Origin of the sequence: Tamlana sp. I1, from assembly GCF_015355625.1 — a bacterium.
Classification (GTDB): Bacteria; Bacteroidota; Bacteroidia; order Flavobacteriales; family Flavobacteriaceae; genus Pseudotamlana.
Window position 1 is genome coordinate 57,672 of sequence record NZ_JACLAF010000007.1, and the last position, 115,343, is coordinate 173,014.

The 115,343-nt window shown below is 34.6% G+C and carries 110 protein-coding genes and 2 pseudogenes (2 of these 112 cut by a window edge); 61 read left to right on the plus strand and 51 right to left on the minus strand.

The window, feature by feature from the left end:
* Together H6X70_RS07470 and H6X70_RS07475 are read left to right on the plus strand one after the other, a co-directional pair.
* On the plus strand, positions 1 to 935 hold the end of the coding sequence (locus H6X70_RS07470) for a M16 family metallopeptidase (protein ID WP_194767056.1). It extends 1,873 nt beyond the left edge of the window; only the last 935 of its 2,808 coding nucleotides appear in the window; its start codon lies off the left edge, out of view; its stop codon occupies positions 933 to 935.
* Between the two features lie 139 nt (positions 936 to 1,074).
* Positions 1,075 to 1,878 carry an HAD family hydrolase gene (locus tag H6X70_RS07475; RefSeq protein ID WP_194767057.1) on the plus strand — a complete coding sequence of 268 codons (804 nt, stop codon included), beginning with the start codon at positions 1,075 to 1,077 and terminating at the stop codon, positions 1,876 to 1,878.
* Between the two features lie 39 nt (positions 1,879 to 1,917).
* Here the strand turns inward: H6X70_RS07475 and H6X70_RS07480 are convergent, their stop codons facing one another.
* Complete coding sequence (locus H6X70_RS07480) at positions 1,918 to 2,607, minus strand: NUDIX hydrolase (RefSeq protein WP_194767058.1); 690 nt, start codon at positions 2,605 to 2,607, stop codon at positions 1,918 to 1,920.
* 165 nt (positions 2,608 to 2,772) lie between these two features.
* Between H6X70_RS07480 and H6X70_RS07485 the strand changes: the two genes are divergently transcribed.
* The 14 genes from H6X70_RS07485 (at position 2,773) to H6X70_RS07550 (ending at position 24,549) form a co-directional block, all read left to right on the plus strand.
* A complete protein-coding gene (locus H6X70_RS07485) occupies positions 2,773 to 5,856 on the plus strand; it encodes a SusC/RagA family TonB-linked outer membrane protein (RefSeq protein WP_194767059.1) in 3,084 nt (1,027 codons plus the stop codon).
* 30 nt (positions 5,857 to 5,886) lie between these two features.
* Positions 5,887 to 7,449, plus strand: a complete 1,563-nt coding sequence (locus H6X70_RS07490) for a RagB/SusD family nutrient uptake outer membrane protein (RefSeq protein ID WP_194767060.1) — start codon at positions 5,887 to 5,889, stop codon at positions 7,447 to 7,449.
* Between the two features lie 238 nt (positions 7,450 to 7,687).
* Positions 7,688 to 9,247, plus strand: coding sequence for an alpha-N-arabinofuranosidase (locus tag H6X70_RS07495; protein WP_194767061.1), 1,560 nt, complete (start codon positions 7,688 to 7,690; stop codon positions 9,245 to 9,247).
* A gap of 11 nt (positions 9,248 to 9,258) precedes the next feature.
* Positions 9,259 to 10,878, plus strand: a complete 1,620-nt coding sequence (locus tag H6X70_RS07500) for an arabinan endo-1,5-alpha-L-arabinosidase (protein ID WP_194767062.1) — start codon at positions 9,259 to 9,261, stop codon at positions 10,876 to 10,878.
* A gap of 7 nt (positions 10,879 to 10,885) precedes the next feature.
* Positions 10,886 to 11,884 (plus strand): glycoside hydrolase family 43 protein, encoded by a 999-nt coding sequence (locus tag H6X70_RS07505; RefSeq protein ID WP_194767063.1) that lies wholly within the window; start codon positions 10,886 to 10,888, stop codon positions 11,882 to 11,884.
* Positions 11,885 to 11,889: 5 nt separating this feature from the next.
* Positions 11,890 to 12,873, plus strand: coding sequence for an arabinan endo-1,5-alpha-L-arabinosidase (locus H6X70_RS07510; RefSeq protein ID WP_194767064.1), 984 nt, complete (start codon positions 11,890 to 11,892; stop codon positions 12,871 to 12,873).
* Positions 12,874 to 12,917: 44 nt separating this feature from the next.
* The gene (locus H6X70_RS07515; RefSeq protein WP_194767065.1) at positions 12,918 to 15,296 is read left to right on the plus strand and encodes a glycoside hydrolase family 127 protein; all 2,379 of its coding nucleotides are present in this window, start codon (positions 12,918 to 12,920) and stop codon (positions 15,294 to 15,296) included.
* An 85-nt stretch (positions 15,297 to 15,381) separates the two neighbouring features.
* Entirely contained in the window at positions 15,382 to 16,725 is a 1,344-nt protein-coding gene (locus H6X70_RS07520; RefSeq protein ID WP_194767066.1) for an MFS transporter, read from the plus strand.
* 1 nt (position 16,726) lies between these two features.
* Positions 16,727 to 17,674: a family 43 glycosylhydrolase gene (locus H6X70_RS07525; protein ID WP_194767067.1), complete on the plus strand. Its 948-nt coding sequence runs from the start codon at positions 16,727 to 16,729 to the stop codon at positions 17,672 to 17,674.
* A gap of 150 nt (positions 17,675 to 17,824) precedes the next feature.
* Positions 17,825 to 19,495, plus strand: coding sequence for a ribulokinase (locus tag H6X70_RS07530; RefSeq protein ID WP_194767068.1), 1,671 nt, complete (start codon positions 17,825 to 17,827; stop codon positions 19,493 to 19,495).
* 4 nt (positions 19,496 to 19,499) lie between these two features.
* Complete coding sequence (locus tag H6X70_RS07535) at positions 19,500 to 20,201, plus strand: L-ribulose-5-phosphate 4-epimerase (RefSeq protein WP_194767069.1); 702 nt, start codon at positions 19,500 to 19,502, stop codon at positions 20,199 to 20,201.
* A gap of 21 nt (positions 20,202 to 20,222) precedes the next feature.
* A complete protein-coding gene (gene araA, locus H6X70_RS07540; protein WP_194767070.1) occupies positions 20,223 to 21,716 on the plus strand; it encodes an L-arabinose isomerase in 1,494 nt (497 codons plus the stop codon).
* Positions 21,717 to 21,744: 28 nt separating this feature from the next.
* The gene (locus tag H6X70_RS07545; RefSeq protein WP_194767071.1) at positions 21,745 to 22,929 is read left to right on the plus strand and encodes an aldose epimerase family protein; all 1,185 of its coding nucleotides are present in this window, start codon (positions 21,745 to 21,747) and stop codon (positions 22,927 to 22,929) included.
* A 54-nt stretch (positions 22,930 to 22,983) separates the two neighbouring features.
* Positions 22,984 to 24,549, plus strand: coding sequence for a solute:sodium symporter family transporter (locus tag H6X70_RS07550; protein WP_194767072.1), 1,566 nt, complete (start codon positions 22,984 to 22,986; stop codon positions 24,547 to 24,549).
* A gap of 96 nt (positions 24,550 to 24,645) precedes the next feature.
* On the opposite strand, the gene H6X70_RS07555 is transcribed toward H6X70_RS07550, so the two are convergent.
* On the minus strand, positions 24,646 to 26,568 hold the full coding sequence (locus tag H6X70_RS07555; protein WP_228530302.1) for a glycoside hydrolase family 97 protein: 1,923 nt from the start codon (positions 26,566 to 26,568) through the stop codon (positions 24,646 to 24,648).
* 278 nt (positions 26,569 to 26,846) lie between these two features.
* On the opposite strand from H6X70_RS07555, the gene H6X70_RS07560 reads away from it, so the two are divergent.
* A complete protein-coding gene (locus H6X70_RS07560; RefSeq protein WP_194767073.1) occupies positions 26,847 to 27,659 on the plus strand; it encodes an SDR family oxidoreductase in 813 nt (270 codons plus the stop codon).
* Positions 27,660 to 27,671: 12 nt separating this feature from the next.
* Entirely contained in the window at positions 27,672 to 28,838 is a 1,167-nt protein-coding gene (gene uxuA, locus H6X70_RS07565) for a mannonate dehydratase (RefSeq protein WP_194767074.1), read from the plus strand.
* Between the two features lie 80 nt (positions 28,839 to 28,918).
* Here the strand turns inward: uxuA and H6X70_RS07570 are convergent, their stop codons facing one another.
* The 4 genes from H6X70_RS07570 to H6X70_RS07585 form a co-directional block, all read right to left on the minus strand.
* Positions 28,919 to 29,641 (minus strand): head GIN domain-containing protein, encoded by a 723-nt coding sequence (locus H6X70_RS07570; RefSeq protein ID WP_194767075.1) that lies wholly within the window; start codon positions 29,639 to 29,641, stop codon positions 28,919 to 28,921.
* Between the two features lie 104 nt (positions 29,642 to 29,745).
* Complete coding sequence (locus tag H6X70_RS07575) at positions 29,746 to 31,512, minus strand: PspC domain-containing protein (protein ID WP_194767076.1); 1,767 nt, start codon at positions 31,510 to 31,512, stop codon at positions 29,746 to 29,748.
* Positions 31,505 to 31,849 carry a PadR family transcriptional regulator gene (locus tag H6X70_RS07580; RefSeq protein ID WP_194767077.1) on the minus strand — a complete coding sequence of 115 codons (345 nt, stop codon included), beginning with the start codon at positions 31,847 to 31,849 and terminating at the stop codon, positions 31,505 to 31,507. The genes H6X70_RS07575 and H6X70_RS07580 overlap by 8 nt, the downstream gene beginning before the upstream one ends.
* A gap of 153 nt (positions 31,850 to 32,002) precedes the next feature.
* A complete protein-coding gene (locus H6X70_RS07585; protein WP_194767078.1) occupies positions 32,003 to 32,449 on the minus strand; it encodes a DUF4870 domain-containing protein in 447 nt (148 codons plus the stop codon).
* 147 nt (positions 32,450 to 32,596) lie between these two features.
* On the opposite strand from H6X70_RS07585, the gene H6X70_RS07590 reads away from it, so the two are divergent.
* From H6X70_RS07590 to H6X70_RS07600, 3 genes are all read left to right on the plus strand, one after another.
* The gene (locus H6X70_RS07590; RefSeq protein WP_194767079.1) at positions 32,597 to 33,052 is read left to right on the plus strand and encodes a DUF4442 domain-containing protein; all 456 of its coding nucleotides are present in this window, start codon (positions 32,597 to 32,599) and stop codon (positions 33,050 to 33,052) included.
* Positions 33,053 to 33,199: 147 nt separating this feature from the next.
* Positions 33,200 to 34,000: a TIGR00266 family protein gene (locus tag H6X70_RS07595; RefSeq protein ID WP_194767080.1), complete on the plus strand. Its 801-nt coding sequence runs from the start codon at positions 33,200 to 33,202 to the stop codon at positions 33,998 to 34,000.
* Positions 34,001 to 34,121: 121 nt separating this feature from the next.
* Positions 34,122 to 34,316, plus strand: a complete 195-nt coding sequence (locus H6X70_RS07600; RefSeq protein ID WP_194767081.1) for a hypothetical protein — start codon at positions 34,122 to 34,124, stop codon at positions 34,314 to 34,316.
* Between the two features lie 54 nt (positions 34,317 to 34,370).
* Here H6X70_RS07600 and H6X70_RS07605 read toward each other — a convergent pair whose 3' ends face one another.
* Positions 34,371 to 35,309, minus strand: a complete 939-nt coding sequence (locus H6X70_RS07605; RefSeq protein ID WP_194767082.1) for a hydrogen peroxide-inducible genes activator — start codon at positions 35,307 to 35,309, stop codon at positions 34,371 to 34,373.
* 127 nt (positions 35,310 to 35,436) lie between these two features.
* On the opposite strand from H6X70_RS07605, the gene H6X70_RS07610 reads away from it, so the two are divergent.
* The gene (locus H6X70_RS07610) at positions 35,437 to 35,916 is read left to right on the plus strand and encodes a Dps family protein (protein ID WP_194767083.1); all 480 of its coding nucleotides are present in this window, start codon (positions 35,437 to 35,439) and stop codon (positions 35,914 to 35,916) included.
* Positions 35,917 to 35,981: 65 nt separating this feature from the next.
* Here H6X70_RS07610 and H6X70_RS07615 read toward each other — a convergent pair whose 3' ends face one another.
* The 5 genes from H6X70_RS07615 to H6X70_RS07635 all read right to left on the minus strand — a co-directional run bounded on the left by H6X70_RS07615 (position 35,982) and on the right by H6X70_RS07635 (position 41,496).
* Positions 35,982 to 37,313, minus strand: a complete 1,332-nt coding sequence (locus H6X70_RS07615; RefSeq protein WP_194767084.1) for a DUF58 domain-containing protein — start codon at positions 37,311 to 37,313, stop codon at positions 35,982 to 35,984.
* A gap of 197 nt (positions 37,314 to 37,510) precedes the next feature.
* On the minus strand, positions 37,511 to 38,515 hold the full coding sequence (locus H6X70_RS07620; protein WP_228530308.1) for an AAA family ATPase: 1,005 nt from the start codon (positions 38,513 to 38,515) through the stop codon (positions 37,511 to 37,513).
* 65 nt (positions 38,516 to 38,580) lie between these two features.
* The gene (locus H6X70_RS07625) at positions 38,581 to 39,786 is read right to left on the minus strand and encodes a DUF4350 domain-containing protein (RefSeq protein ID WP_194767086.1); all 1,206 of its coding nucleotides are present in this window, start codon (positions 39,784 to 39,786) and stop codon (positions 38,581 to 38,583) included.
* The gene (locus H6X70_RS07630; protein ID WP_194767087.1) at positions 39,783 to 40,439 is read right to left on the minus strand and encodes a hypothetical protein; all 657 of its coding nucleotides are present in this window, start codon (positions 40,437 to 40,439) and stop codon (positions 39,783 to 39,785) included. The genes H6X70_RS07625 and H6X70_RS07630 overlap by 4 nt, the downstream gene beginning before the upstream one ends.
* Positions 40,440 to 40,524: 85 nt before the next feature.
* On the minus strand, positions 40,525 to 41,496 hold the full coding sequence (locus H6X70_RS07635) for a stage II sporulation protein M (protein WP_194767088.1): 972 nt from the start codon (positions 41,494 to 41,496) through the stop codon (positions 40,525 to 40,527).
* A 24-nt stretch (positions 41,497 to 41,520) separates the two neighbouring features.
* Here H6X70_RS07635 and H6X70_RS07640 point away from each other — a divergent pair, with 24 nt between their 5' ends.
* On the plus strand, positions 41,521 to 42,240 hold the full coding sequence (locus H6X70_RS07640; protein ID WP_194767089.1) for an RDD family protein: 720 nt from the start codon (positions 41,521 to 41,523) through the stop codon (positions 42,238 to 42,240).
* 82 nt (positions 42,241 to 42,322) lie between these two features.
* Positions 42,323 to 42,934 (plus strand): trimeric intracellular cation channel family protein, encoded by a 612-nt coding sequence (locus H6X70_RS07645; protein WP_194767090.1) that lies wholly within the window; start codon positions 42,323 to 42,325, stop codon positions 42,932 to 42,934.
* A 145-nt stretch (positions 42,935 to 43,079) separates the two neighbouring features.
* Here H6X70_RS07645 and H6X70_RS07650 read toward each other — a convergent pair whose 3' ends face one another.
* On the minus strand, positions 43,080 to 43,787 hold the full coding sequence (locus H6X70_RS07650) for a peptidylprolyl isomerase (RefSeq protein WP_194767091.1): 708 nt from the start codon (positions 43,785 to 43,787) through the stop codon (positions 43,080 to 43,082).
* A gap of 5 nt (positions 43,788 to 43,792) precedes the next feature.
* Here H6X70_RS07650 and H6X70_RS07655 point away from each other — a divergent pair, with 5 nt between their 5' ends.
* The 15 genes and pseudogenes from H6X70_RS07655 (at position 43,793) to yaaA (ending at position 56,342) form a co-directional block, all read left to right on the plus strand.
* Complete coding sequence (locus H6X70_RS07655; protein WP_194767092.1) at positions 43,793 to 44,440, plus strand: NUDIX hydrolase; 648 nt, start codon at positions 43,793 to 43,795, stop codon at positions 44,438 to 44,440.
* Between the two features lie 47 nt (positions 44,441 to 44,487).
* Positions 44,488 to 45,285 carry a lysophospholipid acyltransferase family protein gene (locus H6X70_RS07660; RefSeq protein ID WP_194767093.1) on the plus strand — a complete coding sequence of 266 codons (798 nt, stop codon included), beginning with the start codon at positions 44,488 to 44,490 and terminating at the stop codon, positions 45,283 to 45,285.
* 35 nt (positions 45,286 to 45,320) lie between these two features.
* Positions 45,321 to 47,456 (plus strand): DNA helicase RecQ, encoded by a 2,136-nt coding sequence (recQ, locus tag H6X70_RS07665; protein ID WP_194767094.1) that lies wholly within the window; start codon positions 45,321 to 45,323, stop codon positions 47,454 to 47,456.
* Positions 47,457 to 47,797: 341 nt separating this feature from the next.
* A complete protein-coding gene (locus H6X70_RS07670; RefSeq protein ID WP_194767095.1) occupies positions 47,798 to 48,268 on the plus strand; it encodes a lipocalin family protein in 471 nt (156 codons plus the stop codon).
* A gap of 534 nt (positions 48,269 to 48,802) precedes the next feature.
* Positions 48,803 to 49,261: a lipocalin family protein gene (locus H6X70_RS07675; protein ID WP_194767096.1), complete on the plus strand. Its 459-nt coding sequence runs from the start codon at positions 48,803 to 48,805 to the stop codon at positions 49,259 to 49,261.
* A 307-nt stretch (positions 49,262 to 49,568) separates the two neighbouring features.
* A complete protein-coding gene (locus H6X70_RS07680; protein ID WP_194767097.1) occupies positions 49,569 to 51,455 on the plus strand; it encodes a hypothetical protein in 1,887 nt (628 codons plus the stop codon).
* A gap of 148 nt (positions 51,456 to 51,603) precedes the next feature.
* Positions 51,604 to 51,906 (plus strand): hypothetical protein, encoded by a 303-nt coding sequence (locus tag H6X70_RS07685; protein WP_194767098.1) that lies wholly within the window; start codon positions 51,604 to 51,606, stop codon positions 51,904 to 51,906.
* 86 nt (positions 51,907 to 51,992) lie between these two features.
* Complete coding sequence (locus tag H6X70_RS07690) at positions 51,993 to 52,238, plus strand: AbrB/MazE/SpoVT family DNA-binding domain-containing protein (RefSeq protein ID WP_194767099.1); 246 nt, start codon at positions 51,993 to 51,995, stop codon at positions 52,236 to 52,238.
* Positions 52,229 to 52,551 (plus strand): annotated as a pseudogene (locus H6X70_RS07695) (type II toxin-antitoxin system PemK/MazF family toxin). The gene H6X70_RS07690 and the pseudogene H6X70_RS07695 overlap by 10 nt, the downstream one beginning before the upstream one ends.
* Before the next feature lie 69 nt (positions 52,552 to 52,620).
* Positions 52,621 to 53,109, plus strand: coding sequence for a hypothetical protein (locus H6X70_RS07700; RefSeq protein WP_194767100.1), 489 nt, complete (start codon positions 52,621 to 52,623; stop codon positions 53,107 to 53,109).
* Positions 53,109 to 53,365, plus strand: a pseudogene (locus tag H6X70_RS17015) (type II toxin-antitoxin system PemK/MazF family toxin); the annotation flags it as partial. The gene H6X70_RS07700 and the pseudogene H6X70_RS17015, both read left to right, overlap by 1 nt.
* A 121-nt stretch (positions 53,366 to 53,486) precedes the next feature.
* Positions 53,487 to 53,738, plus strand: coding sequence for a type II toxin-antitoxin system ParD family antitoxin (locus tag H6X70_RS07710; RefSeq protein WP_194767101.1), 252 nt, complete (start codon positions 53,487 to 53,489; stop codon positions 53,736 to 53,738).
* Positions 53,731 to 54,030 (plus strand): type II toxin-antitoxin system RelE/ParE family toxin, encoded by a 300-nt coding sequence (locus H6X70_RS07715; RefSeq protein ID WP_194767102.1) that lies wholly within the window; start codon positions 53,731 to 53,733, stop codon positions 54,028 to 54,030. Before H6X70_RS07710 ends, H6X70_RS07715 begins: the two co-directional genes overlap by 8 nt.
* A gap of 117 nt (positions 54,031 to 54,147) precedes the next feature.
* Positions 54,148 to 55,434 carry an APC family permease gene (locus H6X70_RS07720; protein WP_194767103.1) on the plus strand — a complete coding sequence of 429 codons (1,287 nt, stop codon included), beginning with the start codon at positions 54,148 to 54,150 and terminating at the stop codon, positions 55,432 to 55,434.
* A gap of 149 nt (positions 55,435 to 55,583) precedes the next feature.
* The gene (gene yaaA, locus H6X70_RS07725; RefSeq protein WP_194767104.1) at positions 55,584 to 56,342 is read left to right on the plus strand and encodes a peroxide stress protein YaaA; all 759 of its coding nucleotides are present in this window, start codon (positions 55,584 to 55,586) and stop codon (positions 56,340 to 56,342) included.
* A 106-nt stretch (positions 56,343 to 56,448) separates the two neighbouring features.
* On the opposite strand, the gene H6X70_RS07730 is transcribed toward yaaA, so the two are convergent.
* The gene (locus H6X70_RS07730; RefSeq protein WP_194767105.1) at positions 56,449 to 56,583 is read right to left on the minus strand and encodes a 30S ribosomal protein THX; all 135 of its coding nucleotides are present in this window, start codon (positions 56,581 to 56,583) and stop codon (positions 56,449 to 56,451) included.
* Positions 56,584 to 56,776: 193 nt separating this feature from the next.
* Here H6X70_RS07730 and H6X70_RS07735 point away from each other — a divergent pair, with 193 nt between their 5' ends.
* From H6X70_RS07735 to H6X70_RS07745, 3 genes are read left to right on the plus strand one after another with little or no spacing between them, the layout of a single operon-like run.
* On the plus strand, positions 56,777 to 58,057 hold the full coding sequence (locus tag H6X70_RS07735; RefSeq protein WP_194767106.1) for a DEAD/DEAH box helicase: 1,281 nt from the start codon (positions 56,777 to 56,779) through the stop codon (positions 58,055 to 58,057).
* 5 nt (positions 58,058 to 58,062) lie between these two features.
* Positions 58,063 to 58,278 (plus strand): DUF6500 family protein, encoded by a 216-nt coding sequence (locus H6X70_RS07740; protein WP_194767107.1) that lies wholly within the window; start codon positions 58,063 to 58,065, stop codon positions 58,276 to 58,278.
* Positions 58,278 to 58,502 (plus strand): VF530 family DNA-binding protein, encoded by a 225-nt coding sequence (locus H6X70_RS07745; RefSeq protein WP_194767108.1) that lies wholly within the window; start codon positions 58,278 to 58,280, stop codon positions 58,500 to 58,502. The genes H6X70_RS07740 and H6X70_RS07745 overlap by 1 nt, the downstream gene beginning before the upstream one ends.
* A 312-nt stretch (positions 58,503 to 58,814) precedes the next feature.
* Here the strand turns inward: H6X70_RS07745 and H6X70_RS07750 are convergent, their stop codons facing one another.
* From H6X70_RS07750 to H6X70_RS07815, 14 genes are all read right to left on the minus strand, one after another.
* Positions 58,815 to 59,474: a hypothetical protein gene (locus H6X70_RS07750; RefSeq protein ID WP_194767109.1), complete on the minus strand. Its 660-nt coding sequence runs from the start codon at positions 59,472 to 59,474 to the stop codon at positions 58,815 to 58,817.
* Positions 59,475 to 59,590: 116 nt separating this feature from the next.
* Positions 59,591 to 59,893 carry an EF-hand domain-containing protein gene (locus H6X70_RS07755; RefSeq protein ID WP_194767110.1) on the minus strand — a complete coding sequence of 101 codons (303 nt, stop codon included), beginning with the start codon at positions 59,891 to 59,893 and terminating at the stop codon, positions 59,591 to 59,593.
* Positions 59,894 to 59,968: 75 nt separating this feature from the next.
* Complete coding sequence (locus H6X70_RS07760; RefSeq protein ID WP_194767111.1) at positions 59,969 to 62,665, minus strand: chondroitinase-B domain-containing protein; 2,697 nt, start codon at positions 62,663 to 62,665, stop codon at positions 59,969 to 59,971.
* A gap of 283 nt (positions 62,666 to 62,948) precedes the next feature.
* Entirely contained in the window at positions 62,949 to 63,401 is a 453-nt protein-coding gene (locus tag H6X70_RS07765) for a tRNA (cytidine(34)-2'-O)-methyltransferase (RefSeq protein WP_194767112.1), read from the minus strand.
* Entirely contained in the window at positions 63,392 to 64,672 is a 1,281-nt protein-coding gene (locus tag H6X70_RS07770) for an NAD(P)/FAD-dependent oxidoreductase (RefSeq protein WP_194767113.1), read from the minus strand. Before H6X70_RS07770 ends, H6X70_RS07765 begins: the two co-directional genes overlap by 10 nt.
* A 231-nt stretch (positions 64,673 to 64,903) precedes the next feature.
* Complete coding sequence (locus H6X70_RS07775) at positions 64,904 to 65,317, minus strand: DUF805 domain-containing protein (RefSeq protein WP_194767114.1); 414 nt, start codon at positions 65,315 to 65,317, stop codon at positions 64,904 to 64,906.
* Positions 65,318 to 65,358: 41 nt separating this feature from the next.
* Positions 65,359 to 66,123, minus strand: coding sequence for a tryptophan synthase subunit alpha (trpA, locus tag H6X70_RS07780; RefSeq protein ID WP_194767115.1), 765 nt, complete (start codon positions 66,121 to 66,123; stop codon positions 65,359 to 65,361).
* Positions 66,124 to 66,176: 53 nt separating this feature from the next.
* Entirely contained in the window at positions 66,177 to 66,461 is a 285-nt protein-coding gene (locus H6X70_RS07785) for a GIY-YIG nuclease family protein (protein ID WP_067149842.1), read from the minus strand.
* Between the two features lie 42 nt (positions 66,462 to 66,503).
* Positions 66,504 to 67,688 (minus strand): tryptophan synthase subunit beta, encoded by a 1,185-nt coding sequence (gene trpB / locus H6X70_RS07790; protein WP_102996009.1) that lies wholly within the window; start codon positions 67,686 to 67,688, stop codon positions 66,504 to 66,506.
* Between the two features lie 35 nt (positions 67,689 to 67,723).
* Positions 67,724 to 68,362, minus strand: coding sequence for a phosphoribosylanthranilate isomerase (locus H6X70_RS07795; RefSeq protein ID WP_194767116.1), 639 nt, complete (start codon positions 68,360 to 68,362; stop codon positions 67,724 to 67,726).
* Between the two features lie 130 nt (positions 68,363 to 68,492).
* Complete coding sequence (gene trpC / locus H6X70_RS07800) at positions 68,493 to 69,275, minus strand: indole-3-glycerol phosphate synthase TrpC (RefSeq protein WP_194767117.1); 783 nt, start codon at positions 69,273 to 69,275, stop codon at positions 68,493 to 68,495.
* A 391-nt stretch (positions 69,276 to 69,666) separates the two neighbouring features.
* Positions 69,667 to 70,656: an anthranilate phosphoribosyltransferase gene (trpD, locus tag H6X70_RS07805; protein WP_194767118.1), complete on the minus strand. Its 990-nt coding sequence runs from the start codon at positions 70,654 to 70,656 to the stop codon at positions 69,667 to 69,669.
* Positions 70,657 to 70,861: 205 nt separating this feature from the next.
* Positions 70,862 to 71,431, minus strand: coding sequence for an anthranilate synthase component II (locus H6X70_RS07810; protein WP_194767119.1), 570 nt, complete (start codon positions 71,429 to 71,431; stop codon positions 70,862 to 70,864).
* 85 nt (positions 71,432 to 71,516) lie between these two features.
* A complete protein-coding gene (locus tag H6X70_RS07815) occupies positions 71,517 to 72,923 on the minus strand; it encodes an anthranilate synthase component I family protein (RefSeq protein WP_194767120.1) in 1,407 nt (468 codons plus the stop codon).
* A gap of 259 nt (positions 72,924 to 73,182) precedes the next feature.
* Between H6X70_RS07815 and H6X70_RS07820 the strand changes: the two genes are divergently transcribed.
* From H6X70_RS07820 to H6X70_RS07840, 5 genes are all read left to right on the plus strand, one after another.
* On the plus strand, positions 73,183 to 73,728 hold the full coding sequence (locus H6X70_RS07820; RefSeq protein WP_194767121.1) for a TlpA family protein disulfide reductase: 546 nt from the start codon (positions 73,183 to 73,185) through the stop codon (positions 73,726 to 73,728).
* Between the two features lie 12 nt (positions 73,729 to 73,740).
* Positions 73,741 to 74,358, plus strand: coding sequence for a thioredoxin family protein (locus tag H6X70_RS07825; RefSeq protein ID WP_194767122.1), 618 nt, complete (start codon positions 73,741 to 73,743; stop codon positions 74,356 to 74,358).
* 125 nt (positions 74,359 to 74,483) lie between these two features.
* Positions 74,484 to 74,798: a rhodanese-like domain-containing protein gene (locus tag H6X70_RS07830; protein WP_194767123.1), complete on the plus strand. Its 315-nt coding sequence runs from the start codon at positions 74,484 to 74,486 to the stop codon at positions 74,796 to 74,798.
* 9 nt (positions 74,799 to 74,807) lie between these two features.
* Positions 74,808 to 75,209 carry a rhodanese-like domain-containing protein gene (locus H6X70_RS07835; protein WP_194767124.1) on the plus strand — a complete coding sequence of 134 codons (402 nt, stop codon included), beginning with the start codon at positions 74,808 to 74,810 and terminating at the stop codon, positions 75,207 to 75,209.
* A gap of 169 nt (positions 75,210 to 75,378) precedes the next feature.
* Entirely contained in the window at positions 75,379 to 75,648 is a 270-nt protein-coding gene (locus H6X70_RS07840) for a hypothetical protein (RefSeq protein ID WP_194767125.1), read from the plus strand.
* Between the two features lie 56 nt (positions 75,649 to 75,704).
* Here H6X70_RS07840 and H6X70_RS07845 read toward each other — a convergent pair whose 3' ends face one another.
* From H6X70_RS07845 to H6X70_RS07855, 3 genes are all read right to left on the minus strand, one after another.
* Positions 75,705 to 76,652, minus strand: a complete 948-nt coding sequence (locus tag H6X70_RS07845) for an alpha/beta hydrolase (protein WP_194767126.1) — start codon at positions 76,650 to 76,652, stop codon at positions 75,705 to 75,707.
* A gap of 45 nt (positions 76,653 to 76,697) precedes the next feature.
* Positions 76,698 to 78,260 carry a right-handed parallel beta-helix repeat-containing protein gene (locus H6X70_RS07850; RefSeq protein WP_194767127.1) on the minus strand — a complete coding sequence of 521 codons (1,563 nt, stop codon included), beginning with the start codon at positions 78,258 to 78,260 and terminating at the stop codon, positions 76,698 to 76,700.
* 272 nt (positions 78,261 to 78,532) lie between these two features.
* Complete coding sequence (locus H6X70_RS07855; protein WP_194767128.1) at positions 78,533 to 78,892, minus strand: hypothetical protein; 360 nt, start codon at positions 78,890 to 78,892, stop codon at positions 78,533 to 78,535.
* A 150-nt stretch (positions 78,893 to 79,042) separates the two neighbouring features.
* On the opposite strand from H6X70_RS07855, the gene H6X70_RS07860 reads away from it, so the two are divergent.
* The gene (locus H6X70_RS07860; protein WP_194767129.1) at positions 79,043 to 80,743 is read left to right on the plus strand and encodes a hypothetical protein; all 1,701 of its coding nucleotides are present in this window, start codon (positions 79,043 to 79,045) and stop codon (positions 80,741 to 80,743) included.
* Between the two features lie 238 nt (positions 80,744 to 80,981).
* On the opposite strand, the gene H6X70_RS07865 is transcribed toward H6X70_RS07860, so the two are convergent.
* Positions 80,982 to 81,398: a hypothetical protein gene (locus H6X70_RS07865; protein WP_194767130.1), complete on the minus strand. Its 417-nt coding sequence runs from the start codon at positions 81,396 to 81,398 to the stop codon at positions 80,982 to 80,984.
* A 244-nt stretch (positions 81,399 to 81,642) separates the two neighbouring features.
* On the opposite strand from H6X70_RS07865, the gene H6X70_RS07870 reads away from it, so the two are divergent.
* Positions 81,643 to 83,946, plus strand: coding sequence for a type IA DNA topoisomerase (locus H6X70_RS07870; protein ID WP_194767131.1), 2,304 nt, complete (start codon positions 81,643 to 81,645; stop codon positions 83,944 to 83,946).
* Entirely contained in the window at positions 83,933 to 84,523 is a 591-nt protein-coding gene (locus H6X70_RS07875; RefSeq protein WP_194767132.1) for a pseudouridine synthase, read from the plus strand. The genes H6X70_RS07870 and H6X70_RS07875 overlap by 14 nt, the downstream gene beginning before the upstream one ends.
* Positions 84,524 to 85,088: 565 nt before the next feature.
* Here the strand turns inward: H6X70_RS07875 and H6X70_RS07880 are convergent.
* Both H6X70_RS07880 and H6X70_RS07885 read right to left on the minus strand, forming a co-directional pair.
* Positions 85,089 to 85,721 carry a hypothetical protein gene (locus tag H6X70_RS07880; RefSeq protein ID WP_194767133.1) on the minus strand — a complete coding sequence of 211 codons (633 nt, stop codon included), beginning with the start codon at positions 85,719 to 85,721 and terminating at the stop codon, positions 85,089 to 85,091.
* A 4-nt stretch (positions 85,722 to 85,725) separates the two neighbouring features.
* Complete coding sequence (locus H6X70_RS07885; RefSeq protein WP_194767134.1) at positions 85,726 to 86,220, minus strand: RNA polymerase sigma factor; 495 nt, start codon at positions 86,218 to 86,220, stop codon at positions 85,726 to 85,728.
* 464 nt (positions 86,221 to 86,684) lie between these two features.
* Here H6X70_RS07885 and H6X70_RS07890 point away from each other — a divergent pair, with 464 nt between their 5' ends.
* The gene (locus H6X70_RS07890; protein ID WP_194767135.1) at positions 86,685 to 87,422 is read left to right on the plus strand and encodes an energy transducer TonB; all 738 of its coding nucleotides are present in this window, start codon (positions 86,685 to 86,687) and stop codon (positions 87,420 to 87,422) included.
* 137 nt (positions 87,423 to 87,559) lie between these two features.
* Here the strand turns inward: H6X70_RS07890 and H6X70_RS07895 are convergent, their stop codons facing one another.
* On the minus strand, positions 87,560 to 88,555 hold the full coding sequence (locus tag H6X70_RS07895; RefSeq protein WP_194767136.1) for a Gfo/Idh/MocA family protein: 996 nt from the start codon (positions 88,553 to 88,555) through the stop codon (positions 87,560 to 87,562).
* 352 nt (positions 88,556 to 88,907) lie between these two features.
* Between H6X70_RS07895 and H6X70_RS07900 the strand changes: the two genes are divergently transcribed.
* The 4 genes from H6X70_RS07900 (at position 88,908) to H6X70_RS07915 (ending at position 91,853) form a co-directional block, all read left to right on the plus strand.
* Positions 88,908 to 90,248 (plus strand): 2TM domain-containing protein, encoded by a 1,341-nt coding sequence (locus tag H6X70_RS07900; protein WP_194767137.1) that lies wholly within the window; start codon positions 88,908 to 88,910, stop codon positions 90,246 to 90,248.
* Positions 90,249 to 90,261: 13 nt separating this feature from the next.
* Positions 90,262 to 90,567: a 2TM domain-containing protein gene (locus H6X70_RS07905; protein ID WP_228530305.1), complete on the plus strand. Its 306-nt coding sequence runs from the start codon at positions 90,262 to 90,264 to the stop codon at positions 90,565 to 90,567.
* Between the two features lie 10 nt (positions 90,568 to 90,577).
* The gene (locus H6X70_RS07910) at positions 90,578 to 90,904 is read left to right on the plus strand and encodes a 2TM domain-containing protein (RefSeq protein ID WP_194767139.1); all 327 of its coding nucleotides are present in this window, start codon (positions 90,578 to 90,580) and stop codon (positions 90,902 to 90,904) included.
* Positions 90,905 to 91,097: 193 nt separating this feature from the next.
* Positions 91,098 to 91,853, plus strand: coding sequence for a LytR/AlgR family response regulator transcription factor (locus H6X70_RS07915; protein WP_194767140.1), 756 nt, complete (start codon positions 91,098 to 91,100; stop codon positions 91,851 to 91,853).
* Between the two features lie 3 nt (positions 91,854 to 91,856).
* Here H6X70_RS07915 and lpxD read toward each other — a convergent pair whose 3' ends face one another.
* Together lpxD and H6X70_RS07925 are read right to left on the minus strand one after the other, a co-directional pair.
* Positions 91,857 to 92,849: a UDP-3-O-(3-hydroxymyristoyl)glucosamine N-acyltransferase gene (gene lpxD / locus H6X70_RS07920; RefSeq protein WP_194767141.1), complete on the minus strand. Its 993-nt coding sequence runs from the start codon at positions 92,847 to 92,849 to the stop codon at positions 91,857 to 91,859.
* A 61-nt stretch (positions 92,850 to 92,910) separates the two neighbouring features.
* Positions 92,911 to 94,083, minus strand: coding sequence for an LETM1-related biofilm-associated protein (locus tag H6X70_RS07925; protein ID WP_194767142.1), 1,173 nt, complete (start codon positions 94,081 to 94,083; stop codon positions 92,911 to 92,913).
* Between the two features lie 154 nt (positions 94,084 to 94,237).
* Between H6X70_RS07925 and H6X70_RS16965 the strand changes: the two genes are divergently transcribed.
* The 4 genes from H6X70_RS16965 to H6X70_RS07945 all read left to right on the plus strand — a co-directional run bounded on the left by H6X70_RS16965 (position 94,238) and on the right by H6X70_RS07945 (position 99,184).
* The gene (locus H6X70_RS16965) at positions 94,238 to 94,888 is read left to right on the plus strand and encodes a DUF4331 family protein (RefSeq protein ID WP_194767143.1); all 651 of its coding nucleotides are present in this window, start codon (positions 94,238 to 94,240) and stop codon (positions 94,886 to 94,888) included.
* 26 nt (positions 94,889 to 94,914) lie between these two features.
* A complete protein-coding gene (locus H6X70_RS16970) occupies positions 94,915 to 95,469 on the plus strand; it encodes a DUF4331 family protein (RefSeq protein WP_194767144.1) in 555 nt (184 codons plus the stop codon).
* Between the two features lie 176 nt (positions 95,470 to 95,645).
* A complete protein-coding gene (locus tag H6X70_RS07940; protein ID WP_194767145.1) occupies positions 95,646 to 96,938 on the plus strand; it encodes a tetratricopeptide repeat protein in 1,293 nt (430 codons plus the stop codon).
* An 11-nt stretch (positions 96,939 to 96,949) separates the two neighbouring features.
* Positions 96,950 to 99,184, plus strand: coding sequence for a TonB-dependent receptor (locus H6X70_RS07945; RefSeq protein WP_194767146.1), 2,235 nt, complete (start codon positions 96,950 to 96,952; stop codon positions 99,182 to 99,184).
* A 319-nt stretch (positions 99,185 to 99,503) separates the two neighbouring features.
* Here H6X70_RS07945 and H6X70_RS07950 read toward each other — a convergent pair whose 3' ends face one another.
* The 4 genes from H6X70_RS07950 to H6X70_RS07965 are packed head-to-tail and all read right to left on the minus strand — an operon-like array spanning position 99,504 to position 101,903.
* On the minus strand, positions 99,504 to 99,869 hold the full coding sequence (locus H6X70_RS07950; RefSeq protein ID WP_194767147.1) for a DUF1801 domain-containing protein: 366 nt from the start codon (positions 99,867 to 99,869) through the stop codon (positions 99,504 to 99,506).
* A gap of 21 nt (positions 99,870 to 99,890) precedes the next feature.
* Complete coding sequence (locus H6X70_RS07955; protein ID WP_194767148.1) at positions 99,891 to 100,694, minus strand: anti-sigma factor domain-containing protein; 804 nt, start codon at positions 100,692 to 100,694, stop codon at positions 99,891 to 99,893.
* Between the two features lie 2 nt (positions 100,695 to 100,696).
* Complete coding sequence (locus tag H6X70_RS07960; protein WP_194767149.1) at positions 100,697 to 101,227, minus strand: RNA polymerase sigma factor; 531 nt, start codon at positions 101,225 to 101,227, stop codon at positions 100,697 to 100,699.
* 46 nt (positions 101,228 to 101,273) lie between these two features.
* Positions 101,274 to 101,903 carry a YceI family protein gene (locus H6X70_RS07965; protein WP_194767150.1) on the minus strand — a complete coding sequence of 210 codons (630 nt, stop codon included), beginning with the start codon at positions 101,901 to 101,903 and terminating at the stop codon, positions 101,274 to 101,276.
* A 121-nt stretch (positions 101,904 to 102,024) separates the two neighbouring features.
* On the opposite strand from H6X70_RS07965, the gene hemN reads away from it, so the two are divergent.
* Positions 102,025 to 103,389, plus strand: coding sequence for an oxygen-independent coproporphyrinogen III oxidase (gene hemN, locus H6X70_RS07970; RefSeq protein ID WP_194767151.1), 1,365 nt, complete (start codon positions 102,025 to 102,027; stop codon positions 103,387 to 103,389).
* Positions 103,390 to 103,459: 70 nt separating this feature from the next.
* A complete protein-coding gene (locus H6X70_RS07975) occupies positions 103,460 to 104,293 on the plus strand; it encodes a universal stress protein (RefSeq protein WP_194767152.1) in 834 nt (277 codons plus the stop codon).
* Between the two features lie 66 nt (positions 104,294 to 104,359).
* Here the strand turns inward: H6X70_RS07975 and H6X70_RS07980 are convergent, their stop codons facing one another.
* From H6X70_RS07980 to ccoN, 10 genes are all read right to left on the minus strand, one after another.
* A complete protein-coding gene (locus tag H6X70_RS07980; RefSeq protein WP_194767153.1) occupies positions 104,360 to 105,754 on the minus strand; it encodes a TolC family protein in 1,395 nt (464 codons plus the stop codon).
* Between the two features lie 3 nt (positions 105,755 to 105,757).
* On the minus strand, positions 105,758 to 107,113 hold the full coding sequence (locus H6X70_RS07985; protein WP_194767154.1) for an HlyD family secretion protein: 1,356 nt from the start codon (positions 107,111 to 107,113) through the stop codon (positions 105,758 to 105,760).
* 3 nt (positions 107,114 to 107,116) lie between these two features.
* Positions 107,117 to 108,784 carry a peptidase domain-containing ABC transporter gene (locus H6X70_RS07990; protein WP_194767155.1) on the minus strand — a complete coding sequence of 556 codons (1,668 nt, stop codon included), beginning with the start codon at positions 108,782 to 108,784 and terminating at the stop codon, positions 107,117 to 107,119.
* Between the two features lie 2 nt (positions 108,785 to 108,786).
* Positions 108,787 to 109,461: a TetR/AcrR family transcriptional regulator gene (locus H6X70_RS07995; RefSeq protein ID WP_194767156.1), complete on the minus strand. Its 675-nt coding sequence runs from the start codon at positions 109,459 to 109,461 to the stop codon at positions 108,787 to 108,789.
* 136 nt (positions 109,462 to 109,597) lie between these two features.
* Complete coding sequence (locus tag H6X70_RS08000) at positions 109,598 to 110,299, minus strand: sulfite exporter TauE/SafE family protein (protein ID WP_194767157.1); 702 nt, start codon at positions 110,297 to 110,299, stop codon at positions 109,598 to 109,600.
* A gap of 1 nt (position 110,300) precedes the next feature.
* A complete protein-coding gene (locus H6X70_RS08005) occupies positions 110,301 to 110,747 on the minus strand; it encodes a FixH family protein (RefSeq protein WP_194767158.1) in 447 nt (148 codons plus the stop codon).
* A gap of 349 nt (positions 110,748 to 111,096) precedes the next feature.
* Entirely contained in the window at positions 111,097 to 112,521 is a 1,425-nt protein-coding gene (gene ccoG / locus H6X70_RS08010; protein ID WP_194767159.1) for a cytochrome c oxidase accessory protein CcoG, read from the minus strand.
* A gap of 74 nt (positions 112,522 to 112,595) precedes the next feature.
* A complete protein-coding gene (locus H6X70_RS08015) occupies positions 112,596 to 113,549 on the minus strand; it encodes a cbb3-type cytochrome c oxidase N-terminal domain-containing protein (RefSeq protein WP_194767160.1) in 954 nt (317 codons plus the stop codon).
* On the minus strand, positions 113,546 to 113,734 hold the full coding sequence (locus tag H6X70_RS16885) for a CcoQ/FixQ family Cbb3-type cytochrome c oxidase assembly chaperone (protein WP_228530306.1): 189 nt from the start codon (positions 113,732 to 113,734) through the stop codon (positions 113,546 to 113,548). The genes H6X70_RS08015 and H6X70_RS16885 overlap by 4 nt, the downstream gene beginning before the upstream one ends.
* Before the next feature lie 15 nt (positions 113,735 to 113,749).
* Positions 113,750 to 115,343: the 3' portion of a cytochrome-c oxidase, cbb3-type subunit I gene (ccoN, locus tag H6X70_RS08020; protein ID WP_194767161.1), read on the minus strand. 596 nt of this gene lie beyond the right edge of the window; only the last 1,594 of its 2,190 coding nucleotides appear in the window; its start codon lies off the right edge, out of view — the gene reads right to left on this strand; the stop codon is at positions 113,750 to 113,752.

Below are 115,343 nucleotides of genomic sequence, written 5' to 3' on the forward strand. Positions count from 1 at the left end.
ATGTTTATTTTGTAAAACCGCGTTTCGATGAAGAAGCCTTTAAGGTATTAGAAAGCAACATGAACAACTATATTTTAAGTAAAAGTAATAATGTTAGTGAAAAAATTCGTGACCTTTTAACAACCACCTTATATGGTGAAAACAATCCGAAAGCACCAATTTTCAATCAAGATTACTTAAATACTGTTTCTTTTGATAAAATAAAAACGATATACAACAGTCGTTTTGCCGATGCTTCCGATTTCGAGTTTTTTATTGTTGGCGATGTTAAGGCATTAAATTTAAAACCGTTATTAGAGCAATATATAGCAAGTCTACCCACTAATAACATTAAAGAAACTTTTAAGGATAATGCTGCAGAATGGCAATTTGACACTATAGACGAGGATATTTATTTAACTATGGAAGATCCTAAAGCAAGGGTAGATATTGCTTATAAGAAGGAGATGCCATATTCTAAGAACAACGCGATTTACACCAATGTTTTAGGTGATATATTACAATTACGCATTACCGAAACCGTTAGAGAAGCCGAAGGTGGCGCTTATAGTCCAAGAGCAAGCGCTAAGTTTTTTCGCGAACCTAAATCGCAAGCCTATGTGTCTATTACTTTTGATTGTAACCCAGAAATGGCCGATAAATTGGTTGATATCGTGAATGCTGAATTACAAAAAATTGCTAATGGAGCCATTAATGATGACGATTTAAGTAAAACCAGAACCAATTTTATTAAAGAACGGGAACAAGCTAAAGGCAAAAATAAGTTCGATATGCAATTGCTTACAGCATACTTTAGGTTTAACGAAAATATTAACGACCCTAAAAATTTTGAAAATATCGTGAACAGTATGACTAAAAAAGACATACAAAATATAGCCAAACAGGTTCTCGATGGAGGGAAATCTTATGAAGTGGTTTTCAAACCTAAGAAGTAAAAACTAAAAATATCATATTCCTATTAAGCATCTAGATAATACCATAGTGCTTTGCTTCAATTGTTTAATAACCATTTAAAAACATAAAAAGCAGCACAAAACTTTTATAAAACTGTATTTTTGCAGCTTATAAAATGTTATGGATTTTTCAAAGGTAAAATTAGTAGTATCAGATATGGATGGTACTTTGCTTAATGATCATGGCGAAGTTAGTGCCCGTTTTTTCAATCAGTTTGAACAATTAAAAAAACATCAAATCCGTTTTGTTGCAGCCAGCGGAAGACAATATCAAAGTATTGTAGAAAAATTAAATACGATTAAAAATGATATTTCCATTATTGCAGAAAATGGCGGTTTCATGCAACACGATACCATTTCGCAAGTGCTTTTAAAACTATCGGATGATGATGTTCGCAAGTGTGTGAACATGCTTCGACGTATTGAAGGCTGTTATATTGTGTTATGCGGAAAAGAATCCGCTTATATCGAATCGAACGATGCTGCATTTATTTCAAAATTCAGTCAATATTATAAAGCGTATCAAATAGTAGACGATTTAACTAAAGTTAAGCATGATGATTTTTTAAAAATTGCTGTATATCATTTCGATTCTTCCGAAAAAAATATTTTACCACATATAAACGCTTTAAAACAGGATTTACAAGTCTCGGTTTCTGGCCCCAATTGGTTAGATATTTCGCATAAAGAAGCTAATAAAGGCTATGCATTAACGAGGCTTCAGCAGCAATTGGGCATTAATAAAGAGGAAACCTTAGTTTTTGGCGATTACAATAACGATTTACAAATGCTAGAATTGGCTTATTTTAGTTATGCCATGGCAAATGCACACCCCGATGTAAAAAAGACAGCCCGTTTTGAAACCAAAAGTAATTCCGAAGAGGGCGTAGAATGTGTTATTGATGCTTTATTAAGTCTGCAGTAGGAATATTTTACTTAAGTAAAGAGTACGCTCGTTTTTAGTTTAAAGCTTTAAATAAAAATGATTGTCTTGTTTGGCGTCATATTGCTCTTGGTCAAACATGAAAAGAAAAGACCCCTTAGTTGAAGAGCTCATGTCTTTCTCTTTTAATTTAATTAATATGTCCATTGAATTTATTTTATTAATAAAGTTTCTTTTATCAAGTTCTTTATCTAAAATAGCTTCATATAATTTTTGTAATTGACGCATGGTGAATTTTTCAGGTAAAAGCTCAAATCCAATTGGATTTATAGACGTTCTTCTACGTAATCTTTTAATGGCTTTGTCTAGCATTTCATTATGATCAAAAATTAAGTCAGGAACTTCAGTTAAGCTAAACCATTTTGCATTTTTTTTATCACTAATGGCTTCGTTATACTTTTCAATATTTATAATGGCATAATAAGACGTTGAAATGGTTCTAGCAACAGGATCTCTGTCTACCTCACTAAATGCATAAAGTTGTTCTAAATAAATATCGTGTACACCTGTTAGTCTATGTAAAACCCTTGCAGCTGCATCATCTAAAGTTTCGTTACGCTTTAAAAAACCACCCATAAGTGACCAATTGCCTTGTTCAGGTTCAAAGTCTCTTTGAATTAATAAAACTTTTAAATCCTCATTGTCAAATCCGAAAATAATACAATCTACTGCTAAAAATACTTTATCATCCGGGTTATAACCTGCTATCATACGTTTTTTTTTCAGCTAATATATGATAATTATAGTAAAATTTGAAAAATAAGTGTTAAAACAACATTTATTAATGAAAATATTTGTTCATGTTAAATATTTGTTATTTATTTACAAATGTTATATTTACACTTGTAACAATAACTAAACTAAAACTAAAAAAGAATGATAACAACTAAATTTTTATTTGTGAATTACAGGTGCTACTGGCCATCTAAAGAATGGTTACTAGCATTAGTGTTTATGATTTTTTGTGCAAACTTTAATTTTGCACAACAACAAAAAACAATTACTGGTACAGTTTCATCTGAAAATGAAGCATTGCCTTTACCCGGAGTAAATGTACTAATTAAAGGGACAACTAATGGGGTAGTAACCGATTTTAATGGTGGTTATTCTATTAGTGCATCTGCAAAAGATGTTTTGGTCTTTTCTTATTTAGGATTTGTGAACAAAGAAGTTACTGTAGGAGGAGCTTCTTTAATTAATGTTGAATTAAGAGAGGATTTAACAACCTTAGATGAGGTTGTTGTAGTTGGGTATGGTACTCAGAAAAAATCGGATTTAACGGGTTCTGTGAGTGTTGTCGATATGGAACAAGCTCAAAAAACAGTGACTTACGATCCTGCTAAAATGTTACAAGGACAAGTAGCTGGCGTTACTGTACAGTCTTCTGGAGAACCTGGTGGTTTTGTTAATATTAAAATTAGAGGGATTAATTCCTTTAGTAATAATAATCCACTTTTTGTAATTGATGGAATGATTGTAGATAGCCCGTACGATTTTGCACCAGGCGATATTGAATCTATGCAAGTTCTTAAAGATGCATCTGCTGCTGCAATTTATGGTGTTCGTGGAGCAAATGGAGTTATAATAATTACAACTAAAAAAGGAAAAGTAGGCCACTTAAATATAAAGCTTAATTCTCTTATAGGTGTTCAAAATGTAGCAAACGAATGGTCTGTAACAGACAGGGAAGGTTACCAAAATATAACAAGTGCTGCCGAGGTTAATGCTGGTTTAGGCATTGCTCCAGGTAACGATCCTACAAATCCAGAGTATATCGACGATGTAAATACCGATTGGCAAGATGCTGCATTTAATACGGGTTATATTGAAAATCACTCTGTAAATATTAGTGGTGGTGCAGAAAGCTTAGCGTATAACTTAAATTTAGATTACTTTAAGAATAGTAGCTACGTAGATTCACCTCAAGATTATGAAAGAATTTCAACAAATTTAAATATATCTGGTCATAAAGGAAGATTTAAATACGGTGGGAAATTAGGATATACAGAATCTGATAAGGAAAATTTTAATGAGTATGTTGGAGGGCAATCGGCGATTTCTGATATCGTTGGAGCAATTCCTACCATGCCTGTTTACGATGCTAATAGATTAGGAGGCTATGGCGGTACAGATAATTTAACCCAACGAGCTATTTCAATGAATGCCATTGGATACAATAACTTAATAGATAATTTAGGTGAAAGAAATCGTTTTATTGGAAACATTTGGGGCGAGTTTGAAATTGTAAAAGGTTTAAAATATAAAATAGACGCAAGTTTTGATAGAGTAGATTGGAAAAACAGAAAGTTTATACCACCAAGTGATTTAGGATGGTACTATATAACTACTAATGATGAAGCGTCTTTAGATGTTGCTACAGGTAATCAAACTAGGACCTTTTTGAATAATTTATTGACTTATGATATTGAATTTGGTAAACATGATATTACACTTTTAGGAGGATTAATTCAGGAAAGAACAGATTATTACAATCATTGGTCTAGAGGTGTGGGTTACGAGCCAAATACCATTAGTCATTTAGAATATGCCGATGCTACTAGTACAGGCGAGTATGAAAGTACTATTACAGGGATTTCTTATTTGAGTAGATTAAACTATGCTTATGATGATCGTTACTTGGTAACAGTAAACTATAGACAAGATAAAACCTCATTATTTAGTGAGAAAAATAATAAAGCCGATTTCTATTCTTTCTCGGGTGCTTGGAAATTGAGTAATGAAAACTTTATAAGCCTGCCAAATTGGGTTTCGTTAATTAAACTTAGAGGAAGTTATGGGGAATTAGGAAACAATACCATTCCACCTTACTTTTTTGCAACAACTACAAACTCTTTCGCGAGTTATGATTTTAATAATCAATTGGCTCCTGGAACTACCGTAGTGAGTTCTTTAGATCCAGATGTACATTGGGAAGTTACTAAAACAACTAATGCAGCTGTAGAATTAGGATTCTTTCAAAATGATTTACAATTTACAGGAGAGTATTTCTATAAAAAATCAACCGATTTATTAATCGGTGTTCCTTTACCATTCTCAACTGGGGCATTTCCAGCGAGTATAACAACCAATGCTGGTGCTGTTGAGAATTCTGGATTAGAATTTACCTTAGCTTATAATAATAACCGCAAAGCATTTAAATATAATATATCGGCAAACCTAGGTACACTTAAAAATAAAGTCTTAAAAATAGGTATTGATGGCAACCCTATTTATGGCGCAGCTTCCAAAACAGAGGTTGGGCGTTCTGTAGGTGAAATATATGCTTATGAAACCGATGGGATTTTTCAAACTGATGCGGAAGTTGCTAGTGCTGCTACACAAATAGGCGCAGCAGCAGGTGATATTAAATTTAAAGACCAAATTACAGTAGATACCGATGGTGATGGTATTCCTGATGCTGCCGATGGTATTATTGATGATGAAGATCGTGTATATCAAGGTGTCACAATTCCTAAATATAGTTATGGATTAAACTTAGGGTTTGGTTATAAAAATTGGAGTTTATCGTGTTTATTTCAAGGCGCTGGAGGGCATAAAGCTTTTAACGGGTTGTATCGTAATTTAATGATTGGGCAATATTCTAATCATCATACAGATATGTTAGATTATTGGACACCAACCAATACCGATACCAATGTACCACGACCTATAATTGGAGATCCAAATGGAAATCTTAGAGATTCTAATAGGTTTGTTGAAGATGCAGATTACGTAAAACTTCAAAATTTAGAAATAGGATTTCAAATTCCAGTTGGAGATCAAGGCGTGTTAGAAGATGCTAAAGTATATGTTAATGCTCAAAATATTTTTACTATAAGTAATTATCGTGGTTATGATCCTGATTTTAATAGCAACGATGGATTATTCTCTAGAGGATACGATGGAGGAGCTTTTCCTAACCCAAGAACCATTTCATTAGGTGTTCACTTAGGTTTTTAAGCGTAATTAATAATATTAAAACGAATTAAAATGAAATATATAAATTTTAAATATTTATCACTTTCCTTAACGTTATCTATTGTGTTAAGCAGTTGCATAGCCGATGAGGATTTAATACAACTAGACCCTAATAATGATGCTGTAGATTCTTTCTGGGCATCAGATGAAGATGCTTTACAAGGTATAAATGCGGTTTATAGTAGTTTGTTAACAGATGGAACTTACATGAGAAGTACCCCGCTATTATTAGATTTAAAGGGTGATGACACAAGAAGTCAGAGTCCTTGGGGATCGATGTATAATGTAGGACGATTTAACTCTAACGTTGCCGATCCTTCTATTTATGGCTGGGCTTACGAAACGTATTATCAAGGTGTTTATCGTGCTAATCAGGTGCTTGAAAATGTGCCTGGTATTGATATGGCAGATAATGGACTTAAAAATAGAATTTTAGGACAAGCTTATTTTTTAAGAGGTCTTTATTTATTCCATGCCGTAAATATGTTTCAAAATGTTCCTCTCCCAACACAATTGGCTGCCTTTTATGAGCAAAAAACATACGAAGAAGGTTGGAAACAAATTATTGAAGACTTTAAAAATGCGGCAAGTTTATTGCCGGTTTCTTATGCTAATGTTTCTGGAGCAGATGTTGGAGAATTAGGTAGAGCAACTAAAGGTGCTGCCTTAGGATATTTAGGTAAAGCTTATCTGTTTACTAAAGATTTTACAAATGCTAGAGACACTTTTAAAGAAGTTATAGATTTAAATGTATATAGCTTAGTGCCAAATTATCGTGATAATTTTACAGATAAGAATGAAAATAATTCAGAGTCGCTTTTTGAAATTGAATTTAGTAGAGAAGCTGGGGGTGTAGACTTAGGCTGGGGCGGTATTCCTGCTTCAGGTTGGGGAAAAACTTCGGCAAGAGCCATTACTTATGGGCCTAGAGCTTTTGGATGGACCGATGTACAACCTACTTGGGCATTATTTAATGAGTTTCATGAAGAGTTAACCGTTTCCGGTGAAGTAGATCCAAGATTAGATGCTACAATGTTTTATAATAAGCCCGGCGGTATGATGTTATATGGCCATGATTTTGCAACCTTTTATGCCGGTAATCCTGCCGACTTAAACGATCTTTTTTGTGCAAAGTATCAAAATTCCGATGGTGAATACGAAAACGAATACGATTGGCGCTCTGGAATTAACGAACGTTTATTACGCTATGCAGATATTTTGTTAATGTACGCTGAAACTTTAAATGAAACAGGGGCAACTGCTATGGCTTATAACTATATTCAAGAAGTTCGCGACCGTGTTAATTTACCCGATTTAAGAGTTACTAAGCCAGGTATGACTCAAGAGCAAATGCGCGAGCAAATTGGTCACGAAAGGTTTTTAGAATTAGCACTTGAAGGACACCGTTTTGATGATATTCGTCGTTGGGGATGGTTAGAAGATCAAACGAAATTAAATTGGTTAAAATCGAGAGATTCAGAATATGAAACTTATACTAAAGGAAGAGAGTTCTTTCCTATACCACAGTTAGAAATGGATAACAATCCTGGAACAGTACAAAATTTCGGGTATTAATAATTAATGCGTGAGTTTGTTTAATTAGTTAGTTTTTTCAAAAGGTAAGTGTTTCACTTACCTTTTGTTTATTTAGCTTTTTTTAATTAGAAACCAGAAATATTAATTTTTATTGATAAGTCATTTGGATATGTCAATTCCTTTGACTTAATTTGTAAGTGTTCAAAATACACTTGTAAAAAATCACAACACATCAATTGTTGTGAAAATGAATTCATAATAAATAAACTATAAGGTTATGTTTAAAATTAAAACAAATGATTTAAAATATTTAGCAGTCTTTTGTATCGTTTCATTATTTGGAAATGCTCAGGATAAAAGCACTACAATTACTTTTAATCAAGACGAAAAAGCACCCGTAATTAGCAAACATATTTACGGCCATTTTGCAGAGCATTTAGGACGTTGTATTTATGATGGTTTTTTTGTTGGAGATACTTCAAAAATCGCAAATACGAATGGAGTTCGTAACGATATTGTTAAAGCACTAAAAGATTTAAAAATACCTAATTTACGCTGGCCTGGAGGTTGTTTTGCCGATACTTACCATTGGAAGGATGGTATTGGACCTCAAAAAGACCGTCCTACAATTGTAAACCAATGGTGGGGTGGAGTAACCGAAGATAATAGTTTTGGAACACACGATTTTTTAAACTTATGCGAATTGCTGGAAACCGAACCTTATGTTTCTGGTAATGTAGGTAGTGGTACTGTTCAAGAATTAGCCGATTGGGTACAGTATACAAATTTTGATGGTGTAAGCCCAATGAGCGATTTACGTAAACAAAATGGAAGAAAAGAACCTTGGAAAGTAAAATATTGGGGTATAGGAAATGAAGCTTGGGGTTGTGGCGGAAACATGACTGCTGAATACTATGCTAATGAATATAGAAAATACGCGACTTTTATTGCCGATTGGACAAACTCTGGTGGTTTAATGCGTATTGCTTCTGGAGCAAATAGTGACGATTACCATTGGACGGAAACTTTAATGAAAAACATTCCTAATCATATGCTTGGCGGTGTTGCTTTACATCATTATTCTGTTATCGATTGGAATAACAAAGGCGATGCCGTATCTTTTACGGAAGACATGTATTTTAAAACCATGAGTGAAGCTTTAGAAATGGAAGAACTTGTTACTAAACATGCTGCCATTATGGATAAATATGATCCAGAGAAAAAAGTGGATTTAGTGGTTGATGAATGGGGTGGTTGGTACGCTGTAGAAGAAGGTACAAATCCTGGTTTTTTATATCAACAAAACACCATGCGTGATGCGGTTTTAGCAGGGGTTACACTTAATATTTTTAACAATCATGCCGATAGAGTTCGTATGGCAAACTTAGCACAATGTGTTAATGTTTTACAAGCTGTAATTCTAACCGATAAAGCTAAAATGATTTTAACACCAACTTATCATGTGATGAACATGTATAAAGTGCATCAAGATGCAAAGTTAATCCCGTTAAAGTTTCATTCACCAAAATATGAATTAAACGGAAAATCACTTCCTGCAGTATCTGTTTCAGCTTCAAAAGACACATCTGGTTTAGTACATATTTCAATGGTAAATATCGATGCTAATAAAGACAATACTATCGATTTAGATTTAGGCGCTTTAGGTGTTAAAAATGTTACAGCATCTATAATTACTTCAAATAAATTACAAGATTATAACGCTTTCGATAATCCAAATCATATTGTTATCCAGAAGTTAGATAACGCTAAAATTAAAAAAGGAAAGCTTAACATAACAATTCCTCCATTTTCAGTGATTATGATTGAAGGAAAATAAAATAAGGAATTATGAAAAAACACAATTATTTTAAGAGCATAAAATCCTTTGCTTTAACTGCGCTAGTCATTTTTTTAAGTGCATGTTCTAGCGATGATGGTATCGACGATTCTTCTGAAACGCCAAAACCAGATCCAGAACCAGAAGTTGAGGTGCCTGTTCCAGAAAGTTTTGAAGGGCCAACTTATGCCGATAATTATTCGTCAATGGCGAGTTGGAATGCCCGTGCACAATGGAATTTAGCTAATGTACACGACCCTACAGTTGAAAAAAGTGGAGACTATTATTACATGTATCAAACCGATGCCTCTTATGGTAATGCGCATGATGGTCATGGCCATTTTCATCATAGACGCTCTAAAGACTTAATAAACTGGGAGTACAGAGGAAGTACTATGGCCAATGTGCCTGCTTGGGTTAAAGATTCTTTAAATAATAAAAGAGCAAGAATGAACCCTGCTTTACCTCCTATAGAAAATCCAGGAATAGGATATTGGGCGCCTTACGTAAAAAAAGTAGGGAATGTATTTAGAATGTATTACAGTATTGTAGTGCTCGATCCTATTGTGGGTACAGATACTTCTAAATCTTGGACGGAGCGTGCTTTTATTGGGCTTATGGAAACCGACGATTTAGGAGCTAATAATTGGGTAGATAAAGGTATGGTGGTTTGCTCGGAACCTGATGGTTTAGAAACGTATACCAGAACAGGCGGAAACGATTGGAGTGGTTATTTTAAATTTAATGGCATAGATCCCACCATGATTGTAACTCCCGAAGGACAACATTGGTTAATTTATGGTTCGTGGCATTCGGGAATTGCTGCGGTAGAACTCGACCCAAATACAGGAAAACCTTTCAAACTAGAAACCCAAGCCGATTATGGGGTGACTATCGCGAAACGCGGAAATAGCCGTTGGCAAGCTTCTGAAGGACCAGAAATTATTTATAATCCAGATACCGATTACTATTATTTGTTTTTAGCTTACGATGAATTATCTGTGGCATACAACACTAGAGTAGCGCGTTCCAAAACTATAACTGGACCGTATCTAGGAATAAATGGTGCCAATGTTACAACAGGGGCAGATTGTTATCCAATGCTAACACATCCATATAGTTTTAAAAACCATACAGGTTGGGTTGGTTTTTCACACTGCTCGGTATTTCAAGATCCAGACACCAAGCAATGGTTTTATGCCTCGCAGGCAAGACTGCCAGAAAATGTTCCTGGGATAGCGGTTTCAAATGCACTTATGATGGGGCATGTTCGTGAAATTGAATGGACAGACGATGGCTGGCCAGTGGTAGCACCAGAACGCTATGCAGGCGTGCCAAGTACAGAAATAACCGAAGCTTCATTTTACGGCTCTTGGGAACATATTGAAATGAATTATCAGTTTAAAACCATTCAAAAAGCATCAACAATTTTTTTAACTGCTGATAAAAAAGTAAGTGGTGATGTAACAGGAAGTTGGTCTTACGATAGTGCTTCTAAAACTTTAACCGTTAATGGCGTAAAATGTAAGGTGAATGATGCTTGGGATTGGGAAGCAGCTACTCGAAAAGTAACCATAACGTATTCTGGGCTTACTCCAGGAGGATTGCCTGTATGGGGAAAGAAAATTTAGGAAGATTATGAAAAATGTATATCTAGCTATGTTTTTAGCGATGCTTGTAGGAGCTTGTCAAACCAAAAAATCGAAGGATAAAGCTCAGGTTATAGAACCTGAAGAAGTTATTGAAAAACCTTTGCAAATGAACAATCCTATAATTAAGGATAAGTTTACTGCCGATGTAGCTACCATTGTTCATAAGGATAAAGTGTATTTATACGCAGGACATGATGAAGCACCTAACGATTTTAATTTTTATAAACTCAATGAGTGGTTGGTGTATTCTTCTTCCGATTTAGTAAACTGGCAGGAACACCCTGTGCCTTTAAAGGCTTCAGATTTTAAGTGGGCATCTGGCGAAGCTTGGGCTTCACAAGTTATCGAGCGTGACGGAAAATTTTATTGGTACGTTACTGTAGAACATGGAACCATTCAAGGCAAATCCATTGGTGTTGCCGTTTCCGATAGTCCAACAGGTCCTTTTAAAGATGCCTTAGGAAAAGCGCTTATCACTAACGATATGACTAAATTTTCTGAAATATTTTGGGACGATATCGATCCTACAGTTTATATCGATGATGATGGTCAGGCTTATTTGTTTTGGGGAAATACCGTTTGTCATTATGCCAAATTAAAAGAGAATATGTTGGAGTTAGATGGCCCAATTCAAAAAATAGACTTACCAAATTTTACCGAAGCCCCTTGGATTCATAAAAAAGGAGATTGGTATTATTTGTCGTATGCTTATCAATTTCCTGAAAAAATTGCCTATGCCATGAGTAAATCTATTAATGGCCCATGGGAATTTAAGGGTGTTTTAAATGAGATTGCTGGAAATTCAAATACAAATCATCAAGCCATAATGGCATTTAAAGGCAAGGATTATTTCTTTTATCACAACGGAAGTATTCAGCCAAACGGTGGAAGTTTTAGACGTTCGGTTTGTATTGATAGGTTGTACTATAATGAAGACGGAACCATGAAACGTGTTATAATGACTTCCGAAGGCATTCAAAATTAAAAATCATGAAATTAACTAAAAAATTCTTCGTACTAGCTGCGTTTTGGAGCTTTCTAGTGGCTTGTGCTCAAGATAAACCCATTACCCACGACCCCGTGGTGGCCAAACAAGGCGATACCTATTATCTGTTTTGTACAGGGCCTGGGATTACAAGTTTTACGTCTAAAGATTTAAAAACCTGGACCCAACAAGCACCTGTTTTTGCTGAAAGTCCGAAATGGGCTAAGGCCGTAGCTCCAGGGTTTAACGGCCATATTTGGGCGCCAGATATTACGTTTCATAACGGCAGGTATTATTTGTACTACTCTATTTCAGCCTTTGGCAAAAATACGTCTGCAATAGGCTTAGTTACCAATTCAACATTAAATCCAAAAGACAAAAATTATAAATGGGAAGATCAAGGTATTGTTATTCAATCTGTACCTGGTAGAGACTTATGGAACGCCATCGATCCGAATCTCATTTTCGACGAAGCGGGTACGCCATGGTTAGCCTTTGGGTCGTTTTGGAATGGATTAAAAATGGTAAAGTTGGCAAGCAATTTAAAAGACTTGGCTCAACCTGAAGCATGGCATACTATTGCAAGACGTGATAGGGATAAGACATTAGAAGATTCAGAACCAGGAAATGCAGCTTTAGAAGGGCCTTTCATTTTTAAAAAGGACACATATTATTATCAGTTTTTATCTTGGGACTACTGCTGTCGTGGAGAGGAAAGTACTTATAAATTAGTTGTTGGTCGCTCTAAAACAGTAACAGGGCCTTATGTTGATAAAGACGGAAAAGCCCTAAACGAAGGTGGCGGATCTTTAGTTATTGAAGGCAACAAAAACTGGTATGGCGTAGGGCATAATAGCGTGTTTACTTTTGATGGTAAAGATTATACGTTTATGCATGGTTACGATGCTAGCGATAAAGCATTGCCAAAATTAATTATTAAAGAAATAACGTGGGTAGACGGCTGGCCAACCGTAAAACCTATGGATTAATAGCAGGCTATAAATTAAAATTAATAGTTTTTTTAAGTTAAAAAATGCAGCATACTTATTTAAAATCTTTATGGCTAGGTTTAGGATTGTTTTGTACAGTTCACACGACGGCTCAAGAATCAGTAGCACTGTTTCCTTTAAATCAGGTTACGGTAACTTCTGGGGTTTTTAAAGATGCTGCTTTAACGGATTTCAATTACATTCAAGATTTAAATCCAGACCGATTACTTAATCCGTTTTTACGAGAATCGGGGTTAAAACCTAAAGCTGAATCTTATACCAATTGGGAAAATACAGGGTTAGACGGTCACACTTTAGGGCATTATTTGTCGGCTTTGTCCATGTATTATGCGTCTACAAAAGACACAAAAGCCAATGCATTAATTATTTATGTTTTGGCTGAATTACAAAAAGTACAGCAGGCTAATGGAAATGGTTATATTGGTGGAATCCCTGAAAGTAATGCGCTTTGGTCTGAAATTAAGCAAGGGCATATTAACGCTGGTAGTTTTAGTTTAAATGATAAGTGGGTGCCACTTTACAATATTCATAAAACATTTGCTGGTTTAAAAGATGCTTGGGTGTTTGCAGAAAAACCTGAAGCTAAAGCCATGTTAATCGCTTTAACAGATTGGTTTATAGAGGTTACAAAAAACCTTTCAGAATCACAAATCCAAGATATGTTGCGTTCGGAACACGGTGGTTTAAATGAAGTGTTTGCCGATGTATATCAGATTTCAGGAGAAAAGAAATATCTAGATTTGGCTAAACGTTTTTCCGAACAGGTGCTGTTGAATCCTTTGTCTGCAAATCAAGATATTTTAACAGGCAGGCATGCCAATACACAAATTCCGAAGTTTATTGGTTTCGAGCGTATTTCGCAATTAGATCACGACCAAAAGTACCATCAATCGGCTTTAAACTTCTTTAATAATGTTGTAAACCAACGTTCTTTAAGTATTGGAGGCAACAGTGTGCGAGAACATTTTAATCCTATTGATGATTTTAGTGAAGTTTTAAGTGGCGAACAGGGGCCAGAAACCTGTAACACTTACAATATGCTCAAATTAAGTAAAATGCTTTTTGAGGATACAGCCCATGAAGGGTACATCGATTTTTACGAACGCGGACTCTATAATCATATTTTATCATCACAAAATCCTAAAGGGGGCTTTGTCTATTTTACACCCATGCGTCCTGGACATTACCGCGTGTACTCGCAACCAGAAACTAGTTTTTGGTGCTGTGTAGGCTCGGGCATGGAGAATCATACCAAGTATAACGAATTAATTTACGCAAAACATAAGGATGCTTTGTATGTAAATTTATTTATACCTTCTCAGGTTTCTTGGAATGAAAAAGGTGCAACCCTAACACAAAATACAGACTTTCCAGAAGTGCCTTCAACCGAATTAGTTTGGTCGAGTAAAAAGAATGTTCAAGCCACACTCATGTTACGCTATCCGGAGTGGGTAACCGCAGGAACGCTAAAGTTGTATTTAAATGGTAAACCTCAAAATATAGCTGGAACTCCTGGATCTTATATTCCTATTCGAAGAATTTGGAAAAACGGCGATACCATTAAAATGGAAGTGCCTATGCATTTAAGTGTTGAAGACATTCCAGATCAATCGGGTTATGTGTCTGTTAAATATGGCCCCATTGTTTTAGCAGCTGTTACAGGTGACGCCAATCAAGACGGACTGTTTGCAGATGATAGTCGAGGCGGGCATGTGGCTTCAGGACCATTTTTACCTTTAACGGAAGCACCTATGTTTGTATCTGAAAAGAATGAAAATATCTTAAATAAAATTAAAGCAGTTTCAGGAAAACCATTAGAATTTTCAGCTGAAGATTTAATACAGCCTTCAGCATATAAACATTTAATATTGCAGCCTTTTTATAAAATTCACGAAAAGCGTTATGCCATATATTTCAAAAAAGAAACCCCAAAAGGGCTTGAGAAAATGCAACAAACATTGGCAGAAAAGCAAAAGGCTGAAGCCTATTTAAGAGCCATAACGGTAGATTTTATTGCGCCTGGAGAACAACAACCAGAATCCGATCATGGCATTGAATCTAATCAGTCTCATACAGGAGTAAACCAAAACAGACATTGGCGTGATGCGACCGGTTGGTTTAGTTATCAGTTGAAAAATAAAGATAAGGCTGCTAAAGCTTTACGAGTTACTTATTTTGGTAAAGATGCCAATCGAAATTTTAAAATTTTAATCAATGGAAAACAAATTGCTAATCCCAAACTAAAAGGGGATAAAGGCGATGTGTTTTTTGATGTTGATTATGAAATTCCAGCAGATTTAGCGAAGTCAAGCGACATTTTAAAATTGCGTTTTGAAGCTGAATTAGGCTCGGTAACAGCAGGTATTTATGGTGTGCGATTAATAAATGTAGCTGTAGATTAAAAAAAATGGAGTTAAAAATATAAGTATTAATCACTAATCGGGGACAGATTTAAAAAAGGTTAACGGTAGTATTTTTTAAAAACATATGAAATCAGAAAATCAAAAGTTAAGCGTACTTGAAAAAGTTGGATATGGTTCTGGGGACGCCGCTGTAAATGTGGTGATATCATCCATGTTCCTTATTATTACTTTTTTCTATACCGATGTATTTGGACTAAAGCCAAAGGATATGGCGGTTTTGTTCCTGCTGGTAAGGCTTATTGATGCCATTACCGATCCATTAATGGGACTTATAACCGATAAAGTATCAACCAAATGGGGGCGGTATAGACATTATTTCTTGTTTTTAGCCGTGCCTTTTGGGATTTCAGTTTTCTTAACCTTTTCTACACCAGATTTCGATTATGCTGGTAAAATGATTTATGCTTATGTAACCTACATATTTGTAACCATCATGTTTACTTCGGTAACCATACCCTACATTTCTTTAATAGGTGTTTTAACTAGCGACCCTAAAGAGCGGTTATCTGCGAATGGTTATCGTCTATTTTTTGCTAAAATAGCGGCGTTTTTAGTGTCGATTGTGGTACCTATTTTAGCTGAAAAATTAGGTAAAGATCATATAGGCAAGGGGTATCAACTGGCTATGGGTATTATGGCTTTATTGGGCACAGCATTATTGCTATTCTGTTTTTTTACTACTAAAGAACGTGTTGAGCATAAGGTTGAAGATAAACCTTTAAAAGAACAGTTTAAACTCCTCATTAAAAATGGGCAATGGACTTTATTGTTTGGGGTTTGTTTTTTTGGTACCGTGGGTTATGTTATTCGTAACTCGGTTGCCATTTTTTATGCCAAATATTTTTTAGGTGGCGATGCGAGCGTACAATCTACTTTTATGGCTACAGGGGTTACAGCCGCAATTTTGGCCATGCCAGCCTCTACGTACATTACAAAGCGATATTGTAAAGTAAAATTGTTTAAATGGTCCCAATTAGCTGTTGGCGTTATTAGCTTAATAATGTTGATTTTTGTAAAACCAGGCGATATCATGATTGCTTACGTTTTGTATTTTATCTTATCGTTTGTGGTGGATTTACATGCTCCAGTTTTTTGGTCGGCTATTGCAGAAGCCGTTGATTACGGTCATGCAGAATCCGGGAAACGCGTATCGGGATTGTCTTTTGGAGGGATTTCTTTCGCTCAAAAATTTGGAATGGGCATCGCAGGTGCTGTGGTAGGGTATTTATTAGACTTTTTTGAATATGTACCAAAAGCAGATACACAAAGTGATTATGCACTTTGGGGAATAGCGTTAATGTTAACAGTTATCCCAGGAATATTTCACGTGATTATGGGCGGATTAATGTTTCGTTACAAAATTACAGACACCTACTATGAGACTATAAAAACGAAATTAAACATATAAAATGGATACTACTCGAAACAACAATCCTATCGTTGAACAACGTGCCGATCCGTTTATTTACAAACATACAGATGGCTATTACTATTTTACAGGATCGGTGCCTGCTTACGATAGTATAGAACTTAGGCGGTCTAAAACTTTAAATGGTTTGCAAGATGCCGAGACGTTTATAATTTGGGAAAAACATGAAACAGGCCCCATGAGTCAGCATATTTGGGCGCCAGAAATACACTATTTGGATGGTAAATGGTATATCTATTTTGCTGCTAGTGAGGTGGATGATATCTGGAAATTACGTCCTTATGTTTTGGAATGTAAAGGTCAAGATCCTTTAAAAGATACGTGGATAGAGCTCGGACAAATGCAAGCGGCAGAAGGCGATAATAAAACCTTTATCGATTTTTCTTTGGATGGCACTGTATTCGAAAATGCAGGTAAACGGTATTTCTGCTGGGCAGAAAAGACCGGCGGACAATTCGCTGCTTCAAATTTGTATTTAGCAGAAATGGAATCGCCTATTAAATTAAAAACAGCGCAATTTATGTTAACTACGCCAGATTACGATTGGGAGCGTGTTGATTTTTGGGTGAATGAAGGCCCTGCTGTTATAAAAAATAAAGGGAAGATTTATATAACCTTTTCGGCAAGTGCAACAGGAGCTTGCTATTGCGTGGGCTTAATGGAAGCCGATGAAAATGCCGATTTAATGGACCGAAATTCTTGGACAAAATCAAGATTCCCTGTGCTGCAGTCCGACTATAATAAAAACATCTACGGTGCTGGACATAATAGTTTTACCGTAGCCGAGGATGGTACGCCAATTTGTGTTTACCACGCTAGAGATTATGAAAAAATAGAAGGCGACCCCTTATACGATCCCAATAGGCACACTAGAATTATGGAAGTGACATTTGATGATACAGGAAAACCCATTTTTCAGTTTTATTGAATCGTTGATTTAACATATTAAATAAAATCGAGTGCAAATATTAAGTTGTAAGAACTTAAGAATATTGTCATACATAAAAACACAAGTGTAAAAATAACATTTGTTTTAAATTATCGTTTATATTTGTAACGTAGCAAACGAAGAAAAGAAATGAAAACATACGTAATAGGCTTAGATTATGGATCCGATTCTGTAAGAGCCGTTTTAATAGATACTCAAAATGGTGCCGAATTGGCATCGGAAGTTTACTGGTACCCAAGATGGAAAGCACAGCAATATTGCAACCCTAGTGAGAATTTGTTTAGGCAACATCCACTAGATCATATTGAAGGTTTGGAACACACCATAACTTCGGTTGTCAAGCAAAGTGAAGTAAACCCAGAAACCGTTGCGGGGATCTGTATAGATACCACGGGTTCGTCGCCAATGCCTTTAAATGAAGCAGGGGTGCCATTAGCTTTGGTTGATGGTTTTAAAGAAAATCCAAATGCCATGATGGTACTTTGGAAAGACCATACCTCGGTAAAGGAAGCCAACGAGATTAATGAATTGGCTAGATCTTGGGGAGGAGAAGATTACACAAAATATGAAGGTGGTATTTATTCTTCAGAATGGTTTTGGGCAAAAATATTACACATTGCAAGGGAAGATAAAGCTGTTAAGGAAGCAGCTTATACTTGGATGGAACATTGCGATTTTATCACCTATTTATTAGCCGATAATAAGGATTTAAAAAGTTTTAAAAGAAGCCGTTGTGCAGCAGGGCATAAAGCCATGTGGCATGAAAGCTGGGGCGGTTTACCCGCCAAAGAATTCCTGTCTAAATTAGACCCGTATTTATCAGATTTAAGAGACCGTTTGTATGATGATACGTTTACTTCTAATGAAATCGCAGGACATTTAAATGAAGCTTGGGCTACAAAATTAGGCTTGTCTACAAAATGTGTGATTGCTGTAGGTACTTTCGATGCACATTCTGGAGCTGTGGGTGCCAAAGTAGACAACAATACTTTGGTGCGTGTTATGGGAACTTCAACCTGCGATATTATGGTCTCTTCGTATGAGACACTGGGCGATATCTGTGTTAAAGGAATTTGCGGCCAAGTTGATGGTTCGGTAATTCCTGGCATGATTGGTTTAGAGGCAGGACAATCTGCGTTTGGAGATGTATTGGCTTGGTTTAAAAGTATCTTGTATTGGCCAATAGATAATTTGGTTATGACTTCAACCATATTGACGGAAGATCAAAAGCAGAAACTTCAAGAAGAACTGGATGCTAAATTCATTAGAACTTTAGCCGAACAAGCTGAAAAAATACCACATGCTGTAGCAGTACCTATGGCATTAGATTGGGTTAACGGAAGGCGCACGCCCGATGCCAATCAAGAGCTTAAGGCTGCATTATCAGGGCTGTCATTAGGGACTAAAGCCCCTCATATTTTTAAAGCTTTGGTAAATGCCATTTGTTTTGGTTCTAAAATGATTGTAGATCGATTTGAAAGCGAAGGCGTAAAAATAGAATCTGTTATTGGTATTGGCGGTGTGGCTAGAAAGTCACCATTCATCATGCAAACATTAGCCAATGTATTAAATAGACCTATAAAAGTTGCCGAATCCGATCAAGCACCCGCATTAGGAGCCGCTATCTATGCCGCTGTTGCCGCTGGTATTTATAAAGATGTTATTGAAGCTAGTAAGGTTATGGGAAGTGATTTTGAAGCTGAATATTATCCTAAAGCCAATGAAGTTGAAACCTATGCTGCCTTAATGGAATCGTATAAGGAATTGGCTGAGTTTGTTGAAAAAACGATTAAAAAGTAAAATTATGAGTTCTAAATTTAAATTACTTAAGGAAGAATGCTACGAAGCGAATATGCAATTAAATGCTTTGAATTTAGTCGTGTATACTTTTGGAAACGTAAGTGCGGTTGATAGAGAAAATGGTGTATTTGCTATTAAACCAAGTGGTGTTGCCTACGAGGTTTTAAAACCAGAAGATATCGTTATTGTCGATTTTGATAATAAGATTATTGAAGGGGCTATGAGGCCTTCTTCAGATACCAAAACACACGCATATCTGTATAAAAATTGGACAGAAATTGGAGGTATTGCGCATACACATGCGACCTATTCTGTGGCTTGGGCACAATCGCAATTAGACATTCCCATTTTTGGTACTACCCATGCCGATCATTTAACGGCCGATATTCCTTGTGCGCCACCCATGCGCGATGATCTTATTGAAGGGAATTACGAACACAATACAGGCATTCAAATTTTAGAGTGTTTTAAAGATAAACAGCTTTCTTATAAAGAAGTGGAAATGATCCTTATTGGTAATCATGGCCCTTTTGCTTGGGGAAAAGATGCAGCAAAGGCTGTTTATAATAGCAAAGTACTAGAGGTCATTGCAGAAATGGCTTATTTAACAAGACAAATTAATCCCAATGCCCCAAGATTAAAAGATTCATTAATTAAAAAACATTATGAACGTAAGCACGGTGCAAACTCATATTACGGTCAGTAACAATAAAAAAAATAGTCAAAAATGATAGATATTTCTAAAAAGGAAGTTTGGTTTATAACTGGTAGTCAGGATTTATATGGAGAAGAAACCTTAACCCAAGTGGCCAAAAATTCAACCATTATAGCAGAAGCTTTAAATGACTCTAAAGCAATTCCTGTTCAAATTATTTTTAAGCCAACAGTAAAATCTTCTGAAGAAATTTACGAAACCTTAACCGCTGCCAATCAAGAAAAGAATTGCATAGGAATCATCACTTGGATGCACACCTTCTCTCCAGCGAAAATGTGGATTCGCGGTCTTACGGCACTTCAAAAACCCTTGTTGCATTTACATACTCAGTTTAATCGCGATATCCCTTGGGGAACCATTGATATGGATTTCATGAATTTAAATCAATCGGCGCATGGCGATCGTGAATTTGGATTTATGGTGAGTCGTTTGCGTAAAAATAGAAAAGTAGTTGTTGGCCATTGGTCTACAGATGCTGTACAAAAGAAAATCGGGGATTGGACGCGAGTTGCCGCTGGTTGGGATGATTGGCAAGGAGCAAGGTTTGCGCGTTTTGGAGATAATATGCGTTATGTTGCCGTAACCGATGGCGATAAAGTGGAAGCAGAAACTGTATTTGGTTTTTCAGTAAACACTTATGCCGTAGGTGATTTAGCAGCCGTGATAAATAACATTTCCGATGATGCTATAAATGCACTAATTAAAGAATATGAAGCCTCTTATCACATGGCAGATTCTTTGTTAGAAGGCGGAAAAGATAGACAATCTCTAATAGAATCGGCACGTATAGAATTAGGACTGGAGAAGTTTTTAGTAGATGGAAATTTTAAAGGTTTTAGCGATACGTTTGAAGATTTACACGGTATTAAACAATTGCCAGGCATCGCCGTACAACGTCTTATGCAAAAAGGCTATGGTTTTGCTGGCGAAGGCGATTGGAAAACGGCAGCATTAACCCGTGCCATGAAAGTGATGGGGTCTGGTTTAGAAGGCGGTAATGCTTTTATGGAAGATTATACTTATCATTTAGATCCATCAGCTCCAAGAATTTTAGGGTCGCACATGTTAGAAGTCGATCCTGTTTTGGCTGCAAATAAACCAACTTGCGAAATTCATCCTTTAGGAATTGGCGGAAAAGCAGATCCTGTACGTTTAGTTTTTAACGGAAGAGCAGGTACTTCTCTTGTAGCTGGTTTAATGGATTTTGGAAACCGATTTAGATTATTAATCAATAAAACCATTGGTGAAGAAGTGGTTGAAGCCTTACCTAACTTGCCTGTGGCTAGAATCATGTGGAAACCATTACCAGATTTTGAAACAGCTTGTACGGCATGGATTTTAGGAGGCGGAGCGCATCATACTTGTTACAGTGAAAATATTTCGGTTGAACAGATGGAAGATTTTGCTGAAATGGCCAACATAGAATCCTTAGTTATTGATGAAAATACAACGCTAAGTAATTTTAAAATGGCTATTAAAACCAACGAAGCGTTTTATAATCATTAAATTGTTCACCAAACCAAATGACAGGAAAATGAAAATTTTAAAGACCAGTTTCTCTTGTGCTTTATTTTTATTAATGAGTATTGCAACGCTGAGTTGTAAAGAGACAAAAAAAGAACATGATAGTGACCAAAAAGAAATAGCAGTGAAAGCACATTTAACTATTGAAAAATCTAAATTTGGTGTGATGCCAGATAGTACAATTATAGATCAATTTACACTCAAAAACGCTAATGGGGTTACATTGAATGTGATTACTTACGGAGGTAGAATTACTTCTTTAAAAGTACCTAATAAAAATGGTGCCTTTGAAAATGTTGTTTTAGGTTTTGATAATTTAGAGGATTATTTAAAAGATAATCCTTTTTTTGGAGCGTTAATTGGTCGTTTTGGAAACCGTATTGCTAAAGGGAAATTTACTTTAAATGGAAATGAGTTTACCTTAGCCACTAACGATGGTCCTAATCATTTACACGGTGGTGTTGATGGATTCGATCGCGTTGTTTGGACCGCAGAACCTATTGAAGGTGAAGAGGAATCAGCCTTAAAATTAACCTATTTAAGTAAAGATGGCGAAGAGGGGTATCCTGGAAACTTAAAGGTAACTGTGGTTTACACGCTTACTAAAGATAACGCTTTGGAGGTTTCTTATAAAGCCACGACTGATAAAGCTACCGTGGTAAACTTAACCCAGCATGCATATTTCAATTTAACAGGAGATTTTACAAAAGACATTCTAGATCATGAAGTGATGATTAATGCTGATGCTTATTTGCCTGTTGATGCGACTTTAATCCCAACAGGAGTGATTAAAAATGTTGAAGGGACTCCTTTCGATTTTAGAAAAGCTAAAACCATAGGGAAAGACATTACTACGCAAAATGAGCAATTAACCTTGGGAAAAGGTTACGACCATTGTTGGGTGTTAAATGGCGAAAAAGAAACCATGAGACAAGTGGCTTCAGCTTACGATAAAGCAAGTGGTCGCCTTATGGAAATTTATACTGATGAGCCTGGAATTCAATTTTATACGGGAAACTTTTTAGATGGCACCTTACCAATGCCTGAAGGAGGAACTTATGGACACAGAACAGGTTTTTGTTTAGAAACACAACACTTTCCAGATGCGCCTAATCAAAAAAACTTTCCTTCGGTGGTTTTAAACCCCGGAGAAACTTACACAACAAAAACGTCGTTTAAGTTTATTGTGAAATAAGTATGCCGTAGTATTGTTTTCATAACCATTTCTTACTAACTAAACACATTAAATATGGATATTATTTCTTTTGCTGCCTTTACTTTATTGGTAGCTGTAATCGCATGGTGGTCTACACGAAAGACAGATGAAAAGTCTTCCGATGGCTATTTCTTAGGCGGACGAAGCCTAACAGGCCCTGTAATCGCAGGGTCATTGTTGCTTACAAATCTTTCAACCGAACAAATTGTAGGAATGAACGGTGTGTCTTTTAGAGACGGAATACCTATTATGGCTTACGAAGTTGTAGCGGCTATTGCTATGGTTTTTACAGCATTTGTATTACTTCCAAAATATTTAAAAAGTGGTATAGCAACTATTCCACAATTCTTAGAAAATAGATATGGAAAATCAACTAAAACCATTGTCTCCTTACTTTTTCTTTTAGGATATGCTATTTCTATGTTGCCAACGGTGCTATATTCGGGTGCTTTGGCGATAAATACCATGTTCGATATTCCTGAAAAGTTAGGCATGAATCCAGAACCAGCACTTTGGGCTACTGTTTGGGCTATTGGTATTATAGGTAGTATCTATGCTATTTTTGGCGGATTGAAAGCTGTTGCTGTATCCGACTCTATTAATGCTGTTGGTTTGATTATTGGTGGTTCGTTAATTCCCATTTTTGGTTTAATGAAGATTGGCGATGGTAATGTTTTAACAGGCTTAAAAACATTAACCACAGCGCTTCCCGAAAAGTTTGATATTATTGGAGGGCCAGATTCCGATGTGCCATTTTGGACCCTTTTTACGGGAATGATTATTGTGAATTTTTATTATTGGGGCACTAATCAAGCCATTATTCAAAGAGCGCTTGGGGCTAAAAACTTAAAAGAAGGTCAGAAAGGGCTTTTACTAGCCGCTTTTATAAAAATATTAGGACCTTTTATAGTGGTACTACCAGGAATTATTGCGTTTTATATTTTTAATGGCGATTTAGCTAATGCAGATGAAGCCTATCCTATGGTGGTTAAAGCCGTGCTTCCCGTTGCGTTTATCGGTTTTTTTGCTGCTGTATTATTCGGCGCTATTTTAAGTTCGTTTAATAGTGCATTAAATAGTTCGGTAACCTTATTCGGACTTGATTTTTACAAAGAATACATCAATAAAAATGCCTCAGAAAGTCAGGTTGTAAAAGCAGGAAAAACCTTTGGTATTATATTAGCTTTATTCTCTATGGGTATTGCGCCATTACTTTACGGGGTACAGGGAGGAATTTTTACTTATTTACAAGAATTAAATGGTACACATAGTGTGCCTATTTTGGCTATTGTCATAGTAGGGATATTTTCTAAACGTGTTTCAGGAAAAGCCGCTAATATTGCTATATTGTTTAGTGTGGTAACCTATTTAGTCACGCTTTATGTTATTAAACCAAACATTAGTTTCTTGCATTTAATGGGCATTTTATTTGTATTAACAATCATTATTATGTTTGTAGTAAGTTATTTTGTGCCTAGAGAAACAGATTATAAACAAGAGTATACAAAGCAAGTAGATATCACGCCTTGGCAATATGTTAAACCAGTTGGTTATTTAGTTGTTGCCGCAGTAATTGGGCTATATATTTATTTGTCTTAAGTAGAAAACTTATAAATCTAAAAGGTCTTAAAAGTTAAAACAATCGTCAATAAATTCAGATTGATGTGAATTTTACTTTTAAGACCTTTTTTTTGTTTAAAATTTCATCACAAAGCCGCCATGTGCTTTCATGTTTATAGTCATAATAGCGCTTGGTTCTAAAGTGGTTTGGCTAAATCCATTGTTATCATTATCAGTAATTATAAAACCCTTTTCTTTTGTAATAAATGATAAATCAATAGAGATTTTTTTGACTGTGTTTTCACCATTTATTCCAGTAATAAACCAGCTATCACCTTTCTTTCTAGCCATGATTACAAACTTACCAGGATATCCTGCAATAAATTTCGACTCGTCCCAGTTTGCTGGAATGGCTTTTAAATAATCGCGAACAAATTGCGGCTGTTTTTCCATTGCTTCTGGAATTTCGGCGATATGCTGAATTCCAGATAAGAATAGTGTAGGTAAAGCCAATTCGAATGCTGGTGTCGTTTTTCTAGTGATATTAGGGATAGAATCTAAAACCATTGGGGTGAAATCCATGGGATCGAAAGCATTACGAGCAAAAGGTAACATGGCACAGTGGCTGGGTTGTAAATCGGCATTTTCCTGAACAAACGTGATAAATTCTTCACCTTTAATCGCTTCAACAGTTACTAAATGCGGATAGGTGCGTTGCCAACCTCTAGGTAGTGTTGCGCCGTGAAAATTAACCATTAATTTATGGGCTGCAGCATCTTTTAAAATGTCATGATAATAGGCAATCATAGATTGTCCGTCACCACCAAAAAAGTCGATTTTAACACCAGAAACACCTATATCATTTAGCTTTTTGAATTCGCTTGCACGATCTTCATGGGTTAATAATTTACCTTTAGGATGGTATGGCGTGGAATTCCATGAACCTGAAGAATTGTACCAAACGTTTATTTTTACATTTTTGCTAGCCGCATAATCAACAAGTTTTTTCATTTTTTCAAAACCAATTTTTGTGTCCCAATCGGCATCAATAAGGCAAAAGGGCCACTTCATATCCGAAGCGTAATCAATAAATTTCATGGAAGTTTCAAAAGTGGTAAAATCATCTTTCAATAACACCCAACTCCAAGAACTTAAACCTGTTTCAATAAATGAGGTATCCATATCGATGGCTTTTTCAGCTAAATCGGTACCCAAAGTGCTTTCTGTAATTGTTTTTAAGTCTCCAATTGCAATGATACGCCACGGGGTAAACCAAGGTAATTTAGACTCAGGGTTTAATGCGCCATTAGGAAAAACTTCCTCGGTTTGCGGAAAAGTAACTTGTAATGCATGCGCTTTGGTATTGTATTTTAGTCGTGTACCGCAGTAGGTTTTTCCTAGAGCTGCCTCCGAAACTAACAACCAAGTATCTGCCGTGTTAAATAGGGCAGGGTAAACCCAACCTTCACCAATTGGAGAGGGCGTGTTTACAGGAATTTCCATCAAATAATTTTCTTCGTAAGACGGATTGGTTTCACTCCAACCTGTTTTTGCTTTCGACATAGGTTGTAACCACGATTTTGTTTGTGTACTAAAATTATAGGTGGTTTTTTCTTCAACAATTTTTTTTATTTCTGAAGAATTTTCAGGAAAATGATAGCGAAAAGCAACACCGTTTTCAGAGATTTGGAAAATAATATCGATACGATTACCTAAATCATTTTTTAATTGTGCCTTGTATTCGTTTGCCGAATAAGACCTGTTTTTACGTTTTCCTTGAAGCATGTTATAATGGTCTGTGACTGATTTAGGGCCAGAAACTGAAATGATTTCAAGATTGTTGTAAAAGGAAGCATCTTCTCTTATGATGCCCAAAAGAGATGAATCAATGACTGTTTTGTTTTGATAAAGCACCTTATAGCTTGCAGCTTTTTCTGCGTTGAGCTTAAATTCAACCGAAATACTTTTTGAAGGATTTTCAAAAAAATGTTCTTTTTTTTCTGCAGAACATGAGCAGAGCATAACCATTAAAATAGTTAGAATAGTGTAGTTTTTCATATTTAAGTGTTTATTTTACACTTGTAAAAATATGAAAAATAATATGGCTTTTAAAATTTAAGCTTATTAATTGATTGTCTATAGTTTAGGACAGCTATTTCTTGTAGTGTAGCTGAATGATTTTTTTTGTTTTTTGGTAAATCCAATTAATCAATTCGAGGATTCAGAGATTTTTACATTTTTATACTTAACAGAGTAGTAAAAACGGTATGGGGATATGGTATTTTTAAATTTGTTACTATCTTATGCCTTTCAAAAAAAGACACAAAATTACATATATGAATTTATTTAATCTTAAAGATAAAGTAGTGCTTGTAACAGGTGCAGGTGGTGTGTTAGGAGGAAGTATGGCAGAATACTTATTAGCAAATGAAGCAACTGTAATTGTATTGCATTACAAACAAAAAACGGTTGAAGCTACCGTAAAAAAGCTAAGAGCTATTAGCGATAAAGTCGATGGGTTTGTATGCAATGTTGTCGAACAGGAAAGTCTTCAAGAAGCTTCGGATGCCATTATTAAAAAGTACGGAAAAATAGATGTTCTCATTAACGCTGCTGGTGGAAACATGCCAGGAGCAACCATTGGACCAAATCAGTCTTTTTTCGATATTAATATGGACGACTTTAAAAAAGTAGTGGATTTAAATTTATTTGGAAGCATTATCCCCTCGGTTGTTTTTGGTAAAGAAATGGTAAAAAATGGCTCTGGAATTATTATTAATATCTCATCCATGGCTTCAGATCGTGCCATAACTCGCGTTGCAGGTTATTCGGCATCCAAGGCAGCAATAGATAATTATACCAAATGGTTATCGGTAGAACTGGCTACAAAATATGGCGATGGCTTACGTGTAAATGCTATTGCTCCTGGGTTTTTTGTAGGAAATCAAAACAGAGCATTGTTGCTAAACGAAGATGGTACTTATACCGATAGAGGCCATACCATAATACAAAATACACCAATGAAACGTTTTGGAGAAGCTAACGAATTGCATGGCGCACTACATTTTTTGTGTAGCGATGCATCAAAATTTGTAACGGGCATTGTTATTCCTGTTGATGGCGGATTTAGTGCTTTTAGTGGCGTTTAAATAAATTATAAAATGAAACAAACATTTAGATGGTTTGGAGTTTCAGACCCCGTAAAATTATCACATATCAAACAAGCTGATGCCTCAGGAGTTGTAACAGCATTACATCATATACCCAATGGTGAAGTTTGGGAAGTTGACGAGATTTTAAAAGTTAAAAGTGCCATTGAAGCACATGATTTAGAGTGGACTTTTATTGAAAGTATTCCAATCCATGAAAATATAAAACTTAAAAAAGGCGATTATTTACAGCGCATTGAAAACTATAAACAAAGTTTGATAAATGTAGCAGCCTGCGGCATTAAAAACGTATGTTATAATTTTATGCCTGTTCTAGATTGGACCCGAACTCAATTGTATTGGAAATTACCAAATGGCAGTACGGCCTTGCGATTTGATAAGGTTGAAATGGCTGTTTTTGAAAGTTACATTATGAAACGGAAAGATGTTGAAGCATCATACACGCCAGAGGTATTAGAGAGAGCTAAACAGTTGTTTGCTAAAATGACTACTGAAGAAAAACAGCAACTTGAAGACAGTATTTTAAAAGGCTTACCCGGAACGGTTGATGATTTAACGATACCTGTTTTTAAGGAAATGATTGCGCAATACGAGCATTTAACGCATGCCGATTTAAAAGCCAATTTATCCTATTTTCTAAATGAAGTCATTCCCCTTTGTGAAACACTTGGCATTGTTATGGCCATTCATCCAGACGATCCGCCAATAGATATTATGGGGCTTCCCAGAATTATTAAGTCGGAAGCAGATTTAGATGATTTGGTTGGTTTTATTGATAGCCCTTCAAACGGCATTACTTTTTGTACAGGATCATTAGGGGCAAATCCAGAAAATGACTTACCAAAAATGATTAAGAAGTTTGCAAACCGCATACACTTTTTACATCTTAGAAATGTGAAAAGAGAAGCTAATGGTAGCTTTTATGAAGACAATCACTTAGAAGGTTCTACAGATATGTTTGATGTTGTAAAAGCTGTTTTAGAAATTGAAAAGGCACGCAAAGTACAATTGCCTATGCGACCAGATCATGGGCATCAAATGTTGCAGGATTTGGAAACAAATTCGGCATATTCAGGGTATACTGCTATTGGTCGTTTAAAAGGTTTAGCAGAATTACGAGGTTTGGAACTTGGTATTTCAAAAAGTTATACGACATAAATAAAAAAGACCATTTCAAGCTTAATTTTAGCTGAAACGGTCTTTTTAAAGCATGACTAATTCAATAAGTTAATTTGTAATTATTTCTGTTTAATACTTCCAGAAGGATTATTGCTTTTTTCTACTTTTTCAGGGTTGCCGTAATAGTTCACACCGCCACCGCTAGAAGCATTTGCAATAAGTTCTTTTGTAGTATTTACCGTAATGTCGGCACCGCTTGTGGCTTTAATTTCAGAAGCTTCAGCAATTAAATCGGCTGCTTTTATATCGCTTCCGCTTGAGGCTTCGGCTATAAGTTTTACTGTTTTTCCAGAGAGTTTTAAATCACTTCCGCTAGATGAACTACAGGTTAATGTTTGGGTATTAACATCTAATGTCATATCACTTCCGCTAGACGATTGTAAATTTAATGCCGAAACCGCAATGGTTTTGTCACTATAAACATTACTACCACTAGAAGCACTAATTGTGGTTATGTTTTTAAAGCTAACCATCACTTTTTTTGCTGTTGCTCGTCCAATATTTTCTTTGGTGTGAATGGTTAAAACACCATCGTTAATTTCGGTTAAAATAAGGGCTTGTAAGTTTTCATCGGCTTCAACGCTAATGCTTTCATGGTCGCTTTGTGTTAAATACACGTTTAAACCTTCAGAAGCTTCAATAGTTGAAAATGCTGAGGTTACCGCTCTGTTTTCGGTAGTTACAATGCCGTTACCACGTGTTCCAGAAGTTAGGTCGAAATTGCAGGATAATAATAATAGGCTTAGTAGAGAGGTTACAATAATTTTGATTAAAGTGGTCATAACTGTTCGATTTTTGATGATTAATTAATAGATTCAAATATCTTTTAAATTGTTACTGATGAATAACTTAAATATCTGAATTGTTGATTTTTACTGATGACTTGTTAATTTTCCGACTGTATGTCGATGCCGTTCGAGTTGATATTTACTTTTACTTCCTCCGATTCTGCTTTTACACCTTGGGCATCAATTTTAATATGACTGTCGTCTGAGTGGATTTCAATGCCTTGTTCGTCAATTTTAACGCGTGGCGTGTTTACTTCAACCTTAAATTCTTCAGCCGGACAGTCTAAACATTTTGAATTATTATCTAAAATTTTTAAATAATGATTGGTGTTTTCATGCGATACAATATTTCCATTATAATAATTGCTTTGCAAAAATGGCTTGGTACTACTATTAAAATAAACGACAGTGTTTTCAGGAAGATAGAGTGTAATATCCACTTCTTGGTCGCTGTATTTATTCTCAACATTGGTTGTTAAAAATGAATCGAGCACTAAAGTTTGATTGTTATAATTAAAGAAGTACGCTATGTTTTTGGCACGGTTTAAAGCGGTTTCATAATCTTTACCATCGGCACTTTTAATAACCGAAATTGAGGCTACAGTATCTGTGGTCGATTTTACCATAATATTGACATCGGAGGTATATATTATTTTGTTTCCGTTTTCATCGTGCGCTACTTTAAAGTTGTTGTGATGTCTTTTGTTGTTAGGATTATATTTATCATTATTGGCCATTTTTACCGTTAGCGTATCATTTGCTTGTATCGGTAATTCTGTTTTTACTATATAATTTTCGTCAAATGCATGCTCACTTGCTTGTCTAATTCCAACAACAATTAAACCTATTATTGAAATTAACCACAGACCTAATAATGTGAATTTTGCTATGTTTCCAATAGATTTTAGGTTGTTGATTAAGATCTTCAAACCTAGATAAAACAAGAAAAAGAACGGAATGCCAACGGCGAAAAATATTAAAAGTGATACCAACCAAATGGGTGTGTTTCCAGCGATAAAAATATCGGCGATATCTAATCCAGGAATATGAATGGCGTCTGCCACACCAACAGATAGAAGCCCGATAATAAGTCCGATTAAAGTTGAAGCGCCTATGATGATGAGCAATACCCCAATAAATTTTGCGAAAATTTTGAAGAAAAACATAAAGATGTCACTAATGGCATCAAAAAAAGTACGGGAGGTCGATTTAATACTATTCGTATCTACATTTTTTGCAGCTTTAGTAACCGAGTCGCTAACATTTTTGGCTACGTGGGCGACATTATCAAAACCGTCTTTTATTTTTTTTTCAATATTACTAATGTTAACAGGTTCGCCCGTCATCATTATTTTTTCGGCAGTTGTTTTGGCTTCAGGAACTAAAATCCAAAGTAAAATATAAAGTAAAACACCTGTGCCAAAGCCTACTATTAAAAGAATCCACGCCAAGCGTACCCAAATGGCATCAATACCAAAATAGTGTGCTAATCCTGAAGAAACTCCAGCAATGTACGAGTTGTCGGGATCTCTAAAAAGCTTTTTAGAGGTTGTAGATTTACGTTTTGAATCGGTTTGTGGCTCATCTTCGAAAATCTCATCATCAACCAAATAATCTTCAGGTTGCCCCATAATAGAAATTACTTCGTCAACCTCTTTAAGTCTAATAACTTGTTTGTTGTTTTCTACACGTTCGTTAAATAATTCAGCAATACGCGCTTCAATATCTGCAATAATTTCATCGCGACCCTGAGAGTCTGTTAACGAGCGTTTTATAGCCTCTAGATAGCCTTGTAATTTTAAGTATGCATCTTCATCAATATGAAAAAATATACCTGCTAAATTTATGTTGACTGTTTTATTCATTTTTTGTTGATTTTTGGCTTGTTACGATATTTACTGCATTTTGGAGTTCATTCCAAGTGGTGTCTAATTCTTTTAAAAAGAGGCGTCCTGTTTCGGTTAAACCGTAGTATTTTCTTGGCGGCCCAGAGGTAGATTCTTCCCATCTATAATTTAAAAGACCTGCGTTTTTAAGCCGTGTTAGTAAGGGATAAATCGTGCCTTCTACCACGAGCAGTTTAGCGTCTTTTAGGGTGTTTAAAATTTCGGCAACATAAGCGTCTTCATCTTTTAAGACCGATAGTATGCAAAATTCTAAAACGCCTTTACGCATTTGTGCTTTTGTGTTTTCTATTTTCATTTGATGTTTTTTATTGCTTTACTTGAGACATGTATTATTCTGAAAATTTATTCGCTTATGTCATGTTTTAAAGCTTTTTAATATTGTGAAACTGTTCATTTTTTGATTGATTTTGATGAATTTATTTTTGATTACTGAATGTTTTCAGTTTGATTATTTTAAAAAGTTGATGGTTAACGGATAATTGTAAAATTCGCCATCTCTTGCTTTTAAACTGGCAATCACAATAAAAACGAGTTCTAAAATGAAGGCGCCAATGGCTAAAACTCCTAAGGCACCACCAATATAAAGTAGGGCAGAAGGCTTGCCTAAATTGATGTGAAAATTCTCGAATCCGTTAAAATCAATAAAATCTAATCCGCTAAAAATTTTAAAGATGAAAAACGGAATCGTAATGCTTCCTAAAATGATAGCATATAATAAAATGCTAATTTGAAAATTAATGGCTTGTTTACCGTGTTTGTCTATAAAATCAGATTTATCCTTATTAGCCACCCATAAAATAATTGGCCCTAAAAAATTCCCAAAAGGAATAATAAACCTACTAAATGTAGATAAATGGATGAAGGTGGCTATATTTTTTTGATGATTATCGATCATGATTTTAAAAGTATATAATAGTTTCTTATGCAAATATATGTCTTAAAAAAGGTATTATGTTACACATAGTACCTAAAATTAACAAAATATTAACAATTATGAATAGCGATTAATTTTATAACTTAGTGAAAAATATAATTTCCATATATGAATATAACCCCAAGAAAATTAAATAGTTATATCGTTTTTAAATTGCCCTCGGCCTTTATATGTGGGGTAAGAACTAAATTTATCGATGATGAAAAATGTATAGTAACCGTAAAACATAAATGGATAAATCAGAATCCATTTAAGTCTATGTTTTGGGCTGTGCAAGGTATGGCTGCCGAGTTTTCAACAGGGGCGTTAATGATGTCTAAAATTCAGGCTACCAATAAAAGAGTATCGATGTTGGTAACCGCAAATCAATCTACCTACACAAAAAAAGCAACAGGAAAAATTACCTTTACTTGTGCTGACGGTTTATTAGTTGATGCCCTTTTAGATGAAGCGATTAAAACTGGCGAAGGACAAACTTTATCCATGAAATCGGTTGGTATAGATGAAGCAGGCGATGTGGTTTCAACGTTTAATTTTGAATGGAGCGTTAAAGTTAAAGGCTAATTTAATCGGATTAATATATAAAAACTCTGTGAGTCTCTGAGTAAAAAGTTTACTTAAAGCCACACAGACTAATAAATTTATTAATCGGATGTAACAAAATTATGAATACAGCAACCAATAAACGTATCAACAAAAAACAATAAGAACATGACAGCACACGAAATTGATTACAGAATTTACGGCGAAGAAATGCAGTACGTCGAAATTGAACTCGATCCAGAAGAAGGCGTTGTGGCCGAAGCAGGTAGTTTTATGATGATGGAAGATGGTATTAAAATGGAAACTATTTTTGGAGATGGCTCTCAAAAGGATTCAAGTTTTCTAGGGCAAATTCTAGGTGCAGGAAAACGTATTCTAACCGGGGAAACTTTATTTATGACCGCCTTTTACAACAATTTAGTTGGTAAACGAAAAGTATCATTTGCATCACCATATCCAGGGAAAATAATTCCAATTGATTTAACGCGTTTTGGAGGTAAATTTATCTGCCAGAAAGATGCTTTTTTATGTGCCGCAAAAGGCGTGAGTATTGGTATAGAATTTTCCAAACGATTAGGACGCGGTTTATTTGGTGGCGAAGGTTTTATCATGCAAAAACTAGAAGGCGATGGTATGGCTTTTGTTCATGCAGGCGGTACCATGGCCATGAAAGAATTACAAGCAGGTGAAACTTTAAGAGTAGATACAGGCTGTATTATTGGTTTTGATCAAACGGTAGATTACGATATCGAGTTTGTGGGAGGTATTAAAAACACTGTGTTTGGAGGCGAAGGTTTGTTTTTTGCAAAACTACAGGGGCCAGGTACGGTTTTTATCCAGTCCTTACCTTTTAGTCGATTAGCTGGACGCGTTTTAGCATCGGCTCCCAAGGCAGGAGGGAAGCATAAAGGTGAAGGCAGTGTGCTTGGAGGTTTAGGAGATTTATTAGATGGGGACAACCGTTTTTAACAAATTAAATTTATGTTAAAAGCTATAGGGTATCTGTTTTTTTAGTAAATTTAGATGTTATTTTAAACAATAAAGCCTATTAATAAATCTACACTTTTACAACCTAAACTTTTAAAATATTATGGCTAGAGCAATGATGGATTACACAATAACTGTGCTTAATAAAGTGAGTTTTGATTCTGCACTGTTTTGCAAAGAGGTACAAAAAGCGTTACAACGTTTATTACCTTACGAAATTGAGGAACTTAAAATTTTTATTCATTCCTTAGTGCAGCAAAACCCCGAACTAAACCAATGTTTAGTTTATATAAAATAAAAAAAGCGACCAATTTGGTCGCTTTTTTTATGTGTGTTTTTACTGTTAGAAAGGTTATTTATGCAACGGACTAATAATTTTCACATCCTGAAAAGCAATAGCGCCGCGTACAACTCCCGAAATAACATCTTGAAGCGCTTCAATGATTTGCATTTTTAATTCACTTTTATGATAGATGATACTCACTTCTCGTGCTGGCGACGGATCGTTGAAAAAATGCAGGTTTTCACGTTCGTTATTATGAATGTCTAAAGTGTGTAAATAAGGAAGCAGTGTCATTCCCAAGCCTTCATTCGATAACTTAATAAGGGTTTCCATACTACCACTTTCTAGCTGAAACGAATCATCAGTATGTTTTTTAAAAACTTTACATAAATTAAGTACGCCGTCTCTAAAACAGTGGCCGTCTTCAAGTAGCAATATATCATTGACATCTAAATCGGTAATATCAATTTTTTTTCCTGTGTACAAACGGTGGTCTTTAGGAATATAGCTTACAAAAGGTTCAAAATACAGAACACGTTCTTTTATAGTTTCATCCTCCAATGGTGTGGCAGCGATGGCGGCGTCTAAGTGTCCATCTTTAATTCTAGCAATAATCTCATCGGTGGTTAATTCTTCTATTTTTAGTTTTACCTTAGGGTGTTTTTTAATGAAGGTTTTTAAAAACATTGGAAGTAATGTAGGCATAATGGTCGGGATGATACCAAGCTTGAATTCCCCGCCAATAAATCCTTTTTGCTGATCCACAATATCCTGAATGCGATACGATTCGTTCACGATGTTTCGCGCTTGATTGACTATTTTTTTTCCAACATCGGTAAGTTCAATAGGTTTCTTAGATCGGTCGAAAATTTGAACTTCAAGCTGGTCTTCCAATTTTTGTATTTGCATACTTAATGTAGGTTGGGTAACAAAGCATTTTTCGGCAGCTTTGGTGAAATTCTGATTTTCGGCAACAGCCAAAACATAGTATAATTGTGTAATCGTCATACGTTATCAATTTAGCCTATAAAAATATAAAAACTATCAATAAAACTTATTGAAAGTACTGTTAATTATAAATTAAATTTGTGGTAAATAGAAATAGTAAAAATTAAATCATAAAAATAACACACCCATGAATTTAAATAGTATAGGATTAGATACCGTAAAAACTAAAGATTTAGCTGAAGATTTGAATCATTTATTAGCTAATTTTCAAATATATTATCAAAACCTAAGAGGTATTCACTGGAATATTAAAGGAAAAGCATTTTTTGATTTACACGTTAAATTTGAAGAATTATACACCGATGCTAATACGAAAGTAGATGAAATCGCAGAACGTATTTTAACCTTAGGAGAAACACCTTTACATACATTCGAAGACTATTCCGCGAAAGCGCAAGTGCCTGTTGGAAAAAATATCTCGAAAGATGATCTTGCCGTAAGATTGATTGTAGATTCTTTAGCGGAATTGCTTAAAATTGAAAGAAACATTTTAGAAAAAGCAGGCGATGCTAATGATGAAGGAACAAATTCGATGATGAGTGATTTTATTACTGAACAAGAAAAAACAGTTTGGATGATGAAAGCTTGGTTAAGCGAAACGGTTTAAAACGTTTCAATAAAAATAAGAGGAAGACTTCATAAGAAATTATGAGGTCTTTTTTGTTTAATACATTACAACATCCCACGCGCCTTAATTTCTAAATATTTATTAATGGTATCAATCGTTAAATGTTCTGGCGTGGTTAAAATGGAATGGATGCCGTATTTTTTAAGTTCGTTAGCGATAAGACGCTTTTCAAATTCAAATTTTTCAGCAATTACTTTATCATAAACATGCTGAATGGTTTCAGCTTTATTGGTAACCAATTTGTTTATTTCGGTGTTTTTAAAGAAAATAACCACCAATAAATGACTTTTAGAAATGGCTTTTAAATAAGGTAATTGACGCTCTAAACCATCCAGTGTTTCAAAATTGGTATACATTAAAATCAGGCTGCGATGGGTGATGTGCTTTTTTATATTTCCGTATAAACGACTAAAATCACTTTCAAAATAATCGGTTTTTACATTGTAAAGCGCTTCTAAAATAAGTTGCATTTGTGAGTTGCGGCGTTCGGCAATTACGACGTTTTCAATCCCTTTTGAAAAAGAAAACAAGCCTGCCTTATCATGTTTTTTTAAAACGACATTACTCATTACCAAGCTAGCATTTATCGCGTAATCCAACAAGCTTAAACCGTTAAAAGGCATTTTCATGGTGCGCCCTTTATCGATAATAGAATAAACTGGTTGCGATTTTTCATCTTGAAATTGATTCACCATCAATTGGTTTTTCTTTGCCGTGGCTTTCCAGTTTATGGTGCGTAAATCATCGCCAGTCACATAGTCTTTTATTTGTTCAAATTCCATAGAATGCCCGAGGCGACGGACTTTTTTTAAACCATAATCAAGTGAGTTTTTATTGATGTTAAGCAGTTCAAACTTTTTTAATTGCTTAAAACTTGGATAGGTTGGAATCATGGCACCATCATTAAAAGTAAAGCGTTTAGCCACAATTTTTAAGACTGAAGAGGCATAAATATTCAAATTTCCAAAATGATATTCGCCACGTTCCGTTGGTTTTAAATGGTACGGAATGGTTTTCGACTTCCGAGAAACAATAAGGTTTTTAATTTTAAAATCTCTGACTTGAAATTGCTCTGGGATTTCATCAATAATTTCAAGATGAATAGTGATGCCGTAATGGTTTTGAATGTTTATTTCAACTAAATTTTGGTCCCCATTCGAAAACTTATCAGGTAGAATACGAGACGCTTCAATTTTATGCTTTCCTAGAAAAATAATTATGAAATCTAAAATAAATAACAGTACTAAAACTAAAATTGAAAGTTGCGCGATATGGAATAATAGCGGAACAAAATAGCTTAAAGCAAACAACACAACAATGCCAATGCCAACATAAAAAAATCGGGGTTGTATGTAGAATGGTTTTAGGAGTTTCAATTTTGGTTATTGGTTATTGGTTTTTGGTTGATGGTTCTTGGTTGGTGGTTCTTGGTTGATGGTTTTTGGCTATTAGTTTCAGGAGTTTCAATTTTGTTAATTGTTAATTGTTAATTGTTAACTCTTGGCTCTTGGCTCTGAAAACTGAAAACTGAAAACCGAGACTGCGACTAAACCCTGAAAACTGCAACAACCTATCACCTAGGAATCTCAACTGTTTCAATAATTTGCTTTATAATCTGTTTGCTAGAAATGCCTTCCATTTCGCGTTCTGGTGTTACAATAACACGATGGTGTAATACAGGAATAGCAGCGCGTTTTATGTCTTCTGGGGTTACAAAATCACGTCCGTTTATAGCAGCAAAGGCTTTGCTCGCTTTTAAAATAGCGATTGATGCTCTTGGCGATGCGCCTAAATACAAAAATTGGTTGCTTCTTGTAGCCACGATAAGCTGGGCGATGTATTTTATTAAATGCTGTTCGACTATAATTTGAGTGACTAGGTTTTGATACTTTGTAATTTGTTCAGCAGTTAAAAACGATGTGATTTCATCGATTTTTACTTTATCCTTTAAAGCATGTTCACGAGTTATAATTTCTATTTCTTCATCTAAATTGGGATAATCCACATCAATTTTGAATAAAAAACGGTCTAATTGCGCCTCGGGTAATCGGTATGTGCCTTCTTGTTCTACAGGGTTTTGTGTCGCTAAAACCATAAACGGCGAATCGAGTTTAAACTTATTCCCATCGATGGTAATTTGCTGCTCTTCCATCACTTCAAACAAAGCGGCTTGTGTTTTTGCAGGCGATCGGTTTATTTCATCAATAAGAATCATATTCGAGAAAATAGGTCCTTTTTTAAATTCAAATTCCGAGGTTTTTAAGTTAAAAATTGAGGTTCCTAAAATATCACTAGGCATTAAATCGGGCGTAAATTGAATACGGCTAAAGCCAACGCTTAACGATTTAGCAAGTAATTTGGCGGTAACGGTTTTTGCAACGCCTGGAACGCCTTCAATTAACGAGTGGCCTTTGGCTAAAAGCGACGCGATAAGCATGTCTACCATATCGGTTTGTCCGACAATAACTTTACCTATTTCTGATTTTATTTTTTGAACATGGTTTTGTAATTCAGATAAATCCAAACGATTTTGAAACTGCAAATTGTTGCTGTCGTCATGGTTTTCTGCTGAAGGCATACCGTTTTCACTCGATTTTGGTAAATACTGTTGGTGTTCTTGTGATTCTCTATGTTCGTCCATAATTATTTTGAATAAAAGGCTTCTACAAGTCTGTTTAATTTTATGAGTTGGGCTTCGGAAAGCTCATTTTGGGTTTTTAACCAACTTATATAATGGATAAGTGGTTTTACGTCGTCTGTTTTTTTGCCAGCTTTTGAGGCTAGTTTTTCTATAAAATCGTCATCTAAAACGCTTGTATTTAGATGAAAATCGGTTCTAATTTTTTCTAAAAAATAAGTGATTTTTTTATCAATTAGGTTTTTATGGTCTTTAGTTTCAAAGTATAAATTGGAAACTGTTTTAACAAAAGAGATGGAAGTGTTTTGTAAAGGTGTGATAATTTTAATAACGCGTTGCCTGCGCTTGGCATTAAAAACCATGAATAGGAGTCCGAAAATAAGCAAGGTATACCAAGCCCATCTAAAGGACTGTTGCTCTAAAAACCATTTTAAATTCGATTCTTTTTCTACATCGGTGCGGTAGGGTGTTTGTATTTTGGTAAACGAATCAAAAAACACATCGTTATCGGGTAAATAGGATAAAAGCCCTTCCACGTATTGAAAGCGATTTTCCTTTAAAAGATTATAATTGGTAAACACTTTAGGTTCGGTGTGTAGAAAAATTTGACCATCACCAAAAGGAACTTTAATAAAATTAGGATGTTTTTCATCAATTTTTGAATAGCCTAAAACGGTAAAATCCCATTTGTTAAAATTAGAAAAATAGTTTTCGCCAGCATCTTTATCTGTTTTTATGGTGTCGATATCAAAATATTCAAGCGATTGGTACGTAATGCTGTCTTTTTCGTTTTTAAGGTACTCCACATCAAAACCTAAAGTGTCATGAAATTTTTGAGGAAAAACATAATCTGAAATAAACAATGTGTTTCCCGAGCTTACAAAATTTAATAATTCATCAATTGAGTTGTCTTCTAAATAATTGGAATTACCAATAATCAGGTAGTTACCTTCAGCAATAAATTCACCATAACTGTCTTTAGAATTCGCCCTTAAATAACTGTAGGGTTGGTGGTAAACGGTTCTGAATTTATGGTTTTTAAAAAGTTTAGGTAACTCTTTATACAGGATGCTTGTGCCGTAAGGTTTGTTGCTTTTTTCGTTAAAAGATTCTTCCCAATCTACGGTTTTAACACGATTTACACTAAGTACCACAGCGCCAATAATAACGAGTACAGCAATTATTAAAAGGATAGGTAAGGCTTTTTTCATGACTTTACCAGTTTTAAAAATGTTGTAAAATTGCTTTTGGCTTTGTTGTATTTGTCAATATTCACAGGGAATTCGCCGTACCAAATGTAATTGTATAGGTAGGAAATATAGCCGAATTCTTTACTGAAAGATTTGTTACTTACTTCGCTTAAATATTCCGAATTGGTTTTATCATCTTCAAATTTTATATGATTATTTAAACTTAATGTTTTTAAAACGAGCAGATAGTAATAACGAATGGCCAATCTGTAATTGGCATCGTTTTCAGCATTTTTAATCAAGCTGAGGATGTCTGCGTTTTCAATATTTTCTGCAGTAATATCTTCATGGTTTTGCACCGATTTGTTTCTTTTTGAAGCGAATAAACTCGTGCTACCTTCATTAAATAAAGTGTAAACCAAAAACACAACCGCTAGTGCGATGGCCAGATAGAAAATCCACGCTAAGGGGCCTAGATTTATAAAAAACTCGGTTTCGTTATTGTCTTCTTCAATTTTGGGTTTGTCTTTTTTATAATCTTCATAAACCCCAGAACCTTTTTTAGATTTTTTTACAACGGCTACCCCTTCATAATTAAATTCACTTCCAGAATAATGCGATTTAAAATCATCATCAAAACGCTTAATCTGTTCTGGTTCTTGGGTGAAATTCACAGCAAATAGCGTTTGGAAACCCAAAAACATCAAAACAAATAAACAGCAGGTATGTAACTTAATTAATTTCAAGCAGGCAGATAGGTTATTGGTCGATTTGGGTAATTTGCTTCTGAATTTTTATAGGATAAATTAAATAATAGTAGGTTATAAGGCTTAAGGTGCTTAAAATGATGAAAACCGATAGCCAATGCGGCATTACGTTGGAATATCGGGTAATAAACCCTTCTAAAAATCCTGCTGCAAAGGTAAAAGGAAAGGTGCTAATTAAAATTTTAACGCCAGTTTTTGCACCAATTTTAAAAGAGGTGTAGCGCGTATGTGTGGCAGGAAATAAAATGCTGGCGCCCAAAATTAAGCCCGCAGCCGCTTCTATAACAATGGCAAAAATTTCCATAGCGCCATGAATCCAAATACCGCGAACGCTTTCCCAAAACACATTTTTTTCATAAAAAAAGTATTGAAAGGAACCCAGCATAATGCAGTTTTTAAACATGATGTAAAGGGTGCCAATACCCAAAAACACACCCATAACAAAGGCAATAATGCCCACTTTTAGGTTATTAATGGTAATGCCTATAAAACTACCCCAGTTGCTGCCACTTTTATACACGGCTACGGGGTCGCCGGCTTCAATATTTTCTAGAGACATGTTTACATAATGGTCGCCCAAAATAGAACGCACAAACTCACCATCGTTGGCCGCCGAGATAACACCAACAAAAGTAAAAGCGAAAAAGATGATAAAAGCGATATAAATATATTTCCGATACTGATAACAAATAAGGGGGATTTCGGTTTTCCAAAACCCAATAATTCTATTGGTATCTTCCCGTTTAGTTTTATAAATTTTTTGAAATGCTTTAGCTGCCAATTGGTTTAAGTAAGTTACTACTTTGCTTTTGGGGTAGTATGTTTGGGCGTAAGCTAAATCGTTAATAACGTGAATGTATTGGGTTGCCAATTCATCTGGATTTTCAAAATCGTTATTGAAAATGGCGTTTTCAAAACTTAACCATTTTTCTTTATTTTGCTTGATGAATGAAACTTCCCTCATATATTTGCTAAAATAAAATATAAAATGTCAGAGTTACAAATTAACACCACTCAAAATGTAAAAATTGCATTTAATGCAGCCGGAGCAGGGGAACGTTTATTGGCTTTTATAATCGATATGGCTATAAAAATTGGTTATTTATTGGTTTTAAGTAAGTTTTTTGGAGTGTTTGATAGCATGGATGAATGGTCGCAAATTGCTATAAATACGGTGCTTAGTTTTCCAGTTATGTTTTATACTTTGGCTTTAGAGTCACTTTTTAACGGCCAAACACCAGGCAAACGTTTAATGAAAATTAGAGTGGTAAAAATTGATGGTTATCAAGCCACGTTTTCCGATTATGTGGTGCGTTGGTTTTTTAGAATTGTCGATGTTTATATTTTTGGATTGGGCTTTTTTGTGATGTCGATGAACAAAAAAACACAACGAATAGGCGATATGGCTGCTGGCACCGCTGTTATTGTTTTAAAAGATAAAGTAAACATTAGCCACACTATTTTAGAGCAATTAACCGATAATTATAAGCCAACGTATCCGAATGTTATCAAGCTATCTGATAACGATGCACGTATTATCAAAGAGACTTTTAACACCTCGAAGGCGTCTAGAGATTATCAAACTTTGATAAAATTACGTCAGAAAATCATAGAGGTTACAAGTATTAAAGAAGTGAAGCAATCTAGTGATATAGAGTTTATTGCGGTTATTTTAAAAGATTATAACTTTTATACTCAGAATATGTAAATAGAAAAGTACTTTTGCGCCGCGAAAGTAAGTACGATACTTTCCTAAAATATTTAAAGAACATATAATTTAAAGATATACTATGTTTTATATCGTAGAGATTTTTGGAACAGCGGCCTTCGCAATATCAGGGGTTTTAGTGGCTCTTAAAAAGCGTATGGACTTATTTGGTATTCTTATTATTGCTTTCGTAACCTCGGTAGGAGGGGGTACTTTACGCGATATTCTTATTGGTGTAACTCCCGTAAGTTGGATGACCAATATTGTGTATACTTATGTGATTTTAGGCGCTTCTGTTTTCGGAATTATTTTTAGAAGTAAACTTAACTATTTAAGAACCTCACTGTTTTTATTTGATACTATTGGAATAGGTTTGTACACCGTTGTAGGTGTAGAAAGAGGAATAAATGCGGGCTTACATCCCATAATTTGCATTGCTATTGGTACTATAACGGCTTGTTTTGGAGGCGTTGTTCGTGATGTTTTATGTAATGAAATTCCAGTTATTTTTAGAAAAGAAATTTATGCTACAGCCTGTATTTTAGGAGGTATCACTTATTTCCTTTTGAAATTATTACCAATTGAAGGAAACTTTATTTTTATTATCGCTGGGGTTGTGGTTATCGTGATTCGTTTATTAGCGGTTATTTTTAAGATTGCATTACCGAATTTGTATAATAACCAAAGTGAGTAAAATTGGTTTTTTGCCACGAATACACGAATATAACACCTCCCTTAATCCCTCTTTGAGTAGGAGCGGAACTGTTAAGTTTCACATTTAGAAAGAGAGGACTAAGGGGGGGCTGAAAAACTTAAATATTTATTGAGATCATCCAATCCTATTTAATTATCTCAACCTTTCTAATGTAAATATTTTTAAGTGGCCAATCGGCATCATCGGTTTCTACAGCAGCGATTTTATCAATCACATCCATCCCTTTTGTTACATGACCAAAAATGGTGTAATCGCCATCTAAAAAGTGTGCGCCACCTTTTTGTTGTACGATGAAAAACTCAAATGGTGAAGCTAATTTATGCGGATTATCAATATCACTACTCGGCATAGAAATCACGCCCCGATCATGTTTATAGCCTCTTTTAGTGTCTGGAGGTAATAAGTATTTACCAATATGTCCACGCTTTCTAGCGGTTTTTTTATCGTCGCTGTTTCCGCCTTGTACCATAAAATTATCAATAACACGATAAAATTGGGTGCCATCAAAATACTTTTGTTTTGTAAGCCAGATGAAGTTGGAACGATGAAATTTTGTGTCGTTGTACAGTAAAATATCTATGGTGCCAAAATCGGTGGTGATTCTTACTTTGTTTTCCTTGTGATTTTTATCGTACTCCAAGAAAAAATCCATAGCATTTTTAGAATTCAGCTTTGGAAACTCACGTTTTTCTTTTTTAGATTTTACAATGGGTTTAGGCGTTTCTTCAACAGGCGTTTCAACTGCAGTTTCGGGTGTTGTTTTCTTTTTAGTTTGTTTATCTTCACAATTCAAAAGAAGAAATACAAAACAAAAAATAAGTTTAAGCTTCATTAATAATGAATTTTGATGTTTTTTTACAAGCGCTTTCAAAAATAGAAAATATACCGCTATTAGGCGAAGGATCACACTTTAAAATGGTTCCGCCTTTTCGTCAGGAGCAATTAAAACTTCAAAAGGAAGCCATTAAAACCGCCAAACAAGCAGGGGTTTTGGCTTTGTTTTACCCCGACAAAACGTATGAAACAAACCTGGTTTTAATTCTTCGGAAAACCTATAAAGGCGTACATTCTGCTCAAGTTGGCTTTCCAGGAGGGAAGCTGGAACCCGAAGATGTGTCGATTGAAGCCGCCGCAATAAGAGAGACTTTCGAAGAAGTTGGCGTACCGTTAGATACCATGAAAGTGGTTAAAAAAATGACGCCTGTTTATATTCCGCCAAGTCATTTTTATGTGCATCCTTTTATTGCATTTACAAAAAAAACACCTAAATTTAAGAAGCAAGATGATGAGGTTGAAGCCATTATAGAAGTGTCCTTAAAAGACTTTTTAGACGATGCTTTTCTGATTACAAAAAATGTAAAAACCTCGTATAGTCTTGAAGTTGAGGTGCCTGCTTTTAATTTAGAGGGGCATGTGGTTTGGGGCGCAACCGCCATGATGTTAAGTGAAATTAAAGACCTGCTAAAGGACTTATTTAATATATAAGATTTACTACATTTGCAGTTACCAACTAAAAAATTGAAGCGTGATTTATGGGATTGTTTAAGAAAAATCCATTCGGACACATATTAATATTAAAAAAGTGGCTTATTCGAGTTTTCGGATTGCTTACACATAGACGTTTTAGAGGCTTTAACGAACTGCAAATTGAAGGCTCTGAAGTGATTAAAAACTTACCCGATACCAACGTATTATTCATATCAAACCATCAAACTTATTTTGCCGATGTAGTTTCTATGTTTCATGTTTTTAACGCGAGTTTAAGCGGTCGTGTAGACTCAATTAAAAACGTAGGTTATATCTGGAATCCGAAATTAAACATTTATTACGTTGCGGCAAAAGAAACCATGAAAGCTGGTTTATTGCCAAAAATTTTAGCCTATATGGGGTCGATAAGTATTGAAAGAACTTGGCGATCGGAAGGAAAAGATGTTAACAGACAAGTTAAGATGAGCGATATTTCTAGTATTGGAAAAGCGCTTGATGATGGTTGGGTAATTACATTTCCGCAAGGAACAACCACGCCTTTTAAGCCTGTTAGAAAAGGAACGGCTCACATTATAAAACGCTACAAACCTGTTGTTGTCCCTATAGTTATTGATGGTTTTCGTCGTTCGTTTGATAAAAAAGGCTTGCGAATTAAAAAGAAAAATATTCTTCAGTCTTTTGAGATTAAAGAACCTTTAGAGATTGATTATGATAATGATACGACTGATGATATCATCACAAAAATTGAATATGCGATCGAGCAACATCCGTCATTTTTAAAAGTTATTCCACAGAAAGAAATTGAAGCACTTGAAGCTTTAAACAAATTAAGAGAGTGGTAATACACCGCTAATATTTTCTTTCAGAAAAAAGCTTGATGCAAACTACCGAAATTAAGGAGCAATTATTTTCTAATTTAAAAACGTATTTCGGGTACGACAGTTTTAGGGCGCAGCAACAAGACATTATTGAAACCGTTTTAAGCAAAAAGGACTGTTTGGTAATCATGCCAACAGGCGGCGGAAAATCCATTTGTTTTCAATTACCAGCATTAAGTTTTAAAGGGGTTACTTTGGTAATCTCACCTTTAATTGCTTTAATGAAAGACCAAGTGGATGGTTTAAATGCAAACGGTATTTCGGCTTCGTATTTTAATAGTAGCCAAAGTGCTCATGAGCAAAACACGATTATAGAACGGGTTATAAGTTCCGATTTAAAACTCCTTTACGTTGCTCCAGAAAGTTTAGCGGCCCTTCAAAATATTTTAAATGAAAAGTACATAAGTTGTGTTGCCATTGATGAAGCGCATTGTATTTCATCTTGGGGTCACGATTTCAGACCTTCATACCAACAACTTGGTTTTTTAAAAACCACATTGCCAAACACACCATTTATTGCCTTAACGGCCACTGCCGATAAAGCCACGCGAAATGATATAGCAAAACAATTGCGTATCGAGCACGCCCAACAATTTATTTCATCTTTCGATAGAAAAAATATTGAATTGGAAGTGCGTCCGGCAGATAATAGAATGGTGCAAATCGTCAAGTTTATAAACCAAAACCCCAACCAATCGGGGATTATTTATTGCTTAAGCCGAAAAACAACCGAACAGCTGGCCAAGAAATTAAAAGCCAACGGCATTGGTGCAAAAGCTTATCATGCTGGTTTAAGTTTCGATGAACGTTCTAAAGTTCAGGAGTCTTTTATTTTTGATAAAACACAAATTGTTTGTGCTACCGTAGCTTTTGGAATGGGCATCGATAAATCGAATGTGCGTTGGGTCGTGCATTATAATATGCCTAAAAATATAGAAGGCTATTATCAAGAAATTGGTCGTGCTGGTCGGGATGGATTAAAATCACAGGCTTTGCTGTTTCACAGTTATGCTGATGTGATTCAACTTCGTAATTTTGCCAGTGGTGCATCAAACGAAGAATTTCAAATCGCCAAACTAGACCGTATGAAACAGTTTAGTGAAGCCACTACTTGCCGTAGAAAAATTCTGCTCAGTTATTTTGGAGAATTACTCGCCGAAAATTGTGGGAACTGCGATGTTTGTAAAAATCCGCCACAGTTTTTCGACGGAACTATTATTGCCCAAAAAATACTATCTGCCGTTTACCGTTTAAAGGAATCGGAAGCTATTGGAACCATTATCGATGTGCTTCGTGGTTCGCATAATGCCACGATTATAGATAAAGGTTACAACCATTTAAAAACCTTCGGCATAGGTAAAGATATCGCTTATCGCGATTGGCAGCATTTAACCATTCAGCTTATAAATCAGGGGTTTTGCGAAATCGCATTTCATAAACATAATGCCTTACGACTTACCGAATTTTCAAAAAAAGTATTATTTGAAGGCGCCAAAGTTTCTTTAACCAAACCGGTTCATATTCCAGAACCAAAAATTAAAGAACGCACCAAACGCAAACCAAAAGCAACTCCGAAAGCACGCGTTAAAACTCGTGAAAATAGTCTGTTTGAGCGTTTACGCCAGTTGCGTTATAAAATTGCTTTAGAAGAAAACATTCCTGCCTATTTAATTTTTAGTGATGCTACTTTAAAAGAAATTGAACGCGAGCGTCCACTAAGTGAAGCCGATTTTTTAAGTATTAGTGGGGTAGGGCAGCGTAAACTTGAAGTTTATGGTGATGAGTTTATGGCCGAGATTTTAGATTTTATGGGATCTAAAGTGAAGAAACCAAAGAAGAAGGCCACACATTTAGTCACTTACGAGCTTTATAAATCGGGTTTGAGTATTGAAGAAATTTCAATGGAGCGAAAACTGAATAGCACAACCGTATATTCGCATATCGCAAAATTATACAGCGAAGGCAAAGCGGTTAATATTTTCGATTTTGTCTCTAAAAGTGAGGTAGAAGCCGTTAGAAAAGCCAAAACCACATTGGACGCGCCAAAAGCGTTACGCCCGTATTTCGAGTATTTTAATGAGTCGATGGACTATTTTAAAATCCGTTTGGCTTTAAGTGTGGTGGATAAAAACTAGGTTGCCACCAATTATTTCTGGCTAAGCCATATTATTTTTTTTAGAGTTATTCTAAATTTATCTTGTAAAAGACATGTTATTAGATATTTATGTTTTTTTTGTGAAGAGTACTTCAGTTGGCTCTGAATATAAAGGTCTCATATAATCGTTTTTTTCTTACTTTCGCTCCTTAAATACTACAACGGCTAAAGTGATTTCTTTGGATTTTGTAAGATTTGGTATAAAAAAAGGGTGTGGCTTGTTTTGTGTTGCAATCCCGTTGTACAAATGAAGTAATATTGACATATATAAATTATAAATTAAACCGAGTTATTATAAATTAAAAACCAAAACCAAACAAAATGAAAAAATTTAACAAAGTAATTATTTTAACAGTAGCTGTGCTAGCAAGTGTATTTTCAACGTCTTGTAGTAAAGATGATGATGGAGGATCTCTGTCAAATGAAGAAAAAATTGAAGGGAAATGGACCTATGTGTCGTCAATAGAAAAAAAGTACGTTAATGGTGTCTTTGATTCTGAGGAAAAGTATGAATTAGATGAGGATGAAGTTGATACGATTGATTTTAAGAGTGATGGTACTTATTTTTCATTATATAGCTATTCTGGTGGATCAAATTCTGCAGAAGGTAAATATTGGTTTGATGGTGATATTTTAAATGTCCATGAAGACGGTGAAGATGAAGATGATGTATATAGTGTTGAGTTAAAGATTTATAGTGATTATTTTATTGTTTATGACTCTGACAAATACGAAGAAAATGGAGATTCAATTGTATATGAATATGAAACGAGATACGAAAGAATCGATTAATTTTTAGTTGTAAAATCTATTTCAAACGAGCACCATTCCTATGATGCTCGTTTTTTTTGCTTTTAATTGTGCTTTGGTTTTTAACCTATTACATTGTTCAAATTGCTAAGAGCTCTTTGCTTGTCTTGTGAGATTCCCGATCTAGACTATTTTAAAATTCGTTTGGCTTTAAGTGTCGTGGATAAAAACTAGGTTGCCACCAATTGTTTCTGGCTAAGCCATATTATTTTTTTAGAGTTATTCTAAATTTACCTTGTAAAAGACATGTTATTAGTTGTTTATGTTTTTTTTGTGAGGAGTACTTCAGTTGGCTCTGAATATAAAGGTCTCATATAATCGTTTTTTTCTTACTTTCGCTCCTTTAATACTACAATGTGCTAAAGTGATTTCTTTGGATTTTGTAAGATTTGGTGTAAAAAAAGGGTGTAGCTTGTTTTGTGTTGCAATCCCGTTGTAAAAATGAAGTAATATTGACATATATAAATTATAAATTAAACCGAGTTATTAATAAATTAAAAATCAAAACCAAACCAAATGAAAAAATTTAACAGAGTAATTATTTTAACAGTAGCTGTGCTAACAAGTGTATTTTCAACGTCTTGTAGTAAAGATGACGACGGAGGGGCTCCGTCAAATGAAGATCAAATTATAGGAGAATGGATTTTAGTTTCAGAAACTGAAAGAGTATATATAAATGGAGAGTTTGAAGAAGAAAACGTTTATGAGTATGATGAAGATACAGTACATACGATAACCTTCAGTGAAGATGGAACATTTGTATTTTACGAATTATATTCAGGGGGATCATATACTAACGAAGGCACCTATAGATTTGATGGAGATACTTTAATAACCTCTTATGACGATGATGAATACGAAGTTGATATTGAGTTGCATAATAATTATTTTATCGTTAACGATACAGATACTTACGCGGAAAATGGAGATTCTTATAGATATGAATATGAAGAGAGATACGAAAGAGTAGATTAATTTTTAGTTTAAAATCTATTTCAAACGAGCATCATTTCTATGATGCTCGTTTTTTTTTGTTTTTCTTTTGAAGAAATTAAAAACCAACTTCAAAGGTTTATTTTATGTAAATGAGAGAACAAAATAAAAGGCGCCAAGTTTTCTACAGATGGCCTTGCGGGACTTTTAAGGGCTTATGAAATTGTGATTGAGTAGTTTGTTTTGAAATGACTAGAAAGTATAGGAATATATAAATGACGTTTTATGATTTAAAAAGTTATTTTTATGGTTGGATTGGTATTTATATAACAAGTTGGCATTAATATAAATGAACGAAGATATAACCGAAAGAATTGAACAGTATCTATACCTTGATACAAACTACGCCATAATCATTAATGGAGATTATGGAATAGGTAAAACTCATTATGTTAAAAATGATTTATTCCCAAGAGTCAAGGAACTTAACGTTCCCAATGATGAAAAGGAAGAAAAATTCACACCAATATTAATTTCACTTTTTGGAGCAAAGTCTATTGAAGATATACAAAACCAAATCTTTCTAGAACTTTATCCTATTTTAAAATCTAAAGGAGTAAAAATAACTGCTGGTTTGACAAATAGCGTTTTGAAATTTTTCGGAAACGACTTGAAAGATATTTTGGCGGAGACAGGAGCTTCAGGAAACAATTTAAGCGATTATAGTAAAATTCTAATTTGTATAGATGATATTGACCGGAAAGCAAAGGAATTAGACTTAAAAGAAGTTTTTGGCTTTGTAAATAATCTTGTTGAAAATTTAGGAGCAAAAATTATCCTTATTGCAAATGAAGACGAACTTCGTAAAGAAATTGATGTCGATAGAGATAATTATTCATTACTTCGAGAAAAAGTGATTGGTATTTCAGTAAGTTATAGCGCAAATGTTGCTGAAATTTATGACAAGATAATTAATTCAAAATATGAAGAAAAAAAATTAGAATATTATAGATTTTTAAATGAAAACAAGAAAGTTATAACTTTAAGAATTCAACAAAACAATAATAATCTTCGAAATCTACTTTTTTTTCTTGAACATTTTAAAATCATATTTAGTGGAGTAAATGAATACTTTAATAAAGACAATTTACTAAAGGAGTTCCATTCTGAAATTTTATCTCAAATATTGAATTTCACTTTACCAATTTCAATAGAATATAAATCTGGAGTTTTAAAACCAGAATTTTTTGAAGATATAAGAAATATTTACAAAGGTGGTTTGTTTAATCTTTCTGCCATATTAAGTGACAACAATAATTTAAAAATCAAATCGAAAGAGGAAAAAATCAAAACTTACTCGGAAATATATGAAGAGAAATATATAGATAAAAACACTCAAAAAAAGAATCAATATTTTGATACAATTTTCAATTACATAACTGGAACATCTTCATTTGATATTAAAGAGTTGATTTCAGAAATAAAAAACATTTATCAAATTGAAGGTAGCAAAATTCCAGATAGAGAAAAAGCATTACAAAAACTATCATATTGGCAATGCATAGACCTACCATTAAATGAGTATAGAAAATTGACAAATCAAATGCTAACTTTTGTAGATAAAGGCGCATATAATTTAGACCAATACCCAACAATTATTCATTATGCAACTCGTTTTAATAATGTTTTAAACTTAAATATTAATAATCTCAAAAAAAGATTTAAAAGAGGTATTAAAAAAGGAAAATATAAACATCAAGATAGTTTTCATTTTCGAATTTCAATAAGTGCTAATACAGAATTTTATGACGATGTAATGGAAGTTGCTGAATATTGTATTGAATTAAATAAGCAAACAAAACTAAATTCTGACAATGAAGAAACAAAAGCTCTTTTTGAACTGTTTAAGACCGATTTCAAGGGGTTTTTAGGAAAAGTTAATGAGCCAAATACATCTTTAAGATATTCGCCAATTTTCTCAAAGTTTAATTTTAATAAATTTTGGACATATTTAAAAAAGGTTAAGAACACTGAATTAATAGAATTTGGATTTGACTTAAATAGACGATATAGGAAAAGTGTTTATCCTGATTTAAATCCTGAAAAAGAATTTTTAGAGCAATTAAAATCTAAACTTGAAATAGAAATAGCAAAGCAAAAAACAAAAAAAATAGATAAAATTGCATTCGATTTTGTACTAAAAAAAACAATAGAATCGATAGATAATTTTGAATAAATACTAATTTAAACCGTATCTGGTTTATTACTAGTTCAAGCCTACTAACGAAAATCCTTGTGTACTTTCTATTCGTTTTATATTTGCTAACCTCCTTATTGAATCACGCCACAAATTATACGTAAGTCTATAACCTTACATTATAAAAATGATTACGATAGAAAAAATTAAAAAAGAAATAAAAGCAAAGAATCTTGAAAGCCTAAGCGGAATTGAATCTGACATGGAATTTTTATTGTGGGATTTAATCGAAATGGATGAACTGAATAAATGGTATGAAGTTGAAAAATATCATGATGGGCATTATGCGATTGGCTCAAACGGCGGTTTTGAAATGTTAACGGTGGAACTTGATACAGGAACAGTTTATAGAATGCCTTTTATTTCAACCGACACTAGTGAAAAAATAAAAGTGTCGGACTCAATAACTAAACTGACCAAATTAATTTAAAAACACGCGAGCACCTTCATATTAAAACAAAACGAATTTTGATATTCAATCAAATTGTGCTTACCTTGTAATAACATATACAAGTTATGGAAGTAGCAATAATCAAAATCGGAAATTCAAAAGGACTTCGTTTAAGTAAGACTATTTTGGAAAAATATAACATTAAAGACAAAGTTGAACTTATTCTTGAAAAAGGGCAGATTGTACTTAAACCAATCGCTTCACCTAGAAAAAATTGGGAAAAAGAATTTAAAAGAATGAGTGAAAATGAAGACGATAAATTACTCATGAACGATGTGTTTGATGATGAAAATTTAGAAGAATGGATTTAAATCAATACTCAATCGTTCTTGTAAATCTTGACCCAACCATTGGGAGTGAAATAAAAAAACAAGACCATGTGTTATCGTTTCACCTAATGAAATGAATAAATATTTGAACACGATTGTTCTGGCTCCAATGACAACGAACCTAAAAAAATATCCGACAAGAGTTTCCGTAAAGCACAAAGGTAAAAAGGGGATGATTGCAATCGACCAAATACGTACCGTTGACAAAACCAGAATCATCCGAGTTTTTGAAAAACTGACAAATTCGGAAGTTGAAACATGCAAAGCAGTAATAAAAGAAACCTTTGTAGACTGAAAAATGCTAACTTCCGAACGAATCATGCTACATATCATATAGATATCGGTTAACTAATATTTTATAATAATGACACAATACGAACTAACAGAAAAAACTGTAACATTAAAGGTTAGAAAGTCCTCGATTTTTGTAAGAGGAATTATGTTTTTCTTTGCGTTTGCGTCTTTTATTTTGCCTTTGACAGGAATCATTATAGCAATGATTAATGGCAAAAGGTTCCACATCGGATTTTTAATTGGATTATTCTTGTTTGGTCTTATCGGATTTTACCTTTTGAGAATATCATTATGGAATACTTATGGAGAAGAAACTATTAAACTGCGAAAACCAACCATAGAATACGAAGCAAATTACGGGTGGTTTAAAGATGGGAAAAGGAGCATAAATTTTAATAACCCTGTATTTTCTATCGATAAAATTGGGTATGAAGAAGATAAAACAGGAATATTAGTTATCGAAGAGGGCACTGAAAAAATTGAATCTGTTGTAAAAATGAAAATATGTGAGATTGAAGAGTTGATAGAAAAAATAAAAACTCTAGATAATACCCTATAAAAACAAGACCTTGTGTTATCGTTTCGCCTAATGAAATGAATAAATATTTGAACACGATTGTCCTTGCTCCAATGAGAACGAACCTAAAAAAATATCCGACAAGAGTCTCCGTAAAGCACAAAGGTAAAAGGGGATGATTGCAATCGACCAAATACGAATCGTTGACAAAACCAGAATAATCCGAGTTTTTGAAAAACTTACAAATTCGGAAGTTGAAAAACGCAAAGCAGTAATAAAAGAAACCTTTGTAGACTGAAAAATACTAACTTCAGTACCGAATCACACCACAAATCATATGCAAACACGGTGTGTGCAATTTGATGAAAATTTCGCTTTTATACCAATTTTTGGTATTTTTGATAAAATTAGTTATCAAAATGAGCAAAAACACATCAATATCACTCGGAAATTATTTTGATCAATTCGTCCAAAGCCGAATAAAAGAAGGAAGATTTAAAAACGTTAGTGAAGTAATTCGTGCGGGGTTGAGACTTTTAGAGGAAGAAGAAAGTAAAGTAAAAGCTTTGAAAACTGCAATACAAGAAGGAATTGACAGCGGAATAGCTCACGACTTTGACCCACAGAAACATCTTGAATCTCTAAAAGCGAAAAAGCGTTCTAATGGCTAAATATAAGTTAACGAACAAAGCTGTGGAGGATTTATCAAAAGTTTGGGATTATACCTTTGAGGTTTGGTCTGAGCAACAAGCGGACAAATATTACCATGGACTAATTTCCATTTGTGAAGCAATCGCTGAAAATCCAGAATTAGGAAAAAACTATGATGGAATTTCAAGGCAACTTCTCGGAATGAAAGCAAATAGGCATATTATATTCTACAGAACTCTTAATGAGAATTATGTTGAGATAACAAGAATATTGCACGAAAGGATGGACTTAAAGAACAGAATAGCGGAATAAAAACAGCTTACAACAATGGTATAAAGCAATTGCTTGTTATTGCAAAGTTTCATGCTTACCCACGTAACTACTCATAGCCGATACTGGCGTAAAAAAAATATCAAAACCCAACCAAACATGAATAAAAAAATAGGATTAAAAGAAGCCATTTCAATAGGCATTGGTGGCATGGTAGGCGGTGGTATTTTTGCTGTTTTAGGTTTGGCGGTGTCGCTTGCTAAAGGCGGAACACCTGTTGCTTTTTTGTTTGCAGGAATTCTTGCTTTGATAACGGCCTATAGTTATGTAAAACTTTCACAAACCTACCCAGATCGTGGTGGTACCGTAAAATTTATCAATCAAGGCTTTGGTAAATCTGTTTTTAGCGGAGGTGTAAATAACCTTTTATGGATTAGTTACATTATCATGCTTTCTTTATATGCTTCAGCTTTTGGATCGTATGCGCCCAATTTATTTGAAATAACAGGCGATAAAACCCTCGATTTTCACATCTATGCCTCGGCTATAATTGTATTGGCAACCGCCATAAATTATTACAGTATTGCCGTTGTGGGGAAAATAGAATCGTATGCTGTAATCATTAAATTAATAATTTTAATCAGCTTTATTTTTATAGGGGCTTACGGTTTAATTGGGAACCCCAATTTATCGCAATTAGCCATGTCGCAGTGGGAAACACCTGTAAAGCTGTTTGCTGGCGGCATGGTTATTTTTGTGGCTTATGAAGGTTTTGAACTCATTGCTAATGCAGCACCCGATATCGTTAATCCGAAGCAAAATATTCCAAGAGCTTATTACTATTCGGTGGTTTTTGTAATTATTCTTTATATTATCATCGCACTTGTAACGGTAGGTTCGCTTCCCTTTGAAAATATTGCAAAAGCCGAAGATTATGTATTGGCAGAAGCAGCAAAACCCATGCTGGGGCAAGTTGGTTTTTCTGTGATTACTGTGGCGGCTTTAATTTCTACATTTTCAGCAATAAATGCTTCTTTGTATGGCGGTAGTCGCGTAAATTTTGAAATTGCTGAAGATGATGAATTGCCTCATTATTTTTTAGGACAATTTCATAACCAACCTATCGGATTAATGATAACCGCTGTAACGACATTAATTTTGGTAAATGTTTTAGAGTTAGAAAGTATTTCTACCGCAGGTAGTATCGGGTTTTTGCTCATTTTTGGTATGGTTAATTTTGTGGGCTATAAACTTTCTAGCGCTACGGGCAGTAATAAAATCATTCCATTAATGGGATTTGTATTGTGTATGGTTGCGACTGTTGTTTTAATCAATCAGCAATACGATGATAATAAAGTTGGCATTTTTGTTTCAATTGGCATATTAATGCTTTGTTTTATTATCGAATGGCTTTATAAGAGCAGTGAGCGTTCAGCCAATCATTAAACATCAATTCATTCTATAGTGTTATTAGAAATAATTCTTGACGAAGATTAAAAAAATAGGATAGGAGTTGTAAATTTGAATTGAAAGTAAAGATTTCGTTTGAACCCATATCAAATTCCGCGAAAGCGAAAAAAGACAAAAAGATACTTATGAAATTAGTTATATCTCCAGCAAAGTCCTTAGATTTTGAAAGTGAACTACCAACAAATTTGCATACCGAAGCTCAGTTTTTAAAACAATCGGAGCGTTTAAATAAATTACTTAAAAAGAAATCGGCTAAAAGTTTATCGAAGCTTATGAGTATTTCCGATGCTTTGGGGCAACTCAATTACGAGCGTAATCAAGCTTGGGAATTGCCTTTTACCACTGATAATGCCAGACCGGCAGTTTATGCTTTTAATGGCGATGTGTATCGTGGTTTGGATGCCTACACCATTCCAGAAGATAAAATTGAAGATTTAAACAACACGGTTCGCATACTTTCTGGTTTGTATGGTGTTTTAAAACCTACCGACTTAATTCAGCCTTACCGCTTGGAAATGGGGACAAAATTCCCTGTAGGAACAAAGAAAAATCTATACGAATTTTGGAAAAAAGACATCACCAAAGCCCTTAATGAAGAGCTAGAAGATGATGAACTATTTTTGAATTTAGCCAGCAACGAATATTTTAAAGCGGTTGATACTAAGGCGCTAAAAGTACCTGTGGTAACAGCTAATTTTAAAGAATTTAAAAATGGCGAATATAAAATGATTTCCTTTTTTGCCAAAGCCGCCCGCGGATTAATGGCACGTTACGTGGTCGATACCAACGCGAAAACCATAGACGATTTAAAAGGTTTTAACTACGAAGGCTACAGTTATAGCGAGCCGATGTCTAAAGAGAATGATTTGGTTTTTATAAGGTAGATTGGGGGTTGGTTATTTGTTTTTGGTTATTTGTTTTTGGTTGGATGAAATCCCCTAGAGGGGATTATAGGGGTGTTTTTAAGCAGTTTTGTATACAAAGTAATTACTATTTAGGCTGCACTTTCTTGTCGATATTAATCTGATGTTCTCTAGATGGTTTTTTCTTGATTTTTGGGCGTCTTGCTCCAAAAGTGCCTCTGTTTATTTTACCGCGTTTTGTTTTTTTATCGCCTTTTCCCATGATGTTTTATGTTGATTTTTTCGCTTTCGCTGAAATTAAAGCAGAACCCATTCTAGTTTCTGCACCTCATTAAAATAACAATTTTTCACACAACAGCAAGTATTTAAATGCAAATGCCAAAATTAGCTGTACATTTGCCAACTTAAAGAAGTAGACTATAATTTTTTGTATGTGTACTTCATAAAAAAAATATATGTCATTTCAATCTTTAGGCTTATCTGAGGCCTTGCTAAAAGCAATTAGCAAAAAAGGATACACAACACCATCTCCAATTCAAGAAAAAGCCATTCCACCAGTTTTAGAGGGGAAAGATGTTTTAGCATCGGCACAAACAGGAACAGGAAAAACAGCAGGATTTACATTGCCACTTTTGCATTTAATTTCTGAAAATCCGAAGGAAAAATATAAGCCCATTCGTGCTTTAATTTTAACGCCAACACGAGAATTAGCAGCGCAAGTTTATGCGAATGTTAGAGAATATAGCGAGTTTTTAAATTTACGAAGTGCCGTTATTTTTGGAGGTGTTAACCAAAAACCTCAAGCTGCAACTATTCGTCAGGGGGTTGATATTTTAGTAGCCACTCCAGGACGTTTATTGGATTTACAAAACCAAGGCTTATTATCGCTAAAACGCGTAGAGATTTTTGTTTTAGATGAAGCCGACCGTATGTTAGATATGGGCTTTTTAAGAGATATTGAAAAAGTGATTAAAAGTATGCCAGAGAAACGTCAGAATTTGATGTTTTCGGCAACCTTTTCAAAAGATATTAAAAAGTTAGCACATGGCATTTTAAATCATCCGGTTCAAGTTGAAGCCACTCCAGAAAACACGACGGTTGAAGCGATTTCACAAAAGGTATATCGCGTTGCCAAAGGGTTAAAAACAGGCTTGATTATTAAATTAATTTCTGAAGGGAATTGGAAACAGGTTTTAGTATTTACTAGAACAAAACATGGCGCCAATAAACTTTGTGAAAAAATGGATAAAGCTGGTATTACGGCAGCGGCCATTCACGGAAATAAGAGTCAGGGGGCGAGAACCAAAGCATTATCTGGTTTTAAATCGGGTCGTGTTCGTGTTTTAGTGGCGACTGATATTGCGGCTAGAGGACTTGATATTCCGTTGTTACCGCACGTGATTAATTTTGAGTTACCTAATGTTTCTGAAGATTATGTGCACCGTATTGGTAGAACAGGTAGAGCAGGAGCTAAAGGTGAAGCCATTTCTTTAGTAAGTGCCGATGAAACTACGTTTTTACGTGATATTGAAAAGTTAATTGATATTAAACTTCCTGTTGAAATTGTTGAAGGTTTCGAACCCGATCCTAATGCATCAACAGCACCTATAAAACCAGGTCAAGGGCGCCAAAACAGAGGGCCAAGACGTACTAATAATTCTGGGAATTCTAATAAAAAATCGGATAGAAATACGAAATCTAGACGTCCTAATCGCAGTAACGATAAACGAAATTAAACGTTTTGAAACAGGTTTTAAAAGCTAAGATTATAGAAGTTTGCGATAAAAAAATCGCAGCTAAAGGCGAAAATGTAGGTATTTCGTTTTACGCCTTCTTTAAAAACAAAAATGATAATCCAAAATTATTAATGGAAGCCGCAACATGGTGGATTGAAACCCATAAGCTCGATCATTTTGAGAAAGCGGTTAAAATTAAAAAGTTAGTTGAACATTTATAATGGAAACGCAACCTAATAACCCGTTACACGGTGTAAAGTTAGAACAGATTATTAATGAGTTAGTCGCTCATTATGGTTGGGAATACTTAGGTTATAATATTAAAATTAGATGTTTTACCGAAAATCCATCGGTAAAATCGAGTTTAAAATTTTTAAGAAGAACCCCTTGGGCACGCACTAAGGTTGAAGGGATGTATTTGAAGATGTTAAGGAGAAAAAGATAGTTTAATATCAATAACGTTCTAAAAAATGTTGTTCATTTTTTCCATTGATGAAAAAACGAACCAAAAAAATCTAGGCTTACGAAACTTTATCTAAATTTTTCATTCTACACCTAAATTTCAGGAACTCGCTATAAAATTTATAGGTAGTGATAAAATTTCGTTTAGCTCAAACAGCCTGAAATTTCACGGTGTTTTCACTTCAAATTTTACGATAAATTTTCGATAGGCCATCAACCCCCATTTTATAATAAACAATCCAAAATCAATAATAATTTGAATTTCTTATAAATATAGACGCTAATTTCTTTTTCTTTATTCGCTATCTTTTTCAAATAACACTATTTCAGCATCAAATTCAGCATCATTAAAATCATCTTTACTCATCCAATATTCAGATGTGGTTAAAACATATCCGTTTTCGGAAGTTGGTTTTAAATCCCAGATAATATGTTCGGCTTCATCAAATGCTTCTTTGCCCTTTAATTGATTTTCAAATAAGCGTTTAATCACATTGTGACTAGAAAGTGATGCGCTAAATGCTTTTAAAACAGCATCCTTTGTAACGTCTTTATTTGGCGTTATTTCAAATTCAATAATCGAGGCTTTTGTGTTTGGAAACCTGCCATTATAAGCCTTAAATAAGAGCTGATTGATGTTAAACAATTGATGATGAAAACTGATATCTGGATATTCTTCAGAAATTTTATCCAGCAACATTTCATGAGACACTTGATCGATTTGATTAGCGCTTAATTTTTCTGAAAATTTATATTTTAGTAGAATAGCAGCAGCTTCTTCAGGTTCAAAATCGGAGATGGCCATAAAGAGTAAATCTTTTAATTCGTCAGGATTTGACTTATTGGCATCAGGGAAATCTAGTTCATCGAGTAGTTTAATGAAATCCTCATGACTCCAAGCGTCTTTCAATTCTTCAACTGTTTTTATGCTATTAATGGTGATGTGGTATTTCATGACTCTTTATATATAAAGTTGTTTTGTAAATGTACTTAAAAACTTATCAGATAAAGATTTAAAAAGCAAAAAGGCCCAAATATAAATTTGAGCCTTTTCTGTTTTTGTTATAAAAACTAGTCTTGTTTTTTCTTTTTGCCTTTGCCTTTTTCTTGTGCTGCTTTAAATTCTTCAAAAGTCACACTTCCATCAGAGTCTGCATCCATACGTTTAAAATTTTTCTCTAATTTATCGGCAGGTACTTCATTTTTTCTTTTGGCAGAGGTAAACTCTTCCAAAGTTACAGCGCCATCATTATTAGTATCAAACCTTTTAAACATTTTTTCTGGATCTGGTTTCTTTTTTTCTTGAGCTTCTACACTTGTAAATGCGAATAGTGCTAAAGCTAAAGTTCCTAATTTTAAAGTTGTTATTCTCATTTAATGTTTTTATTTAAATTGTTAAACAGAACTTTTAGACTATTTTTTTTAAAAAAGGTTTAAAGGCATTATAAATTATTTTGAAACAATAAATGCTTTTGATAAACTGCCCTTTTCGGTGTTTACACGAATTAAGTACATCCCGTTTGAAAGTGATGCTGTGTTTATTTCGGTATTCGACAGGTTATCAACGTTTTTATCAATTAGTTTTTGCCCGTGTGTATTATAGATGCTTATAGATTTAATATGGGCACTAGTTGTACTTTTAATATTTAGGGTGTTTTTAGTTGGTACAGGATAAATTACTAAACTATTATTTAATGTTTTATCATCTACTGAAAGGCTTTTTGGACCATAGAATTCTATGTCGTCAATGGCACTCCAAGCACTTTTTCTAGTGGTTCCAGTAGGGTCGAATCTTCCAAAACCAACTACTTTTACATAGCGTGCATTATGGTCAATTTCATATTGATTAAAATCTGTTGTACCAGTTGCTGTTAATAAAAGGTCTCCAGAAGTTGGTAATACCATTGAAAAATCTGCTGCATCTGTTCCTGTGGTTGAAACATAAATTTGAAATCCAAAGGCATCCGATTTATTTGTGGTGCTAAACTGGATTAATTTTAAGTTGTGTGTACTACCTAAATCGTAAATAATGTATTCACCATCAGCTTTTGAAGCACCTCCAGGTACAGCATCATCATCTGCAGCCCAAACCGTTCCGTCTGCTTTATCTAAAGTATTTGCAGCGACTTCAGTTTTACCACCAGCGGTATTATCTTTTGAAAAAGAATGTACCGTTACAGGAGCACCATTAGTTCCTGAATTAATAAGGGTATACATATCTGTTAAATCGGCACCAGATTGTGTTACATTTAAGGTTCTTACTACATTATCGCCTCCGGCATCTTGTGTGAAAGTTACAGAGCCTGTTCTGTCTGTAGTTGCTGTGTTTTCAGTTACTGTTACTGAAACTGTAGCATCACCAGAAGCAGAATTGGTATCAATAGTAATCCATGCATCGTTCGACATAGCTGTCCAACTTACATTAGCACTAACAGATACATCGTGGCTTCCTGCAGCCGCAGTAACTGTTGGTAATGCACTAAGTGAAATATAATCTACAGGAGGTGGTGGTGCAATTGTGTTACAAATAGGATTGCTAATGTTAGCACCTGTATAATCTACAAAACAAGCTCCAACTTCAAAACCTACCATGTCATCAGTTTTAATGGTTGAACCACTTAAATTAGCTCCTTTACCATCGGCACCCGTAAAAGTGTAAATTTCATCACTTTTAGTTCCTGTAATAGCTGTTGAAGTAAAACCATTATTTACAGGACCTAAATTGGTTCCAGAAAAAACGTTTCCAGTAAAACTAATTCCAGCAGCAATATCGTTGTAAGCAGAAAGATCGCCATTGTCATCGGTAATCACATCTGTTAAAATTCCTGATCCTGCATCACCGTTAAAATAAATTAAGTTGTTGCTAAAAACAGTACCTGTATTAGAGTTTCCTCCTTTATCATCGTTAAAAAATACAGGAGCATTGGTGTTTACAATAGTATTGTTTGCAATGGTGTTGTTTTGAGACTTTTGGTAACCATTTTCAGAGTTTACATCGCTACAAATAAGTCCTGTAGTATCGTTACCACCTAAAAATGTAATACCGTTATTCCATTTCGCTTGCGATACCACGTTAATACAATCTTGAATGTAGTTATCGGTAATGTTATGTTCGCTATCTACTATTCTAATACCGCCTGTACCTTCAACGTTTTCACCTAAAAAGTGATTTTTTGATACTGTAGCTTTTGGGCCATGACGTAATACTAAAGACCCTCTACAACGTCTGAAAGTATTGTCTGTATAAGTGTTTCCTGTACTTTTGTTTGTAATAATTTCATTTTCACCATCGGCTTGAACAAAATAGTTGTTTGTTATAATACAGTTGGCATCTAACATTTTGTAATTGCTTTCACCAATACGAATGGTTTCAGAATCTCCCGCATTGGATAGGTCGGTATAAGTTACACCATCACTAGCTAGTTTCTGACCATAAATTCCATCGGCACCAGCCATTTTCTCGAAATTAAAAACATAGTTGTTTGCAATAGTGTGCTGCACAGGGTTACAACGGTTTGGCGATAACTCTTCAACATCTTGCCCCGTGATTGGGTCTTCATATTCATGCACGGCATTATAAGCAAGCTCTACTAAAATTAAGGCTCCAGCCGTTCTTTTATTTAGAAAAGAACAGTTTAACACATTGTTGTTATTGCCATGTAAAACAATCCATCTGTGTTTTAAAATCGATCCACCTGCAACAGCTTCATCCATTTCGCTTTGCTCAAATCCTAAACCATCAATCACACAGTTTTGGATGGTACAATTGTTAGCGTATTCAGAACTTTTTCTAAATTCAATAAAATTGCTAGCACCAATACCGCCAACCCAATGAAATCCTTCTACAACGAGGTAGGTTCCGGCAATGCTCATTTTTAATCCTCCAGTAAATATTACGCCTCCAGGAGTTTCTGGCCTGAATGTAATAGGCATATCTACTGTACCTGTTCCTAAAAAGGAAATTCTTTCATCGGAACTATACGTACCATCGGCTAATATAACTGTGTCTCCAGCTGAAAGCGAAAGTGATGTAAGATCTTCTGGATCTGTAATGTTGTGGGTTGTTTGGGCAGCTACTTTAATCGTACAGAAAAGTAGCATAAAAGCCATTGAGAAAACAGCTTTTACAAAGTAAGTTTTTGTCATTCTTTTTAGTTTTAGTTTGTTGGTTTTCCAAATTGGTTTACCAATTTAAAAAACCAAATATAAATAAAAATTGATGAATTCAACTATGAATGACTAAAAATGAAACTGTTAATAATTTGAATTAGTAGGTTGACTTTTTAAAATTCTCTCTACAATTTGTTTAGATGAACTTTAAGAAATGAATTATTTTAATACAGAATAGATACGAAAAAAGCCTGTTCGAATGATTTTTCTATCATTACTGAACAGGCTTTTTATTCGAACAAACTAAATTGTTTCTGTTTTATTTTAAATGTTTTAAACCTTCATAAACCACGATGCTTACGGCGTTTGCAAGATTTAAGCTTCGCACATGATCGCTGTACAGTGGAATTTTATAAAGTTTATCTGCATGGGTAGTCACAATTTCGGGAGCCAAACCAACAGATTCTTTTCCGAAAATTAAAAACAAATCATCTTCAAAAGGAATATCCCAATGGTTTTTAGTGCCTTTACTAGACAGAAAAGCCATGTTTTTGTTTTTGTTGATTTTGAAAAATGCTTCAACATTATCATAATAGGTTACCGAAAGGTGCTGCCAATAATCTAAACCAGCACGTTTTAGTCGGGAGTCATCAATTTCGAAACCAAAGGGTTTTACTAAATGTAAATGTGATCCAGACCCTAAGGCTAATCGGCCTATATTTCCTGTGTTATTTGGTATTTCGGGTTCTATTAATACAATGTTTAATGGCATTTTTCTTCTCTGTTTTTAACTTTATCTACCACGGGTTTCATGATAATTCTTAAGGTACTATCGTTATTGAAATAACTTATCATCCAGTTCATAAACACAAGGAGTTTGTTTTTTATACTTAAAATAAGCATTAAATGAATAAACATCCATGTAAACCAGGCCATTTGTCCTTGAAAACTAAATTTAGGTAAATCTACAACCGCACGACGTTTTCCAATAGTAGCCATTGAACCTTTATCTGTATATTTAAATGGTTTTAGAGGTTTATTGTTTGCAAGTTTATTGAAATTTTTGGATAAAAGTGCGCCTTGTTGTAAAGCTACACTAGCAACTTGCGGATGGCCGTTAGGGTATTTTTCGGTAGACATATATGCAATATCACCTATGGCATACACATTATTTAGAGCTTCAACTTTATTATTTTGGTCTACCACAAAGCGGTTGCCTCGTGTAAAGCAGTCTTCAGGAAAACCTTCAATCGTGTTACCAATTACACCTGCAGCCCAAATAACATTTTTAGAATCTATTTGTTCTCCTGTATTTAAAGACACCACCAAACCATCGTAATCTTTTACAAACGTACTGGTTTTAACAATAACTCCTAAAGACTCTAAGTATTTTTGCGACATGGTTTGAGAGCCTTTACTCATAGGGCTTAACGTATGTGGCGAACCTTCTAAAAGGTAAATGGTAAGTTTCGAGAAGTCTTTATCTGGATAATCTTTAGGCAGAATGTTTTTTTTCATTTCTGAAAGCGCTCCTGCCAATTCAACTCCTGTAGGGCCACCACCAACAATAACGAAATTTAGTAAGGACTGAAGTTCTTTTGGGTTTGTGGTATTTAAGGCGTTTTCAAAAGTTTGAAGAATTCTATTTCTAAGCTGAATGGCTTCAGGAATAGTTTTCATAGGATAGGCGTAATCTTTTAGGTTTTGATTTCCGAAGTAATTCGTAGTACAACCCATTGCCATTACTAAATGATCGTATGAGAAATCGCCAATAGTTGTTTTTATAAACTGGTTTTTATGATCAATTTCGGTAACTTTTGTAATTCTTATTCGAACATTTTTAGCTTTTTGAAATACTTTTCGAAGCGGAAAAGAGATACTAGCAGGCTCTAATCGGGCCGATGCTACTTGATACATTAAGGGTTGAAACTGATGGTAATTTTGTTTATCTATTAAATAGATTTCATAATTAGGATGGTTAATCAAGTCTTGGGCTAATCTTAAGCCGCCAAAACCCGCGCCTACAATTATTATTCGTTGCATTTTTGTTGTTGTGTGTAGTTGTTTTTTTTTTTTTTTTTTGACCGTGTAGTAGCACTGCCGGGTAATAGAAAAGACTGTCTAAAATGTACCTTATGTTTTTTTAGTCACGTTGAATCTTGAAGAAATGTATGCCGGTTAATAACCAGTATATTAATATATTTTAATAAGTTCAAACTAGACATACATCTATACTTTTTAGACAGTCTTTTTGTAATAAATAAAATTGAAATCTTAGGACTCGATTTGAGTTTTTCCTATTTCGTCAATGGCTTCAACGTTTATCGCTTTTGGATCTGGACCATATTGGTTAGCGCCTCTTTCGCCTTCGGTTACTGTTAAAACAAAAAACCAAATCGGGCCAATTATTGGAATGATACTTACAAAGTAAAACCAGCCACTTTTTCCAACATCATGTAGTCTTCTTACGACTAAGGCAAAGCTAGGAATTATGGTTCCTAATATGTATATGCCGTATAAGCCCATTAGTGCTGGTGTATCAGTAGTTAAAGCTACACTAATAGATATTGCCATTATAACTATTAAAAAAATAACATTAAACAAGGTGAACATCCAATATTCTTCGCGTCTTGCTCTTCCGCTAAAATTTGCATAGTTATCACGCAAAACTTTTAAATAATATTTCATAAAATTTGGGTTTGGGTTAGTATATATATGATTAATGTATTCTAATTTAAAATTGATTTTATAAAAGTATCTATTGATGCCGTACCCTCTTGAGTCACATGTTTTACAAAAGCACTGCCTATAATGGCGCCTTTTGCGTATTGTGTGGCTTGCGTAAAGGTTTCGTTGTTACTAATGCCGAAACCAATAATTTGCGGATTATTAAGCTTCATTTTATCGATACGTTCGAAATATTGTGTTTGCTCGTCTCCAAAACCAGATTGTGCTCCCGTTGTGCTGGCGCTACTTACCATGTATATAAATCCGTTTGAAATAGAATCGATATAACGAATACGCTCGTCACTCGTTTGTGGTGTAATAAGGAAGACATTAATTAAGCCGTATTTTTCAAAAATAGCTTGGTATTCTTCATGATACACATCAACCGGTAAATCCGGAATAATAAGGCCGTCAATTCCAATTTCCTGACATTTTTTACAGAAAGCTTCCACGCCATATTGAAACATAGGGTTAAAATACCCCATGATGATTAATGGAATATTCACCGTTTTCCGAATGTCTTTTAACTGATCGAAAAGCACTTCGGTGGTCATGCCATTTTTTAGAGCCTTGGTTGAACTTTCCTGAATGGTTGGTCCATCAGCTAAAGGATCGCTAAAAGGCAAGCCAATTTCAATCATATCGACACCGTTTTTTTCTAAATCTTCAATGATTGATACGGTATCGTTAAGGCTTGGGTAACCTGCTGTAAAATAGATAGACAGTAATTTTTTGTCTTCGCTTAGTTTTTTATTTATTCTGTTCATTGTTAATGAATAGTTTTCATTCCCTTGAAAAAGGGAATCTTTTAATATTTATTTTAAATATATTCTGAAAGATCTTTCCAATCTGGATTCAATCCGTTAATTAAATTTATTTTCCATTCTCGATTCCATTTTTTTATTTGTCGCTCTCTTTTTATCGAATTGTTTACATATTTGGTAGTTTCGAAATAAACCAGTTTTGTTACATTGTATCTTCCTGTGAAGGATTTTAAGCTGTTATTTTTATGTTGATTCAATCTAACTTTTAATTGTTTTGATCGCCCAACATAAAGAACAGTATGATTTTTATTGGTTAATATGTAAACATAATGAACATCCATATTCAATTAATGAGATTTCCGCCTTCGCGGAAATGAAAAAAATTAAATCTTGAAATACTCAATATAATTCTGTAAATCCTTATCACCACGACCAGATAAACTCACCACCACAACATCTGTTGGTTTAAATTTGCGTTGCTCAAAAATCGCTAAGGCGTGCGAACTTTCGATGGCTGGAATAATGCCTTCTAGCTTACATAAATCGAGTCCGGCATTCATCGCTTGATCGTCGGTAATGGCCATAAATTCGGCACGTCCTGTTTTGCAAAGATGTGCGTGCATCGGGCCAACACCAGGGTAATCCAATCCAGCTGAAATCGAATACGGCTCGGTTATTTGTCCGTCTTTAGTTTGCATTAACATGGTTTTACAACCGTGAATAATGCCTTCTTTTCCTAAAACAGAAGTGGCTGCACTTTCACCAGAATCGACGCCCAAACCGGCAGCTTCAACAGCAATAATGCCTACTTCTTCCTCGTGTAAATAGTGGTAATAGGTTCCAGCGGCGTTCGATCCACCACCAATACAAGCCACCACATAATCGGGGTTTTCACGACCTTCTTGTTCTTTTAATTGCCATTTAATTTCTTCGGAAATCACAGCTTGAAAACGTGTAACCATGTCTGGGTAGGGGTGCGGACCAATAGCTGAACCAATGATGTAATGGGTGTCTACAGGGTTGTTAATCCAATCGCGAATGGCTTCGTTAGTCGCATCTTTAAGGGTGCGGCTTCCTGATTTTGCAGGCACAACGGTTGCGCCAAGCATTTTCATTCTTGCCACGTTTGGAGCCTGTCTGGCAATGTCAATTTCGCCCATATACACGATACACTCCAGTCCCATTAAAGCACAAACTGTTGCCGTAGCCACACCGTGCTGTCCCGCGCCAGTTTCGGCAATAATACGGGTTTTTCCAAGGCGTTTCGCCATTAAAATCTGACCAATAGTGTTGTTGATTTTATGAGCGCCTGTATGGTTTAAATCTTCGCGTTTTAAATATATTTTGGTATTGTATTTTTCTGAAAGACGCTTCGCAAAATAAAGCGGCGAGGGGCGGCCTACGTAATCTTTTAAAAGTTTATCGAATTCTGCTTTAAAATCGGGTTCGGCCATCACTTTTAGATAGTTTTGGCGTAATTCTTCTACATTAGGATATAGCATTTCTGGAATAAAAGCGCCTCCAAATTCGCCATAATAACCTTTTTCGTTTACGTTGTAATTATTCATAATCTTTAATATTCCTTCGAAGTATGGATTCCGTTTTATTTACGAAATGACAAACTTTTTATAAATTCTTTTAATAATTCTATGTTTTTTAATCCGGGCTCGATTTCAAATTTACTGTTTACATCTAAAGCGTAACAGTACTTTGAAGCTGGACTTTCTATAAATTTCTTAACATCCTCAACTTGATTTGGGCCAATACCACCGCTTAAAAAGAATGGTTTTGTAGACGGGTAGTCGTTTAAAACATTCCAATCGAAGGTGTAACCGTTTCCGCCAGGTAATTTTCCTTTGGTATCAAATAGAAAGTAATCGCAAACCGTTTCATAAGGCTTTAATTCTTCAAAATTGAAGCTGTCTTTTATTGAAAAAACTTTGATGATTTCTGGTTTTTTAAGCAGGACATCATCAAGTATATATTGCGTGTGTCGCAAGGTATCGCAGTATTCTGGCGATTCATGACCGTGTAATTGAACGGCTTGTAGGCCAAGAGTGGTAACTTTTTCAATTACAAAATTGATTTCGGCATTAACAAAAACGCCTGTTTTTTTTATAGAACTAGGTATTTCAGGAATGCTGCTTTCGTCAAAGTTTCTTGCTGAATCTTCATAAAAAATAAATCCTAGATAATCGGGTTGTAATGCGGCAACTTCTTCGATATTATCTGAATACTTCATGCCGCAAATTTTGAGGAGCAGCCCCTCACTATCCTTAGGGGAGAGCATTGATTGCGGTGTATGTTGTTTGTCTTTATTATTCATAACAGTGATTATTCACATGAGTAAGCGTCCTCCTCCTTTGGAGGCGCTAGAGGAGATTCTTTATAAATTCTGTTGCACTTGCTCCTGGATTATCGGTTTTCATGAAATTTTCACCAATTAAAAAACCTTGGTATCCATATGGTTGTAATTCTTTAATGGCTTCAATATTACTGATACCGCTTTCGGAAACTTTAACGAAATCATTAGGAATAAGTGGGCTTAAAGATTTGCTCGTGTTTAAGCTAACATCAAAGGTTTTTAAATTTCTGTTGTTTACACCTAACATGTCTAGGCTTGGCATGATGGACTTGTGCAATTCTTCTTCGTTATGTACTTCCAAAAGCACATCTAGATTTAGGCTTTTTGCAAACTCTGAATATTTTTTAATCTCGTCGCGGGTTAAAATTGCGGCGATTAAAAGGATAACATCGGCGCCATAAGCTTTGGCTTCTAGAAGCTGATATTCATCTATAATAAATTCTTTCCTTAAAAGCGGCAGGTTACAGCTTGCTCTAGCGGTAAGTAAATCGTCTAAAGAACCTCCAAAATATTTGCCGTCTGTCAACACAGACATACCGCAAACACCAGCATCTTCATAACCTTTTGCCACATCTTGAACGCTTAAGGTGTGGTTAATAACCGATTTAGATGGCGATCGGCGTTTGTGTTCGGCGATGATTCCTGTTTTACTGTTACGTAGTTTTTCAGATAGAGAAACTGTTGGTCTTTCGAATAAAACAGACTGTTCTAATTGCGAGGTGGGAATTAAACTTTTTCTAAGTTCAACTTCTTTTCTCTTATCGAGGGTTATTTTATCTAGTATGTTCATTTTTAAAAGTCTGTAGTTTTAGTTTGTAGTTTAAATTAGCATGTCTGCTTACTGAAAACTGTGACTGAAAACTTTTTAATTTTTATTTTAAACTTGTTTCTGTTCATTTTGTCTTGATACAAAACGAACCAAAAAATCAAATTAATCTGATGGAATTCCTTCGGAACATTCGCTTTCGGAATTACGTGCTTGAAGCTCCGCTTCGCATCTCCATTCCTTCGTTCATTATTCCTGCAGATTAATGCTTCGGACGTTGTCCGAAATTTGGTGTTGACTTTCTGCTATTTTCTTTTTATTACTGATATTGTTTTATTTCTAAACTAGGTTTCGTTTTTTTAACTATTAACTATTAACTATTAACTATTAACTATTAACTATTAACTATTAACTATTAACTCAGTTCAATTAACTTTTCTAAACTAGCTTTCGCTTTTCCTGAGAATAACGATTCTTTAGCCATTTCAAACCCTTCTTGATGTGAAATTTGATTTGTTGTTGCAATGGCTAGACCAGCATTGGCACAAACCACGTTGTGTTGCGCATCGGTACCTTCGCCGTTTATTACTTTTTTAAATATTTTGGCCGATTCTTCAACAGAACTACCTCCAAAAATGTCTTCTTGTTTTATGGCTGAAAGACCTAAGCTTTCAGGCGTAAAAAGGGTTTCGGCGTTATTGGAAATGATTTTAGCTTTTCCCGTTAAGGAAATTTCATCGTAACCATCTAAAGCGTGTACAATGCTATAATTTTTATCGGTTTTCTGATATAAGTAACCGTATAAACGTTGTAATTCTAGATTGAAAACACCAACCATTTGATTTTTAGGAAAGGCAGGGTTAACCATGGGACCTAACATATTAAAAAAGGTTTTTACACCCAATTCACGACGTATTGGTCCGACTTCTTTCATAGCGGGGTGGAATAGGGGGGCATGTAACACACAAATTCCTGTTTGCTCTATAGAACGTTTTAGGAAATCGACATCGTTAGAAAATTTAATCCCTAAATGTTCCATAACGTTTGAAGATCCACAAGAAGAGGATACACCGTAATTACCATGTTTTGCTACATTTACGCCTGCTCCTGCGGTAATAAATGAAGCTAGAGTAGAAATGTTAAACGTGTCCTTGCCATCTCCACCAGTTCCGCATAAATCAATGGGGTTAAAATCTTTTAAATCTACCGCAATACATAAATCGAGAAGTGCGTCCCTAAAGCCACTTAATTCGTTAATAGTAATGCTACGCATCATATAAATAGAAAGAAAACAAACAATTTGAGATTGGTTATACATACCTTTTGATATGTTTACAATGATTTGTTTGGCCTCTTCGTTTGAAAGGGTTTCGTGATTTATTAATCTATTTAATACGTCTTTCATTAATTTCAATTTTCATTCTCGCGAAAGCGGGAATCTATTTTATCTCTACTAATTTTATCTGGTTTAATAAACCAAGCCAAAATTCAATTTAATTTGATGCAATTTGTTCGAAATATTTTTTCCAAAGTTTTTGTTATCCAGATCAGATTGACTTTTTTAACCATTAACCATTAACCATTAACCATTAACCATTAACCATTAACTATTAACTATTCACCCAATTCTCTAAAATTTTCTTGCCATCTGGTGTTAATACCGATTCTGGATGGTATTGTACACCACGAACATCGTAAACTTTATGTCTTAAGGACATGACTTGTCCGTTGTCATCAAACGAAGTGGCTTCCAAACAATCTGGTAGGTCTGCATTAACCACCCAAGAATGATAACGGCCAACTTCGATGTTTTTATTTAAGCCTTTAAAAATAGGTTCATCGTCCACACAAATTTCAACAGGTGTTGCAACACCGTGATAAACATTGTCTAAATTCACTAAAGAACCTCCAAAAACTTCACCTATAGCTTGCTGACCTAAGCACACACCAAAAATACTTTTTGTAGGCGCATATTTTTCAATAATAGCTTTTAGTAAACCTGCTTCATCTGGAATTCCAGGCCCTGGCGATAATACAATTTTATCAAAAGGTTCTACATCCTCTAAGGTTAATTTATCGTTTCTAACTACAGTAACATCACAATCTAAATCTTCTAAATAATGAACTAGATTATATGTGAAACTGTCGTAATTATCTATAACTAATACTTTCTTATTCATCTCTTATATTCCTGCGTAGGCAGGAATCTGTTTTAAGTTATACTTTATATTTTTTTAACCAACAACCAACAACCAACAACCAACATCAAATATCCTCCGCCAAGGTTATTGCTTTTGTTAAAGCACCTAGTTTATGAAAAACTTCTTGTAATTCACTTTCGGTATCCGATTTAGATACCAATCCGGCGCCAGCTTGCCAATTTAATTTGTAGTTTTTACTTAAAAACGTACGTATCATAATGGCGTGATTAAAATTCCCATCAAAATCCATAAAACCAATTGAGCCACCGTAATAACCACGACTTGTTTTTTCGTATTTCTCAATAAGTTGCATGGCATTGTGTTTTGGCGCACCGCTTAGTGTTCCTGCTGGAAAAGTATCGGCAACCACTTGCATTGTAGGAGTTTCGGCGTGTTTTTGTCCTGTAACCTTACTTACCAAGTGAATGACGTGCGAAAACAACTGAACTTCACGATACGTAACCACTTTTACACCACTTCCGTGGCGGCTTAGGTCGTTTCTTGCTAAATCGACAAGCATCACGTGTTCGGCATTTTCTTTATCGTCAAGCTTTAAAGCTTCGGCAAGCGCTTCATCTTGAATATCGTCGCCAGTACGTTTAAAAGTTCCTGCAATGGGGTGAATTTCGGCCATGCCATCGCTTACAATAAGTTGCGCTTCAGGCGAACTGCCAAAAATTCTAAAATCACCATAATCAAAATAAAATAAATAGGGTGACGGATTAATGCTTCTTAAAGCACGATACACATTAAAATCGTCGCCTGTAAATTCTTGCGAAAAGCGTCTTGAAAGTACCAATTGAAACACATCGCCTCGATTACAATGTTTTCTAGCGACTTCAACCTGATTTCTAAATTCATCATCGGTTAAGTTCGATTGAATATCGCCTTTAGCATCAAAGCTGTACTCGGCAAAATTTTGAGTATTGATTAATTTATCAATAGCGTCAATATTATTTTCTTGATCTTCGTAACAGTGTGCAAAAATATAAGCCTCATTTTTAAAATGATTAATCGCAATTATATTCTTGTAAACCGCATAATAAATATCTGGAACAGTAACCGAATCGTCTTTTTTGCTAATTTGAATATCTTCAAAATAACGCACGGCATCATAAGCAGTATAACCAAAAATGCCGTTGTTTATAAACTTGAAATCTTCTTCAGTATTCACATCAAAGCGCTTTGTGAATTTGTAAATTTCATCAACCACGTTAACATCTTCGGTAATGTTTAAAGACGTTGAACTTCCGTCGGGAAAAGTTTGAGAAATTACTTCGTTTTCAACTTTAATGCTTGCAATTGGATTAAAACAGATGTATGAAAAGTTCTTATGACTTCTATGATAATCGCCACTTTCAAGCAGAATACTGTTGGGGTATTTGTCGCGTATTTTATAGTAAACCGTTACGGGTGTAATCGTGTCGGTTAATATTCTTTTATGATGGGTGTATAGGCTAAATTTTTTCATATGTAACATAAAAAAGGCTTGTCGTGAATGACAAGCCTTTGGATATTTTGATTTTTAAATATACTAGGATTTTACTTCACGAAGATTAGTTTCGAAAGCACCACCACCAAGTATTGTTTAAAATAGTTTTCATTGTTAAGTTTTAATCAGCCCAAATATAGAAATGAAAATGTGATTACACAAAAGATTAAAACACTTTTTGACTAAAAGTTTGTTAAACTAGAAGATATTCAAAGAACTATTAATTAGTTTTATACTTATGAAGTTAAATGTGTTATTTGTTGCCATTCTTTTAATGGCGAGTTGTGCAAAGCAAAAAAAGAACGAAGCTGCTACTAAAACGGCTTTAAATAAAGTTGAAACCTTAAACACTTCGGAAAGTGAAGTAGATCTTGAAGTCTACGATTTTAATGGTTTTGAAAAATTTCTGAATAAAAAAGACGGTAAAATTCATGTGATAAACTTTTGGGCAACTTGGTGTGCGCCCTGCGTTAAAGAATTGCCTTATTTTGAGCAATTAAATGAAGCTTATAAAAATAAAAATGTAGAAGTCCTTTTAGTAAGTTTAGATTTTCCGCATTTATACGATTCTAAATTGAAACCTTTTATTAAGGATAGAAAATTAAAATCGAAAGTCGTTGCTTTAGATGATGCTGATATGAACACTTGGATTCCTAAAGTGGATGAAACTTGGTCGGGTTCGATTCCTGCAACCATCATTTATAAAAATGATAAAAGATTGTTTTTTGAGCAGTCTTTTACTTATGAAGAATTAGAAAACGAAGTCAAACAATTTATAAACTAAAACCCGATTATCATGAAAAATGTATTTAAAATAATTTCAGCAGGATTACTAGTGCTTTTTATTAGTGCTTTTGCTGTAAAAACGGCACCCGTAAGTGGCTATAAAATTGGCGATGTTGCTAAAGATTTTTCGCTTAAAAATATAGATGGCAAGATGGTTTCTATGGCCGATTATAAAGATGCTAAAGGTTTTATCATCACCTTTACATGTAACACTTGCCCTTATGCGGTGATGTATGAAGATCGAATTATAGAGTTAAACAAAAAATACGCCCCAAAAGGTTATCCTGTAATTGCCATTATGCCAAATAATGTTGCGGTTAAACCTGGCGATGCTTTACCAGAAATGAAAAAAAGGGCCGAAGAAAAAGGATTTAATTTTCCGTATTTAATCGATGCCAAGCAAACGGTTTACCCTAAGTTTGGTGCGACAAAAACACCACATATGTTTGTGTTAGAAAAAACAAGCAAAGGCAATGTGGTAAAATATATTGGTGCGATTGACGATAATTATAAAGATGCATCGGCAGTTACAACAAAATACGTTGAAGATGCTGTAAATGCTTTGTTAAGCGGTAAAGCTGTACCAGAAACCGAAACGAAAGCCATTGGTTGTTCCATTAAGGTTTAGTTCATAGAAACTTAATTAAAATCCGGAGTCGTAATACTTCGGATTTTTTTTCGTCTATAATTTTAGAAGTCTTAATTTTGTGATAACAATATAGACTAGTATTAAACACATTATATAAAGAAAACATGGAAGATTTAACACAAGATGAATGGGCAGAGCAATTAGCAAACGATACTAATGCCGTTGTATTGGATGTAAGAACCGATGCTGAGGTTGCCGAAGGTATCATCCCAAACGCCATTCATATTGATATCTATAAAGGGCAGGATTTTATTCATGATTTAGAAGAATTAGACAAAACCAAGAATTACTACGTGTATTGCCGTTCTGGAAAACGATCTGGTCAAGCCTGCCAAATTATGGAGCAAATAGGTTTTGAAAACGCTTACAATCTTGAAGGTGGTATTTTAGACTGGACAGGCGATATTGTGGACATGTAGTTCAATACTATGAAAACTTATATTTTAACGTTTTGCGCTGCTTTGATGCTTACTTTTTTTAGTTGCAATCAATTGGCATCGCAAGACGGTTATAGTGATTTGGATGCTCAAGCATTTAATAAAGCTGTAGCTGAAGATAGCATGCTGCTTATTGATGTGCGTACGCCTAAAGAATTTGAAGCAGGTCATTTGAAAAACGCATTAAATATTGACTTCCTTGCGGATGATTTTGCTGAAAACATTAAAAAATTAAACTCCGAAAAACCTGTTTATATTTATTGCCGTTCTGGAAAACGCAGTAAAAAAAGTGTTGAAATTTTTCAAAAAGCAGGATTTACTCAAATTTATAATCTGGATTCTGGTTTTTTAGGCTGGAAATCTGAAAACTTACCGATAGTTTTTGAAGATTAACGATTTTTAGCTGTCTGTTTTAACTTTCAACTAGTATTTTAGTCATTCACCTTTTTTATTTTAACGTAAAGGTCTGTTTTTTATACCTTTGGAATATAACTGTAGGTTATTTGATCCCTTGAATAACGATGCAGATTGTTTTAATTAATTAACTAGAACTTTAAATAGCATGGAAAACGGATTCGTAATTTTAGGAATTGTTGCATTATTATTCTTAAGTATGTATGGATACTCTTATTTATCAGTCGCTCGTGAAATGGCGAAGATGAAAAAGGAAAAACAGATACAAAAAGATAGAGATGAATTGAGACGCGAAAGACGGCTCAAGCATCAGGCAATTATAGATGAGAAAGTTAGAAAATTTAACGAAAGGAGAGAGGAAATTCAACGAGAATTAAAATTGTTGAAGGACATGAAAAACAAACAAAAAGTTGGTTAGTTTAAATAGTTTTTATCCTTTAAAAAGCCCATGTAGTCAAATTACATGGGCTTTTTTTATGGCATTATATAATTATTAGCTAAAAGCCAATTTTCGCAAGCTTTGGGCCAGTTGGTATGTGTGCCCTTTGTCCCTAAGCCAAAACCATGTCCGCCATCTTCATAAATATGTAGCTCGGCAGGAACGTTGTTTTCCTTTAAAGCTAAGTAATAATTGATGCTATTTTCAACAGGAACGGCACCATCATTAGAGGCATGAATTAAGAAAGTAGGCGCTGTGTTTGCATTAACATGATTTTCGTTTGAATATTTTTCAACTAATTCTTCCGAAGGCGATTCACCTAAAAGATTCTTTTTAGAACCTTGATGTGTTATCCCATCTTTCATGGAAATTACAGGATAAATTAAGATGGAGAAATCTGGTTGGGCGCTAGTTTTATCATGCTTATACACTTTATCAGCATAATGTGTAGAAAGCGTTGATGCTAGATGACCGCCAGCCGAAAAACCTATAATTCCAATTTTATTGGGGTTTATGTGCCAATCTTTGGCGTGCCTTCTTACGGTTCTTAAGGCTTCTTGAGCATCCTGTAACGGACCAATACTTTTATCTTTCATAATCTCATCACTAGGTAATCTGTATTTAAGTACAAATGCAGAAATCCCTAAAGTATTAAGCCATTTTGCAATTTTGTCGCCTTCTTTATCATGTGATAATACGGCGTAGCCGCCTCCAGGGCAAATCACTACAGCCGTATTATTTGTTTTGTTGTTATCGGCTAAAAAAACTTTTAATCTCGGGTTGGTTACTTTACGAATTCCTGTAGCTTCCCCTTCATCATTTAATCGAAATTCTTCTTGATAATGGTCACTTTTAATAGAATTAGGCACTTCATCCCAAAGAGGAATCTCTTCATTTTGAGAAAATGTTTTTGTAGAGCTACCAAAAAGCAAAATCATAATCCATATTTTATATTTCAGTGATGAAGTTACTACGTTTTTCATATCAGTTACCTGTCAAATTAAAGTTATAGATAAGGAATTATCTCGTTATTTTATCGTAATTAACTTACTAGTTCTTAATTGATCTTCACCTTTTAAAACAAGCAAATAATTTCCTGAAGCTAAATTATTTCGTTTTAAAGTTAAAGTATTATTACCAGCAGGGTAAGTTTTATCATTAAAATCAAAAACTTTAATACCCATTAAATTATAAACGGCAATATTAAGTTTTAAGGCTTGTTTTAAGTTGAAAATAATACGGGTTTCTTCAGAAAAAGGGTTCGGATAGTTAGCAATGCCTGCTTCAAAAACAAAATCATTAATACCTAAGGTTCCTGTTTCAAACGGACCAATATCTGGTGCTGTGCCATTAAAAGGCAGACCCACATCCATTCCAGCATCAATTAAATCACTGCCAGCAACAAGTTTCATAAATTCAACATCTGGTAAACTACCGTCTGCTTTTCTTTCGGCTAATAATAAATTGATGTCTAAGCTTTCAAAGTCACTGTTATTTGTTGTTAAACCATTTTGCCAGCTGTTATTTTGTACAATTAATGTAGTAGCTCTGTAGCTATCGCTACCGCTTGTAGGCGCGTAACTAATGGTGTTTTTAATTTCCAATTTTTCAGCAATATTGGAGCTGCTAAAATTAATGTTTCTACCATTTTGGTAAGCACCACAATTGTACATAGTAATACTACCTCTGTTGCTATTATGGTCGAAACCATCGTATATATTTCCTGCAGAAATACAGTTTTTGTAAATCGCATTATGTTTTAATAATTTAATGTTATTAACCGCATCGCTACCACCAGTTTTAAAACCGTTACCATCGCCTTGACCTGCGCTACCGTTTTTTAAGTAACCATTTTTAATTGCCCAACAATTTTCGTAGGTTGTTGTTATGTTATCGGTGCCTCTAAGATAACCATCCCAACCATCATCTAGATTTTGCCATGCACGACAGCCTACAAATTTGTTGCCTGTACCCGCATCTAGTTTACAAGCAAAACCATCGGCGTTTTCTAAACTCGCATCGGCGTTGTAAAATGAATCGCAATTAATAATGGTATTGTTACTACCCCCAGAACCTATTTGTAAGCCTGTATCTTTACACTCGCTAAACGTACAAAATTCTATAGTGTTATTGTTTCCGCCAATAAACATACCGTTATCGCCAGCTCCAAAAATATCAATGCCTTTAAAATGCCAATAATTTCCACCTAAAGAAATGGCGCGATTGGATGAGCTTTCAGACATGCTAGAAAAATCGAAAAAAGGTCGAGTGGTATTGTCTGGATGTGGTAATACTGAAATAAGGTTTCCAGCTGTACCACTTCTAGAAATGCTTACTCTTGAAGTAAACACATAATTACCATTTTTTATATAGATAATATCTCCGGCAGAAGCATTTGAAATCGCTGTATTAAACTCTGCAACGGTACTTACCGTAATATCGGCATACATTGTACTAATGTGTTTTTGCTGAGTTTGTTGTGTGTTCGTTTCGCTTTGATTTTTCTGTGATTTAGGCAATGCAAAACTTGCCATATGACACATTATAAAGCAAGTTAATATCATGATGGTTTGTGTAATTTTTGAAGTCATTTGTTATTCTAGTTTAATTAATGTAATCGATAACAAAGATATAAGATTTAATGTTTCAAACCATTTAAATTTTGTTTCTGATGCAAAAAAACAACAAAAAAGGGAGTGAACTAAGGGGTGAATTTTATAAATAGAGGAGTGTTTACCTTGTGTAAAAGGTTATTTATAGTTTAAAGAATAATTACTAAGATTGGTTGAATAATGAAGTAGACTGATGAAAATATTTTAAAGAAGAATGATTTTCATCTGAGAAGTTATGCTAAACCTTCTTTTTAATTTAGAAATTCATTTTGGGTGTTTGTTCTAAAACATTGTTCTGTGCCAAGAAATTCTGGGTCGCCTTGTTCTTCAGACCAAAATCCTTCTAATACATTTTTAGAAAGACATTTGTAAACCACAACGCCTTTAAAAATAGCGTCGTTTTCTCCTAAGTAATGAAAATTTATAACTAAAATGTTGTCTTTGAAAAATCCGTTACCTAATTGAATTTGATTATTATTGATAATCCACTTGGCTTTAATCCGCTCGTTTTGGTCTAATGTTAAATGCAAAGTGCCTTTATAGGTGTTTTGATCTTCATTTTGATTGCTTCCAATTATCGAATATTCCCCAACTAAATCTTGAATGGTCATGTTTGTGTTGTAAATTTTTCCTTAAAAAAGGAAGTTAATCGTAATTATAGAGAATTTAAACCATTATCTTTTAAAAAATTTCAATAGAAGATTAAAAAAATTAATTTTGATATGAATATCCATTTTGAAAACAACTAAACCCCAATTACTTTGATTAAATATTTTTGCTTTTTTTTATTTTCATTACATCTGTTTTCTCAAGATGCTAACATCCCTACACAGTTTTTTCAAGACGGAAATTTTTATAGAAATCTAAATGAAAATTTAAATGAATTGTCTAATCCTATTGGTCCGTTTCTAGAAGGCGAGGCCTGTGTTGTTATACAGTTTTTAGGTAGAGATAATTATAAAATCAAGTACAAGGGCAAGGTTGGTATTGTAAAAGTGGACGATTTAGAAGTTACCGAAGCGATGACCGATTTGTATTATGCTTATCAGAAAAAGGAGCGTGAGGAATTGATTGAAGCTGAGGCCAAGCGAAAAGAAAACATATATCAAATTGTACATAAGGAAGAAATAGAAAAACGCAAGCAGGATTCCATAGCGCAAAGTATAGCTACGCAGAAGGCTTTAGAGGAAAAACGTATTATGGAAGCTCAGGCTGCAAAGCTTGCCAATGAAAGGGCTTTGGCGGCACAACGCAAGCATGATTCTATTGCTGAACAAAAAGCACTTGAAGCCAAACGTATAAAGAAGGCCAATGCACAGCGTCTTATCGAAGCCCAAGCTTTAGAGGAAAAACGTATACAAGATTCTATAGCTATACGAATTGCTAATGAAAAAGCAATACAAGTACAACAGAAAAAGCAGGATTCCATTGCACAGCATTTAGCACTTCAAAAAGAACTTGAAGCTAAACGTATTAAGGAAGCTAATGAAAAATATGCCGAAAATCAGCGCGCGTTAGAAGCAAAGCGTATTCAGGATTCTATAGACTTGCGCATTGCTAATGAAAAAGCCCTAAAACAAAAGCGTATTAATGATTCTATCTCAGCTATTGTCGCTGCAAAAAGAACTTTTGAAGCGAAACAGAAAATTAAAGAAGAGAATGCTCAATATATAGCCAAACAAAAACAAATCGAAGCACAACGCATTAAGGATTCTATAGCTTTACATGATGCCAATAAGCGTGCTTTGGAGCAAAAACGTATGGCCGATTCTTTAGCGCGAATCCCTAAAAGTTCGGTTTCACAAAATAAGAAGCCTGTTATTGCTACAACTACGAGTCTTGAAACTCAAAAAGCTTTGTATGAAAAGCGTATTAAAGATTCCATTATACGTAGTATGGCCGCTCAAAAAGCTTTGTATGAAAAACGTATAAAAGATTCAATTATTCGTAGTCTTTCAGGACAAAAAATACCTCAAATTGCAAATTCAGAAATAGCACATAAGGCTTCAGCTAAAGAGAAATTAAGATTAGAGCGTATAAAATTTAAAGATTCTTGTCGCTATGTAATGAATGATTTCGACCCATTTTACAATGTGAGAACAGTACGAACAGAGGCTTATCCGCTTAGCGATAATTTAACTGTTGAATTATACCGTCAAGGTCTCAAAATAAACGTGTTTTTTAATTCGAAAGAAGATTTGGGCTGTGTTAGTTATTTTTCACATAACCGTTCGTCGGTTACTGTGACTTTGGAAAATGGCAAGTATATTTCATTTTATCATTCCTGGGATATGGAATGTGGCCAGTTTTCATTTAAAGGCAACTTGTCTAAATCGCAAATGGCATTACTAAAGGAATCGCCTGTTAAATCCGTAAAGTTAAAAGGTACAAAAGGCACTGCTGAAATTACAGATATTGATTATGATGCTTTTTTTATGCATAAACTTCACTGTTTAGATTAACCTACATAAACTAGATTATAAAAAAAGCCTGTCTAAAAAGTCAGTTAAATTTGATTTGTCAGGTTGAGATTGTCAAAACCGATATTGATTAGCAATCAGTTAAAAATATTTTGACAAGCTGAATATGACATCAATTACATTTTTTAAGACAGGCTTTTTTTTATAAATATCTGCAATACCTTGTAACTCAGGAATAAAAATGCGGTCCTTGTTTTGTCGATTTTCTACCCTAAAAGTTTTAGTTAATCACAGGGACTTCAATGGTAAAAAAGGTGTCTTGTCCGCTAGAATCTTCACCTTGATAAAATTCAAAAATATAAGTTTCTCGCTGTAAAGCCTGTACGGGGATAGAAAATGTAACTTCTCGAACGTCTTCGGTGCAAGATATGCCATCATCTACATGTGCAATGGGATAAATAAATCGGGAAGTTCCTTCATAGAAATAATCGTATTGATTATAGTAAAAGTAACAGCTGTTAGGTAATTCAATAGTAACTTCAATGCGGTAGGTGTTTCCATACTCAAATTCAGAAGGCACGTTCGCATCAATCGCGCCGATATATTCTAAATGGTATTCGTGGTAGTAAGCATCGTCATCATTACTACAGCTAAAAGTTAAAAAAGCAACTAGGATAAGAGGGATAAAATGTCTCATGATAAATTAAAATTTAAAAAGATTAGACAAATGTTTTATGGTGAACTGATATAAATTTACATTTTTTTTAAATATTTATGAAGTTATTCATTGTTAAATGGTTGTTGTTTAGTGTGTTGTTAGGTTTCTGATTATTTTCTGTAAGCTGTTTTACAGTTCTATTATTCGTTAATAACTCCTAAAAAGAACTTTTTTAAAAACTATTTTAATGTTCTATTTTGCAGGTCTGTTTTAAAAGAGATTCATGAAAGTTTGTATAGCCGAAAAACCTAGTGTTGCCCGTGAAATTGCTACTGTTTTAGGAGCAAACACAAAACGCGATGGCTATTTTGAAGGCAATGGTTATGCGGTAACCTATACGTTTGGTCATTTATGCACGCTTAAGGAACCTAACGATTACAAACCCTATTGGAAAAGTTGGGATTTAAATAACCTCCCCATGCTTCCCGAAAAGTTTGAAACTAAAGTGGTTTCTAATTCAGGGATTCAGAAGCAATTTAATATTGTAAAAAGTTTATTTGATAAAGCCGAATTGGTTATAAACTGTGGCGATGCCGGGCAGGAGGGAGAACTTATTCAGCGTTGGGTGATGAATGAGGCCAACTACAAAGGCGAAGTACAGCGTTTGTGGATTTCGTCCTTAACCACAGAAGCCATTAAAGAAGGGTTTGAAAGTTTAAAACCAGCATCAGATTACGATAATTTATATTACGCCGGGTTTTCAAGAGCGATTGGCGACTGGTTATTAGGTATGAATGCCACACGATTATATACGGTTAAACACGGTGGTTATAAGCAAGTTTTATCGGTTGGTCGTGTGCAAACTCCAACTCTCGCTATGGTTGTAAATCGTTTTAAGGAAATTGAAAACTTTAAACCACAGCCGTATTGGGAGCTACAAACCTTATATCGCGACACGCTTTTTAGTTATGAAGAAGGCCGTTTTTTAAAGAAAGAAGATGGTGAAGCTTTAGCTAATAAAGTTAAGGAGAGTGATTTTGAAATTGATTCCATCACCAAAAAGAAAGGTAAAGAATACGCACCAAAATTATTCGATTTAACCGGGTTGCAGGTGTATTGTAATACCAAATTCGGATTTTCGGCCGATGAAACTCTAAAAATTGTTCAGGCTTTATATGAACGAAAAGTGGTAACTTATCCTAGAGTAGATACCACTTTTTTACCAAACGATATTTATCCGAAAGTACCAGGCATTCTTCAGAAGTTAACCAATTACGCAACTCTAACACAACCTCTTTTAGGGAAGAAAATTAAAAAATCGTCTAAGGTTTTTAACGATAAAAAAGTCACCGATCACCATGCTATTATTCCAACGGGCATGCAAACCAATTTGCAATACAACCAGCAGCAGGTTTACGATATTATTGTAAAACGATTTATTGCGGTTTTTTATGACGATTGTACGGTTTCGAACACCACCGTTTTAGGAAATGCAGCCAAAATCGTGTTTAAAACTACAGGTAAAGAAATTATAGAAAAGGGCTGGCGTGTTGTTTTTGAAAACCCAGATGCAAAGGAAAAAGAATCGGGTATTTTACCAACTTTTGTAAAGGGCGAAAAAGGCCCACATGAACCTTCGTTTTTAGAAAAGGAAACCAAGCCGCCAAATCAATATACAGAAGCTTCGTTACTTCGAGCCATGGAAACCGCAGGCAAGCAGGTAGACGATGAAGAATTACGTGATTTAATGAAGGAAAATGGTATTGGACGACCATCTACTCGAGCCAATATTATAGAAACGCTTTTCAGAAGAAAATATATAAAACGAAATAAAAAACAGGTTCTGCCAACAGTAACAGGCATTCAGTTGATAGATACGATTCAGAATGATTTATTGAAATCGGCAGAATTGACAGGTTCTTGGGAGAAGCAACTCAAAGATATTGAGAAAGGCGAGTTTAGTGCAGCTGCTTTTATTAGAAATATGAAGCAGATGGTTGATGCCTTGGTTTATGAGGTGCGTAGCGAAACCAAACGCGCTAATATTTCGCAGTTTGTTACCGTTAAAAATCGCGAAGCCAAAGCCGCCAAGAAAAAAGTAGCAGGCATTTTGAATGAAGATTGTCCGAAATGTAAAAAAGCAAAACTTTTAAAGGGAAAAACTGCTTACGGTTGCAGCGGTTATAAAGACGGCTGCGATTTTGTGTTGCCCTTTAATTTTGCTGATAAAAAAATATCTGAAAAACAGTGGATACGTCTGCTTCAAAAAGGTTCTACGGTAAATTTAAAAGGTTTTAAAATAGACGGCGCTGCGGTTGAAGGTTTGCTGCGTTTTGATGAAAATTTCAAAATAAAGTTAGAACCTAAAAAGACTTCCGCGAAAGCGACACCTAAACCAACTTCAGACGAGTTAGCGTGTCCGAAATGTAAAAAAGGCACGGTACTAAAAGGCAAAACGGCCTACGGTTGCAGTGCCTACAAAACGGGCTGCGATTTTAAAATGACTTTCGATGCCGTAAGAACCGCTATGAACGGCCAAAAACCTACCAAAGCCTTGGTGCATCAAATATTAAATGGAAGCATCTAAAACCAGTCATAGGCACTTTATAATCTACAAACCCTACGGTTTTTTAAGTCAGTTTAAAAGCCATGACTCTAAACAACAATCTAAAAATTTCTTGGGTACGCTTCACGATTTTCCGGAAGGCATTATGGCCATTGGAAGATTAGATGAGAAGTCGGAAGGCTTGTTATTACTTACTACCGATGGAAAAATGAGCGATTATGTAAACAGTCGTAAAGTTGAAAAGGAATATTATGCTCAAGTAGACGGCGCTATTTCCGCGGAAGCGATAACAAAAATGAGTGAAGGTGTAGAAATTGGATTTAACGGTAAAAAATACCAAACCAAGCCTTGCAAAGTTTTTGCTTTAGAAGGGATTCCCGATTTGCCAATACGCTCGAAAAAAATTAGAGACGAACGCCACGGACCAGCGCCATGGATTTCGGTAACTTTAAAAGAAGGGAAATTTCGTCAAGTTCGAAAAATGACTTCTGCCGTTGGGTTTCCAACTTTGCGTTTAGTGCGTGTTCGCGTTGGCGATATTCTTTTAAATAATATGCAGCCAGGTGATGTTGTTGAGGTTGATGATTTGAGGGTTTAGATGTGTAAATGTTTAATCGTTGAATGGTTTAATTGTGTAATCGAGGGGTTTCACTTGCGTAGGCTTGTCATACCGACGATAGGAGGTATCTCATCAAATAAGAATGTCGCTTAAATGATGTTTCACTGCGTTCGACATGACAGACAGGTAGAATTGTATAAAATGTTTAATCGTTGAATTGTTTAACTGTGTAATCGAAGGTTTCACTTGCGTAGGCTTGTTATACCGACGATAGGAGGTATCTCATCAAATAAAGTTATCGTTTAAAAGATGTCTCACTGCGTTCGACATGACAGGCAGAATTGTATAAAATGTTTAATCTTTGAATGGTTTAATTGAGCGGTCAGAGTTTCAGAGTTTCAAAGTTTCAAAGATTTCGAGTGGTTTAGGTGATTTCCTGCTTTGGGTTTATTGTCTTCAATCAATAGTAGAGAAATTGTTGATATGTTTTTTTGTGTAATTGGGAGGTCAAAGTTTCAATTTGTAGTTTTCTTTTAACTTTTAACTTTTAACTTTTAACTTTTAACTTTTAACTTTTAACTTTTAACTTTTAACTAATAAAACTTCAAACCTCCAACTTCTTTAATTCCTTATAGTTTCTATTCAATCGTTTTAAAAGTAAACCGTAAAGGAGCTTGTAAAACAACCAAAAACACAACACTAGAGCTGCCACAAAAGCAACTTCGATAGCGTACATGATAAGCATGAAATTATCATCTGCATTTTCTAACTTTTCTGTAATTTCAGGTGTTTGATTAACTCCAAAATAAATGCCAATAACCATAGATACAAACACAACAATCAAGTTATATAACACATAGTATTTTATAATTTTTCTTGTTTTTATAATGCTTTCCATGAGTTTTTTTGCATTATCGGTTACCGAAATGGCTTTATGCGATTTAAATAATAAGTAGACAAACAGCAGGATAACCGAGTAGCTAAAAATATTGATAAGCACTAAAACTGTTTTATTGGTGTAAACCAAATCCAGTTGTTCGTTAAACGTTTTAGAAAAAAAGAAGGGCAGCACATTGAGGAGTGTCCAAAAAACGAGCTCGGCAATACTTATATAAAATAATGTTTTTACTATAGATGACGATTTTTTATGCAGCATAGCATAAATTTCTTTTGCAGAAATTTTCGTGCTGTTGGAAGTCTTGTTCCAATCCTTTTTTAGTAAATCTAATTCATCCATAAGTTTACGGATTTAAAATGGTTTTAAGTTTCGTTTTAATTCGGTTCATCTTCACGCGGGCATTCACTTCACTAATTCCCAAAGTTTCACTTATTTCTCGGTAGTCTTTGTCTTCTAAATACAAAAACACCAATGCTTTTTCAATATCGTTTAATTGATGCACGGCTTTGTAAAGTACTTTTAATTGCTGCTCTTCGGTATCGTCGTAATCTTCAGCTTTTATTTTAAAAGCAACGCCTTCAAAATCTTGTGTGTTTATGGTGCGTTTCGATTTTCGGTAGAGCGTAATGGCAGTATTTAACCCCACACGATACATCCAGGTGCTAAACTTGGCGTCGCCCCTAAATTTAGGATAGGCTTTCCAAAGTTGTATGGTAATTTCCTGAAACAAATCGTTATGCGCATCGTAATTATTGGTGTACAAACGGCACACCTTATGCACAATATTTTGGTGCTTTTCCAGTAACTCAACAAAACTATGTTCTAGCTCTTTATTCAATGTATTGGTTTAGTTATAGAGTAAGTGTTTTAAAATTTAAAAATGTTACAGTTTGTTGAATTTTATTTTTTTAAAACATCTGTAAAATTGATGCAAATTATTGGTGAGTAGCTTGTTAAAGAAATAAATAAACTAAAAAAACGAATTTAAAAATGAAGTTAAATAAATGGATGTAATGAGTTTTTGTAAACAGCTGGTTTTTAAAAGGTTAAATAATGTATATAGATAAAATCTATAACATGATTTTATGTTAAAAACAAGTTAAATAGTTGATTTTGAGTTGCTAATATAGTAAAAAATAGACTAAAGTACTGTGCTAGTTTTTATAGGATAAAACGAAAGTCCTTTTAAACGAATCTTATAAAATGTACTCAATTGATTTGAAGTGTTTTGTATGATAAATGTCATAGTGTTTTTTACAGGGAAACTGTATTTTTTTACTATAAAATATAAATCTAGAAATCATGCTACCCAAAAAAAATCCTAAAATAGAAATAGGTAGAAATAGCAGTTTATATTTTGCTATCGGCCTTAATTTGATGTTGTTACTTTCTTGGCGTGTTTTAGAGTATAAAACATACGACAAGGATGATGTTGTGATAGATACGGTTACTATGAATGCAGAAGTTGAAGACGATATTCCCATTGTAAAAATGAATGCTTTGCCACCACCGCCACCGCCACCAGCCGTTATTCAAGAAGATATTAAAATTGTAGAAGACGAAATAGAAGTAGAAGAAACTGTTTTTGAAAGTACAGAAGCTGGTCAAGACATAGCCATTGTTGAGCAACCGCAAGAAGTAGGTGTAGCCGATGTAGAAGTAGAAGAATTTGAAGAAGAAGCCGAAGTTGCTTTTGCGATAATAGAAAACATACCTGTATTTCCAGGCTGCGAAGGTTTATCGAAAGAAGCTGCAAAAGCCTGTTTTCAAGAAAAAATACAAGCTCATATTATTAAAAATTTACAGTATCCAGAAACGGCTCTCGAGTTAGGCATACAAGGTCGAGTATCGGTACTTTTTATAATAGATAGTCAGGGTGTTACAACCAATGTACGTTCACGTGGTCCCGATAAAATTTTAGAAAAGGAAGCAGAGCGCATCATCAAATTATTGCCTAAAATGAAACCAGGCACACAACGCGGTAAACCTGTAAAAGTAGCCTATGCGGTGCCTATATTTTTTAAATTTCAAGAAAGATGATTTTAATTTAGAATCTACGAAGAGCCAAGAGCTGATAGTCAAGAGTCAAGAACTAAGAAACCAAGACGCTTATTTTTAGGTTTCTTGGTTTTTTGTTTATTTATGAGATATAGCTGTTTTTATACTAAGAATATTTTTTAAAATTGATTTTTATAGATATCTAAAATTATTTCCGTAGCATTTCTAGCAGATTCACCAGAAATTAAAGGCGTTCTATTTAAATGAATGGCATCTATAAAATCTTTAATAATTAATTCGTGATTTGTGGTGTCTTCAACCGATGCTGAGGCTGCTCCTGTGTGGGTGTTTTTATTTTGTAATTGCTCGCTTGGGTTTTCCAATCCTTCAATCTCCCATTGGGTTATCACGTCATTTTCTAAAATTAAATATCCCTTATTCGTGTAAATTTCCATTTTTGCAGGAAACCCAGGTTTAGTGGCGGTTGAAGCTGTTATGGTGCCAATCATTCCAGAATCATGTAAACAAATTGCTGCGCCATGATCTTCAACTTCTATGTCGTGCACAAATGTGCCCAGTTTGCTAGTTAGTTTACTTGGTTTTCCAAAAAACCAATAATATAAATCGATATAATGTGAGGCTTGTTGAATAAAAGGCCCACCACCATCAATTTTATAGGTACCTCTGTAATCTGCCGAATTATAGTAGTTAGCATCTCTATAATTTTTAACCGAAAGGTCTACCGAAAAGATATTACCTAACAAACCTTTTTCTATTAAGCTTTTTACAATAGGGTTGTCCGAGCTGTATCGACGTTGATACGCCACCGCAAGTTTTACGCCGCTCGTTTTACAACTGTTAATCATCTTGTCAATAGCATCTAGGGTAATATCAATAGGTTTTTCGCAAAGCACATGTTTGCCTAGTTTGGCGGCTTCAATAGCGCTAATATGGTGGTAGCCATTTGGTGTGCAGATAATAACGGCATCAAAATGAATGTTAACATCCTGTAACGTTTTAAAAGCAGGAAGTTGGCTGAATTTTTCTGATTTTGTAGTTTTTTGTGAAACTAGGCCAACAACTTCAGCTTGTTTCAAATTTTTTATTGCAGAAAAATAAGTGTTAGCAATATTCCCGCTTCCTATAATTATAAAATGAATGGTTTTGTGCGTCATTCAGCTAAATTAACTGAAAATAGTGAGTAAATCAATCTCTTAAAAATAGAATGTAACATAGGTTTAGCATTTTAATCGAAGCGATTACAATTCATCTTAAATATTTTACAGTTCGGTAACCCAGTTTTTTAAAATGAAGTCTGCTGACTGATATTTGCCTCATAATCATTCAAAAAACAAATAAATTATGAAATCACTGAGTTTATTACTAGCTTTTTTAAAAGCATCACTTCCATTTAAAAACAAAGACAGTCCAAACACAATTTTAAGGTTTGTTAAGATTTAGTCCATCCCAGCCAACTTTTCATTAAATTTAAAGCAACATAGATTAAAAATTACCTAAAAGTTAAACATGAAAAATCCTATTAGAAACATATATATTACCTTTTTTATAGGTCTTGTCGTATTTGTTATTGGAAGTTTTCTTCATAACGGATTTAATTATGAAAGTACCAATAGCCTCCTTATAGCCTTTATGTTTTATGAGTTGTACGCCTTTGTTTTAGGTTATTCACAAATGTATTTTTTTAATCTTTTGTCTAAACGCCAATGGAAAAAAAAGGATGTTGCTAAAAGAATCGGTATTGGTATTGTAGGTTCGGTTTTAATAACCATTGTAGGCTTGTTTTTTCTTAGATCGGCAACCGCTGTTTTTTTTGAAAAAATCACTTTTGAAGACTTTCTAGCCCAAGAATCCTTTAAAAACTATCAATTCGGAATTTGGATTACATTAACCATTGTAGCTGTATTTCACGTTATTTATTTTTATAACAGGTATCAGCAAAACCGAATTAAAGAACAAAAGGTTATTGCGGGCACGGCAAGCGCTAAGTTTGATGCTTTAAAAAATCAGTTAGATCCTCATTTTCTATTCAATAGCTTAAATGTTTTAACCAGTTTAATTGAAGAAAACCCTGAAAACGCACAAAAATTCACCACCGGCTTATCCAAAGTATACCGTTATGTTTTAGAACAAAAAAACAAGGAATTGGTCTCGGTAGACGAGGAGTTGCAGTTTGCCAAAACCTATATGACTTTACTTAAAATGCGGTTTGAGGACAGTATTGTGTTTAACATGCCAGAGCAGGCGTTAAATCCAGAAAGTAAGGTGGTGCCGCTTTCCTTACAGTTGCTATTAGAAAATGCTGTAAAACACAATATGGTAAACTCAAACAAACCTTTGCATATTAACATTTATGAAGACCAAGATTATTTGGTTGTCGAAAACAATTTTCAACCCAAACAAATTGTAAAAAAGAGCAGTGGTGTTGGGCTAAATAATATAAACCAACGTTACCACTTGCTCACCAATAAAAAAGTAAATATCACAAAAGAAGCAAACCGTTTTGCCGTAGCAATACCAATGCTTACTAAACAAATATCTATTATGAGAACAGAATCAAGATCAACCCTAGACGATAGTTACGTAAGAGCGCGTAACCATGTAGACGAACTAAAAGGCTTTTATTACGGCCTTATATCCTATTGCGTTGTCATTCCTTTTTTAATTTATATAAACTACAGCACCTCTTGGGGATTTCAATGGTTTTGGTTTCCCATGTTTGGTTGGGGCATTGGTTTAGTTATTCATGCATTTAAAGTGTTTGTAACCGAAGGGACTTTTGGCAGACGCTGGGAAGCACGAAAATTAAAAGAATTTATGCAGGAAGAAGATGAAAACCGTTGGAAATAAAAAAACAGAAATCATGGAAAAATCACCAAACTTTAACGAAGAAAAAAAATATTTACGCGCCCGAAAACGTGTCGACGATTTAAAAGGATTTTACCTTCATCTTCTCGCATATTGTTTATTTATCCCCTTTATAATTTTTATTAATTACAAAACCTATTGGGCCTTTAAATGGTTTTGGTTTTCGGCCATTGGCTGGGGTATTGGCTTAGGCATTCATGCGTTTCGCGTTTTTGTAAACCAAGGCATTTTAGGTAGCCAATGGGAAGAACGTAAAATAGAAGAATTAATGCGAAAAGAAGAAAACAAACGTTGGGAATAAAAAGACTATCATGGAAACAAATAACAATAAATATTCAAGAAATTACAGTAAAGAAGAAGCGTATTTAAAAGCCCAAAAACGCATAAAAAACATAAAAGGTTTCTATTGGCACGCCTTCTGGTATGTTGCGGTAAATATCTTTATCCTTGCCATGATTATACCCAATACACACGGAAATATTTGGAATTTAGGCGTGTTTTCAACACCATTATTTTGGGGTATTGGTCTGGCATTTCACGGTTTAAGCGTATTTGGTAAAAACATTATTTTTGGAAAAGCCTGGGAAGATCGCAAAATTCAAGAGTATATGGATAAAGATAAAAAGCATTGGGAATAAAATGTTTTGGGCGTTACCACAAGGGTCGGGCTTTCCACTATATCTTTTGCTTTTACTATTTCCATCAAGGCAGGAATGTGTTAGGAAGTATTCAGGAGTGGCCAAAGTTCTGGTAAATCAAAAAAAAGCAAAAGGATGCCGTTTCAATCCCTAACGCAAATCCAGGTTCAAATTAAAAGTACAACTAAATAAAATGAACATAATTATAATAGAAGACGAAAAACCATCAGCACGACGTTTACAGCGCATGCTTCAAAAGTTAGACTTAAAAACAGAAGTCATGCTACATTCCGTTGAAGAATCCATTCAATGGTTTCAAAACAACGCGCACCCCGATTTAATTTTTTTAGACATTCAATTAAGCGATGGTTTATCTTTCGAGATCTTTGAAGCCATCAACATTAAATCAGCCATTATTTTCACTACTGCTTACGATGAATATGCACTTAAAGCCTTCAAACTAAACAGTATCGACTATTTATTAAAACCCATCGATGAAGACGAATTAGCAACAGCCGTTCAAAAATATAAAGCACGCACGCCGCAAACCCAAGGCGTTACTGTCGATTTTAATGACATTAAAAAACTACTTGTAAACCCCATAGACAGGGTTTATAAAAAGCGCTTTGCGGTAAAAGTTGGTCAGCATTTAAAACTTATAAATATTGATGATATTGAATGTGTTTACAGCGAAAATAAAGGCACTTATGTATACACCACCGAAGGCCGAAATTATTTGTTAGATAGTACTTTAGATTTTTTAGAAAACGAATTAGAACCACAAACCTTCTTCAGGATAAATAGAAAATTCTATGTAAATATCAACGCTATAAAAGACATGATAAGTTATACCAACTCGCGTTTACAAATTAAATTAAAAACCTATAACGAGCAAGAAGTTATTGTAGCACGCGAGCGTGTTAAGGATTTTAAAGAGTGGTTGGAATAGGTTTTATTTCTTCGTCATTCGACGTATAGCCACCCATTGTTTCAGCATTTCTCTAGAGTCTTGTGCAGGATAGCCCAATACGGTTTTACCAGCTTCAACATCGTTCATAACGCCAGAACCTGCGCCAACTGTGGCACCAGAATGTATGGTGGTATGGTCTTTTATAGAGGCGCTACCGCCAATTATTACACCATCGCCCAAAGTTACAGAGCCTGCAAGCCCACTGTGCCCTGCCATAATACAAAAACGTCCTAAAACACTATTGTGTGCAATTTGTACCAAGTTATCAATTTTACAACCATCGCCAATAATGGTAGCACTATATTTAGCGCGATCTACACAGGAGTTTGCGCCAATTTCTACGTAATGACCAATAATAACATTTCCTATTTGCGGAATTTTAACCAAACCACGACCGTCGTCGCTCGGTCTGTAGCCAAAGCCATCGGCACCAATACTCACGTTGGTATGAAAAATACAGTGGCTTCCTATAATACAACGTTCTCTAATAATGGTTCCAGACCACACCGTGGTATAGTCGCCAATAATAGTTTCGTCAAAAACACAAACATTTGGGTATAAAGTTACACCATCACCAAGAACAACATTAGGGCCGATGTAACAATTGGGGCCAATTTTACAATCGCTTCCAATTGAAACCGTTTCATGAATAACAGCCGTTGGGTGAATGTCGTTTTCAAACTCAGGGGCTGGCGGACTAAACAATTCTAAAATCTTTGCCATGGCCAAATCGGCATTGGGTACTTTAATTAAAGCCTTGTTTGCTCCAGGTTCAACGGTTAGATTATCATTTACAATAGCCGCACAAGCTTGCGATGTAGCCCATTGCTTCACATATTTGGAACTTCCAATAAAAGTAATATGATTGTTTTTAGCATTTTGTAACTGCTCGGGACCTTCAATAAGCACATCGGTATGGCCAATTAATTCGCCTTTTAAAATATCATTAATTTCTTGGATAGTATAAGAAGTCATGGGGTCTTTTAGTTTGGTTGTGGTTGTAAATCTAAAAGAAAAAAAATAAAAACAGCTTGTTTTAGTCGTCAATCCTGTTTTCATCAAAAGCTGAAGGCAAAAGCTTTGGGATGAATTTTATAACTAAAGGCAGCAATAGCGCACCTCCCGGCAATAAAAATATGGCTAAACTTGGAATGGATTTAAAAATATCTAAAAGCTGTTCCTGTACTTTTTTTTGCTCTTCTTTGGTTAAATCGCGAACAGTAGACTGGGTAATAAGCACCATAAGTTCTTTACTGTCTTTAATTTCTTGGTACAAACGTTTGCTGTTTCTAGTAATCAGTTTCAAAACCATTTTACTAGAATTGTTGTAAAAAGTTTGCACAATATTAGAAGTGCCCAAAAGTGCAATATGCTTTTTATTTACAGTATAAAAATGATTAACCGTTTTTATGGATTGATGAATAATAGATAAATTCAACTCTAAATCCAGTCCTAGTTTTTCTAAATATTGATGTTCTTCCAAATCTATCATTTGGTCGCCCCAAGTTGCCATACAAGCTAAATCTAAAATATATTGTTTTTCGCGATCAGTATTTAAGTACGAAACGGCTTTGTTGTAATCAATTGAGCTGCGATCATGATACCTTAATGAAGCTTCAAAAAGCTTAATTAAACTATCATCATATTGATTTTTTATGTCTTTTGAATTTAGAACTCCCAAAGTAATCGCCACGATTGAAGCTTCTAGGTTTTTAAGATAATCTAGAGTGATTGATTCTTGACGTAAATATTCGGTGTAAGCCAACACATCGGCGTACAACAAAGCATTTATAATAAAATAGTTGAAGTTTTTAGTAAGGATATTATCATCTATTTGAATGCGTTTATGAATAATTTTTTCAAGCTGCTCACTAGACTTTCTTCCGCCCAGAATATCATCAAAAAGCGATGTTTTTATCGCACTAATTTTGGTGTAAAAGTTAATAATACTTTCGGTAAAAGGGTGGGGGCTATTAGAGTAGCCGTGGGCATAAACAAGCGATAATATTAAGTTTGTTTTGCAAATTTCTTCTTCCGTAAGATCTTTTTTAGGAAAAATTTGTGCTACCACATCTAAATTATTTCCATAAATAAAACCACAAGAACGCAACCCCATGTAAAATTCTTCTTCTGTAAATTTTAAGAAGAGGTTGTTTTTAGAAAGCTCTTTAAGTAATTTATTTATCCAGCCTGTAGATGATGGGTTCATGGTTTGCTACAATCTATTTTGCTGCAAAAGTAATGCTTTTCAAAAATTTTCACCGAAATAATTTCTTTAACATAATTTTAACAAAACCGCTATTTCTTTTTTTTCGTAGGTATGCTTGAGAATGAAAAAATAACCTTAAAAATCTCAACAAATTATGAAAAATTTAAAAGTAGTATTAGGAATTGGAGTCATCGCAATAGCTGGTTTCTTCATTATTGCAGCCGATCATATTGATGCGCCTGCGGTACAAGGTGGTCATAGCGACATTACCGATTTTTATGCCTTTCAAGGCGAAAACACTAACAACATGGTTTTTGTAGCTAACCTTCAAGGCTTATTAAGTCCGGCTATGACAGATGCGGCCATGTTTGATGAAAATGTATTGGTAGAGTTTAATATCGATACCAACAACGATTTTGTTGAAGACCTCGTTATTCAGGCCATTCCAAAAGATGGTAAAATGTGGTTTTTTGGTCCTGTAGCACCCTCTCAAACAGGATTAAAAAGTACCATTCAAACCAATGCATTGTCTGGTGGTGTAGTTGATATTTCAGCCTATGGGTCTAGTCCGAAAATAACATCAAATGCAGGCATGTCCTTTTTTGCAGGACCACGTGACGATCCGTTTTTTATGGATTTTGCACAGTATTCAGAAATTATTGCAGGTAACGCATCAAGCTTCAACACGCCTGGAGCAGATACTTTCGCAGGAACTAATGTGATGTCTATTGTAGTAGAAGTTCCAAAATCGATGATAGGAACTTCGGGATCAATCAATACTTGGGTAGAATCTAAAAGAAAATAATAACAACAACTTAAAAATATACTAAAATGAAAACTTTAAAAATAGTATTAGCAACTTTAGTCGTTTCGCTAGCAGCATACAATTGTTCTAACGACGATGATAATCAAAATATAACTCCTGGACCAGATTTTTCTGGAACCTTTACTCAAGAAGATCAAATGGGGCGCCCTGCTGTAAACACGGTGTTTGTAGCTTCGGCCGACAAAGATATGTTTAATGTTACGGTGCCGTCTAACCAAGATGCAGCATTTCAAAGTAAATTTCAAGCCAACTTAATGGCTTTAAGTCCAGCCTTTGCAAACGATGGCGACATGAATGCCTTAGGTCAAGATGCTGCTGCATTTACAGGGTTATTAGCAACCGATGTCTTAAATGTGTCTTTAGACGGAACCACTACTTTTTACGATGGCACCAATGTATTAACCGGTAGAGCCTTGGCAGACGATGTAATCACTGTGGAACTGCTGTTAATTTTTGGTGGTGAAGATTTTATGGAAAATCCAGGTTTGTCTAATGATAATGTTGACGCTAACGACAAAGCCTTTTTATCCTCATTCCCTTATTTAGCATCTCCTCACTAAATAAGTTAGAGGCTGTCTGAATACCATTTTAATTTGATTTGTTAAGTTGAGCTTGTTGAAACCGTTACTGGTTTCTTAAAACGTGCTTATTTCGAATGGCTTAAAATGGTAGAAAAAATACTTTTCAGATGGCCTCTTTTTTTTTAACCGAAACAAAAACTTAAAACACAAACATTATGAAACCTTTTCAACTTACTGGCTTTGCATTTTTACTGCTACTTCAATTTAGTTGTAACACGCAACCTAAGCAAATAACCAGCACAAAAGACTATCAATCCTATTTAGAAACGGATGAGAATAAAATGTTGGAAAAAACGATTCAGGATTTCAACTTTTGGGAAACAAAGCTGGAAAAAGCCCCGAACCAGTTTCCTTATTTAGTAAAAGCTTCAGCATCACAATCTCAAATATTTCAAAAAACAGGCCGTATTGAAGCTCTTGTTGCAGCCGAAGATTATTTAATAAAAGCCAACGAGGCTACTCATTTTGCAAAAGCGGGATATTTAAGGGCTTTGGCTAGAAATTACATTTCTCAGCATAAATTTAAAGAAGCGCTTGACTTATTAAAGCAAGCAGAATCGCATGGCGAAGATTTAAAAGCTTCAGAAAAAATGCTATTTGATGTGTATATGGAATTGGGCGAGTATAAACTGGCTAAAATTTATCTTGAAAAGATTAGAAAAGCATCCGATTTCGATTATTTAATCCGACTCTCAAAATGGTCCGATCATAAAGGAAATTTAGATGCAGCCATAAAATATTTGGAACAAGCCAAAACTATTATTGAATCTTCTAATATTCCTTTTAAAAATAAATGGGTTTATACTAATTTAGCAGATTTTTATGGGCATGCAGGGGAGGTGGAAACGTCTTACAAGTACTACCTAAAAGCATTAAATATCGATGCTAATGATGCTTATGCCAAAAAAGGCATTGCATGGATTGTGTATTCCCATGAAAAAAATCCAGACGAAGCATTACGCATACTAAACAGTATTACAGCACATTATATGGCGCCAGATTATTATTTATTGAAAGCTGAAATTGCTCAGTTTAAAGGAGATTCTACGCTTGAAAAACAGCAGCTAGATTTGTATAAACAAGCGGTAAAAAGCCCTTTGTATGGTAATATGTATAATGCTTACAATGCTTTGCTATATGCTGAAGATTCCGAAAAAAACGCCGAAGCTTTATTAATTGCTTTACATGAAATTGAAAATAGACCAACGCCAGAGTCTTACGATTTATTGGCTTGGACTTATTTTAACCAGGGCCATTATAAAAAAGCTTTAATGGTTGCCGAAAATCATATCGCTTTGAAAACTTCAGAGCCCAATATATTGTTTCATTTAGCCCAAATTTATAAGGCTAACGGAAAAATAAGTGAAGCTAAAGCCTTAAAAAAGGAACTGTTAGAAAGCTCTTTTGAATTAGGCCCACTAATGGCTGTAAACATAAATAAAATATAACCTTGAATTGTATGAAAACCCTAAACGCATTTGTTTTTTTAGTTGTTATTTTAATTTTTAATAAGCTGCATGCACAGCAAGTTAAGGGTTTTGTTATCAACGAATCAAAACAGCCTCTTGAAGCCGCGTATGTTTATAATTTGAATTCTAAAAGTCATGCGCATTCTTCAGAAACAGGTAGTTTTATTTTAGAAAACACGAAAGTTGGCGACTCCATTAAATTTGGATTATTAGGCTATGAAAATCAAATTTTGGTTATGAATACCTCGAATTTAGCGTCGAAGTTAACGGTAACATTAAAAGAAAAGTTATATCAATTGGATGAATTGGTTATTCGTGAAGAATTAAATCCCTTAAGTACAATCGCACGATTGGATTTAAGTATTTCGCCTGTAAAATCATCTCAAGAAGTATTACGTAAAATCCCAGGTTTAATTATTGGTCAGCATGCAGGAGGAGGCAAAGCCGAGCAGATTTTTTTAAGAGGTTTTGATGTTGATCATGGTACCGATATTTCAATTTCTGTTGATGGTATGCCTGTTAATATGGTGTCGCATGCTCATGGGCAGGGGTATAGCGATTTACACTTCTTAATCCCTGAAACCATCAAGAAAATAGATTTTGGAAAAGGACCATATTATGCCAACGAAGGTGATTTTGATACGGCAGGTTATATCGATTTTTCTACCAAAGATTATTTAAATGAAAGTCTCGTTTCCTTTTCAGTTGGGCAGTTTAATTCCTTAAAAACTTTGGGAATGTTCGATTTGATGGAGCATACTAAAAATCAAAGCGCTTATATGGCTTTTGAATATATTGCAACAGATGGTTTTTTTGAATCGCCTCAAAATTTTAACCGTCTGAATATGTTTGGTAAATATGTGATGTTCTCTCCCGAAAATGATAAATTATCCCTCACATTATCTCATTTTACAAGCCGTTGGGATGCCTCTGGGCAAATTCCACAACGCGAAGTTGATAATGGTAACATTTCCCGTTTTGGTGCTATTGATGACACCGAAGGCGGAAATACACAACGTACCAACTTCAATTTAGAATATACTAAGCAAGTTTCAGAACAATCTATTTTAAAAACCAATGCTTTTTATGTGCATAATGTCTTTGAGTTGTATTCAAATTTCACTTTTTTTCTTGAAGACCCCATTAATGGCGATCAAATTAGACAAAAAGAAAACAGAGATATTTTTGGATTAAACACCATACTCACCAATGAAGATTATTGGGGAAATACTGCTGTAAAATTAACATCTGGTTTTGGTTTAAGACAAGATATTACAAAGGATACCGAGTTGTCTAAAACTTTAAATAGAACCACTACTTTAGAGCGCGTGCAATTGGGCGATATCAATCAAACCAACATTTATGGGTTTGTAAATACCGAATTCGATTTAGGAAAACTAACCATTGCACCCGCATTGCGTTTAGATTATTTTAAGTTTATGTATAATGATAAGCTTCAAACAAATTATGAAACCTTATCGGAAACCAAAACGATTCTTTCTCCTAAACTAAACTTTTTCTATACCGCTAAAGATAATTTGCAATTGTATGTAAAGTCAGGAATTGGCTTCCATTCTAATGATGCTCGCGTGGTGATAAGCAATCAAACTGAAGATATTTTACCAAAAGCTTACGGTGTTGATGTAGGGACAATTTGGAAGCCAAGCTCTAAATTCATCGTAAATTCAGCTTTATGGTATTTGTTTTTAGAGCAAGAATTTGTGTATGTTGGCGATGCCGGAATTGTAGAACCTAGCGGGAAAACGCAACGTTTTGGCTTAGATTTAGGGCTGAGGTATCAGTTTAACGATTTCTTGTTTTTTGACACTGATGCAACATTAACGAAAGCTAGAAGTTTAGAGGCTCCAAAAGGTGAAGATTATATTCCATTGGCACCAAATGTTACCTTGTCAGGCGGGCTTTCAGTAAGTGATTGGCATGATTTTTCAGGCGGAATACGTTATCGTTATCTTGGTGATAGACCTGCAAATGAAGACGATAGCATTACTGCTGAAGGCTATTTTGTTACCGATTTTAATGTGAATTATACCATCGGGGCTGTAACTTTAGGTTTGGTTATTGAAAATCTTTTTGATGTCGATTGGAACGAAACACAGTTTGCTACAGAATCAAGACTTCAAAATGAACCTCAGTCGGTTACCGAAATTCATTTCACACCTGGCACACCTTTTTATGCTAGCGGAACGATTTCATATAAGTTTTAAGGCATAGTGCATTTTGAATAACATTTGTCAATTCGAGTGATGCGCCATAAGTGTGTGGTGTCGAGAATCTTTTTGTTTAATGAGTAAATCAGAATAAACTAAAATTTAAGAATAATATTACCAAACCTTAATTATAGTGTTTGTTTTTAGGGTTTTTGTTAGGTTGGAAAGTGTTCAATGCTGTTATGGTGTTGGGCACTTTTTTTTAATAAGATTTAAAAAATTATAGTGAAATTATGCTGTTTTATCATTTATTGATAATCAAGTCTTGATTCTTACAGTGAAGTGGTTTGTAATCTTTCGAAGCGAAAAATCGTTTCTACTTAATTTTAATCACTCCGCTTTTATACAAATCCAAAGCTTGATGAATGATAGTATCAATAGTTTTAATGGGTAAATCTTGATTTGGATGTATTCTTAAGATCTTCATACGCGATCTATTTCCTGTTTCCAATGCTGGATGTTCAATTCGGTTGCCTTCAACAATTAAATAATAAGGTTCAAGGGTTTTTTTGTCCACCCAGATATAGCAAAACATTTTTCCTTTATAGCAAAAACAGGGCATGCCGTATTTTGTGGTTTCTGTTATGTGTGTGTCGTAATTCAGTAAAACAGCACGCATAGCAAGTAAACAACTCTTTAGAGGTTCGTCCTGTTTTAAATAGAAGTTCTCATTGCTACTCATAAATGGAAATCACAAAAGATATTAAGTGGCATTAACAACACCCAGGGTATAAAGTTGTTCCATGGTTGGCGTTTTGCTTCCGCCAGCAGGTTCTAAAGTAATACCAAACGCTTCACTTTCATGACTGTTTTGTATTTCAAAAATCTTATTGCTGTCTGTTTTAAAGCTATCAATAGTACCTAAACTTGTTGGGGTTAGCGGACTTAGTTTTAACGACCAAACCTGATAAACTTTGCCTTCAGGAGGTTCGGGTAAGCCTTGAGCATCTAAAAATATGCGCTTTGCGTTTTTATCCCAATACACTTTAGCATACGTGTTTGAAAAATTCCCTTGTCCGTTTAGTGGAATTCTGGCAATATTATCATCACGTAAAACAGAGATTAATGTATGGGCTTCTTCTAAATTACTTTTAGAATTTTCAATTTGAGTTTCTAATAATAATTGCTGTGTTTCAGCGGTTTGAATACTAGATTTTAATTGATTGTTTTGGTTGATAAGCCATAGTAAACCAACACCCAACACAAACGCTGCTGCCCACCCAGAATAGCTAATCCAGTTGTTTTTTGGTTTGTTAATAGGAATAACTTGGGTATCAGAATCATCAAAGCCTAGTTTTTGTTTTATATTTTGATAAACCGCGTTATCACTTCCTTGCGAAGTCGCTGCCGTAAGTTTAACAATAGCGGCTTCAATATCTAAAACTTCTTGAAGAATTTCAGGATGTTTTTGCATAAGCGCATAAACCTCTTCATTTTCTTTTTCAGAAAGTGTTCCAGCTACATATAGCTCTAAAATTCCAGATTCTATGTAGGCATTAATATCCATAATCAATTTAAAACCATGTTTCTAAGTTCCTTAATACAATTTCTATTTCGTGTCTTTATAGTGCCAATAGGCATATCAAGGGTTTCAGACGCTTCATTTTGGGTATAGCCTTTAAAATAGAGAAGTTCTATAACTTCAATACACTTTTTAGCTAGTTTACCCACATATTGAGATATACCAATGGCGTCCGTTGAATCATTTAAATTTTCACTGGTTTCAAGTATATCTACGAAAAAATTAGAATCTAGGTTTTGTTTGGAATTCTTAAAGTTTTTGGAGCGTGTTTTATCGATGGCGGCATTTCTTGAAATGTTTAAAATCCATGTGAAAAACCGCCCTTTTTGATTAGAATAGGTATCCGATTTATGCCAGGCTTTTATAAAAACATCCTGCATCACTTCTTCAGCAATATCATGATCCCTTACTATATTGTAGATAACACCTAGCATGCTGTCTTTATACATATTATATAAAGCCTCAAAAGCTTTCTCATCTTTTTTCTTAAAATTTTCAACAAGAATGTCTAGGTGCATATTGAGGTTTAATTTTTGTAAAGGTTAAAATAATTAGGCTGTAAAACTAGTTTTCGCGAAGAAAAGCGTTTACTTCAATAGCAACATCTTCCCAAGTTTTACTTACCCCATCGGCACCTTTATGTAAATCGAAACACACTTTGTTTAACGATGCTAAGGCATCTAAAGCTTTCCATTCTGCTAAATTCATGGTCCCCGTTAAAGTTACACGTCTTTCGTCTGTAATTTTAACATCCATTGGTAAATTATTGGTTTCGCCATTCATTGTAACAGAAGCCACTACCGAACCATTTACGTATTTTATAGTTCCCGTAATTAAATCGGTGTCTAACATGGCGCCAAAAAACGAAGTTTTAATTTTAGCATCACGCGTGTTTGTGGCGTCGTTAGTAAATAAACTGCTAACAGGAATTGAAAATTTTAAATTGTTTAAAGCCTCCTCTGGAGTCGCTCCCGATTTTTCGTCAAAATTAACAGTAGTGAATTCTCCACCAACGCCAACTTTGTCTGTAGTTTTATAAGCTGTAAATTTTACAGAAGTTCCTTCTGGTTTTATTACAAATTGTTTAGCAGCAGAAACTTCGGTTGCAGCTTCAGTTTTAGTTTCTTTTTTCTCTTGTTTACAAGACGTTAGACTTATAGCCATGGCTATAAATAACAAACTTATTTTTTTCATTTTATAGGATTTTATTTATCCGAAAGTTAAGGAATAATAAACGATTGGCAAATAACAAGCATGACAAATGTCATGTTTTCAAAGCTGATTTTAATCTAATTTTGAATATCAATTATATAACATGTCTAACGTTTTAGTTAATAAATATAATATCGCTGGCCCGAGATACACAAGTTATCCTACGGTGCCTTATTGGGATAGTGCTACTTTTTCTTTGGAAAAATGGAAGCAATCTTTAAAAAAATCGTTTGAAGAAAGCAATGCAACTGAAGGTATTAGCTTGTATATTCATTTGCCTTTTTGCGAAAGTTTATGCACCTTTTGTGGCTGTAATAAGCGTATTACTAAGCAACACAGTGTAGAATCGCCATATATTAAAGCGGTTTTAAAAGAGTGGCAATTGTATTTGAATTTGTTTGATGAAAAGCCTGTAATTAAAGAATTACATCTTGGTGGTGGTACCCCCACTTTTTTTAGTCCAGAGCATTTAACTCAATTAATTCAAGGGATTTTTGAAGGTGCCACATGTGCCGAAAATCATGAGTTTAGTTTTGAAGGGCACCCCAATAATACCACAAAAGAACATTTACAAGCTTTGTATGATGTAGGTTTCAGACGCGTAAGTTACGGGGTTCAAGACTACAATGAAACGGTTCAAAAAGCCATTCATCGTATTCAACCTTTTGAAAACGTAAAACGTGCTACCGAGTTGGCTAGAGAAATTGGTTATACATCGGTTGGTCATGATATTATTTTTGGTTTGCCTTTTCAAACTTTCGAACATGTACAGGAAACCATTTTAAAAACCAAAGAGTTACTGCCCGATAGATTGGCGTTTTATAGCTATGCGCATGTGCCTTGGATTAAAGGCAACGGGCAACGTGGTTTTAAAGAATCCGATTTGCCTTCGCCAGCTTTAAAAAGAAAACAGTACGAATTAGGCAAACAATTATTAGCCGAAGTGGGTTACGAAGAAATTGGGATGGATCACTTTGCGTTGAAGTCAGATTCACTATATAAATCTATGGTTTCGGGTGATTTGCATCGTAATTTTATGGGCTATACCGCATCGAAAACTCAGGCTATGATTGGTTTGGGCGTGTCTTCAATTAGCGATAGTTGGTATGGTTTTGCTCAAAATGTAAAGGATATTGAAAGCTATTATAAGCTTTTAGCTGAAGATGTTATTCCTGTTTATCGCGGCCATATTTTAAATGATGAAGATTTAATCATTCGTAAGCACATCCTTAATTTAATGTGCCGATTTAAAACCACTTGGACTTCCGATACCCTTTATTTTGATGAACTGCCCGATGCACTCATCAAATTAAAAGAAATGGAACGCGATGGATTGCTTTTAATTAATAAGAATAGCATTGAAGTTACAGCGAAAGGACAACCTTTTGTTAGAAATATTTGTATGGCGTTTGATGTGTTGTTGCAACGGAAACAACCCGATACGCAATTGTTTTCCATGACGATTTAATGGGGCATAATGCCTTGTTGCTACTCAGATTGATTAAGATAGACGAAACACGAATTTAACTAAAGTGATTATGAAAAAAATAATTGTACCTGTAGATTTTTCTGAACATTCAGAATACGCTTTAGAAACTGCCGCAAAATTGGCTGAAAAATACGATGCAGAATTATTAGTACTGCACATGTTAGAAATGTCTGATATCGTGTTAACCGCTGAAGGAGGTTTGCAAAACCAGAAATTATTGTTTTTTCTTCAACTCGCTGAACAGCGGTTTGAGAAATTTTTAGATAAGAGTTACTTAAAAGCATTAAAAGTAACACCAATTATTAAACATTTTAAAGTGTTTAGTGAGGTTAACGATGTGGCTTTAGAAAATGAAGCAGACCTTATAGTTATGGGGACTCATGGCGTAAATGGTTTTAAAGAAATTTTTCTAGGCTCGAATACAGAGCGTGTTATTCGTTATGCCGATGTGCCTGTTTTGGTAGTTAAAAATAAAGTGCTAGACGTTAATTTCGATGTGGTTTCTTTTGCCTGCGATTTTAATGAAGCCAGCATTCCAAGCTTTAAAAAAGCAATAGATATGTTTGAAGGTATGGGGGCTAAAGCATATACAGTCCATGTGAATTTACCTCATGATAAATTTAAAAGCTCTCAAGAAATTGAAAAAAAGGTGGTTAAGTTTTTTACTAAGGCTTATCTGAATTTAGATAGAATGAAAGATGTGCACTACGTATCCGATTATAGTATTGAAGGAGGCGTTTTAAATTTTTCGAATAAAATTGGCGCCGATTTAATAGCGGTGCTAACCCATGGAAAAAAAGGGTTGGCTCACTTTTTTGAAGGCAGCGTTGGCGAAGATGTTGCTAATCATGCCACATTACCTGTAATAACTTTTAAAATATAAGTTTTTTAATAGCAACAATTACTTATTACTCAGAGAAGGCAGTTAAATTATTTTAGCTGCTTTTTTTTATAAAATTGATACAGAAAGCACATTAAATAAATTTGCTTTGGTGTTAAAAAAGTCGTTTTCAAGAGAAATAGCCTTAAGTTTTGCATCTATAAGCTTCGATTCTCTAGAGTTTACAAGAAACAAAGAACTTTCGCCTAAAAAGAATTTACGTTCTTCAGCTTTTAGCATTTTGTTGTAGTCTTCAACAATCACTTCGGTATAATCGTTTTGCAAAACAAAAGATTGCAGCTCCTGGTTAATCGCGTTAATTTTATTTTTTAGAGCGATACGCGTAGATTGAATTTCGTACTGGGTATCTTGTATTTTTAGTTTGGCTAATTTTAAATCGCTGCGTTCTTTCCTTAAAAACAAAGGGAAACTTACGTTTACACCACTTTTGTAATTTGCTGTATTAAAGGAATTCATCGCCTCTGGTGTTTCCGATAAAAAGTTGTACTGCAAATCAATTTGAGGCAAAAGATTGTTTAGTTTCAATCGTTTTTCAATATTCAAACTTTGAAATTTATAATCTAAAGATTGTAATTTAGGGTGTTCTTCTAAGTTTAAACTTTCAATATCTAAAAGTGAGGTATTCAGAGTTTGATCTATGGTGTTGAAAGTATTTATGTCTGGAATAATATCATCATTAATTTCAATAGGCGTATTATCATTCAACCATAAAAAATTGGATAACTCTAATGAAGATTTTATAAATTTTATTCGAGATTTTTCAAGATTTAACTTTCTGTTATTCAGTGTAATTCTGGCTTCAAGAGTGTCTATGGCGGGTTTGTCGCCCACTTCATAACTTTTCTTAATGCCATCAAAACGAATTTGGGCATTATTTAAAAAATCTTCATAAACCCGTTTTTCATTGTAGGTTTTTAACCAGTTAAAATAGGTTACTGTCGCTTTATATAAAATGTTATTAACCAGTAGTTGTCTGTCTGCTTTAGCTTGATTTACAAACATTTTGGCTTGTTTCAACATGGCCATACGTTCGTTAGTTAAAAGCCCTTTAGCTACCGAAACAGAAACACCAACGCTGTATAAACCATCTGTAGGTACATAAGATTCAGGATTTAAATACGCCCCTGAATTTTCTTCAAAATTCCCTTTTAGTTCCACACCATACCAAGTTGGTATTTTAAAAGCTGCATTAAGTTTATCATAATATTCGGTGTTTTTGAATTTTTTCCGATTATAATCAACTTCCAATTTCGGGTCAAAAGCTCCTCGAGCTTTCATTAACTTAATTTCACTTTCGTTAATAATAAGGTTGGCCTGTTTCACTATAGGATGAAAAGATTTAACATAGCCTAAGTATTCGGGCAGGCTTATTATTTTAGTGCTATCCTGAGCCTGAACTAAGGTTGCAGCGCATAATAAGATATGAAATATAAAGCGTTTCATTTTTTATTTTGTTTTGTTAGAACCTTTTTTGTTTTCGGTTGGCTGATAATAATTTGGTGGGAAACTGTTAATTTGTCGCCACAATTCAAACCAAATTGGCACATCGTCAAGTAAGGCAATGGTTCGTGCTCCAGAGCCAATTCTAATAGCTTCGGGCCATTTAGAATCTTCTTTGTCTGGGGCTAATAAAACACGGTATTTGCCATTGTCGCTTATAAATTTTTCAATAGCGACTACTTTGGCGCCGTAGGTTCCGTAAGATGCATTTGGCCATCCGCTAAAAACAATGGCTGGCCATCCGTCAAATTGTACACGAACTTTTTCGCCTACGTGAAGCAAGGGTAAATCTATAGGCTTTACGAAAGTTTCTACAGCTAAATCGTATTTAGAAGGCATGATACCTACCAATTCTTGACCTTCTTTAAACGTAATTCCAAGTCCGCCAGCTAAAGCTCTATTTATATAGCCATCTTGTGGAGCCGTTACATAAAGCAAACTATTTCGAGCTTTGTAGTTGGAATAGGTGTTTTCTAGTTTTGTAACTTGTGCTTTGGCATCATATCCGCTGGATTGTGCCGTATACATATCACTTTGTGCTTTTGATATTTTATCGGCATAAGACGCACTAATTCTAGAAAGTTCAAGTTGAGCGTTTAAAACTTCATTTTGGCTTGCTATATATTTGTTTTCTTGCGATATTAATTTGGCCTGAGTTTCTTGTAGTTTTAATCGCTTTTCCTCGACATCTTTTACGGCTTTTAATCCTTCTTCTTGCAGTGTTTCAATACGGTTAAATTGGCGTTCGGCAATGGTTAAATTCGTTTTTGCAGCCTCCAAATCAATACTGTCGCTTTTTACTTTTAACCGGGCTTGTATTAACTTGTTTTCGGTTTGCTTAAATTTTAATTTTTGCTCGCTAAGTAAGGCGTTTATTTGTCTGTTTAAAGCGTTTACTTTGCCTTGATAAGCATTTACAGAAGATGCTTTGGCCTCAATTTGTTGGTTTGTTCGTTCAACTAATTGGTCATCAAAGTATTCACTTTTTATTTCAGATATTCTTAAAATGGTATCGCCTTTTTTAACATAATCGCCCTCTTGTACAAACCATTCTTCAATTCGTCCAGGAATTTGAGACATAATATGTTGTGGGCGTTGGTCTGGTTTTAAGGTGGTTACAGTACCGTTTCCGGATATGTTTTGGGTCCAAGGTAAGAACAGTACAATAATACCAATTATAGCTATGGCTATTAAAAACTTATTGAATTGTTTGTAATAACGCTTGTTGAAAATATCTTTACTAGACTTAAATTGGGTTAAATCTATCTTTTTATTTAATTGATTGTTAGATATATTTAGCATAAATTATAAGTTTTGAAGCGTTGCGTTTCCTTTTTCTAAGGTTAATAATTCATTACAGCTATTTGCCCAATTTTTATCGTTGCTTACCACAATTACGGCCCAAGGATTTTGCTTATTGGTTATAAAATTTATAATTTCTAAAGATTCTTCCTTGTTGGTTCTATCTAAAGGGTTTTCTAGAATTAAAACTTTTGGCGATTTTAGAATAGCGCGAGCTAAAATAATTTTCTTTGAAACCGTATACGATAACTGATTGCCTTCGGCCTTTAAATCGGTTTGTAGTCCGTTGGGCTGGTCTTTAATAAAATCCCTTAAGCCTACTTTGTCTAAAACTTCAAAAATTTTATCGTCGGATATCGCAGGGTTACCAAAGGTTAAATTTTCTTTAATCGTGCCTTCAAACGGCGTTTCTTCCGAAAGAGAAACCCCTAATTGCGATCTAAAATGGTTTATATTTAAACTGCTTATAGACATGTTATTGACGTAAACATGACCCGAAGTGGCTTCAATTACACCAGCAATAACTCGTAATAATGTCGATTTTCCTGCGCCACTTTCTCCCGTTATTAGAATACGACTATCTTTTTTTATGTTTAGTGATATGTCCTTTAAAATAGGTTTGTCTTTATTAGAAACGGCGTACGATACATGCTCTAATTCGATATTTAAACCATCTTTAAAAATAGGCATATCTCCATCTTGACTCTCTAAGTTTTTATCTACAATTTGACCTATTTTTTCTATTGAAGTTAAAGCATCATAAAACGATTCTAAGCCTAGAATAAGTTTTTCAACCGATGCTATAATAAGTAATATGATAATTTCGGCAGCAACAAACTGACCAATATTCATTTCCTGATTTAAAACCAATGCCCCTCCAATTAATAAAAGACTGGCCGTAACAATCAATTTAAAACCAATCATTTGTATAAATTGCAGCATGAGTATTTTAAAGTGATTTTCTCGAGATTTTAAGTAACCACTAACAAAATCATCGTTTTTGCTCAGCCCTAAATTGGTGTTTCCAGCTAGTTTAAAACTGGTTACCGTTCTAGCAATTTCTTGAATCCAGTGTGCTACTTGATATTTGTTTTTAGATTCTTTTAAACTGGTATCAAGTCCTTTTTTTGCAGTAAACTTAAAAATCACAAAGATTAAAACCAGTAATAGAAGTCCGAAAATAATGAAGAATGGATGATAAAACGATAGCAGAATTAAAGCAAACAGGGTTTGCAAAACCGCAGAAGGTATATCGATAAGGATTTTCGATAAACTTTTTTGAATGGTTAAGGTATCAAAAAATCTATTGGCTAATTCTGGTGGATGATAGTTACGTAATTCGGCCATTTTTATTTTAGGAAAACGGTAGCTTAATTCGAAAGACGCTCGCATAAACACACGTTGCTGTATGGTTTCTAAAATGCGTAATTGCATAATTTTTAAACCTCCATCAAAAGCAACACCAAGGGTTACCAAGATAATAAGAACAATCCATGAGGTTGAAACTTGTGCGCCTTGTATTAAATTTATAATGGCCTGGATTCCTAATGGCAGGGATAGTGATATAACCCCAGAAAAAATAGCGTAGTAGAATATTTGAAAAATGTCCTTTTTTTCAAGTTCTAATAATCCTAATAAACGTTGCCAAGGCGTCATTGTGGGTTCGGTCATTGTTAAAGTTTTAGTGTGTTTAAGCTTAAGTTTATAAAAAAATGTGATGGGGTTTTAGCTTCATCACAATCGGTTATGGTTGAAAAATGATCCTTTAGAAAATGCTGATGCAAACCGCCTTCAATAATGGTGCTGGCCAAAGATGTAGGGAAATTGTAAAGCGGTGCAGCTTCTGTAATAATTGTACTTAATCGCGTAATTAAACGCTTGTAAACAACAAAATAACCATCTTTGTTCTCTTGGTCGACTTCCTTGGTTAAAAAGGATTTTGAGTTTTCGTTTATTATAATGTTGTTTAAAAGAACTTCGTTAATATGTGAAAAGTTAGAATCTTCTTTTGTTGTCCTGCACAAAATTTCAATCGCCTTTTCTAGTTTCTCTTTTTTATCGTTAATACTATAGGTTTCAAATACCATTTGATATTCCAACCAAGCCCAATACCATGACGATAAGTAAAGCAGTAATTTATGTTTGTTTTCAAAATACCTATAAATAGAACTTTCGTTCGAGGCAATTTTACACCCTAATTTTTTAAAGGTAAATGCATCAAAGCCAATCTCATGTATTAAAAGGATGCTGTGTTCTATAATACGTTTGCCTAATTCAGAAGATTCAGGGTCTTTTACGTAAATTTTGTCAGGAACAGCAATTTTAAGATTTGTTAGTAGATTATGCATGATTAATTAATTTGATTTCAAAAATAATAGTATTACTATTAATTATAAAACTAAAACTATTATTTATTCTTATAAGCAATCAATAAAATCTATACGTGTGAGATTTGATGGAAATACTAGTGTTTAAAAATCATGATTAATGACAATCAATTTCGCTAGAAGCGGCATCAAAAACGGGGGCAGGCGAGAGGTAAGGAATGCCTAAACCCAATCCGCGAATAATAAATAACAAGCCAATAATTACAACAAAAACAGGAATTAAATTTTGAATACGTTGTCGTGCTTTTCCTTTTAAAAACTGACTAAAATAAATTGCGGTAGTCATTAAAGGAATTGTACCTAAGCCAAAAACACTCATGTAAAGACTTCCTTCTAAAATGCTACCTGTTGCAATGGCAGCAAAAAGTGCCATGTACACCAAACCACAGGGTAAAAAACCGTTTAAAAAACCAATGGTTAAAAAAGTATCGAAAGTTTTTTTCTTTAAAGCGCTGCCTAAAGCCGATTTAATTTTAGAAATGATTTTGTAAATAGGTTTAGATAGGTTGTATTTGTTGAAGATTTTCTGCGGAATTAAAACCACCACAATCATTAAAACCCCAATAATTATAGAAAGTTGCTGCTGAAATCCGAAAAGGTATAACCGCTGCCCAATAAACCCAAAAATGAGTCCGATAATGCTATAGGCAAGCAATCTTCCAAAATGATAAATCGCTATTTGGCTTACTTTTTTGAAGTTATTTGTTCGGTCTACCGGAAGCATAAAAGCAATCGGGCCGCACATGCCAACGCAATGAAAACTTCCTAATAAACCTAATATAAATGCAGAAAAAAGCATGTTAATAATGTATCGCTTCCTTAAATAAATAAGGTTTTCCGTTGTATTGCCAATCTATTTTAAGGTTCCAACGGCCTTCAACTAACCGATTTTCAGGAATTATTAAATAAGTGTTAGATAAATTGATGTCAGTTTCAAAATCTAAACTTTTTTTAGAAGGTCTGTACAAAAATATTTTTCCTGTAATATTTTTAAAGTCAAGATTCTCCGGAAATTTAATCTTCAGGCCTTCGCTAGATTTTTCATAGCTAATATTTTCGCTAAGTGTATTGGCATTATTTAGTTTATCAATATCGCCTTGATAAGTTAACTCTGCACCGTAATAATCCTCTGTAACCAGCTCGTGTTTATAAGCTTTGTCTACATTCATGGTGATAACAAAGTATAAAATGAAGGAAATAAATCCTATAAACGCCAACACAATTCCGGTTCCCCAATTAAACTTCATATCTTATTTTTAAATTAACAATGTACAATTAACAAAGTGCAATTAACAGTGAACAATTAATAATTAACAGTTAAAAGTGACTAATTAGCAATTAACACTTATCAGTTAATAATTAAAAGTGAATAATTAACCAAAAACCAACAACCAGTAACCAGTAACCAATTCATGGCATTCCCTCCGTGCCTCCGGTCGGGCTTTCGGCAGTCGCTCTTTGCAACGAGCTCCAACAATGCCTCAATCCCTAATGCAGCTATCCGCCAAAAACAGTTTTTAAACTAATCTAAAGGCTATCCACCAAAAACCAAAAACCAGTAACCAATAACTAACAACTAACAACCAACAACAAAATCTACTTAAAACTCCGTGGACCTAAAAAATTAGCTGTGGTGGTTTCAATTAAATCGTCGCCATTGTAAACGCCAATTTCAATTTTATTACGATCGCCAGTTAAAGCGGCATTATTTATTTCAACAAACAAGGTGCCTTCTACTAAGCCTTGCTTTGGTACAGAAAGTTTATCGCTAGTTGCTACCAATTTTAAAGTGCCTTTATGGGATAATAATTTTAAAGTCACATCATCAAAATCTCGCGTGGTTTTATTTACTAACTTATAGGTAAATACATTACTAATAATGTTATTTTCTTTGTGCTCGTAAAGCTGACCAGGAAGCCTTAAAATATTAGCCTCAATGTCGTTTCTTAAAAATAACATGCCTGTTAACAAGCCTGTTAAAATCACTAAAACAGCAATATAACCTTTCATTCTTGCTGTAACTTTAAAAGGCTTTTTATTTTCTATTTCCTCTTCGCTAGCATAGCGTATTAAACCTTTAGGCAAATTGATGCTTTCCATAATATGGTCGCATTCATCAATACAAGCAGTACAGTTTACACATTCTAACTGCGTGCCGTTTCTAATATCAATGCCTGTAGGGCATACATTTACACATTGCATGCAGTCAATACAATCGCCATGTCCTAAAGCTTCACGGTCTTCGTTTTTCTTGAATTTTTTTCTGCCATTTTCTGCTTCACCGCGTTTGTGGTCGTAAGCCACTACAATCGATTTGGTGTCTAAAAGTACACCTTGTAATCTTCCGTAAGGACAAGCGATAATACAAACCTGTTCTCTAAACCAGGCAAAAACAAAGTAAAAAACAGCGGTAAAAATAATTAAGGAAATCAGGGTGCTAACATGGTTTAATGGCCCTGCTTTAATGTATTGTATAAGTTTATCGCTACCAATTAAGTAAGCTAAAAAGACATTAGCTATAATGAATGATATTAATAAGAAAATAAAAAGCTTCAGACCTTTTTTTCTAATTTTCTCAGCATTCCATGGTTGTTTTGCTAAGCGCATTTGCTTGCCGCGATCGCCTTCAATCCAATATTCTATGCGACGAAAAACCATTTCCATGAAAATGGTTTGCGGACAAATCCATCCGCAGAAAATTCTACCAAATGCTACAGTAAAAAGCGCTATAAAAATAACGCCAATAAGCATGGAGATTACAAATAAATAAAAATCTTGTGGCCAGAACGGGAATCCGAAAATATTAAAACGACGTTCTAAAACATTAAACATTAAAAACTGGTTGCCGTTTATTTTAATAAACGGTGCAGCCACTAGAAAAGTTAAAAGGAAATAGCTAACGTACTTGCGGTATTTGTAAAGTTTTCCGCTTGGCTTTTTAGGAAATACCCAGGCGCGCTTACCGTCTTTTGTAACAGTGCCAATTGAATCTCTGAATATTTCATTTTCTGGAGTTTCCAATGCTTTTGTGATTTAAGACCCCCTGAGTTGGTAATTCAGGAGGTCAATCTTAATTTTAATGCAAGCGTCTAGTTTTATTCTGTAACAGTCTCAGTAGGCGTTTCGTTTTCTACTGGTGCTTCTTCAGTAGCCTCTGCTGTTGGCGTTTCTGCACCATGAGCAACAATAATATCACCTTCTGGATCTTTTGGGTTTGCAGGCGTAGTACCTTGAAAAGTTAAAACATAACTGGCTACTTGAGCAATTTCCAATGGTTTTAATTGGGCTTTCCAAGCAATCATACCTTTACCTGAACGGCCACCTTCACTAACCGTGTGAAAGATACTTTTTATATCGCCTCCTAGAATCCAGTGTGTATCGGTTAAATTCGGACCAATCCCACCGCCACCATCGGCCATATGGCAAGCAACACAATTGGTTTCAAATACTTTTTTTCCAGCTGCTAAATCCGATGCTTCTGTTAATTGTGTTACGGTATTAACATCAACTAAATCTTTAGCATTTTTTTTGTAAGCTTCAATAGCTGTTTTTGCTTCAGCTAATTCGGTTTCAAATTCATCAATTTGACTCGGACCACTAAATACTTCATATCTTAATAGATAAACCACGGCAAATACAATTGAAATGTAAAATGCATACAGCCACCATGGTGGTAAATTGTTGTCCAATTCGCGAATACCATCATAACTATGGTCTAAAATAATTTCGCTTTCTTTTTCAATGGGTTTAGATCCTAATAGTTTTAAGTATGTTCTTTTTAGCCAAGGAAATTCGGCAGCTTTATTTTTTTCTGCAATAAAACGTGCTTTGGCTTCGGGATCTAATTTTTGAAACATTACATTTTCTAAAGCGCCCACAATCCCTTCAATAGCTATCAAAATAAATAGCACTAAAAACAAGAAGGCTAAAACTACGGGGTATTCTATAAATGCAGGTTTATTCCCAGAATCTACGAAAAATTCTACAGTTCCTACAATAATCAAAAATAGGAGTGGAACACGAACCCAGGAAGGAATTAAGTTTCTCATAATATATCGTCTTTTTGGTGGTTGTCTAAAGGCAAGTTGCTTACTCTATTAATGTAGTCTTTTTTAGCGGTAAAAACCCACCAAAAAAGTACTACAAAAAAACTGAAAAAGATCAGTAAGGAAATTATTGGGTATATTTCTATACCTGCAATAGTTTCCATATGGTGTTTGATGTATTTTAACATGGTTCGTTTTTATATTTATTGTGCTACGTCTACTTTTATATCTGTTCCTAATCGTTGTAAATACGCGATTAAAGCAACAATTTCTCTGTTTTTCATTTCGATAAATGCTTCGCCGTTTTCCGTAGCATATTTTTTATCTGCTTCGTAAGCTTTAACAAAATCAGGGTCTGAATATAAGTTCTTTTCAATTTGAGAACCTTGGTCTAGCATGTGTTGTTGCGCATTAGCAATGTCTTCATCAGAATAAGGCACGCCTAATGTTACCATCGCTTCCATTTTGGCTTCGGTCATCGATTTGTCTAACTCGCTACTTTCTCCTGTTATTAACCAAGGATAACGTGGCATGATAGAACCCGATGAGGTACTTTGTGGGTCGTACATGTGATTAAAATGCCAGTTGTCTGAATATTTCTGACCAATTCTATGAATGTCTGGTCCTGTACGTTTGCTACCCCAGAGGAATGGATGATCGTAAACATATTCGCCAGCTTTAGAGTATTCACCATAACGCTCAACTTCGTGTCTAAACGGACGAATCATTTGTGAATGGCAACTCACACAACCTTCTCTAATATAAATATCACGACCTTCTAATTCTAAAGGTGTATAAGGCTTTACACTTGCAATGGTTGGGATATTAGACTTAATCATAATGGTAGGAACAATTTGAATGATACCACCAATTAAAATAGCCACCGTTGCTAAAATGGTTAATTGAATAGGTCTACGCTCTAACCAAGTATGCCATCCTTCAGAAGCAGTACGCTTGTTGGTTACTTTTTCTAAAGCAGGAGCTTCAGCCAATTCATCTTCAACTTGACTACCTTGTCTTACCGTAGCAATAACGTTGTAAACCAGGATGAACATTCCTAAAATATATAAGGTTCCTCCAATGGCACGCATCCAATACATAGGCATGATTTCGGTTACGGTTTCTAAAAAGTTTCCGTAAACTAAAGTACCATCAGGGTTAAATTGTTGCCACATTGAATACTGTGTAAATCCAGCAACATATAATGGTAAGGCGTACATGATAATCCCTAAAGTCCCTAACCAGAAATGTAAATTAGCTAAGCCTAAAGAGTATAGTTTTGTTTTGAATAAACGCGGAATTAAATAGTAAATAATACCAAAGGCCATAAAACCGTTCCAGGCTAACGCACCAACGTGAACGTGAGCGATAATCCAATCGGTAAAATGCGCTACAGCATTTACATTTTTTAAAGAAAGCATTGGGCCTTCAAAAGTTGCCATACCATAACCGGTAATGGCGACTACCATAAATTTTAAAACAGGATCTGTACGGACTTTATCCCAAGCGCCACGCAAGGTTAAAAGGCCGTTTATCATACCACCCCAAGAAGGCATTAATAACATAACAGAAAAAGCAACCCCTAAGTTTTGTGCCCATTCCGGTAAAGCTGTGTATAATAAATGGTGAGGTCCTGCCCAGATATAGATAAAAATTAAAGACCAAAAGTGAATAATTGAAAGTCTGTAAGAGTAAACCGGTCTGTTTGCCGCTTTAGGTACGAAATAGTACATTAAACCTAAAAAAGGTGTGGTTAAAAAGAAGGCCACCGCATTATGGCCGTACCACCATTGCACT

Coding starts and splice junctions, on each gene's coding strand:
- H6X70_RS07475 (WP_194767057.1), top strand. CDS start 1,075: ATGGATTTTTCAAAGGTAAAATTAGTAGTATCAGATATGGATGGTACT.
- H6X70_RS07480 (WP_194767058.1), bottom strand. CDS start 2,607: ATGATAGCAGGTTATAACCCGGATGATAAAGTATTTTTAGCAGTAGAT.
- H6X70_RS07485 (WP_194767059.1), top strand. CDS start 2,773: ATGATAACAACTAAATTTTTATTTGTGAATTACAGGTGCTACTGGCCA.
- H6X70_RS07490 (WP_194767060.1), top strand. CDS start 5,887: ATGAAATATATAAATTTTAAATATTTATCACTTTCCTTAACGTTATCT.
- H6X70_RS07495 (WP_194767061.1), top strand. CDS start 7,688: ATGTTTAAAATTAAAACAAATGATTTAAAATATTTAGCAGTCTTTTGT.
- H6X70_RS07500 (WP_194767062.1), top strand. CDS start 9,259: ATGAAAAAACACAATTATTTTAAGAGCATAAAATCCTTTGCTTTAACT.
- H6X70_RS07505 (WP_194767063.1), top strand. CDS start 10,886: ATGAAAAATGTATATCTAGCTATGTTTTTAGCGATGCTTGTAGGAGCT.
- H6X70_RS07510 (WP_194767064.1), top strand. CDS start 11,890: ATGAAATTAACTAAAAAATTCTTCGTACTAGCTGCGTTTTGGAGCTTT.
- H6X70_RS07515 (WP_194767065.1), top strand. CDS start 12,918: ATGCAGCATACTTATTTAAAATCTTTATGGCTAGGTTTAGGATTGTTT.
- H6X70_RS07520 (WP_194767066.1), top strand. CDS start 15,382: ATGAAATCAGAAAATCAAAAGTTAAGCGTACTTGAAAAAGTTGGATAT.
- H6X70_RS07525 (WP_194767067.1), top strand. CDS start 16,727: ATGGATACTACTCGAAACAACAATCCTATCGTTGAACAACGTGCCGAT.
- H6X70_RS07530 (WP_194767068.1), top strand. CDS start 17,825: ATGAAAACATACGTAATAGGCTTAGATTATGGATCCGATTCTGTAAGA.
- H6X70_RS07535 (WP_194767069.1), top strand. CDS start 19,500: ATGAGTTCTAAATTTAAATTACTTAAGGAAGAATGCTACGAAGCGAAT.
- araA (WP_194767070.1), top strand. CDS start 20,223: ATGATAGATATTTCTAAAAAGGAAGTTTGGTTTATAACTGGTAGTCAG.
- H6X70_RS07545 (WP_194767071.1), top strand. CDS start 21,745: ATGAAAATTTTAAAGACCAGTTTCTCTTGTGCTTTATTTTTATTAATG.
- H6X70_RS07550 (WP_194767072.1), top strand. CDS start 22,984: ATGGATATTATTTCTTTTGCTGCCTTTACTTTATTGGTAGCTGTAATC.
- H6X70_RS07555 (WP_228530302.1), bottom strand. CDS start 26,568: ATGAAAAACTACACTATTCTAACTATTTTAATGGTTATGCTCTGCTCA.
- H6X70_RS07560 (WP_194767073.1), top strand. CDS start 26,847: ATGAATTTATTTAATCTTAAAGATAAAGTAGTGCTTGTAACAGGTGCA.
- uxuA (WP_194767074.1), top strand. CDS start 27,672: ATGAAACAAACATTTAGATGGTTTGGAGTTTCAGACCCCGTAAAATTA.
- H6X70_RS07570 (WP_194767075.1), bottom strand. CDS start 29,641: ATGACCACTTTAATCAAAATTATTGTAACCTCTCTACTAAGCCTATTA.
- H6X70_RS07575 (WP_194767076.1), bottom strand. CDS start 31,512: ATGAATAAAACAGTCAACATAAATTTAGCAGGTATATTTTTTCATATT.
- H6X70_RS07580 (WP_194767077.1), bottom strand. CDS start 31,849: ATGAAAATAGAAAACACAAAAGCACAAATGCGTAAAGGCGTTTTAGAA.
- H6X70_RS07585 (WP_194767078.1), bottom strand. CDS start 32,449: ATGATCGATAATCATCAAAAAAATATAGCCACCTTCATCCATTTATCT.
- H6X70_RS07590 (WP_194767079.1), top strand. CDS start 32,597: ATGAATATAACCCCAAGAAAATTAAATAGTTATATCGTTTTTAAATTG.
- H6X70_RS07595 (WP_194767080.1), top strand. CDS start 33,200: ATGACAGCACACGAAATTGATTACAGAATTTACGGCGAAGAAATGCAG.
- H6X70_RS07600 (WP_194767081.1), top strand. CDS start 34,122: ATGGCTAGAGCAATGATGGATTACACAATAACTGTGCTTAATAAAGTG.
- H6X70_RS07605 (WP_194767082.1), bottom strand. CDS start 35,309: ATGACGATTACACAATTATACTATGTTTTGGCTGTTGCCGAAAATCAG.
- H6X70_RS07610 (WP_194767083.1), top strand. CDS start 35,437: ATGAATTTAAATAGTATAGGATTAGATACCGTAAAAACTAAAGATTTA.
- H6X70_RS07620 (WP_228530308.1), bottom strand. CDS start 38,515: ATGCCTTCAGCAGAAAACCATGACGACAGCAACAATTTGCAGTTTCAA.
- H6X70_RS07625 (WP_194767086.1), bottom strand. CDS start 39,786: ATGAAAAAAGCCTTACCTATCCTTTTAATAATTGCTGTACTCGTTATT.
- H6X70_RS07635 (WP_194767088.1), bottom strand. CDS start 41,496: ATGAGGGAAGTTTCATTCATCAAGCAAAATAAAGAAAAATGGTTAAGT.
- H6X70_RS07640 (WP_194767089.1), top strand. CDS start 41,521: ATGTCAGAGTTACAAATTAACACCACTCAAAATGTAAAAATTGCATTT.
- H6X70_RS07645 (WP_194767090.1), top strand. CDS start 42,323: ATGTTTTATATCGTAGAGATTTTTGGAACAGCGGCCTTCGCAATATCA.
- H6X70_RS07650 (WP_194767091.1), bottom strand. CDS start 43,787: ATGAAGCTTAAACTTATTTTTTGTTTTGTATTTCTTCTTTTGAATTGT.
- H6X70_RS07655 (WP_194767092.1), top strand. CDS start 43,793: ATGAATTTTGATGTTTTTTTACAAGCGCTTTCAAAAATAGAAAATATA.
- H6X70_RS07660 (WP_194767093.1), top strand. CDS start 44,488: ATGGGATTGTTTAAGAAAAATCCATTCGGACACATATTAATATTAAAA.
- recQ (WP_194767094.1), top strand. CDS start 45,321: ATGCAAACTACCGAAATTAAGGAGCAATTATTTTCTAATTTAAAAACG.
- H6X70_RS07670 (WP_194767095.1), top strand. CDS start 47,798: ATGAAAAAATTTAACAAAGTAATTATTTTAACAGTAGCTGTGCTAGCA.
- H6X70_RS07675 (WP_194767096.1), top strand. CDS start 48,803: ATGAAAAAATTTAACAGAGTAATTATTTTAACAGTAGCTGTGCTAACA.
- H6X70_RS07680 (WP_194767097.1), top strand. CDS start 49,569: ATGAACGAAGATATAACCGAAAGAATTGAACAGTATCTATACCTTGAT.
- H6X70_RS07685 (WP_194767098.1), top strand. CDS start 51,604: ATGATTACGATAGAAAAAATTAAAAAAGAAATAAAAGCAAAGAATCTT.
- H6X70_RS07690 (WP_194767099.1), top strand. CDS start 51,993: ATGGAAGTAGCAATAATCAAAATCGGAAATTCAAAAGGACTTCGTTTA.
- H6X70_RS07700 (WP_194767100.1), top strand. CDS start 52,621: ATGACACAATACGAACTAACAGAAAAAACTGTAACATTAAAGGTTAGA.
- H6X70_RS07710 (WP_194767101.1), top strand. CDS start 53,487: ATGAGCAAAAACACATCAATATCACTCGGAAATTATTTTGATCAATTC.
- H6X70_RS07715 (WP_194767102.1), top strand. CDS start 53,731: ATGGCTAAATATAAGTTAACGAACAAAGCTGTGGAGGATTTATCAAAA.
- H6X70_RS07720 (WP_194767103.1), top strand. CDS start 54,148: ATGAATAAAAAAATAGGATTAAAAGAAGCCATTTCAATAGGCATTGGT.
- yaaA (WP_194767104.1), top strand. CDS start 55,584: ATGAAATTAGTTATATCTCCAGCAAAGTCCTTAGATTTTGAAAGTGAA.
- H6X70_RS07730 (WP_194767105.1), bottom strand. CDS start 56,583: ATGGGAAAAGGCGATAAAAAAACAAAACGCGGTAAAATAAACAGAGGC.
- H6X70_RS07735 (WP_194767106.1), top strand. CDS start 56,777: ATGTCATTTCAATCTTTAGGCTTATCTGAGGCCTTGCTAAAAGCAATT.
- H6X70_RS07745 (WP_194767108.1), top strand. CDS start 58,278: ATGGAAACGCAACCTAATAACCCGTTACACGGTGTAAAGTTAGAACAG.
- H6X70_RS07750 (WP_194767109.1), bottom strand. CDS start 59,474: ATGAAATACCACATCACCATTAATAGCATAAAAACAGTTGAAGAATTG.
- H6X70_RS07755 (WP_194767110.1), bottom strand. CDS start 59,893: ATGAGAATAACAACTTTAAAATTAGGAACTTTAGCTTTAGCACTATTC.
- H6X70_RS07760 (WP_194767111.1), bottom strand. CDS start 62,665: ATGACAAAAACTTACTTTGTAAAAGCTGTTTTCTCAATGGCTTTTATG.
- H6X70_RS07765 (WP_194767112.1), bottom strand. CDS start 63,401: ATGCCATTAAACATTGTATTAATAGAACCCGAAATACCAAATAACACA.
- H6X70_RS07770 (WP_194767113.1), bottom strand. CDS start 64,672: ATGCAACGAATAATAATTGTAGGCGCGGGTTTTGGCGGCTTAAGATTA.
- H6X70_RS07775 (WP_194767114.1), bottom strand. CDS start 65,317: ATGAAATATTATTTAAAAGTTTTGCGTGATAACTATGCAAATTTTAGC.
- trpA (WP_194767115.1), bottom strand. CDS start 66,123: ATGAACAGAATAAATAAAAAACTAAGCGAAGACAAAAAATTACTGTCT.
- H6X70_RS07785 (WP_067149842.1), bottom strand. CDS start 66,461: ATGGATGTTCATTATGTTTACATATTAACCAATAAAAATCATACTGTT.
- trpB (WP_102996009.1), bottom strand. CDS start 67,688: ATGAATAATTACAACGTAAACGAAAAAGGTTATTATGGCGAATTTGGA.
- H6X70_RS07795 (WP_194767116.1), bottom strand. CDS start 68,362: ATGAAGTATTCAGATAATATCGAAGAAGTTGCCGCATTACAACCCGAT.
- trpC (WP_194767117.1), bottom strand. CDS start 69,275: ATGAACATACTAGATAAAATAACCCTCGATAAGAGAAAAGAAGTTGAA.
- trpD (WP_194767118.1), bottom strand. CDS start 70,656: ATGAAAGACGTATTAAATAGATTAATAAATCACGAAACCCTTTCAAAC.
- H6X70_RS07810 (WP_194767119.1), bottom strand. CDS start 71,431: ATGAATAAGAAAGTATTAGTTATAGATAATTACGACAGTTTCACATAT.
- H6X70_RS07815 (WP_194767120.1), bottom strand. CDS start 72,923: ATGAAAAAATTTAGCCTATACACCCATCATAAAAGAATATTAACCGAC.
- H6X70_RS07820 (WP_194767121.1), top strand. CDS start 73,183: ATGAAGTTAAATGTGTTATTTGTTGCCATTCTTTTAATGGCGAGTTGT.
- H6X70_RS07825 (WP_194767122.1), top strand. CDS start 73,741: ATGAAAAATGTATTTAAAATAATTTCAGCAGGATTACTAGTGCTTTTT.
- H6X70_RS07830 (WP_194767123.1), top strand. CDS start 74,484: ATGGAAGATTTAACACAAGATGAATGGGCAGAGCAATTAGCAAACGAT.
- H6X70_RS07835 (WP_194767124.1), top strand. CDS start 74,808: ATGAAAACTTATATTTTAACGTTTTGCGCTGCTTTGATGCTTACTTTT.
- H6X70_RS07840 (WP_194767125.1), top strand. CDS start 75,379: ATGGAAAACGGATTCGTAATTTTAGGAATTGTTGCATTATTATTCTTA.
- H6X70_RS07845 (WP_194767126.1), bottom strand. CDS start 76,652: ATGAAAAACGTAGTAACTTCATCACTGAAATATAAAATATGGATTATG.
- H6X70_RS07850 (WP_194767127.1), bottom strand. CDS start 78,260: ATGACTTCAAAAATTACACAAACCATCATGATATTAACTTGCTTTATA.
- H6X70_RS07855 (WP_194767128.1), bottom strand. CDS start 78,892: ATGACCATTCAAGATTTAGTTGGGGAATATTCGATAATTGGAAGCAAT.
- H6X70_RS07865 (WP_194767130.1), bottom strand. CDS start 81,398: ATGAGACATTTTATCCCTCTTATCCTAGTTGCTTTTTTAACTTTTAGC.
- H6X70_RS07870 (WP_194767131.1), top strand. CDS start 81,643: ATGAAAGTTTGTATAGCCGAAAAACCTAGTGTTGCCCGTGAAATTGCT.
- H6X70_RS07875 (WP_194767132.1), top strand. CDS start 83,933: ATGGAAGCATCTAAAACCAGTCATAGGCACTTTATAATCTACAAACCC.
- H6X70_RS07880 (WP_194767133.1), bottom strand. CDS start 85,721: ATGGATGAATTAGATTTACTAAAAAAGGATTGGAACAAGACTTCCAAC.
- H6X70_RS07890 (WP_194767135.1), top strand. CDS start 86,685: ATGCTACCCAAAAAAAATCCTAAAATAGAAATAGGTAGAAATAGCAGT.
- H6X70_RS07895 (WP_194767136.1), bottom strand. CDS start 88,555: ATGACGCACAAAACCATTCATTTTATAATTATAGGAAGCGGGAATATT.
- H6X70_RS07900 (WP_194767137.1), top strand. CDS start 88,908: ATGAAAAATCCTATTAGAAACATATATATTACCTTTTTTATAGGTCTT.
- H6X70_RS07905 (WP_228530305.1), top strand. CDS start 90,262: ATGGAAAAATCACCAAACTTTAACGAAGAAAAAAAATATTTACGCGCC.
- H6X70_RS07910 (WP_194767139.1), top strand. CDS start 90,578: ATGGAAACAAATAACAATAAATATTCAAGAAATTACAGTAAAGAAGAA.
- H6X70_RS07915 (WP_194767140.1), top strand. CDS start 91,098: ATGAACATAATTATAATAGAAGACGAAAAACCATCAGCACGACGTTTA.
- lpxD (WP_194767141.1), bottom strand. CDS start 92,849: ATGACTTCTTATACTATCCAAGAAATTAATGATATTTTAAAAGGCGAA.
- H6X70_RS07925 (WP_194767142.1), bottom strand. CDS start 94,083: ATGAACCCATCATCTACAGGCTGGATAAATAAATTACTTAAAGAGCTT.
- H6X70_RS16965 (WP_194767143.1), top strand. CDS start 94,238: ATGAAAAATTTAAAAGTAGTATTAGGAATTGGAGTCATCGCAATAGCT.
- H6X70_RS16970 (WP_194767144.1), top strand. CDS start 94,915: ATGAAAACTTTAAAAATAGTATTAGCAACTTTAGTCGTTTCGCTAGCA.
- H6X70_RS07940 (WP_194767145.1), top strand. CDS start 95,646: ATGAAACCTTTTCAACTTACTGGCTTTGCATTTTTACTGCTACTTCAA.
- H6X70_RS07945 (WP_194767146.1), top strand. CDS start 96,950: ATGAAAACCCTAAACGCATTTGTTTTTTTAGTTGTTATTTTAATTTTT.
- H6X70_RS07950 (WP_194767147.1), bottom strand. CDS start 99,869: ATGAGTAGCAATGAGAACTTCTATTTAAAACAGGACGAACCTCTAAAG.
- H6X70_RS07955 (WP_194767148.1), bottom strand. CDS start 100,694: ATGGATATTAATGCCTACATAGAATCTGGAATTTTAGAGCTATATGTA.
- H6X70_RS07960 (WP_194767149.1), bottom strand. CDS start 101,227: ATGCACCTAGACATTCTTGTTGAAAATTTTAAGAAAAAAGATGAGAAA.
- H6X70_RS07965 (WP_194767150.1), bottom strand. CDS start 101,903: ATGAAAAAAATAAGTTTGTTATTTATAGCCATGGCTATAAGTCTAACG.
- hemN (WP_194767151.1), top strand. CDS start 102,025: ATGTCTAACGTTTTAGTTAATAAATATAATATCGCTGGCCCGAGATAC.
- H6X70_RS07975 (WP_194767152.1), top strand. CDS start 103,460: ATGAAAAAAATAATTGTACCTGTAGATTTTTCTGAACATTCAGAATAC.
- H6X70_RS07980 (WP_194767153.1), bottom strand. CDS start 105,754: ATGAAACGCTTTATATTTCATATCTTATTATGCGCTGCAACCTTAGTT.
- H6X70_RS07985 (WP_194767154.1), bottom strand. CDS start 107,113: ATGCTAAATATATCTAACAATCAATTAAATAAAAAGATAGATTTAACC.
- H6X70_RS07990 (WP_194767155.1), bottom strand. CDS start 108,784: ATGACCGAACCCACAATGACGCCTTGGCAACGTTTATTAGGATTATTA.
- H6X70_RS07995 (WP_194767156.1), bottom strand. CDS start 109,461: ATGCATAATCTACTAACAAATCTTAAAATTGCTGTTCCTGACAAAATT.
- H6X70_RS08000 (WP_194767157.1), bottom strand. CDS start 110,299: ATGCTTTTTTCTGCATTTATATTAGGTTTATTAGGAAGTTTTCATTGC.
- H6X70_RS08005 (WP_194767158.1), bottom strand. CDS start 110,747: ATGAAGTTTAATTGGGGAACCGGAATTGTGTTGGCGTTTATAGGATTT.
- H6X70_RS08015 (WP_194767160.1), bottom strand. CDS start 113,549: ATGAGAAACTTAATTCCTTCCTGGGTTCGTGTTCCACTCCTATTTTTG.
- H6X70_RS16885 (WP_228530306.1), bottom strand. CDS start 113,734: ATGTTAAAATACATCAAACACCATATGGAAACTATTGCAGGTATAGAA.